Here is a 115,343-nt window from a genome sequence, read left to right on the forward strand (position 1 = left end):
AATTGATGGGGTTATCCGTAAGGAGAAGCTCTTGATCGAAGCCCCAGTAAACGGCGGCCGTAACTATAACGGTCCTAAGGTAGCGAAATTCCTTGTCGGGTAAGTTCCGACCTGCACGAATGGCGTAATGATGGCCAGGCTGTCTCCACCCGAGACTCAGTGAAATTGAACTCGCTGTGAAGATGCAGTGTACCCGCGGCAAGACGGAAAGACCCCGTGAACCTTTACTATAGCTTGACACTGAACATTGAGCCTTGATGTGTAGGATAGGTGGGAGGCTTAGAAGCGTGGACGCCAGTCTGCGTGGAGCCAACCTTGAAATACCACCCTTTAATGTTTGATGTTCTAACGTTGCCCCATAATCTGGGGTGCGGACAGTGTCTGGTGGGTAGTTTGACTGGGGCGGTCTCCTCCCAAAGAGTAACGGAGGAGCACGAAGGTTGGCTAAGCATGGTCGGACATCATGCGGTTAGTGCAAAGGCATAAGCCAGCTTGACTGCGAGAGTGACGGCTCGAGCAGGTACGAAAGTAGGTCTTAGTGATCCGGTGGTTCTGAATGGAAGGGCCATCGCTCAACGGATAAAAGGTACTCCGGGGATAACAGGCTGATACCGCCCAAGAGTTCATATCGACGGCGGTGTTTGGCACCTCGATGTCGGCTCATCACATCCTGGGGCTGAAGTAGGTCCCAAGGGTACGGCTGTTCGCCGTTTAAAGTGGTACGCGAGCTGGGTTTAGAACGTCGTGAGACAGTTCGGTCCCTATCTGCCGTGGGCGTTGGAAGATTGAAAGGGGCTGCTCCTAGTACGAGAGGACCGGAGTGGACGCACCACTGGTGTTCGGGTTGTCATGCCAATGGCACTGCCCGGTAGCTAAGTGCGGAAAAGATAACCGCTGAAAGCATCTAAGCGGGAAACTTGCCTTGAGATGAGTCTTCCCTGACTCTTAAAGGGTCCTAAAGGAACGTTTAAGACTAAGACGTTGATAGGTTGGGTGTGTAAGCGTAGCGATACGTTGAGCTAACCAATACTAATGAACCGTGAGGCTTAACCTGACAACACCGAAGGTGTTTTAGAGAGAGTGTGTTGATTTTTAAGAGGGTGAGAAGCCGAAAGGTGAAGGACACAACAGCTTGTTCAAGATTGCACTTCTGGTTTAGTGAAAGATAGCTAAACGGGAAGAAACAGAATTTGTCTGGCGGCAATAGCGCGGTGGTCCCACCTGACCCCATGCCGAACTCAGCAGTGAAACGCCGTAGCGCCGATGGTAGTGTGGGGTCTCCCCATGTGAGAGTAGGGAACTGCCAGACATTAAATTAGTGAGAAAGCCACCCAATGGGTGGCTTTTTTGCGTTTGGCGAATGGTAAGCTAATAAAATCATTGCATCAAGCACAGCAGTACTGGGTAAATCACGATAAAATGGGTTCAGCCGCAAGGTTGCAATTTTTAACTCAGCAATGATAATCGTATTATATATCCCCTTAGCAATTACCTTTTCAATGACCCTGTTTTTCGCTAGTTAAAAAGCAAATAAGGCATTGAGTGTGAGCTCGGATTAAACGATAGATATAGCCATCTTGCCTGCGCTAGCTACGCGCTGACCGCTCTTATAGATAACGGATATAAAAGAATGTTAAGGCAAATATTTGTCTCCTCAGCAATTACCTTTTCAATGACCCTATTTTTCGCTAGTTAAAAAGCAAATAAGGCATTGAGTGTGAGCACGTTTTTTTAGCTATCTCGATGTGCAAATAGGGCATTGAGTGCGAGCTCGGATTAAACGATAGATATAGCCATCTTGCCTGCGCTAGCTACGCGCTGACTAACCTTATGAATAAGGGATGCAACAGAATGCTAAGGCAAGTATGAGTCCCCTTAGCAATTACCTTTTGTGTGAGCACAATTTTAGCTATCTCGATGTACAAATAGGGCATTGAAGACAGGCTCGGATTAATCGATATGTATAGCTATTTAATCTACGTTAGCCACGTGCTGACTAACCTTATGAATAAAGGATAACAACAGAATGGTCAGGCAAATATTTGTCCCCTGAGCAATTACCTTGTCAATGACCCTGTTTTTGTTGCAATTTAGTAAGTAAATAGGGCATTGAGAACGAGGTCGGATTAAACGATAGATATAGCCATCTTTCCTGAGCTAGCTACGCGCTGACCGCTCTTATAGATAAGGGATACAAAAGAATGTTAAGGCAAGTATTTGTCCCCTCAGCAATTACCTTTCGTGTAAGCACAATTTTAGCTATCTCGATGTACAAATAGGGCATTGAAGACAGGCTCGGATTAATCGATATGTATAGCTATTTAATCTACGTTAGCCACGTGCTGACTAACCTTATGAATAAAGGATAACAACAGAATGGTCAGGCAAATATTTGTCCCCTTAGCAATTACCTTTTGTGTGAGCACAATTTTAGCTATCTCGATATACAAATGGAGCATTGAGCGCGAGCTCGGATTAAACGATAGATATAACTATTTAATCTGCGCTAGCTACGCGCTGACCGAGCTTATGGATAAGAGATACAAAAGAATGTTAAGGCAAGTATTTGTCCCCTTAGCAATTACCTTTCGTGTAAGCACAATTTTAGCTATCTCGATGTACAAATAGAGCATTGAAGATAGGCTCAGATTACTCGGTATTGGTCACTATCTTATCTGCGCTAGGCACGCGCTGATCGCTCTTATGGATAGCGGATACAACAAAATGGTTAAGCAAGTATTTTTCTCCTGAGCAATCACCTTCGTGTTATCACGCTTTTTATCTATTTTTATCTATTTTTATCATTGGGTTAAATTTTGATAACTGACTTAGATTAAGCAATATTTTTTGTTGGGGAAATGAGAGTAAATAAATTAGAAGATATAAAACAGCCATTGGTAGTTCACTATGTTAGAAGGCGTTATAGATACATATAAGAGAAGAATAGCGTTTAACTGGTGCTAATTAATATCAAAAACATATAAGTAAAATCAGCATCTATAAAAAATTATGGATAGATAAAAAATATATAAAATCAGCACATTACATGGCTGTTATACTTGAAACAAAAACATGACAAGCCACTTTGCATGAAATTATTTCATTCACCCTTGAAATACTCGACAAGGTGCGTAACTTTGGTTAGATTATTTAGCATTCTAGAAGTCTAAACGTATAAAAGTATATAAAAGGGGATGAATGATGCCAATTCGTTTACCAGACGAGCTACCAGCAGTGAATTTCTTGCGTGAGGAAAATGTTTTTGTCATGACAACGACAAGAGCTAGCCTTCAGGAGATCCGTCCCTTGAAAGTATTGATCTTAAATTTGATGCCTAAAAAAATCGAAACCGAAAATCAGTTTCTAAGGCTTTTATCGAATACGCCTTTACAGGTGGATATTCAGCTATTACGTATTGATCAACGAGAGTCAAAAAATACGCCCGCAGAGCACTTAAATAATTTTTACTGTGACTTTGAAGATATTAAAGGACAAAATTTTGATGGTTTAATTGTTACAGGTGCACCATTAGGGCTGGTTGAGTTTGATGATGTATGTTATTGGAATCAAATCGAAAAGGTGATTGAGTGGGCCAAAGAACACGTGACTTCAACACTTTTTGTTTGTTGGGCCGTACAGGCAGCTTTAAAGGTACTTTATGATTTACCTAAGTGGACGCGTAGTGAAAAGCTTTCAGGGGTTTATCAACACGATACATTAGAGCCACACGCTTTATTGACTCGAGGATTTGATGCCTCCTTCTATGCGCCTCATTCGCGGTATGCTGATTTTCCTGAGGATCTTATCCGCAAACATACTGATTTAGAAATATTAGCTAGCTCAGAAGAAGCAGGGGCTTACTTATTTGCTTCTAAAGATAAACGCCTTGTTTTTGTGACCGGCCATCCTGAATACGATAAAGATACACTTGCTCAAGAATACTGGCGTGATATTGAAGCTGGAATATCGCCTCAAATCCCATGTAATTATTTTAAAAATAATGATCCAATTAACCCGCCATTGATCAGTTGGCGTAGTCATGGGCATTTACTTTTTTCTAATTGGTTAAATTATTATGTGTACCAGATCACACCTTTTGATCTTACTAACATGGAACCAACTTTAGATTAAAAAAAAATTATTATTTTGCTTATTAGTTAATCACCACTTGGAATAGTAATTTTTACTTATCTCTACAGAGCAAAATAACGGCTAAAAGATTATTCTCGGAATAAAAGCAGTCAGCTAATGGCTGCTTTTTTTGTTTTTCAGACAAAATGTACCCATTAGGTTGATTCTCTTAATTGCTTGATTTAACGAATATTTAACATGTTTATTTTTATAATGGAAGTTAAGATTTAAATTTAAAATTAATAAAAAATGATATTTATTAATACCTTATGGTTGCTTTTAATTAAAATGGAAACCGTTTTTGATTTATTTTAAATTTGATCTTAAGATTAGTTCATAGCCAGATATCAATAAGGACTAATCAATGGAACATCAATTATTAGCTTCAGATTTAATATTTACTAAAGAGATATCTCAACAAGATAATAGAGTGTTACATAATGATTCTATTGAGTTTCTTTCCCATTTGGTTAAGGCTTTTCAGCCTCGAAGAGAGCAATTACTAAAAGAAAGAATAGTGAAACAAAAAAAAATTGATGCAGGAGAACTGCCAGATTTTATTTCGGAATCAAATTCCATAAAAAACTCAGAGTGGAAAATACAAAATATTCCAGAGGACTTACGTGATCGTCGTGTTGAAATTACAGGGCCTGTAGAGCGTAAGATGGTCATTAATGCATTGAATTCCAATGTTAAAGTTTTCATGGCCGATTTTGAAGATTCCCTTTCGCCTTCTTGGGAAAAATTAATTGATGGGCAAATTAATTTAAGTGATGCCATTAGGGGGGATATTTCTTATACGAATGAAAACGGCAAAGTTTATCAGCTCAAATCAAACCCGGCGGTGCTGATAGCTCGAGTCCGCGGGTTACATCTTGATGAAAAACATGTGTTGTTTGGTGATGAGCCTATAGCCGGTGGTTTATTTGATTTCGCACTTTACTTTTTTAATAACTACGAGGCTTTATTAAACAAAGGCAGTGGTCCTTATTTTTATATTCCGAAACTAGAATCTTGGCAGGAAGCTAAATGGTGGAGTGATGTATTCAGTGCTGCGGAAGATTTTGTCGGTTTATCTCGTGGAACCATTAAAGCAACCGTTTTGATTGAAACATTGCCCGCAGTATTCCAAATGGACGAGATCCTTTACCACATGCGGCATCATATTGTTGGCTTAAATTGTGGGCGTTGGGACTATATTTTTAGTTATATCAAAACGCTAAAAGAACATTCAGATAGAGTGTTGCCTGACCGTCAAATTGTCACTATGACTCAAGAATTTTTAAGTGCCTATTCTCGTTTATTAATTAAGACGTGCCATCGCCGTGGTGCATTTGCGATGGGGGGGATGTCTGCATTTATTCCGAGCAAAAATGAAGAAGAAAATCAGGTAATTTTGGCCAAAGTAAGGGCGGATAAAGAACTTGAAGCAAAAAATGGGCATGACGGTTCGTGGGTCGCACATCCAGGCTTAGCCGATACCGTTATGGCGGTTTTTGATAAAGCACTTGGTGAACATGCAAATCAGCTCCATGTGTCTCGCGACGCCGATCCAGAAATTACGGCTGAGCAGCTTTTAACCCCGTGTTCAGGTGAAAGAACTGAAGCAGGAATGAGAGCGAATATCCGTGTTGCAGTGCAATACATTGAAGCTTGGATTTCCGGTAATGGTTGCGTCCCTATTTATGGATTAATGGAAGATGCGGCAACGGCCGAAATTTCGAGAACCTCTATTTGGCAATGGATACGACATGGTAAGTCATTGTCGAACGGTGAAAAGGTAACAAAAGCCCTTTTCGAAGAAATGCTGGATGAAGAGTTACAGGTTATTCAAAAAGAGCTCGGAGATAAACGTTTCCAAAGTGGTCGTTTTAGAGAGGCGGCAGAGTTAATGAGGCGGATCACTACGCAAGATGAGCTCATTGAATTTCTGACTATCCCTGGATACCAATTATTAGACTAACAATAGCAAGCATAATATTCGATAAACCCTACATATTCTTATAAAGGAAATGGATCATGACGACATCGCGTTTAGAACAAATTGCCCAATTAGAAAATGAATGGAAAAAACCACGTTGGAGCGGGATCACGCGTCCATATTCGGCGGAAGACGTTATTAAACTACGTGGCTCAGTTAATCCTGAACATACATTAGCACGTAAAGGAGCTGAACGTTTTTGGGAACAACTTCATGGTAAATCTAAAAAAGGTTACGTTAATGCACTGGGCGCGTTAACAGGCGGGCAAGCTTTACAACAAGCTAAGGCAGGCATTGAAGCTATTTATTTGTCAGGCTGGCAGGTTGCTGCTGATGCGAATACGGCTTCCAGTATGTATCCCGATCAGTCCCTTTACCCTGTTGATTCAGTGCCCTCTGTCGTACAAAAAATTAATAACACATTTCGCCGTGCTGATCAGATCCAATGGGCCAATGGTATCGGGCCAGATAATAAAGAATATATCGATTTCTTTTTACCCATTGTCGCGGATGCTGAAGCAGGATTCGGTGGGGTGCTTAATGCCTTTGAGTTAATGAAAAATATGATAGAGGCAGGTGCGGCGGCAGTGCATTTTGAAGACCAACTGGCAGCAGTGAAAAAATGTGGTCATATGGGCGGGAAAGTTTTAGTTCCTACGCAAGAAGCCATCCAGAAATTGGTTGCTGCACGACTAGCTGCTGATGTCTCGGGCGTACCCACAATCTTAATCGCTCGTACAGATGCAGATGCAGCCGATCTTCTCACCTCTGATTGTGATGAATATGATGCGAGTTTTATCACGGGGGAGCGCACATCAGAAGGTTTTTTCCGTACCAATGCAGGTATTGAGCAAGCGATCAGCCGTGGTTTAGCTTATGCCCCCTATGCTGACCTTGTTTGGTGTGAAACATCGAAACCAGACTTAGAAGCTGCAAGGCAGTTTGCGGAGGCTATACACGCAAAATATCCAGGTAAATTACTGGCCTACAATTGTTCTCCATCGTTTAATTGGAAGAAGAACTTAGATGATGCGACGATCGCTCGCTTCCAAGACGAGCTTGCTCAGATGGGGTATCGCTTCCAGTTCATTACGTTAGCGGGGATCCATAGCATGTGGTTTAACATGTTTGATCTCGCCCATGCTTATGCTCAGGGAGAAGGGATGCGTCATTACGTAGAAAAAGTGCAGGAATGCGAATTTGCTGCAATAAATAAGGGGTACACCTTCTCTTCGCATCAACAAGAAGTAGGAACAGGGTATTTTGATAAAGTGACAACAGTGATTCAAGGGGGAATTTCTTCCGTGACCGCGCTAACGGGGTCAACAGAAGAAGAGCAGTTCTAGTCAATATCTTTCGTTATTCGGTGTCTCTGTTTATTTGATATGGTGGTTAGCTTTCAGGCACATCAAGTGCCTGTTTTTCTTCAGAGAAAAGAGATGGGAGCAAACATGATCCTGACTACTGAACAGATCATCGCCCAAACAATCTTACAGGGGTTTGATGCACAATATGGGCGTTTTTTGGAAATAACATCTGGAGCTCAGGAACGATTTGAACAGGCAGATTGGCATGCTGTGCAGTCCGCTATGAAACAACGTATTCAATTGTATGACCATCATGTAGGTTTGGTTGTTGCTCAGTTGCAATTTATGGGATTGGTTCAATCATTAACACCGAATAAGCTTGCACATATTAAAGATATTTATAAAACATTGCTTCCTGACTACCCTCGCTTTGAAATTGCGGAAAGCTTTTTTAATTCAGTGTATTGCAGGTTGTTTAAGCATAGAGAACTAACTCAAGATAATTTATTTATCTTTACTTCGCAGCCACCGAGGCGTTTTTCAACGTCTCCGAGGCCGTTAGCGCGTGAATATCATGTTGAAGGTAACTTATCGGCATTACTACATTCGGTTTTATGTGGGGTGCCGTTGAGGTTACCTTGGCGAGATTTAGCCTTTGATATTCAATGTATTATAAAGACATTACAGCATCGATTTTTACATATTGATGGGCAAAAGTGCCACTTTCAGATCGTCAATGAGCTGTTCTATCGCAATAAGGCTGCTTGGTTGATTGGCAAGATTTACATTAATGATGAGGTACATCCATTTTTATTGCCAATTCATCAAGATGATAATCACAAATTATACATTGATACCTGCTTAATCACTTTTGATGAGGCAAGTATCGTATTTGGTTTTGCGCGCTCGTATTTTATGGTGTATGCCCCTTTCCCAGCGGCATTAGTCTTTTGGTTAAGGGAAATATTGCCGTGTAAGTCCATCGCTGAGCTTTATATGGCAATAGGGTGTCAAAAACACGGTAAAACAGAGTATTACCGCGAGTATCTAGCTTATATTAACTTTGCAAGAGAGCAATTTACCATTGCACCTGGAGTGAAAGGCATGGTGATGCTGGTGTTCACTGCACCTGCTTTTGATCGTGTGTTTAAAGTTATTAAAGACGAATTTGCGCCACAAAAAAATGTGACAAAAGAAAGAGTCCAAGAATGTTATCGGCTGGTCAAAGAACATGATCGGGTTGGACGCATGGCGGATACTCAAGAGTTTGAAAACTTTGTATTCAATAAAAGTGCGATTAGTCAGGAATTGATGATGGAACTACTAAACGAAGCGCCATCACAAATTGAGGATCTAGGGGATAAAATATTAATCCGTCATTTGTATATGGAACGGAAAATGGTGCCATTGAATATTTACATGGATAACGCAAATGATGAGCAGTTAAATAATGTATTGAATGAATATGGCTGGGCGATTAAACAGTTGGCAGCAGCAAATATTTTCCCGGGTGATATGCTGTTTAAAAATTTTGGCGTGACACGACATGGACGTGTTGTATTTTATGATTATGACGAGATCTGTTATATGACAGAGGTTAACTTTCGGCGTATACCTGAGGCATTATACCCTGAACAGGAATTATCAGGGGAGCCATGGTATAGCATTGGAGAGCATGATGTTTTCCCTGAGGAATTTGCTTCATTTATTTGCCAAGATGCCCAAGTTCGTGATTATTTACAGCAACATCATGCTGATTTATTTTCCGCAGATTATTGGCAAAAGTTACAAAAACGCATATTGAATGGTCACGTAGAAGATGTTTATGCATACCGTGAAGAATTACGCTTCTGCCATCAATTTAATATATCGTTATCTTGCTGAGTTATTACGGGATTAACTAGGGGCTGTTTATCTTTGCTGCTGATTTTTATTGAGATGATGTAGAGTGTAGATAAATAATTAGGTTAGATAGTGTCTGTTAATTAATTAAAAATATAAGATTAGTTTAGTTATTAATACAAAGTGGGAAACGTTGTTTTTATCCCACTTTGTCAAGAAACTCAACCGACTTGGTTATTACCTATGCATTGAAATCGTTAAGCTTGTGCGCCTTGTACCGCCTCTTGAGCAAGCTGTGTGATTTTTTCATAGTTACCTGTACTTAATGCCTCTTCTGGAACTAGCCATGAGCCACCAATACAAAGAACACTATCCAGCGCTAGGTAGTCGCGATAGTTCGTTAAAGAAATTCCACCTGTTGGGCAGAACCTTACTTGTGAAAATGGGCCTGCAATGGCTTTTAGTGCTTTAACGCCACCGTTCGCTTCAGCAGGGAAAAATTTAAATTCTTTTAAGCCATAATCCAAACCAAGCATCAGTTCGGAAACAGTGGAGATCCCTGGAATTAAAGGAATATTCCCTTTAACTGCGGCGGCTAATAGTTCCTCTGTTAAACCTGGGCTAATAGCAAATTGTGCCCCTGCTTGGGAAACTTCCATAAGTTGTTTTGTATTAATCACCGTCCCAGCCCCGACAATAGCTTCTGGCACTTCTTTGGCGATTAAGCGGATCGCTTCGATGGCACATTCTGTTCGTAAAGTCACTTCTAGAACGTTAATTCCCCCTTTAACGAGGGCTTTTGCCAGAGGTACAGCTTGTTCAATTTTCTTGATCACAATGACGGGGACGACAGGACCTTGCTTAAGAACGGTTTCTGCTGTCATTTTCCAATTATTCATATTTTATTCCTAGTTAATAAAATAGCTTAAAAATCAATGCTACAAGCACCTTCTTCGGCACCGGATAAACTGCGTCTTAATGAACCAAAAAGTTCTCTACCACAGCCGATGTGTTCGGCGCTTAAATCGGGTTTATGAGGTTGACGTTGAGCAAGTTTTTTTTCATCAACAAGGAGTTGTAATTCACCCGTCAATGCATTTACTCTGATCATATCCCCATCTTTGACTTTTGCTAGTAGCCCTCCATTGTAGGCTTCCGGTGTTACATGAATAGCAGATGGGACTTTGCCTGATGCGCCTGATAATCGTCCGTCGGTCACTAGAGCAACTTTATAACCTCTGTCCATTAAAACACCAAGAGGAGGCATTAATTTATGGAGTTCTGGCATACCATTAGCGGAAGGTCCTTGGAAACGAACTACGATAATGCAATCGCGGTTTAACGCGCCAGATTCAAATTGTGCTGTAATATCATTTTGGTTATTAAAAACGATTGCTGGTGCTTCAATGATTTGATTTTCTTCTGGAACAGCGGATGTTTTCATCATCGCACGACCTAAATTACCTGCCAGTAATTTTGTTCCACCATGGTGTGAGAATGGCCTATCTATTTGCGCGATCACTTCTGGATTAAATGAGTCTTTAGGGCCATCACGCCATTCTAGTTGTCCGTTATTTAACCAAGGTTCTTGGGTATAACGTGAAAGACCAAAACCTGCAACAGTGTTAACATCTTCGTGTAATAGTCCTTTTTGCAGCAATTGGTAAATTAATAATGCCACTCCCCCTGCGGCTTGAAACTGATTAATATCGGCTTGCCCATTTGGGTAAATACGGCAAATTAATGGAACAATCGCGGACAGATCAGAAAAATCATCCCAATTAATAATAATCCCTGCGGCACGAGCAATGGCAACGAGGTGCATGGTGAGGTTGGTTGATCCCCCTGTCGCAAGTAAGGCGACAATACCATTGACGATCACTTTTTCATTGACTAGATGGCCGATAGGTAAATATTGACCTGATTGCTCAGTTAAACGAGTGATTTGCCGTGCGGCAGCATTCGTTAATGCATCACGCAGTGGCGTTTCTGGAGGAACAAAAGATGCGCCAGGTAAATGTAATCCCATGACTTCCATTACCATTTGATTTGAGTTGGCAGTTCCATAGAAGGTACAAGTTCCAATACCATGATAGGAGGCAGATTCTGCCTCTAATAACTCGTTTCTACCGACTTTTCCCTCAGCATATAGCTGGCGGACACGGACTTTTTCTTTGTTAGGTAACCCTGTAGACATTGGGCCGGCAGGAACAAAAATAGCGGGAAGGTGACCAAAGGAAAGGGCACCAAGCATTAAACCTGGGACAATTTTGTCACAAATACCTAAATAGAGTGCGCCATCAAACATGTTATGAGATAAGCCAATTGCTGTTGACATAGCGATAACGTCACGGCTTAGCATGGATAATTCCATTCCATCTTGTCCTTGAGTTACGCCATCACACATGGCAGGTACGCCAGCAGCGACTTGGCCGATCGAACCTGCTTCAAGTAGCGCTGTTTTTAATTGTTCTGGATATTTATCGTATGGGCGATGTGCAGATAACATATCGTTATAAGAATTAATAATGGCAATATCTGCCCGAGTCATGCTTTTTAGTATTTGTTTTTCTTCTGTTTGGCAGGCAGCAAAACCATGAGCGAGGTTACCACAAGCTAATGAAGCGCGATGAACGGTTGTGGTGCGAGCCTGTTCAATTTTGTTGAGATAAGCGGCACGTGTTTGTGCTGAACGACAAATAATACGCTGAGTGATACGCGCTAGCTCATCATGGATAGTTGTTGATGTGATATTTCTGCTCATGATAATTGCTCCATAAGATGGATAAGACAATGATTCCTGCTAAGTTTTCGATTGTGTCTTTGTGAATTCAGCATTTGTTATTTTTCAATCGCATTATGTTACCGGTAACATTGTTTAACTAAAATGCGAAAATTGCAATCATCAAAATGAAGATTCAACACTAACTGTGACCTTAATCAAGATTAAGGGGGGGAAACGATTTGAACAAAAAAAGGCAACTTGAAGGCTATGGTGATAAAAATAAAGGCGTTTATTGCTGAATTAATGCTATTCTTTTAAGGATTGAGTTAAATATGGCGATTAAAAATACAAGAGTATGAGAATGCTAAAACACGTTATTATTGTGATGTGCTTGTTTGCCTCGATTGTACATGCAAAGGTAGAGGTAACGGCGGGATCGTTCACGATTTTAACGAATATACTAAATCAACAAAATGAAGTGAATAAACAGCATCAACACACTGAAAAAGTTGATGTTATCACTCAATCTTTAATTGGTACGCCTTATAATAAATATACGTTAAATCAGTCTCATAAAGGCATAGAAACACTGGTCGTCAATTTGAAAGCGATGGATTGCATGACTTTTATCGAATATACCGAGGCTCTAAAACGTTCTGAAAACTACGAGCAATTTATCACTAATTTAGCAGAGATCCGTTATATGGGTCAGGAGATTAGTTTTACTAGCAGACGCCATTTTTTTTCAGATTGGCTACAAGAACCTAACCCAGTTGCTCGGGATATTACTCAGCAAATCAGTCCTCATACGGTATCTGTCAATAAAAAGCTTAATTTAAATAATCAAAGTGGTTTGTTTATTACTGGAGTACCCGTAAAAGAAAGGGTAATCCGCTATATACCTGTGCGATATGTTGATGATAATTTAATTAGTCGTTTAAAAACAGGCGATTACATCGGAATTTACTCAAAAAATAGTGGTTTGGATGTCTCCCATGTTGGTATTGTGATTAAACAAGGTGATAAGGTTCAGTTTAGAAATGCGTCTTCCCTTAAAGGAAATCTAAAAGTGAGTGATACCGAGTTACTGCATTATTTAACAAAAAAGCAGGGGATCCTTGTTTTTAGGGCAAAAGTAAATGATTAATCAAATAATAAAGATCGAAATAATAATTATATAATCAATTACTCTGATAATTTATCATAAAAAAAAGAATATATCATTTTGGTTGTCATTTAGGCAGTTTATTATACTTTGATTAAAGAGTAAAAATGACCTAATAATATCAGTTAGAATTTTATTTTTATTAGTTACCAATTATTACGAGTAACGTTTAAAGTGTAAAAGGATATTAAATTATCGATTTAATCAATAAAATCGCAAAGTCTTTTTTAATTATATTAAACTAGAAAAATCATTTATAAAGCAATAGATTGCTCTATAAATAATACTAAAGTCTCTTTTTTTTGTATATAGAAAATGCATTTACCTATCAATTTGCATTATTTTGATTGCTCATAACTATTTTAAATGTATTCGATTAATTTTATAATGATTAATACTAGCTAAATTTATTTTCTTATTTAGGAGATGGTTATGCATATCGTTAATCAGAAAAACATTTATGCATTATTAGGAAATCATTTACGAAAAGCTAGAGTGAGCAAAGGGTTATCTGGGTATGAATTAGGTTCAGTTATTCAGTTAAGCCAGCAACAAGTGTCTCGTTATGAGTTAGGGATTAACAAATTAAGTTTAGATAAATTAATTGAAATTGTCATTTTTTTGGATATTGATATTAATGAAATTACTAAACTGATCATTAAACAGGTTGAGTATGAAAAAAAGAAGCTAGCGTCAAGTTGAAACAATTTTTTACGAGTTATCAATCAATTTTCATGATTAATCTGTTGTGCTAAAACGGTGTTAAACTTGTAGGGAATTGAGTCATCACTATTATATGACCTAATAAAAATAGAATTAATGAATTATACTTAATATTACAGATATCATTATGATTTTATATCCTTTATGATGAAGGATATTTAAAGCTCATCTGCATAACTATAATTAATTGAATTAATATTTTTTGAAATATAAATGATTAATTTTTGCTTAATAAATGTTTGTATATTTATTTGTTTTTTTTAATTAGTCGTCATCCGTTTCTATTAGTCAATATTTTACTGTCGTTGATAAAAGTACTTTTTAGGTTTAATTTTGCACTAAAAAGAGCACTAAAGTATAAAAATTAAGCTTACTTATTTTTCCATAAAGAGTATGAAGGAATAGGTAAGCTTTAAAGATAACGAATCTATGGGAATTGGTTTTTACTTATGTTCAGTTAGAGACGCTTGATCATAGAAAAGAGACTCAGTTTCTATAGTGTTATCTATAACCTTATGTTTAAATATGCAACGACTTCCAAGTAAGATAAGGTTAATGCTTAATGTTGAAACATATAGGGATATTTTTCGTTTTCTTACTTGCTGGGTGTACTACGCCTACATCAAATAACGGCTATTACGTTGATAAAAGCTACCCTTCTCAAAACACCAGTGAACGTATACAGTACGTTGTTCTACACTATACGGTCTCTGATGATGACCATTCTATTAAAATATTGACGAAAGGTAAGGTGAGTTCCCATTACCTCATTCCAAGCAACCCAAATTATAAAGATGGGAAGCCAATCGTATTACAACTTGTCCCTGAAAAGCTAAAAGCGTGGCATGCAGGTGATAGCCGTTGGCTTTATCATAGCGGGTTAAATGATTCCTCTATCGGGATTGAAATTGTGAATGCGGGCTTTCAGGGAGAGAAAAAAGGGGATAAAAGCTGGCCTCCATTTAATGAGTCACAGATAGCCGCTTTAATCCCATTGCTACAGGATATTATGCAGCGTTATGGTATTCCACCTGAGAATATTATTGGTCACAGTGATATCGCACCACTACGCAAACAAGATCCTGGGAGGGCTTTTCCATGGCAACGTTTGTCACAACAAGGTATTGGCGCCTGGCCTGATCCTAAAACGGTAAATAAGTACCTTGCTGGACGAAATGTGAATGAACCAGCCAATGTCCTTCGTGTGCAAAGAGCGCTCAAGTTTTACGGATATTCTGCCATACCGTTATCCGGAAAGTTGGATGTGCAAACCAAAAAAACCTTACGTGCTTTTCAGCTACATTTTAGACCACGGGATATTGACGGTTTAGCGGATGCAGAAACAGAAGCCATCGCGTTAGCATTGATTGAAAAGTATCGCGATATATCAAAGTTTAAGACCTTTGAGCGCACCAAGCAGATAGACGATTTATCCGCAAGCCAACAGGGAGATTAATGAGCAACGTTTTGCCCTTTAAAAATGCGGGTTTCCCCGCATGGTTATTGAGCTAGAGCAGAGCTTAACGATTTGCACCATATTCACGGCTAATTTCTTTTGCTGCCTTAATCACCATAGCGCCTAATTCGGTGATACGGTCATCTGTTATCCGTGATAAGGGGCCTGAGATAGAAATAGCAGCAAAAGCTTCTTTGTGTTCATCATAGATGCAAGCACCGATACACCTTAAACCTAAAGCATGTTCTTCATCATCATAAGAAAATCCTTGTTTTTTCACTTGCTGTAAATTTTCTTTTAATGCTGAAGGGTTGGTTAATGTAAAAGGGGTATAGGCATGTAACCCTTTACGGCTGAGTAGTGGAATAAGTTTATCTTCAGGTAAATTTGCAATAAACGCTTTACCTGCACCAGAGGCGTGTAACGGCAGTTTGCCACCAATTGGCGCTGACATCCGCATTAATGCGGTACATTGCACTTGGTCAACAATAACGGCATCGTATTCAGTATGATCAAGAATGGCTAAATTCACCGTTTCACCAGATTCATCCATTAAACGGCGCAATATTGGGTGAACTAACGCTAATAGATTGCGACTTTCTAAGAAACTGCTACCAATAATAAATGCATTGGAGGCAATAACCCATAAACCTAAGTCACCCGTTTGGCGTACAAAACCGTGTTGCTCTAAGGTCATTAATAACCGGTGTGTTGTTGAATTTGGCAGCCCCGCTTGTAATGCAAGATCAGTTAAGGCAATGCCCCCAGTAGATTCAGAAATATATTCCAACAGTGTGAGTCCACGGCTTAGTGATTGAACTTGCCCTGCTGCGGTTGCACCGCTTGCTGGCCCTTTTGCTTTTTTAAGTTTTTTTGTAATGGGTGCCGTTGCCATTAAGTCTCTCCTGACTGTAATGAAATTTGATTCTATTATGAACTAACTGAGCTGAAAATACTCATCGGATCAGTGAGAAAGTGTTCGTTACATAACCTGAGAAACTCTCATCATAACAGTGAATTTCAAACACAAAAGTTATGGTAGGATGTTAAGTATAAAAATTTGACTTATTTCTCAGTGTTTCCGATCAGGAGGGCAGTGCAGTGTCCGAAAAAGTAAATCAATTAGAACAAGAATTAAAAAAACGTATATTGGTGTTAGATGGTGCAATGGGGACAATGATCCAGCAGCACAAGCTAACAGAGGAACAGTTTCGTGGTGAACGTTTTGCGGACTGGCCAAGTGATTTAAAAGGCAATAATGATTTATTAGTGCTGACTCAGCCTGAGATTATTCGAGAAATTCATAGTCAATATTTTGCGGCAGGTGCAGATATTGTTGAAACTAATACATTTAACGCCACATCCATTGCGATGGCGGATTATAAAATGGAAGCACTTTCCGCGGAAATTAATGAAGCGGCTGCGCGTATCGCCCGTGAATGTGCGGATGAGTGGACTCGTAAAACGCCGGATAAGCCACGCTATGTTGCGGGTGTGTTAGGACCAACAAATCGCACTGCCTCTATTTCTCCGGATGTGAATGATCCGGCTTTTCGTAATATCACTTTTGATCAATTGGTTGACGCTTATCGAGAATCAACGCGATCGCTCGTAAAAGGTGGCGTCGATCTGATTATGATCGAAACTATTTTCGATACATTGAATGCTAAAGCAGCTATTTTCGCTGTTGAAACGGAACTTGAAGCGTTAAAGGTTTCACTGCCTATCATGATTTCAGGTACGATAACTGACGCCTCTGGCCGTACTCTCTCAGGGCAAACCACAGAAGCTTTTTATAACTCGTTGCGCCACGCAAAGCCGATATCATTTGGGCTGAACTGCGCGTTGGGCCCTGATGAATTACGCCAATATATTGCGGAACTGTCGCGAATTGCTGAATGTTATGTGAGTGCTCATCCCAATGCTGGATTACCAAACGCTTTTGGTGAATATGATCTTGATGCGCAAAACATGGCGCAACAAATCCAAGAGTGGGCAAAAGCAGGCTTTCTAAATATTGTTGGTGGATGCTGTGGAACAACGCCGCTGCACATTCGTAAAATGGCGGAAGCTGTCGAAGGAATTGCGCCTCGTCAATTACCGAATTTACCCATCGAATGCCGTCTTTCAGGGTTAGAGCCGTTGAATATTGGGGCACAATCGCTGTTTGTGAACGTGGGGGAAAGAACCAATGTCACAGGTTCGGCAAAATTCAAGCGATTGATTAAAGAAGAAAACTACCAAGAAGCCTTAGATGTGGCGCGTCAGCAAGTGGAAAACGGTGCTCAAATCATTGATATCAATATGGATGAGGGGATGCTGGACTCCCACGCGGCGATGGTGCGTTTTTTGAATTTGATCGCAGGAGAGCCGGATATTGCCCGTGTGCCAATTATGATCGACTCCTCAAAATGGGACGTCATCGAGGCTGGTCTTAAGTGTATACAAGGCAAAGGAATTGTTAACTCCATTTCAATGAAGGAAGGGGTTGAGGCCTTTATTGAGCATGCAAAATTATTGCGCAAATACGGTGCTGCGGTTGTGGTGATGGCATTTGATGAAGTCGGTCAAGCGGATACCCGTGAGCGAAAAATTGAAATATGCCGCCGTGCTTACCAGATATTGACAGAGGAAGTGGATTTCCCTCCTGAAGATATTATTTTTGACCCCAATATCTTTGCCGTCGCGACAGGAATTGAAGAACATAATAACTATGCTGTTGATTTTATTGATGTCTGTAAAGATATTAAAGAGCAGCTGCCTCATGCCATGATTTCAGGGGGAGTCTCTAACGTCTCTTTCTCGTTTAGAGGCAATGATCCTGTTCGTGAAGCGATCCACGCTGTGTTCTTGTATTACGCGATCCGCAACGGAATGGATATGGGGATTGTCAATGCAGGGCAATTAGCTATTTATGACGATCTGCCTGTGGAATTAAAAGATGCGGTAGAAGACGTGATTTTAAATCGCCGCGATGACAGCACAGAACGTTTATTAGCGTTGGCTGAGCAATATCGCGGTTCTGGCTCGGTTGAACAACAAGTTCAACAAGCGGAGTGGCGCAGTTGGGAAGTGGAAAAGCGCCTAGAGTATGCTTTAGTCAAAGGCATTACTGAGTTTATTATTCAAGACACGGAAGAGACTCGCCAACGCGCATCAAGCCCGATTGAGGTTATTGAAGGACCATTAATGAATGGCATGAACGTGGTAGGAGACTTATTTGGTGAAGGGAAAATGTTCCTACCACAGGTGGTGAAATCTGCTCGCGTGATGAAACAAGCCGTTGCGTATTTAGAACCTTATATTCAAGAACTTAAACAATCAGGTAGTAGTGCAGGGAAAGTGTTACTGGCGACAGTAAAAGGAGACGTTCACGATATCGGTAAAAATATTGTTGGGGTAGTACTTCAGTGTAACAACTATGAAATCATCGACTTAGGGGTGATGGTGCCATGTGAAACGATTTTAAAAACGGCGCGTGAACAAAATGTCGATATTATCGGTCTGTCAGGCTTGATCACCCCCTCCCTTGATGAAATGGTGCATGTGGCAAAAGAGATGGAAAGGCAAGGCTTTACGTTGCCATTATTGATAGGTGGTGCCACAACGTCAAAAGCGCACACCGCAGTGAAAATTGAGCCTAATTACAGTGGCCCAACGACTTACGTGCAAAATGCTTCACGTACGGTTGGGGTGGTTGCGGCATTGTTGTCTGAGACACAAAAGGCGGATTTTGTTGCGCGTACTCGTCGTGAATATGACACAGTGCGCCAACAGCATGGACGTAGAAGGCCGAAAACGCCACCAGTGACGCTGGATGTTGCGCGAGCGAATGCAGTGAATATCGATTGGCAAGCTTATCAGCCACCAGTACCCAATTTTTTAGGTGTTCAAGAGGTTAGTGCCTCGATTGCGACTTTGCGTGAGTACATTGACTGGACGCCATTTTTTATGACATGGTCTTTGGCTGGTAAATATCCGCGCATTCTAGATGATGAAGTCGTGGGATCTGAAGCGCGTAAGTTATTGAATGATGCCAATGCGATGCTGGACAGACTTGAAAAAGCGCGTTTACTGACACCGAAAGGTATTTTTGGTTTGTTCCCTGCAAACCGTGTTGGTGACGATATTGAAATCTACACGGATGAAGGACGTCATCATGTGCAAGCATTGAGTTTGAACCTACGTCAGCAAACCTTAAAGACGGATTTCCCGAACTATTGTTTATCTGATTTTGTGGCACCCAAAGACAGTGGTAAAGCCGATTATATCGGTGCATTTGCCGTCACTGGTGGTTTAGAAGAGGATGTGTTGGCGGATGAATACGAAAAACAGCACGATGACTACAATAAAATTATGGTCAAAGCGCTGGCGGATAGGCTAGCGGAAGCTTTTGCAGAATATTTACACCAGCAAGTACGTACCCGATATTGGGGCTATGCGGCAGATGAAAACTTGAGTAATGAAGAGCTGATCCGTGAGAATTACCAAGGCATTCGCCCTGCGCCTGGCTACCCTGCTTGCCCTGAGCATACCGAAAAAGAGAAAATTTGGCAGTTGTTGGATGTGGAAAACCAAGTGGGAATGAAGCTAACGAGCTCCTATGCTATGTGGCCTGGCGCGGCGGTATCGGGTTGGTATTTTAGTCACCCGGACAGTAAATATTTTGCTGTGGCACAGTTGCAAAAAGACCAAATAGCGGATTACTCACGGCGCAAAGGGATGTCGGCGGCGGAACTGGAACGCTGGTTAGCCCCGAATTTAGGCTATGATCCTGAAGATTGATAAAACCTTGTATTGATTTTTCAGGTGTTCAGCACCATCTTATGGGTAAAGACATTAAAGGGGTTCAATGATGAACTATGAATTTATTATTGAAAATGAACTGCCGCATTCAATGGCATTTCCTTATCAAATCCAAAACAGTGCGGCACCTGAAATATTTATCATGAGCGAAGATGCGGTCAGCGCTATGATGAGCATCTTGCAAATCATGGATAAACTCGATACAGATGAGTCCCTTGATGAGCACTGCTTTAACCAGATTTGGCTAAAAAGCGAGTTAACACCTGCACGTGCAGAAGAAATTTATTTATTTTTAGAAGAACGTTTAGCGGTAGAGCCTACGCCTTCACAAGAAGAGATAGCCGCATTTCATCAAGCGCAATTGGATGAAAATAAACTGTTATCACAAGAAAGCGATAAAGAAGGCATGATCCCAGTGCATAAGTTTTCCACTAATGATGGTTGGTTAGTGACGACGAAAGAGTGTGAGTGGATAGCAGAAGTCTTTGCCCCTGAATTAATGAATGAAAATCAATTTATCGTGTCGCAAATTTCTGAATTATGCAAAATCAGCCATCAAAAGCTGGAACATCTGCTGATTGAATGGGGTAAATTCAATTTATTCGCTAGCAAACATGGTGGTTACCGCGTTAATTAAGCTTTAATAGCGATTTAGGTGGTGGGCGTTTTAGTTATAAATGAACATCACCTAAATTTTTCGACGAAATTCCTTTCTGATAACGTTTTTTCAGCGTTGATCCCTTATGAATTTTTTTGGGGAATGTTATGTTAATAACATAACGCCAATAAATGGGTGATGGTGATGAAATTACGGTATTTGTTTCTAGTAGTCTGTTTGAGCGCAGCATCTTTGGCTCAAGCTGCTTCTGAAGCCCCTTCTACAAAAAATAAGCCAGCAGAAACGACAGGGCAGGTCAGCGATGTTGTGCTGCCCGATGATTTTAAAGCAAAATTAAAATCGGCGAAGGCAGGTGATGTCGATGCGATGGTGGATGTTGGACTCGCCTATATGGAAGGGACTGATTTTTTAAAAGCGGATGATCAAGAAGCTTATCGCTGGTTTAAAAAAGTTTCGGATTTGGATAATACCGATGGGGATTATTATCTCGGTATGTTATTACAAAACCAAGAAAAATATAAACAAGCTGAGCATTGGTATCGCCGTGGTGCAGAAAAAGGCGATGCATACTGCCAATATGCTTTGGGGTATTTATATGAGCACGGTTTAGGCGTCGAGCAAAATTTTAAGCAAGCCAAAGCGTGGTATTCCGAAGCCGCAGAACAAGAACATGCCAATGCGCAATTTGCGATGGGGCTTTTTTATCATGATGGTCTTGGGGGAAGTGTCGATTATCAAAAAGCCCGTGAATGGTATGAACGCAGTGCAGTGAATAATATTGCCGCAGCAGTCAATAATCTTGCCGTGATGTATGAAAATGGTGAAGGTGTTGAAAAAGATGAAGAAACTGCTATTTATTTGTATCGGCAAGCGGCGAATATGGGATCTGCGATTGCGCAAAGCAATATGGGGGATTTTTACCAGCAAGGCCATTCGTTAATTGAAAAAAATAGTTATCAAGCTATGTATTGGTATAAACGAGCGGCTCAGCAAAATAATGTTGATGCGCAGTTGGCTATCGCAAGGGCCTATGAATTTGGTGATGGTGTCGGGAGAGATTTAGCAGAGGCATTTGTTTGGTACGATAGAGCTGCACAAAATGCTTCTTTAGATGCAGGCATGAAGGTCGCTGAGTTTTATGAAAAAGGGTTGGGTGGTATTGAAAAGAACCCAGCAAAAGCCATTGAATTATATAAAGAGTTAGCGAATAGCGACAGTGTTGATGCAAAAATTAAGTTGGCGAAAATGTATGTCGCTGGCGAATTAAAGACTATAGATACCAAGGATATTGTTAATTGGTTACAGCTGGTGGAAGATGACAGCCTTGAAGCGAAAAACCAACTTGCGATTTTTTATTTAACGGGGACTGGTGTTGCGCAAAATTTATCAAAGGCACGCCAATTACTGGAAAAAGTGGCTTTTAAGAAAAACAGTGATGCGCAAAACAACTTAGCTGTAATGTACGCCAGAGGTGAAGGTGGGGAAAAAAATATTTTCCGTTCGGTGATGTGGTTTGAGCGCGCCGCAGAGCTAGGCAATGAAACGGCGAAGCGTAATTTGACACTTTTGCAGAATGATAAAGAGGTTAAAGCTTCGATGTTGCGCTATACCGATAATATCAATCAGTCGATGGAACGCTTGAAAAAACATTAAGTTCCAATCAAAAGGCGATCATTAAGATCGCCTAGTGTTTTGGGGATCGGATGAATTATTCGAATAAGTTACTGTGCAATGTGCGAACAATATCTTCCGCATCATTACCCGGTACCAACAGGCAAATATTGTGGCTGCTTGCGCCGTAGCTGATCATGCGAATATTGAAAGATTCTAATGCCCCGAAAATTTGTTTTCCAAGCCCATTTACTTGCGATAGCTCATTACCAATAATCGCCACTAACGCTAAGTTTTCTTCAACTTCAACACGACACAACGCGGAAAGCTCCGTCATCAGTGCATTAGTGAGTAGGCTACCATTTGTTCCTGTAGAACCCGTTGTATCTAACGTTAATGCAACGCTCACCTCAGAAGTGGTAATTAAGTCCACGGAAATATTGTGACGTAATAAGATAGTGAATATTTCCGCTAAGAAACCACGTGCATGCAGCATTTTCAAACTGTGTAATGTTAATAATGTTTGTTTGCGACGCAGTGCTAGTGCTCTAAATTGTGGTGGATTAGTAGTTTTGTCACTGACAATCGTCCCACCGGCTTCAGGGGCTTTACTGGAGCCAACAAATACCGGAATACCAGCACGTACAGCAGGCAGTAGTGTCGCTGGGTGTAGAATTTTTGCGCCAAATGTCGCCATTTCTGCGGCTTCATCAAAAGCAATTTCATCAATGCGCTGGGCGTTTGGTACGACCCGTGGGTCAGTGCTATAGATGCCCGGAACGTCTGTCCAAATATCGACGCGCGATAAATTCAAAACCTCACCCAATAGTGCGGCAGTATAGTCACTACCTCCACGTCCTAGTGTAGTTGTACGGCCCTTTTCATCTCGACCGATAAAGCCTTGCGTAATTACAACGGATTCGGCTAAACGAGGTAATAGATGTTGTTCTGCAAGGATTTTTAACTGATCGAGCACAGGTTCTGCACGACCAAAACTGTCGTTGGTTTTCATGACCTTACGGACATCAAACCATTGCGAGTTAGCATTGCGTTGACGTAGAACTTCCACAAAAAGCAAAGTTGACATTAATTCCCCATGACTCACCATTTCATCTGTTAATGCATCTGATGTGGCGAGAGAAGCAGAATCCGCTAAATGGGCAATGTTATCCAGTAAGCGATTGATCTCTTGACGAATAACATCCGCAGTCTGTAAGTTATCAATAATAGCATATTGAATATCTTTCACCTTTTGTAGCAGCGCATTGCGTTTATCAGCGTCACAACCTTCAGCTAATTCAATCAGTAAGTTAGTAATGCCTGCGGAGGCGGAAAGTACCACAACGCGTACGTTGGGGTTGGAAAGAACAATATTTGCACTGTTGTTCATTGCTTCAAAGTTCGCGACACTGGTGCCACCAAATTTTGCAATAACAAACTGATTGTTGTCTGACGAAGACGCTACGGTATTCATGGTGTCAATCCCTTTGGTTAAACCTAAACTTTATATAGATTTATCGGGTAAATAGTGGCGCGTCAATTAAGAATCGGGGTAAATCAGTAATTTTAATGATGGGTAAGGTATTATCGGTTTTCTCAATACACTCCCATACGCGTCATCCTTCAAGTTGCATGGGTGTTGACTACGTTCAGATAGCCGAATCACATACTTGTGTATGCTCATCGGTCTATCTTCACTTGTCGCCTACATGCAACTCGAATGATTTAGCGTATCAACGCGCCGTTTTTCAAGTTGCATGGGTGTTGACTACGTTCAGATAGCCGAATCACATACTTGTGTATGCTCATCGGTCTATCTTCACTTGTCGCCTACATGCAACTCGAATGATTTAGCGTATCAACGCGCCGTTTTTCAAGTTGCATGGGTGTTGACTACGTTCAGATAGCCGAATCACATACTTGTGTATGCTCATCGGTCTATCTTCACTTGTCGCCTACATGCAACTCGAATGATTTAGCGTATCAACGCGCCGTTTTTCAAGTTGCATGGGTGTTGACTACGTTCAGATAGCCGAATCACATACTTGTGTATGCTCATCGGTCTATCTTCACTTGTCGCCTACATGCAACTCGAATGATTTAGCGTATCAACGCGCCGTTTTTCAAGTTGCATGGGTGTTGACTACGTTCAGATAGCCGAATCACATACTTGTGTATGCTCATCGGTCTATCTTCACTTGTCGCCTACATGCAACTCGAATGATTTAGCGTATCAACGCGCCGTTTTTCAAGTTGCATGGGTGTTGACTACGTTCAGATAGCCGGATCACAGCCTTGTGACTGCTCATCGGTCTATCTTCACTTGTCGCCTACATGCAACTCGAATGATTTAGCGTATCAACGCGCCGCTTTTCAAGTTGCATGGGTGTTGACTAGGTTCAGATAGCTGGATCACAGTCTTGTGACTGCTCATCGGTCTATCTTCACTTGTCGCCGACATGCAACTCGAATGATTTAGCGTATCAACGCGCCGTTTTTCAAGTTGCATGGCTTTGAAAGTACGTATTTTAATAAAAGGGATAATTAAGTCTGGAAAAGTGCAGCAGAATTGGGGAATATCAATATAACGCAGAAAACCGATAAGTCCTGTTTCTTTGACGGGGTACAATCTATTTCTATTTAAAATTGTTTGGAGAGTGTTATCCATGAGAAGTATTAATCCAAGCCAAACGGCAGCATGGCGGGCGCTAGAACAACATTTTGCGCAAATGAAAGATGTGCATATGCGTGATTTGTTCGAGCAAGATAAAGACCGCTTTACCAAATTTTCGGCAACGTTCGATGGTCAAATCTTAGTGGATTTCTCCAAAAATAGGATAACGCAAGAAACTTTGAACAATTTATTGGCATTGGCAAAAGAAACAGAGCTGGAAAATGCCATTAATAGTATGTTCAAAGGTGAAAAAATTAACCGTACAGAAGACCGTGCGGTGCTGCACATTGCTTTGCGTAATCGCGACAATACGCCAATTTATGTGGATGGCAAAGATGTGATGCCAGACGTTAATGCCGTGCTGGAAAAAATGCAGCAGTTTAGCCAACGTATTATTAGTGGTGATTGGAAAGGGTTTACGGGCAAGGCGATAACCGATGTTGTTAATATCGGGATTGGTGGCTCTGATCTCGGTCCATTTATGGTGACTGAAGCATTGCGCCCTTATAAAAATCACCTGAATATGCATTTTGTTTCTAACGTTGATGGAACGCAAATTGCCGAAACACTAAAAAAACTGGATCCAGAAACAACATTGTTCTTGATTGCGTCCAAAACATTCACTACGCAAGAGACAATGACTAACGCACATTCTGCTCGTGATTGGTTCTTAGCTGCGGCGAAAGAAGAAAGCCAAGTCGCTAAGCACTTTGTGGCGCTTTCCACAAATGGCAAAGAAGTCGCTAAGTTTGGTATAGATACCAACAATATGTTTGAGTTCTGGGATTGGGTTGGTGGCCGTTATTCATTATGGTCAGCAATTGGTTTATCCATCATTTTATCCATAGGGTTTGAGAATTTTGTTCAATTATTGAATGGTGCTCATGCTATGGATAAACATTTCACCCAAACGCCACTGGAGAAAAATATTCCTGTGCTGTTAGGGTTGATTGGCATTTGGTATAACAATTTTTTTGAATCGGAAACTGAAGCGATTCTGCCATACGATCAATATATGCACCGCTTTGCCGCTTATTTTCAACAAGGTAATATGGAGTCCAATGGTAAATACATTGGCCGAGATGGCAAAGCGGTTTCTTACCAAACAGGCCCAATTATTTGGGGGGAACCTGGAACCAACGGGCAACATGCGTTTTATCAATTGATCCACCAAGGGACAAAAATGATCCCTTGTGACTTCATTGCACCGGCGGTAACCCATAACCCGCTTGGTGATCACCATGAGAAGTTACTGTCTAACTTCTTTGCGCAAACAGAAGCGCTGGCATTCGGCAAAACGCGTGAAGTGGTTGACGCTGAATTTGCTGCTCAAGGTAAATCCGTGGCAGAAATGGAGTATGTGGCACCCTATAAAGTGTTTGAAGGTAACCGACCAACTAACTCGATTCTATTAAAAGAAATTACACCATATTCATTAGGTGCATTGATTGCGATGTATGAGCACAAAATCTTTACCCAAGGGGCGATTTTGAATATCTTCACGTTTGACCAATGGGGCGTTGAATTAGGTAAGCAATTAGCTAGCCGTATTCTGCCTGAATTAGAAAACAGTGAAAAAATCAGTAGCCATGACAGCTCAACAAATGGATTGATTAATATCTATAAAGCTTGGCGCTAATTATTTATTGAAATAGTGCAGTAAATTAAGCGGGAAGTGTTAGTTGCTTCCCGTTTTTTTACATTAAAAATCGTAAAAGCGAGTTGAAATTAGTCTGATCATTAATATATCAATGAGTTTCATTATCGTTTATAACTTGTTAGTAATTAAAATTTTTTTCACTATTTTTTTACATTTTGTGTTGAATTTGTGACTTTTTATATAAATTGTTAGCTAACTTTAACCTTGTGGCAAAACAACGTGATATTCTATTTAGTAAGAAATACAAAAATCATAACCATGTTATGCATGGTGGAATTAACGTAATGGATGAAACGCTATTTACTTCGCAGCCAATTGAATGGATTGGGCAGGACGATGAAAGAGTTCCCGCTAACACGCTCGATTGGTTACTCGAACTTGGTTCCATGACAAAACGTTTTGAACAGCAAAGCCAGCAAGTTACTGTCATACCTTATATAGAGCGCTATGTGTCACAAGCGATGTTGAGCGCAGAAGAAGTGCAAAATTTACCCACGAGTTCTCGCTACTGGGTACGAGAAGTCGTCATGTATGGAGATGGCATTCCGTGGTTACTAGGTCGAACGGTCATTCCTGAAGAAACACTGACTGATGATGACCGACAATTGGTGGATATTGGCCGAATGCCACTAGGCCGTTATTTATTTAGTCGAGATAACTTAACGCGCGATTATATCCATATTGGTCGTTGTGCAGAGCGCTGGGTTCGTCGCTCACGATTAAGGTTATCCGATAAGCCTTTATTGTTAACCGAAATGTTTTTACCTGAATCACCTGTATATCGTTAATTATCCAAACTATTTCAAATTATAAGTTTTGGCAAAAACACGATACGAATACACAAAAATCCGTGATTTGCCCAACTGAGTAGTGTAAACGCCTACCTATTTTGAAGTATGATGGAGTGAGAGAAGGAGCACGACAAGTGGAGGGAAGTATGACGCTAAGTAAATGGCATGCATACAGCCGTTTAATGCGTATTGATAGACCCATTGGCTCATTGTTATTACTGTGGCCGACGTATTGGGCACTATGGATAGCTGCTCAAAGCACGCCCAATTTGCACATTTTGATTGTGTTTACTGCGGGTGTGTTCTTCATGCGGGCCGCAGGTTGCGTGATTAATGATTTCGCGGATCGTCATTTTGATGGCCATGTGGAACGTACTAAACATCGCCCATTGCCCAGCGGGGATGTGACAGAAAAAGAAGCCAAAATTTTGTTTGCTAGCTTAGTAGGTGTGTCCTTTTTGCTAGTGTTAACACTCAATTCGATGACAATTTGGTTGTCTATTGCGGGGCTTGCCTTAGCATGGATCTATCCTTTTGTTAAAAGAGTCAGCCACTTGCCCCAAGTTGTGCTGGGTGCCGCATTTGGTTGGTCGATTCCGATGTCCTTCTCCGCAGTTGGCGAAACTTTACCGCTAGTGTGTTGGGTTTTATTTCTTGTGAATATTATTTGGTCTGTGATTTACGATACACAATATGCCATGGTTGACCGTGATGATGATTTAAAAATTGGCGTGAAATCGACAGCTATTTTGTTCGGCCAATATGACAAATTAATTATTGGGTTACTACAATTACTGATGGTGGGGCTGCTGGTGGTCGTGGGCTCTTTAGCGGGCTTAGGAACGATTTATTATCTTTCTTTGGCGCTTGTCTTCGGGTTATTTGTTTATCAACAACAATTAATGGTGAACCGCGAACGCGCTCCTTGTTTTAAAGCCTTTATGAATAATAATTTCGTGGGCTTAATTTTGTTTATTGGCATCATGGTAAGCTATTTGTAGTTTGGGAATAATTTCAATCAGCCAACAAAAAAGGTAATGTTGAAAAACATTACCTTTTTGCTTTATAGGATTACAGAAACCAGTTTAGTCCTTCTCTGGTTCTGTCACTGGAGTAGTCTCAAGAGACGTTGCTGCTTTTTTCTCTTCTGAAAACTCATCATCTTGGCTAACGCTTTCAATCGTCAAACGAATTTCCGGGGACATTAAGCGCGCAAGAACAGCATACAGTTTCTTGGCGTTAGTGGTGAAAATATCGTTTTCAGTGTTATCGATATAGCCTTCTTCTCTTAATGTTTCAACCAGAGTTGAGAATACCGCTTTATCAAAGAACTCTGGGGCATTAATACCGTGCAGCACCGAAAGACGCTGCGCAAGAATGCGGCTTTGTTTCTCCAACGTATTACGGCTTATTTCAGGGCTGGCATTAAGTAATGACAGCGTGATAGCGTAGCGTTGAAGTGTTTCACGGACACCTGCCGCCAACAACTGTAACGGACGAATGCGGCGTGGATTTAACACCACCATTTCATCGTCTTTTAAGCAGATAAGTTTTTGATTATTCAGTTCATCAATCAGAGTATCTACGGTTTCTCGCAATTGTTCATCGTTATAACGCATAAACAGCTCTGCTTTTAAGAAAGGGTAGATTTGACTGACTTGGTAGTGAATTTCTTGGCGGCCGATACGCTCATGGTGCAGTACAATACTGCTTATCAGTGAAGGTAATACCAGTAAGTGGTGGATATTATTACGGTAGTAGGTCATTAAGACGGCATTTTCACGAGGAAGAATGATGATATCCCCCATGCTGTCTTTTTCTACCTCGAATTTATCCATTTGTAGCGCATGTTCGAGTAGCTCTTCAGCCGTTTTATTTGGCGTCGTCGCATCTTCGGTATACGGCACATTACGTAATAATTGCAGATAGCATTCCACTTGTTCAACTAACTGCTCACGGGTTAATGAACGTTGACGCGATGCCAGTAGAGCCGTTGCGCACAAGTTTATGGCATTTGCGGCGGCAGCGTTATTGATGTTCACCATGATATTGTCTGCCAACGAACTCACTGTAGGATTTAACCAAGTTGGGCGCTGTGGCTCAATAGGATCAATTGAATCACGCCAATCAGGTACACGCTGGTTAAGATAATGAGAAAGAGAAATGGGCTGACCAAAGTTCACATACCCTTGGCCTAAGTTACGCAGTTTGCGTAACCCGCGGATCATAGAAAATAAGCCTTCTTTCTCTTTTTCTGCACCGCGCAACTCTTTGGCGTAAGTTCCCACTTCCATCACGTGTTCATAGCCAATATAAATAGGCACAATAGTAATAGGGCGTGAGTCACCGCGCAGCATGGCTTGCAGTGTCATTGATAGCGTTCCGGTTTTTGGCTGCAATAAACGACCTGTTCGGGAACGACCTCCTTCAACGAAATACTCTATAGAGTAACCGCGAGCAAACAACTCACTTAAATATTCCCGAAAAACCGTGGAATAGAGTTTGTTGCCTTTAAAGGTACGGCGGATAAAGAATGCGCCAAGGCGGCGAAAAATCGGGCCGGCGGGCCAGAAATTCAAGTTGATCCCTGCGGCGATGTGTGGTGGAACTAAGCCTTGGTGGTAAAGAACATAGGATAGCAGTAAGTAGTCCATGTGGCTGCGATGGGAAGGCACATACACAATTTCGTGACCATCTTGCGCTAACTGGCGAACTCGCTCAGCATGTTGCACGTTAATGCCTTGGTAGAGGCGGTTCCACGTCCAACTGAGTACGCGGTCAGTTAAACGCACGGCTTCATAAGAGAAGTTTGCCGCAATTTCTTCCATCATACTCACCGCATTTTGCTGCGCTTTTTTCAATGGAATTTTTTTACTGCGCGCTTCGTCTTCCACGGCTTTTTCAATCGCTTTTGAGGTTAGTAGCTTATTGAATAATTCATAACGTGCAGGTAGTTTCGGACCGACCGCAGCAAGGCGTTGGCGGGAATAGTGAATACGGGCGACACGGGCTAATTTATTGGCAATTATGGTATCTGTACCGTGGTCCTGAGCCATTTTCCCAATAGAAACGGGAGGAGAGAGGCGCACAAAGCTATCACGACCTAACCATAAAATCGCAAAGAACTTTTGCACGCCATTTAGTAGCCTCAACGGTGGGGCAGGGGTATGCCCTTCACGACCAGGAGAGCGGCCAAACATTACCGATGCAGGTAGCATTTGAATATCAAGATTTGGATTGTTTTTGTGCAAATCTAAATATGCATGGAATGTTTTGACGGAATCTTTACGTGGATCGGGTGAGTAATAGCGAAATACGCGTGGACCATCATCGATAAACACATAAGCAGGAAGCTTGGTGCCATTGATGTCGTTATCAACCAAAGGATCAGGCAGGCCGATAGCCAAGCATTGATGCCGCAGCGTTAGAAGGTCGGACTTAGAGTGATAAGGCAATACATACAGTGTAGGCCTATTGGTATCAAGCTGTAGCTCTGTAATGGGGTCCGATGGAATTAGTTTACTTTTTACCAATAATTTAAGTGGTAAATTCAACGTGTTGTAATATATTTTACGCCATAGTGACATAAATGATTATAGCCTCTTGTTAACAATGCTGCGCAATCATACCAGAAATCCACTGGCAGATCTGTTACTGACAATTCACTTTGACCGTAAAAATCGATTATTGTTTGTATTTTTTAAGGAATAAATATGGCAAGTCAAACTAAGGGCTTTACCCGTGTGATTAAAGCAGCGGGATACTCCCTTAAAGGGCTAAAAGCGGCTTGGGTAAATGAAGCGGCATTTCGTCAAGAATCCGTTGCTGCTGTGATTGCGATTATTATCGCATTTTTCTTAGATATCAGTTATGTGGATAGGATATTACTGATCAGTTCAGTGGTGCTGGTGGCTATCGTTGAGTTATTAAATAGCGCTATCGAAGCCGTTGTTGACCGCATTGGCAGTGAATATCATGAACTTTCAGGACGTGCGAAAGATATTGGCTCTGCCGCTGTGTTTGTCAGTATTGGTTTGGCACTATTTATTTGGCTATTGGTTTTATGGCAGCGTTATTTTGCTGGCTAGTTAATAAAGGTTGTTTAGAGCTGAGAAAAAAGTCAATTGATAACAAATACCTAAATTCAGCAATTTAACTGTTCCAAATCTTCATTTACCTGTATATACTCACAGTCTGACTGTATAAACAAACAGGGGAACGGAATGAAAGCACTGACAGCTCGACAACAGCAGGTTTATGATCTGGTGCGTGAACACATTTCGCAAACGGGTATGCCTCCTACACGTGCTGAAATAGCAACAAGCCTTGGTTTTCGTTCGCCTAATGCGGCAGAAGAACATTTAAAAGCCCTGGCTCGCAAGGGTGTAATTGAAATTGTTTCTGGGGCATCACGGGGTATCCGCTTGCTTCTTGAAGAAGAAGCTGACGATCAAGGGTTGCCTTTGATTGGGCGTGTTGCCGCTGGCGAACCTTTATTAGCGCAAGAACATATTGAAAGTCACTACCAAGTGGATCCTGAACTTTTCAGGCCTCATGCGGACTTTTTATTACGTGTGAATGGTATGTCGATGAAAGACATCGGTATTATGGATGGTGACCTATTAGCGGTTCATAAAACACAAAGTGCGCACAATGGCCAAGTGATTGTTGCGCGCATTGATGATGAAGTAACTGTGAAACGTTTTAGGCAGCAAGGTAACCGTGTTGAGTTAATTGCTGAGAATCCTGACTTTGCGCCGATTATTGTCGATTTACGCGAACAAAGCTTCACTATTGAAGGTTTAGCAGTAGGTGTGATCCGCAATAGTGACTGGTATTAATTCTTAGGTTATCAAACGAGTTGCGTATGGTAGCTTGTTAGATGGCTCACTGATTGCCGGCAGATTTCAAATTGATGTGTAGAGATCTGCCTGCTTTATTTGCTTCCTTTCTTATCTATCCTTTCTTTATATCTCTCTTTGAACATTCGTTTCTTATATATAAGCAACGTGGTGAATTTTACTACGTCCAATTGCTACTTTTTCTTTGCAACGATGGGTTGTGCATGATCATGACTGCAATGTGCGTGATCTTGGCAGCTATCAATTTCATCACAGCTTTTACATAGACCATGGTTTTCAACCACAGTATGGCGCAATCGGAACTGGTTGGTTTCCGCAAGGCTGATAATAGCGGCTTCTATTGTTGCGCAATCACTTTCTGTCACACTGCCGCAGTGATCACAGATAAGCATGACAGAAATATGGCTAGGGTTATCAAAATGGTGGCATACGACGTAGCTATTGGTTGACTCTATTTTATGAATAAAGCCTTGCTCCATTAAAAACTCAAGCCCACGGTATACGGTAGGGGGCTTTGCTTGCGGCTCAACTTCGCGCAGCAAGTCTAATAAGTCATAAGCACTGATTGCCCCGTGTTGCTTGGCAATTAAGCGTAATACAGTTTCCCGTTGGGGAGTCAGCCTAACACCTCTTGATTGGCAGATACGTTCTGCCATCACCAGTATCTTATCTTCACTCATTTTTTTCATTTACTCACCCTAACTTCGCAACACGCAACAATTTATTGCTCATAAGTTTATCATAACTTTTGTATCGAAAGCGCAATGGAGTTCAAGGCTGTAGAAAATAACTAAGTAAGTATATTGTTTATATAATTTGCTATTTAAAAATAATTATAAGCAAACGATTATCTTAAAATAACCTAGGGTGAAACGAATGTAGCAGATAAATAATGCGCTGCTAATTGAAACAATAAGCATCATTTTTTTTTAACGTAAACCATACTAAATATATGGTTTTTAGGTGTTATTTAACGTAAATTTCAATTAAGACTTATCTGATGCTTATTTTGCAGTATGAGATAAAAATCTGCACTTAACCTAATCCCATTTAGATTTTTGATAAAAACGGCTTTTATATGGTTTGTTTAGCTGATTATTCCTTATTTTTTGGTATAAAATATATTGGTACTGATTTACATAACTACTTACAACTTGAAATAAGTATAAGTAAGCGTGTTTCGATTTATATAAATTAATCTAAGTAACAGCTTTAAACTTATCATAAAATCTATAAAAAAGAGATTAAATCTATATTAATTAAATATTATAGATTTAATCTCTTTTCATTTTGCTTTTTAGGTGTAATTTTGACAATAAATACTGTTGCCTTAGAATTGTTCTCAGAAAGCAACGGAGCGTTTGAAAACTTAATGATGGATTTTCACTTGTTTGAAATAGAAATGGTTAAGTGAATAGAAATGGCAAAGTGAGAAGTAAACAACTAAATAATGAGTGACTTATAGATAAGCCCCCCATTCCAGTACAGGAAGTAATAAGAGTAATCGAGCTCTCTAATGTTTTAACATTTTTGTCCATTTTTACTATTTCTATATCGATGCTGGTCTCTCCAATTTGGCGATATAGAAATAGCTCTTTTTTAAAGTCAGTTTAACTGACTTGGTTTTAAAAAAGGGGATTAAAAGGATTTTTAATGCTCTTAATGTTGGCTTGAATAAAGCTAGCTGTTAGTTCACCAAATTCATAAAAGTGATTTAATTCAGTAAATGGATGTTGTGAATTTGGCTTTTAATAAAAATTGTGTCTTTCACTACTTACATGACGACATAAATACAGAGGTATTTACATATGTTATTCAATAAAAAATTAGTAACAATCGCAGTATTAGCATCTTCAATGGTAGCTGGTTCTGCTTTAGCAGCAGATGGTAAAAAAGGTGTGGAATTAACATTTAAAGCACAACTGCGCACAGCGTCTTGTGAAGTTAATACTACAACCAAAGGTTCAGTAATTGATTGGGGCGTGTTCACTGTAGACCAAGCAGCAGGTAAAGCAGTTAAAGATACTTTAGGCGAGCCTAAGAAATTTGACCTAGTTTTGAGCAATTGTTCACATGATGGTGCAGATCAAAGCATCAATGTTTATGCACAAGGTAATGCAGCAAATGGTTTCCCAGAGCTTTTTGCTAACCAAGACTCTAAGTCATTAGCAGTGCAGTTAAAATCTGATACTGTAAGTATTTTACCAAATGAAGACTCTAAAGTTACATTAGCAAAAGCTGTTGCTAAAGATGGCGGAGCGACTATCCCAATGACTGCTTCATTGCTGTTAACTCAAGCAGATGGTGTGGCACCAGATGTATTGAGTGTTCCAGTAACATTTACAGTATCTTATAACTAATTCAGTTAGTTTTTGATTTGAAGAGGCTTTGTATAAAGCCTCTTAATATTTCGTTAATCATTTATTGATGGATAATATAATGAAAACAATAAAAACTAAAAAAAATTTATTTATGAATGCTGGAAAACCATTTGGATTTATTTGGGTTTTATTGTTTTTAGCTATATCAAATATGGCATATTCAGCGGGAGGGGTTGGGTTGAATGCCACTCGAATTATATATATGGAGGGGCAGGATAGCACTTCTATTGGTGCAAAAAATAATACTGATATTAATTACTTAGCAAAATTTATCGTATCGAAAAGTGTTGATGGTAATAAATCTGATGCACCTTTTATGGTGACTCCACCTTTAGTCAAAGTAGACAGCAAAAAAACACAAGAAGTTAAAATATATGCTCAATCAAGTAGTCTACCGAAAGATAAGGAATCAGTTTTTTATTTTAGTGCAACTATGATACCTGCAACTAATGGGCCTTTAAATAGTTCAGCGTTGAATATTGGTTATAATAATGTAATAAAATTATTCTATCGTCCTTCTAATCTCTCTATGTCACCAAAAGAAGCGCACCAACAGTTGCAAATAAAAAGCAGTTCGACAGGCATATCAGTTATCAATAATTCTCCTTATTATATTTCTCTTAATAAGTTAGAAGTAAATGGCGTGAATGTAGAGTTAAGCATGAAAAAACGTAATACCATGATTTCACCATTTGATTCATTTAATTATATTGTCCCAATTAATGGTCGTAAAGGTATTGCTAAATGGGTTGTCATTAACGATTTGGGGGGAGAGGATGCCTATACCAATCAGGTTAACTAAATTATGTTTTAGTTATTTTAATGCAATTATGTTTTCGATAGTGTTATTTTTCGGAGGAACAAGCCCTTCTCAATCCGTCGATTTCGAAGTGACAGGTAAGGTTATTCAGGGGACCTGTTCATTTTTAACTTCTGATATGGAGGTTAAATTTGATAATGCATTAATGACAGCAAATATTAAAGAAGATATAAATGATAGAACATATGTTAAACCATTTTCATTGAAATACAGTTGTTCTGACTTTAATTTCTCATCAGGTTCAGCTTCATACGTAATGAAATTAGCTGGCTCTGCTGGAGTATCAATTGACCCAGAAAATAAAATTTATCCAACGAGCAACTTAACCAAAGCTGCATTTATTTTAAAGTCATGTGATTTTAATAAAAATAACTGCAAGGTGGTTGATTTTAATAATGGCGGTTTAGTTTCTCTTAGTATTCCATCAAATAGTGATTTTGAAGAAAACTTTGAGGTGAGTGTTGTTAAACTTGCGGGAGAAACATTGAAAGCTGGAGATCTTGTGGTGGCGGTTGATGTTACTTTTCTTCAACCATAATTGAAGGGTCTAGTAATGAAAATTATACATTTTCTGAATAGTTGTCTTATTGTTTCTTTATTTGGCTTTTTAAATTCAGCTCAGGCCTCAAAAGAATTTAAATTTGAAGTTACTGTCCCGAAAAATACATGCGATATTACAGTTGATGGGACTTCTTTGAATAAAGTAGATTTTGGTAACATTCCTATGAGTAAATTCAAAAATGAAGTTCCTCAAGGAAATGTGAAGCTTGCATTCGATGTGAAACTGTCTAACTGTAAAAATAATACATTTAGTGGTTCGTATATTTCTTTAACTGGAAACTATATTGAGGAATATAATGGTTTCTTGGACGATGCAGGTAAAGAGTTTGCTATACGAATTTCTCCTAAAAGTAATGCAACTCAAGGGGATACAGACTTCTATACAAATGTTAATAATAAAATTTGGACGAATATAGATAAATCAAATATGTCGAAAACTTATTATGCTTATGTAATGTGTAAAACGGGAGAAACAAGTTGTGCAAGTAATGCTAATACTGGTGACTTTAAAGCAACATTAACATTGACATTTGTATCAGATTAAGAGAAATAATATGTTATCAAAATTGCTTATTATTATTTTCATTATAGGGACATCACTAGCGAATGCTGAAGGTCTATCATTAAATCAAAGTCGTATCATTTTTAATCAAGATGATACTAGCCAAGTGGCACAAATACGTAATGATACAGATAAGGCAATTTTGGTACAAGCTTCTGTTATTAAAGATTTAGCTAATAAGAGCGTTGACAATTTTATTGTGACACCACCTTTATTTAAAGTGGAACCGAGAGCAGAGTTCTCGATGAGAATAATGTCGAATAAATTGGGTGACCTCCCTAAAGATAGAGAATCTATTTTTTACTTAAAAACAAGGGCTATTCCTTCAGTAAATAAAAATGATGATGAGAATAAAACAAGCTTAGTTTTTGTGACGGCATTTGTTATTAAACTTATTTATCGTCCTGTCGGTATTGATGCCCCAACAAATGAACAATATAAAAAAGTTAATTTAATAAAAAAACAAGCTGAATGGTTTTTTGATAACCCGACACCATACTATATGACTGTGGTTGGTTTAAGTATCGATGGTGATTTAAAAAAAGAATCTATACTTCTCGAACCTTTCAGCGAGTTTTTAATCAATACTAAAATTAGTGACCCCTCTAAAGTAAGTTGGTATTTCTTGAATGATTTTGGTTCTATGACGAATAAGTATGTTATAAATTCAACATCAAAATACTAAATCAAAACTTAGAAAGATAAGGTCATAGCTGGATATAACGATATATTCCTTTTTATTAATCTATTTCATTATTAATTAGATATTAATATAAAGATAAATAAAGGCTATAGAATGGACAATAAATTATTTAAAATCAGCTTATTATCTTCAGTGATATGTTTATCTCTATATTCTTATGGTGATGACTATTTCGACCCTAGTATGCTAGAAAGTCAGTTAGGTATTGACCCAAGTCAATTGGACCTATCGCAGTTTGGCTCTTCAAATAGTGTCCTCGAAGGGGAATATCGTATCCAAGTTGAAGTCAATAGAAATAACTTTGGGGATAAGACACTGAGCTTTTTGGCAAACAAGGATGGCTTAGTTGTGCCTGTGTTTACCCCGGCTCTATTGGAAGAATGGGGCGTCAATGTTAAAGCAATACCAACATTAAATCAGCTTGATCCAAACACTCAGATATTTGATTTAGATAAATATATACAAGACTCAACAGTGACTTTAGATATGTCACAATTATGGCTAAAAGTTACAATCCCACAAGTTGCTATGTTGGATAAAGTGCAAGGCTATATCGATCCTAAATTGTTGGATGATGGTATCCCCGCACTATTTTTTAATTATTTTATCAGCGGTAATAAAACACGTGATGACTCAGATGCTGGGGGAACCTTTAAGTCGGATAGTTTTTTTGCAACGGTTGCTTCAGGTTTAAATTTAGGACCGTGGCGTTTACGTTCTAATGTGTCTTATAACCGTAGTAATAGTGATGGTGATACAACATCTTCCACTGATTTTAATAATACTTATGTGATGAGAGCGCTTAACTCAATACGTTCAACTATCATGGTTGGCGAAATTACCACGGGCAGTGATGTATTCGACTCATTTCCTTTTAAAGGAATGAAATTAGCTTCAGATGAGAGTATGTTGCCAAGTAGTCAGCGTGGGTTTGCGCCTGAAATAAGCGGTATTGCTCAGTCTAATGCGAGAGTTACTATTCGCCAGAACGGTTATGTTGTATACCAAACTTACGTTTCACCAGGTGCATTTACTTTGAAAGATGTGTATTCAACGGGGAATGCTGGTGACCTAGATGTTACCGTGACAGAGGAGGATGGTACCGAAAAAACATTTACAGTTGCATTCTCAGCTCTTCCTGTCATGCTCCGCCCTGGTGGATATGAATACGAAACGAGTGTCGGTCGCTATGACGGTGGCTACACTGTGAGCTCTAAGGAATCTGACTTCTTTTTAGGGTCGGTTGCTTATGGTTTACCAACAAACAGTACGCTATATGGTGGGCTGTTAATGGCGAAAGATTACTTTTCTGCCGCTGTTGGCGTTGGGGTTTCTTTGGGATCTTTAGGTGCGTTATCTGCAGATATTACGCATTCGTCTGCTGATATGGGTGGCGAGCTTGGTGATACAACGGGTCAATCATATCGTGTACGTTATTCGAAAAGTATGATGACAACAGGTACCTCAATCGATTTAACCGCATTAAGGTACTCAAGCCGTTCTTACTTTAGCTTTGCAGATTTCAATAACTATGATCGTAGATTAAAGGATGATGTCGCACCATGGTTGAACCAGCGACAACGAGCTAGTTTTACAACCGCAATATCACAGTCACTTGGCAATTATGGCAGCATTTTCCTGTCTGGGAGTATTTCTGATTATTGGGAAATTGATAGGGAAGTCCGCCAGCTGTCAATGGGGTATAACGGTAATTTTAATAAAATCAATTATTCATTGCGTTATAGTATTGATCGAATTAAAGGTCGTTCATCTTGGCCTGAAAATCGGCAAATATCACTTAATATCAGTGTTCCGTTCAGTATTTTTTCGAATCATGCATTAGCTCGTAATATGAGTAGTAGTTATATGTTTACTCAAGATAATAAACATAGAACAACAAATATGCTTTCGGTCAATGGTACCTTACTGGACGATAAACTTGCATATGGCGTATCTCAAGGGTATGAAAATAAAGGGGTTGGAGCGAGTGGTGCCTTAAATGCATCGTATTCCGGTTCTAAGGGAGATATAAGTGCAGGTTACAACTATGGTAAGCATACGCAAAATATCAATGGTAGCTTATCTGGTGGGCTTGTACTCCATTCTGGTGGTGTGCTATTAGGTAAATCAATGGGGAGTACTATGGCAATTGTTGAAGCCAAGGGGGCTGAAGGTACTTCGGTGAGTAATGATGACTCAGTCATTAATCGCCAAGGATATGCAATTTACCCTTACATTTCTGCCTATAGCGCGAATCATATTAATTTGGATGTGAATACACTTCCAGATGATGTGATGCTAAATGAAACAACAAAAACCGTCTATCCATCGGATGGAGCTATCGTTAAAGTTAAATTCGAAACTAAGGTTGGTTATCAAGTTATTATGAGCCTGAAGCATTCTGATGGTAGTGCTATACCATTTGGTTCAGTAGCAACTTTAATTGATAAAGATTCTAAAGATGTGAATACAGGAATTGTGGGTGATAATAACCAATTATTTATGAGTGGATTACCAAATGATGGCGTATTGAATGTCAGTTGGGGCAATGGCGATAAACAAAAATGTCGTGTTGATTTTTCTAATATAGAGGCGTTACCCGTTTCGACAGAACAACCAATACGTTCTCTATCTACATTATGTAAATAGATGATTATTTAATTACATTCGATGGATATTGTCAGAATGAGGTTTTTCATGAATAAGAAAAAATTAAACGTCGCATACTATTTAGGACTCGCTTTATTACTGATTGCGCCATCAATCACTTATGCTGAGGATGATGATTATTATGGCGAGATGTATCTAAATTTAGTTGGTGTGATAGACCTTGCTAAAAATCCCGATCCTAGTGTTCCTCATAATGTGAAAGGATATCTTACAGGAACAACGGGTTTTACTCATAGACCTGTGTATAGTGACTATGGTGGTGGATGGGAGACATGGTCGAACTCAGCCGCGTTAATTGGTTTTTCTGGTCGGGAAGATTCGTGTAGTTCATCTTTTACGGTGTTTAAACGAATCCCCAATACATCAGAAATAGGGTTAGAACTCACAAATTCAAAAAATACCAACCTAAAAGCTTATGTGATCCCTCGTTTACGATTTACGGCCGATGTTAATGGTGGTGGGCTTATTAAAAAATACACGGGAACATTTTTTGAATCTCATAAAAAGTTAACCAGTTGGGGATATCATGCTTGCTTTGCCCCAGTAGGAGAAGACATTACAAATGGCGGCTACAAGTCTATTTATGTTGGTAATAATAATAACTATCCTGTTTATATTCTTAATTCGGCAGAGTCCGGTGTATATAGGTATTCTGGCGCACCGTTATATTTAATCTCGAATGGTGCAGATAGTGCAGCAGATGCGTATATAAGAGTTAGAGTTACTTCTGATTTGAAGGTTATCCGCTTTTGTCAAATGAGTAATGTGGTTAATGCGAATATCAATGTGGTGATGAATCGAAGCAATGAGATTATTAAAGAGTCATCACTAAACTTTACTTGTAGCGGTGCAGAGCAGGATAATGAACAAGTCTATTTATCTGCTATGGTATCGGAAGGGACGCTTGACCCATCTAATCATTCAATACTTAAATTGGAAAACTTAGATGCAAATGCGGATAAAAGAGCAGAAGTACCCTGGGTAATTGGACGTTTTGCTTTAAATAGCAATGCGTCGCCAGCATTAACTTGTAAGGATAGCAAAAGTAATGATTTACTTAAATTTGATAATACAGAGGTTAAGCTACCTTTAATTTCGAAAGTTGGTGAAGTACATCGTTTAGCCATTAAATGGGCAATCTGTTCGAGTGATAATGTACCAGCAGGTAATTATCGTGGTAAAGCAGTTATTACTGTCTATACTAAAATATAATAGAATTCCCTTTAAGCGTTGACGGGATGAAACAACTGTCAATATTGAGCTATTAGAAAATAGGTTGTTTTGCATGTGCAGACTTATTGTTTATTTTTTATTGGTTATATTTCCAGCGTTGGAGCTTTACGCTCAGGCGGAGGTTAAAAATGATATTTTATTTTCCTTGCAAAGGCATACCTATATTGAGGGGGATAAAAGTATTTCTATTGGCATGAGAAATACAGAGAATTCTGCCTATTTAGTACAAACAATGATGACATGGTTAGATGAATCTAGCGGTGTTAAACAACTGACTAAAGAAGATGCAATACCTTTTATCGTCACACCGCCATTGAATAGGTTTGAACCTGGGCAATATTATGATTGGCGAATTATTTTTTCAGGTAATAGCACATTATTAGCGAAAGATCGGGAATCCGTTTTTTTAGCAAAATTTGTTTTAATACCAGCATCAAATAAAGCGGTGAAAAATACGTCAGATATGGCTGTTTTACGAGCGCTGACATTTAAAATTTATTATCGTCCCAAAACACTCAAGTCTCTGAAAATTGAGAATGTTCAAGATAAAATATCTTTCAGACATGATGGCAATAAGTTGATTGTTAAAAATGACTCACCTTTGTATTTGATGCTTGATAAAGTTTCTGTTGGAAATATAGCGATAGATAGTAATGAATTATTTAAACCATTGATACCTTTCTCTGAGCAAACAATAATGCTTCCTGAAAATATAGGGGTAGTTAATGAAGTGGAATGGAATTTATTAGATGAGTTTGCTTTTTCTTTGGAAAAACGAATAAGCAAGCTAAATTAAATAATCTTCTATAAGAAGCAATGTGTTATTGAGCATATCTATAGTGAATAACGATAAATTAAATAATAGCTGCTTAGTAGTTAAGATATTTTCTCAAAAAAATATTGTTATCTTTCTTTTTCTACTGTTTGTTACTCCTTTCGTATTCGCTGAAAATAACTATTTTCGCCTAGTTATTCACGGTGGTGCCGGAGATATTACGGAACAGAATATATCGGAAGAATTAAAAAAAGAACACGAAAAAAAACTCACGGAAGCATTACAAGCGGGATACACAATTTTATCGCAAGGGGGCGATAGTATTGATGCTGTCCAAGCGGCAGTAATGGTGATGGAGGATTCACCCTTATATAACGCGGGTAAAGGTGCATCATTAACGGTTGATAATAAAGTCGAATTAGATGCCTCGATCATGGATGGCCGTGACCATAAGGCGGGTGCAGTCGCAGGGGTTTCTCATATTAGAAACCCTATAATGGCGGCCTATAAGGTGATGACTAAAAGCCCCTACGTGATGATGGGGGGGATTGGTGCTGAAGAATTTGCACAAGCTGAAGGGTTAGATATTGTCGAACCCTCTTATTTTATTATTGAATCACGGACTGAACAGTTAAAAAAGGTTAAGGAGATTAGCCAAAAGGTTGAGCAAGAAAAAGGCGTTAATGCGGCTTTGTATCAAGACCCTCTAATGTATGACTATAAGTATGGCACGGTGGGGGCTGTTGCAGTCGATATTCGCGGTAATTTAGCGGCTGCGACTTCAACGGGAGGGACAACCAATAAGCATTATGGCCGTATAGGCGACTCTCCGATTATTGGCGCAGGAACTTATGCAGATAATAATACGATTGCGATTTCAACCACAGGCTTAGGTGAAGCTTTTATTCGTACCGTGGCGGCTTACGATGTGGCGGCACAAATTAAATATCGACAAACACCTCTTGCAGAGGCGGCAAAAAATACACTGAATTCTGTGCAGGAAATGGGGGGCGCAGGGGGGATGATTGCAGTCGATAATAAAGGTAATTTTATTATGCAGTTTAACACTAAAGGTATGTTTAGAGGGACGATAGGGCAAGATGGCGTGCCGCAAGTGGCTATTTATGGCCTATAACATTCGTTATAAATAGCGCTTATCAAGAATTCATATAGTTAACCGATTTTCTAGCTTTTCATTTCATATATTTTTGTTTTTACTGTTTCCCATGTTGACGGTTTTGCCTACTTAAACATAGCAGTTGGTAGGCTTTTTTTTATGCGGCTAATCTAAATGGCAAGTAAAAGAAGAAAACGCTTCATCTTTTAAAATATAAATATTGTCATTCATTTTTGTAACATTGACATAATATTTTATTTTATCTTTTTCTAATTGAATAAAATTAGAAAATAGTTCATTTGGTGTATTATCCGATATAGTCACAGAAGATGATTTAAAGCTTAATAAATAATTGTTTTTTCGGTCAATGGGCTGATAGCTAAAGTAAATTGCCCTATCAACTCGATAAGCCTTATCCCTATCTTTAATGTTTCCATAAATATTTATTCTCCCTGAGTTTTCATCTGATAACATCACATTAAGCTTTGATTCTAAAACCAGCCCTTCTGGTGTGCTGTTATCTTTAATCCACACAACTTCAGAATGACAAATTTTAATATCATTTTCTTTTTTATTTATTAAGATAGATGATATTGAGGCTGTCGCAATGATAGCAATCGATACAAGAATATACTTTTTCATTTAAATTCTCTGATCGTTAATTGAAACGCAATTATATTTATCTTTTTCACCTTTACAGATGCTGATTGCAATGTTTTTATCGAATGAATATGTTTTATTCAAATCGGATAAAAGAATAACACGCTTTGGTTCTTCGCAGGAAATATTATATTTTTCTAATTTTTTATTTACAAAAGCAATATTGCCACTTGTTGTTTTTCCTATCATATCTGCTGGTGTTTGTATAACACAGTTTCCACGGGTACCTACAGTCAGGTAAGCTGTTTCCTGATTAATACTCGGCGTTTTTGTGTTAAAAAAGAAATAAATAGAAAAACAAATGACTAAAGTAATAATAAAAAGGAATAAAATTTTTATATTTTTCTGTTTTTTATCGTTAATAGCCATGGGGCTGCTTATGGGGATTGTTGCAGTTTTTAGCGCACTCTCCTCTGGTATATTATCAATGGCAGCACCACTACTGACTAAGGGATTGGTTGTGACATTATGCGATTTAATTGCATAATCATGTTTATCTACGCTTAAATGAGAAGTTGCTGAGTTCTCAATTACACTGCCATTTTCGTATGGTTCAGTGGCTTCAATTGGAAAGTCGGCATGATAATTATTTTCTATCTTAAATTTAGTGATTTGGCTGTTAATTCTAAAACCTTTTTTAGGTACTGTAACGATAGATTTCGGATCGATGCCGATAATTTCAAGTTTTTTTCGTATTTCACTAATATAAGTATTTAAATTGTTATTTGAACCCACTAACCCGTATTCTTCCCATACATTGGTTAGAAGCTCATCTCGTGTGGCAATACCTTTTTTGATATTTAATAACAAGATCTCATTGAATAATCTCGAAGCTGGTTTGGATAATTCAATAGATTGATTTTTGTCATCTTTTAAGTAAATGAGACTTGTTTTTTGTTCGAAAATAAACTTGTCATCAATAGTATAGTCATGTTCTTCAATCATAAATATTACTTGCTCTCTCTAATTGCAAAGTATGACCCAACTAAGCTACAAACAGGAGTAGCTTAAATAAATAAAATGTTATTTAGGTTAAATTTTTGATTAATAATTTATTGTTGTTCTTATAGTCTAAATAGGGAATCCATTAACTGCAAGTATTGAGCGATGAGGTTTTTTGAAATAACTGGCAAAATTATTGAATTGAAAGGATTATCATTATTTAAATCTATAAATTTAAATAATGTGTATAATTAAATTTGGTTTAAACTCTTTTGGCGCTTAAAAACAATCTTTTTATCTATAAAAATACAAATTCATTTATCAAACTTCTTATAGGAAAACTCCTACGTAAGAACGCTTATATTTAATTTACCTTATGCTCATTATTACCTTATGTCAATATTATTAGGTAAGGAGGTAAGCCTTACCTAATATATTTAAATTTTAGTATTTATATTCAATTCCTAACCAGTAATTTCGCCCTTCTTCAATATACCCATTTGTGTATTCATAAGATTTATCAAATAAATTATTCACAGATGTGTTTACTGATACACCTTTCCCTAAGTCATAATCTAAGCGCAAATCTGTTTTAGCAAATCCGCGCACTTTACTTTCATCATCCACATAGTTAAATGCCCAGCTTCTCGCCTCTTCGGTCACTGTAATACTAAACGGCTCATAAGGGGTGAATTTTACCCAAGCAAAGGCTTTATGGGTTGGCAATTCAGCTACGTGTTTGACGCTGTAGTGCTTAGGATCCGCATGGATATACCCGTAGCTTAAACCGGCTTCCATCCAATCGGTAATTTGGCCTGTCGTGCCTAGATCAATACCAAAGTAGTCGACTTTACCACTATTGCGGTTTTCTAATATAGGGGCTCCATTTTTATCTGTGCCAATACGATGTGCCATAATGGCATCTGAAACGTGGTTGTAATAAACACTTGAGGTGTATGACCAAATCGGAGAGATATGCCCTTTATAGGTTAAATCGTAAGTCAGTGCTCGCTCAGCATCAAGGTGTGGGTTAATAACAAAAGTGGCAGGCGTTTTCATTTTTTCTTTGGTATAACGCTCTTTTTGCGTAGGGAAACGGCTTCTTTCCGATACGGAGAACTGCACGGTATCTTCGTTCGCTAAGTGGTAGCGTGCCATCACTTCCCAGTTGAACGCATGTTGGCTATTGCCATCGTATTTCTCAAAACCGCTTGATTTGTAATCATAGCGTTTACCATCGGCACTTTTACGCCAGTCATAACCAATACCGCCGATAATATCTAAGTTATCAGTGGCGACCCATTGATATTCTGTAGCAATAGAATAGGTATTGTCTTTATAGTGGTCGAAGGGCACATCTTTTCTTGCACGGGCACGGTGAACGTCTTCTTTCCAGTGTGCGGCAAATGACAGCATATCGAGTTCACGTACGGTAAAATCAGCACGCATATCGGCACCATTGCTGTAGTCATCGTAACGGCTGTAGTTATAGGTGCCGTCTTTATAGTCCTTAACAGATCTATATTGATGAAGTGTATTCTTGAATGTATCGTGGTACAGGCGGCTCTGTAATGCGATGTCATCGGTTATTTGGGTTGTTCCATTGAAATAAATACTTTCTTTGTCATAAGCTGGCCATTGCCAAATTTGAGGTTTGGCATTTGTCACACTCGGCGGGCTATTTTTATCCCCATCTTGTTTTAGATAGGTAACCACATATTCGTCGGCTTCACGAGGTGTCCAGCCCACTTTCACCATCATGCGTTTGTCGTCGGTGGCTGAATTCGGGCGACGACCATGATTGCCTGCTAACGGGTTGTTGTTTTCAGAGCTCGGTATTCCCATAAAACGCTGTTTATACTGGCTACCACTGACTTGAATAAACCCTAAGTCATTGCGACCACCTAGTCGTGCGCTAATATTGTGGGCATTATCTGCACCACGGGCAAAACCTTGGTTTAAGCTGATATTGGCTTCAAACGGCTTTTTTGGGGTTGCGGTGGTTAAGTTAATCGCACCACCCATTAAGTTTGGTCCTTGCAGTAACGAGGTATAGCCTGTAGAAAGCTCAACACTCGCTAGCTCGCTGGTCATAAAACGCCCTAAGTCCAGTGTGCCGTCATAAGGGACGTAGGTTGGGATACCATCAAAAAAGATAGGGACTTGGCGGCTATCGAAACCACGTACATTCACTTGCGTTTCATTACGGTTACCTGATTTTTGAATGGAAACACCCGGTAGGGTACTCAATGCTTGTGCCACATTGGTTTTATTCAATTGCTGCATTTGCTGCTCAGTGATGATATTGGCATCCGCCGCCAGTGGCGTACTCCAGACAGACATCACATCACTATTTTTTTCTGCTTTAGGGGCAGATGCGGCGTGCCCCTGTGCTGCGAATAAAGCCATCCCAACCAAATAGGTAATTTGTTTTATTTTCATTATGTCTTTCCAGTTTCATTAATTACAGTATATTGTTTTTTATATAACGATATGCGTGATTAGCCATCAGTTTATGCAGCCTACGGGGTAGGCTGTTTTAGCAAATGGTTTTTTAACGCTGACTTTTTAGGTTACTGCTTAAAAATTTTCACTTTTATATCTCGAGGTGCAGCATAATAAGGTGCCGATGTTACTAACAATGGCACACCAGTTTGTGCAAATGCCTCAATGGTTTTTAAATTTATCCCGCCCGCTAACGATAACTGGCAAGGCCGATTTTGCGCTGTGGCGAGCTGCTGTAATTGCTGAATTTGTTCTATCGGCAATTTATCGAGTTGCACAATATCCGCTTGTGCCTTGATAGCAAGTTCAGCTTGTTGATAATTATCCGCTTCAACAATGATTAACTTTTCAGGAGCATTTTGGCGTAGCGTTTGTATATGAGCACACCAATCATCTGGATTTTCAAGGCATTGGCGATGGTTAGTAAATAGCAATATACTTTCTGCACTGCCTGTTCGATGAATAATAGCGCCCCCTGCCAAAATCGCAGTTAAGGCAAGAGGCTTAGTGTTGGGAATAGTTTTTCGGGTACAGGCGAGTTGTCCATTGGGTTGATATTGACGCAAGATAGCGACCATTTGTTGGGTATAGTGGCTGACACCACCGCACCACTCAAGGACGTTCTGTACCGCTTTCCAAGCTTGGTGTAAAGCGTCAATCGGCCCTGTCCCATGAATTAAAATCGTGTGCGGCTCGACAAGTTGCCCATCGTGAGAAAGGCATTCACAAGTGATCCCAAGTTTCTCTAACATGCGTTTGGCAATGTGGATACCACTGACACACCCCCCATATTTAGAAGTAAATGTCATCACACCAAGCTGAGAATTTAACCCGAGAGCTCGGGTAGTGAGGTCACCATATTGAATATCATCCAACAGTAATTGGTCAATTAAGGCATCAGGTAGATAAATCATAATGAGAGTTCCGATTCGGCAACAACATCCCAAGATACCATAGCCCAATCTCTTGATGGATAAGCTATTTTTTTACCAGATGCGGTTTGTGTATCGTAATAACGGCGAAGGATCTCCGTTTCATTCGGGGTGATATTTTTAAGTGACCAATTAACGCTATCCACAAAGGCTTCAAAACTATCAAAGCCACCTTTGTTCGGGCTCTTAATAAAATCAACACGGGCGTTGATGCCCATTTGATGTAAGATATTCACCGCATAAATATAGGTTGGCAAACGGATCACTTCACGACCGATTTCACGAATAATATTTTCATCAATAAAGGTTGGATTGATGGTATGAGTGGTATAAACGCGCAGTTTTGTTTGGCGATTGAGCTTAAGTAGCGCCGCTTTTAAATCATCCACTAAGGTTGAACGGGAGGCGACAGAAATATCGACTTTAGGCAGTGTCTCCCAACTATCTTCCCAAGCTAATTGTTCAAAGCGGGCATGGGTAATCCCCAGCTCTTTGGCACGAATTTGCGCCATTTCCAGCATGCCACCACTGTAATCAATACCAATAACCTCTTTAAATTCATTGGCGAGGCACAGGCTAATAGAACCAGGACCACAGCCCACATCCAGTAGAGTTTGGGCACCCGTAAAATCCATCAGTTCACGAAAGCGCACTAAATAGGGATCATGAGGATTTGCACAATTTTGCGCCATTTGCTGGGCTTTTTTGTCCCAATGCTCCGGTTCTTTACGTGTTCTATGGGCTTGCTGCATATGTTCTTGGTACATTTTAGAAAAATCGATCTGGTTGATTAACATGATCCCTGACCTTAATAAGAAAATGTTGATGGAAGCTGGAAGTGAGCTTGAATACTCTGCTCATCCACATTATAAAGTGCTGCCAAGTTAGTGAGTGTTAGCATACTTTTTGATAAACCCTGTCGTGCTTTTTGTTGTTTATCCAGCAAAATGACGTTGTCGGCGATGGCGGCGGCATGTTGTGGGTGATGAGTCGACATCAGTACCGTCATACCATGAGCTTTCAATTTTTCAATTTGTTCAAGTAGGCGAATTTGATTTCCAAAATCGAGGCTAGCGGCAGGTTCATCCATAATAAGTAGTAAGGGTTTTTGTATTAATGCACGAGCAATTAAGACTAATTGTTTTTCACCGCCACTCAGTGTGCTGTAAAGGCGGCTTGCAAGGTGAGGGATGTTAAGCCGTTCGAGTTGTTGAAGGGCTTGGTGTTTTTCAGCATCCCCTGGGACAGAAAATAAGGAAATATGTGGGGTTAACCCCATCATCACCATATCTAACACGGTAAAGGTAAAAGGCGTATCATGAGCTTGTGGTACGTAAGCAATTACTTTCGCGATATCCTGCTGTTTTAAGCTTTTTATAGATTGATTGTTCAGTAAAATATCGCCATGGATCGCTGGAAGCAAACCTAATATTGTTCTCATTAAGGTGGTTTTTCCACAGCCATTAGCACCGAGTAGGCACGTAATCTCCTTTTCAGGTAAGGAAAGATTGATGCCATCGATTATTGCCGTGTGATGATAGCCAATGGCGACATTGTTGAGGGTCATTATGGTCATTTGACCCGCCTTGTTTGCAATAAAATAGCTAAAAAGAACGGTGCACCAACGGCAGAGGTTAAAATACCCAGCGGTAATTCAATATCCGCAATCGTGCGAGCGAGGGTGTCGGTAATTAGTAGCATAATCGCCCCGATCGCCAATGAGGCAGGGAGTTGATAACGAAAGTTAGCACCCACTATCATCCGAGTTATATGGGGGACTATCAACCCTATCCAACCGATAATACCTGCGATAGACACAGCACTTGCTGTGAGTAATGTGGCACAGACAATAAAGATTGCGCGAGTTAAACCAACATTAACCCCCAGGCTTTTGGCCTCTTCGTCCGATAAACTCAGCAAATTCATTCGCCAGCGCAGTAAGAGCAAAGGAATGATACCAATGATCATTAATGGTAAGACCGATAATAGGTCTTCTTGGGTAATGGATGATAAGCCACCCAGTAGCCAGAAGGTAATTGACGGTAATTGGGTATAAGGATCAGCGAGGATTTTCATTAATGAAATAGCGGAACCACAGATAGCACTAATGGCGACACCGACCAGTACTAACGATAAAATAGGATCGTGTTGGCGAGCAAGGTGGGCAATAAAGCACACCAGCGCCACGGTAATCAAACCACCAATAAAGGCGGCGAGCTGAATATAAAGTAATGATTGTCCGAAAAAAATACCGATAACCGCACCAACGCCAGCGCCGGCTGATACACCTAAAATATCAGGAGAAACCAGTGGGTTGCGGAACATCCCTTGATAGGCAGCTCCCGCAATGGATAATCCCCCACCAATAATAATTGCCGCTAATGTGCGTGGAAAACGTATTTGCCAAAACACTGTTTCGTTGCGTGGGTCACTCACCTCAATTTGAGAGGAAAATAAGCTGGCAAATAGACGATACAGCTCATTAAGAGTAAGTGAATACTTACCACTTGTTAAAGCAATCACTAAGCTAATCAATAAAACGAGAATGAGTAATAAGGGCTTAATTCCCTTGTCCATCACTCCACTCATGATTTTTCCATTAGCAAATCGGCTTGCTCAGAAGTTAATGGCGAATGATAGAAAAGCGCGAAAAATTCAGCGAGATCCTGTTTCATTGTTGCAGCGATGCGTTGATCAAAGTGACTTTGTAAACGACGCATACCGAGAAGGCGGTTAACACCAGGTGGACCATCTAACCAGCCAAATGGCATCCCTGTAAAAACCAGCAGTTGTTGATCTGCGATGGCATTTAGCCCTTGCCACAATGGAGAGGTGGTCATAAATTCAATCGCTTCTTCATATTGCGTTATAATGATGTCGGGGTTCCATTGATAGAGCTGTTCCATGGAAACGGTGGTGAGGCCACGGAAATTTGGAATATCGACCACATTACGTAAACCAAGCATTTCAATGGCCTCGGTATGTATTGAGCCTTTCGCTCCCGTTTCTAGCCCTTTTGCACCACGAGCAAGGTAAAAACTTAACGGTTTTTGTTGGGACGTATTTGCAAAGGCAGCGGCATCATCTAGATAACGTTGAGCTAGTTGGCTAAGCCTTTGTGCTTGATGCTCAACACCTAAGGTTTTTCCAAGCTGAGTGAGCTGCAAGGGGGAATCTTTTAATCCACCGGCAATCAATAAGTAGGGAACATTCGTCTGTTTAGCCACTTTTTCGGCTTGTGAGCGATAAGTGTCATCAATATTCCCTGTGTCGATAATCAGATCAGGGTTATAAGCTAAAAGTTGTTCTAACGATAGTGTGCTTCCTCGACCCGCTAAGCGGCCATAAACAGGTAAATCGAGCCATTGCTTTGCAAAAAGCCCTGTATGGCCTTTTTTCAACGAAATAGAGGCGAATCCGACCATTTTTTCGGGCGCAAGGGCAAACATCAGTAAATCAGCGGGGGGACCTGAGCTGATAACACGCTGAATATGGCTTGCGGAAGGAAGTTGCCCAAAGATGACTTCTTCGACTCGGTGCTGACCCCGAGCGAAACTGGGTAAACTATAGAACGTCGCAAGTAAGGCACAGGATTGAAGAAATTGTCTACGATTAATTGCCATAATAAATCTGAATATACTCGTTATGATAATAGTTATATAGCGCGAAAATTAGCGGAGTCATACTAGAGAGTCAACCCGAAAAGTTGAGTTGTTGGAAAAACTCGACATTTGTGTGATGTAAATCAGTAACAAAGATTGCTATCAATAAAAAGATCGCTGAACATAGAGAGCTAATTTTATAAATATCACTTTGGACCTATGAAGAAAAAAAGACCTTCGTTGCAGGATGTAGCAGACCAAGTCGGCGTCACAAAAATGACGGTGAGCCGTTTTTTACGTAACCCAGAGCAGGTTTCGGCCGCTTTACGTGAAAAAATCGCCGAGTCCCTTGAAAACTTAGGTTACATTCCGAATAAAGCCCCAGATATTTTGTCGAATGCAACTAGTCATGCCATTGGGGTGTTGCTTCCGTCGTTAACCAACCAAGTGTTTGCCGAAGTGATCAGAGGGATAGAAGCAATAACCGACCGCCACGGCTATCAAACTATGTTAGCGCACTATGGTTATTTGCCTGAAAAGGAAGAGGAAAGGCTTACGTCATTGCTATCATATAATATTGATGGCGTAATTTTGGCAGAGCGAACACATACCGAACGCACTTTACGCATGTTAAAAACGGCGGGTATCCCTGTTGTTGAAATTATGGACAGTGTTTCCCCTTGTCTAGATATTGCTGTGGGGATTGATAACTTTGAAGCCTCACGCCAAATGACTCGCGCGATGATTGAGCGAGGCTGCCGTAAAGTCGTTTATATCGGGGCAAGGCACGATGAGCGAACGTTTATCCGCTTAAAAGGTTATGAACAAGCAATGTTAGATGCAAACCTTGAGCCGCGCAATGTGATGACGCAAGCCAGTTCATCGTATTCATTAGGTGCGCAATTATTGCATGATTGCCGAGCGAAATACCCAGATACAGATGGTTTGTTTTGTACTAATGATGACTTGGCTATCGGGGCGGTGTTTGAGTGCCAACGATTAGGGATTAACATTCCTCAAGATTTGGCTATCTCGGGTTTCCACGGACACGATGTGGGGCAAGTGATGACACCGAAATTGGCCAGTGTGCTAACGCCAAGGGATCAAATGGGGCGCAAGGCCGCAGAAGTGTTACTCGCTCGGATGACAGGCAAGAAGCTAACGGAGACGCATTTTGATGTGGGGTTTTCGATTCTTACCGGCGAGAGCATCTAATTATTTCCCGTCATACTTCAAATTATAGGGGTGTTGGCTGCTTTCGGCTACTCAGGTCACATACTGATGTATGCTCCCTGAGATATCCTCATTTGCCGCCTACCTATAATTTGAATTATTTAGGGAAATAACGAGAGTCAATCGACTTAGCTGAAAGATAAAACTGTATTGCGTTAGCTTTGTTCGGTCACACAGGTCAGATACTGATGTATGTTCCTGCGATGTCCTCACTTTGCCGCCTTGCGACAACTTGAACTATTTAGAATATATAGCGGTGAGATAATTTTAAATTCGTCATATTTCAAGCTGTAGTTGTGTTGGCTGCTTTCGGCCACACAGGTCACATACTGATGTATGCTCCCTGAGATATCCTCATTTGCCGCCTACCTATAATTTGAATTATTTAGGGAAATAACGAGAGTCAATTGACTTAGCTGAAAGATAAAACTGTATTGCGTTAGCTGCTTTCGGCTACTTAGGTCACATACTGATGTATGCTCCCTGAGATATCCTCATTTGCCGCCTACCTATAATTTGAATTATTTAGGGAAATAACGAGAGTCAATCGACTTAGCTGAAAGATAAAACTGTATTGCGTTAGCTTTGTTCGGTCACACAGGTCACATACTGATATATGCTCCCTGCGATATCCTCATTTGCCGCCTACCTATAATTTGAATTATTTAGGGAAATAACGAGAGTCAATCGACTTAGCTGAAAGATAAAACTGTATTGCGTTAGCTGCTTTCGGCTACTCAGGTCACATACTGATGTATGCTCCCTGAGATATCCTCATTTGCCGCCTACCTATAATTTGAATTATTTAGGGAAATAACCTGCTAGTCTGTCATTCCACATTACTTCCCTTTTTCGCGTATTTTCTTTGTTTCTGACAGATTGAGAGTAGCATCACAGTTCTGTTCTCTTATTCGCCAATTTTATTGCAATAAATCCGTACTAATAATAATGTTACCAGTAACAAGTTACCGGTAACATTGCCGAGTAATAAAAAATAGAACAACGATAAAGCCAGAGGAGTTTTCTATGAGTGATACCCAAAAACAAAATTATACATTTGTCTTAATGGGGGTATCGGGTAGCGGCAAATCAGCGGTTGCTAATGGTGTAGCTCAGCAATTGCAAGCCGCCTTTCTTGATGGTGACTTTTTGCACCCAAAATCGAATATTTTAAAAATGGCATCAGGACACGCATTAAACGATGAAGACCGTCATCCTTGGTTGGTGGCGTTGAATCAAGCCATTTTTGCCATGCAAAGAACGAATGATATTTCGTTAGTGGTGTGTTCAGCACTGAAGAAAAAGTATCGTGATATTTTAAGGGACGATAATAAAAACTTATTTTTTATCTACTTAAAGGGCGATGCTGATGTTATTGAAGAACGACTCAAAGCGCGTAAAGGGCACTTTTTTAAACCTGAAATGCTCAAAACGCAATTTGCAGCATTAGAAGAACCTAACGAAGCAGAAACTGATGTGCATGTTGTGGATATCCGCCAGTCTCTTGAAGACGTCATCGGTAATACCTGCTCAACGATCACACAGATTGTCGCTGGAGATAAAGTATGAATAGCGTTGAAACACTCAGCACGCTTACGTTAGTGCTCACGGCAGTGGGCTCTGTTGTATTACTGCTATTTTTAGTTATGTATGCACGGTTACACGCCTTTGTGGCCTTGATGATTGTTTCCATTGGTGCAGGGCTATTTTCAGGAATGCCCGTGCAGCAAATCACGGAAACGATGCAAAAAGGAATGGCGGGAACACTAGGCTTTTTAGCGATTGTGGTTGCACTCGGGGCGATGTTTGGAAAAATCTTGCATGAAACGGGGGCATTAGACCAAGTTGCAAATAAATTGCTTAATTTGTTTGGCGAAAAACGCGCGCATTATGCAGTGGGGATTGCAGGGTTAATTTGTGCATTGCCTCTCTTTTTTGATGTTGCCATCGTTTTGCTTATCGGCGTTGTATTTGCAGTTGCAAATCGTACTGGGCATAACGTTGTGCGTTTAGCGATCCCCTTATTTGCTGGGGTCGCCTCAGCGGCAGCTTTCTTATTGCCAGGCCCTACACCAATGCTAGTGGCTTCCCAAATGGGCGCTGATTACGGCTGGATGATTTTAATCGGCTTATGTGCCGCAGTTCCAAGTATGATTTTAGCCGGTCCATTATTTGGTAGTTTTATTAGTAAGTTTGTTCATATTGATATTCCAGCGGATTACCAAGCACCAAACACAGAACATGGCAAGATGCCAAGTTTTGGGTTCAGCTTATGTTTAGTGCTATTCCCATTGGTTCTGGTTGGTTTAAAAACCATTGGTACGCACTTAGTTGAAAAGGGAACTGCACTAGAACATTGGTTAGAATTTATTGGTCATCCCTTTACCGCACTATTATTAGCGTGCTTATTGGCGATTTATGGTCTGGGTTTCCGTTATGGGATGGATAAAGAGAAAGTGATGGAAATCTGCTCCGCAGCCATTCAACCGGCGGGCATTATTTTGCTGGTCACTGGTGCTGGTGGGGTGTTCAAACAGATCCTTGTGGATTCCGGTGTTGGTCCAGCATTAGGTGATTCTTTAATTGGTGCAGGTTTACCGATTGCGCTTGCATGTTTCGTATTAGCTGGTGCAGTACGCGTTATTCAAGGTTCCGCAACAGTGGCTTGTTTAACAACCGTGGGTTTAGTGTTACCGGTTATCAGTGAGCTCGGTTATTCGGGCGCGCAGTTAGCTGCGTTAGCGATTTGTATCTCAGGCGGTTCATTAATTTTAAGCCATGTAAATGACTCTGGATTTTGGTTATTTGGTAAATTTACCGGGGCGACGGAAGCGCAAACGCTGAAAACATGGACCGTGATGGAAACAATTCTCGGGACAACCGGTGCAGTTGTTGGGATGATTTTCTTTGCATTTTTATAATTGAAAATCAATACAATTAGTTTTCCTGGTTTATTTTCAAAAGCTATCCAATCTGCCGCCAAACAAGTTATGTTTGTCAGTAGTCTGAGAGCCTCGCAATGCGAGGCTCTTTCGTTTTTCATTAGCGGGAGAGTGAAATCTTGGGGAGCACAACCTCATGGCTGGGATTTGCGCTATTTGATACCACTCTCCTCTTAACTGGACTAAGTGATAATGCGATATGCTGGGTAAATAGCGGTGTTAGGCCCAAATCATGAGTGGCAAAGAAAATAATCGATTTTTCTAATCCTAATTCTTTTCTAATTGTCGTTAGAAAATGTAATGCGTCATGGGTTGCCATAAATGAAGTTGATTCATCCAAAAAAATAATTTTCGGTTTTTTGAGTAGGGTAATCGCTAACATCAACTTTTGTTTTTCTCCCGTCGAGGCTTGTACATCACTAATGAGTACATCGTTTAAGGTTTCTTGGCTAATTGGGAGTTTAGGGCAGCAAAGCTGAGTAATACGAATAATTTCACGGTCATCAAAGACACCGTGTAAATTAAAATTATCACGGATACTCCCATTGAGAAATGTTGAACTACCAGAATGGTAGGCAACGTTTTGTTGGAAAAATTGATGAGCTATTTCTTGTAGTTTGACATCATTGATCGTCACTTCACCCGAATATTGCTTTGAGAGACCACAAAGTGCATGGATCAATGACGTTTTTCCTGAGCCTGATACCCCAGTGATACCGATAATATTACCCGGCTGAGCATCAATATTTAGTTGGTTAACTATTTTTTTACCACCTATTTCTAAGGTAATGTGTTGTGCTTTAAAGCATTCAACGGAATCTAACAGAACACCCCGTTGTTTAAATAAGGGGAGTGTGTTCTCGGTAAGTTGAGATACACTATTTTGAATATGGAACAAGTGTGTTTTAACTAAGAATATCCGGTTAATAACTCCAGTAATTGCCCCAGAAAGGCGACCATTAATGATAAGTACTGCAATAATGGAAACTAGGCTTAATGTACCGCTCCCTACAGCTAAATAGCAGGCAACATACATCACGATCATGGATAGAAAAGTGTTGGTTTTAATGATTTCCATCCACTGGTGGTTGGCTTCATTTAGTTTGAGCTTGATTTTTTCATCTTCGTGGGTTTTTTGATCAACATAATGGTTAAAATGAATATCATTAATAAAGTTTAATTCACTTTTTTTCTGTTCAAATGAATAATAAAGTGCTGATTTTTCATAATTAAAATTATTGGCTCTCAACATGTTTTTGTAAGAACGAAAACGAATATGCAAGCATAAAAAAATAAGACCAGCATAATAAGTAAGTAAGAGTAGCGAATAAAAACCGAGCATGGCACAAATGCAAATTGTGAATAAAATGGCAAGGCCGATATCGTAGATAATTTGTGGTCTAATTTCCCATACTTGCAAAATAGACGCTTCAGCAGTTCTGATTTTGATAGCGGCGCTTTTACAATTTGTCTGTCTAAGAAGATTAACAAAATAGCGATTAAAAATACCAATATTTAGCTTAATGGTTTGTAGGTTTTTTTCATGGATAATATGTTTAATAAAAAACTCTAGACCAACAACAAATAAAAATATAATACTAATATAAAGCAATGATGCGATTGACTCACTATAAACTAACCTCGAATTAAATAAATTCGAATAAAGAGGTAATAGTAAAGCAAAAATCACTAAAGGAAGAGAGAATAGCGTTGATTTTGGTGTCAGATTGATTAGTGAACGATAAATTTTTTCTTGATTTAATGTTTTTGCACAAGCTAAAAAATAAAAAAGACGTTTACTTTTAAGTAATGATTCTGTGATTTTTTGGTTTGTTGTGAGATTGAAAAATTTACCATCTTTATTTTTAATAATAATGTATTCATCATCATGAATTTCCATGATAAACAAGAGTGGCATGGTTGTTGTGTTATCATAAATAACTTCTGAATATTGGTAAGTGAAAAACTGATTAACAATAAACTCATTGATATTATTTAAAACATATTTAGGATCGTAAGAGGAGGAAGGGGGCGAAAATGGCTCCCCTAATGCATTGAAATAATTAGTTATTGTTTGGTGGAAACTAGTTGGCTTCATCTTTTTTACTCTTAAAGAAACATGTATTGATATTTATTTTATCTTCAACGGGTTTTTTAGCATCAATAACTATTTGTGGGATGTTGCGTTTGATTAGTACCGTATTATAAATAGTGTAGGTCATTGCTGCATCTAAGGTGATATTATTCCCATAGCTACAAGATAGCTCTATTGTGTTTATTTTATCTTGTTTTAATTCTTTCATGATTTCATTATTTAAAACGAGCGATTGTGTAATGTTACTCGATATTGTATTTTCATTATCAGCGATAGACTGATTTTTAACTCCCTCGAGGATAGCCTTATTTTTATTTTTTTCCATTTCCATAGTGGTGGATAACACGTTTGCTAATAAGACGGACATTAATAACACCATGACAGCAACGGATGCAGATAGTGCAGAAACAAAACCCAACATAAACTCACCATACATTAAATGTGATATTATCGCTGATAAGAGCGGTAAGGTAATTTAAAACCGATATTTTCTTACTTGAAATATAAACCATTACAGGTAATCCATCGTGTTCAGGTAATAGCACAGTTCCTTGTTCTGGTGTGATTTGTACTGAATAAAAACGATCTTGACCTATTTTCTCTTTATCTATGAAAGAATCAGCACTGATTTGAGTGACACTTCCTCGAATCACTTTTTTAAACCCTGGCGATGTGACGACAATTTTTACTGGCAATTTAAGGGTGATAAATGGCCGATACTTAGCCAGTATTTTAGCGTTAATAACTCGAGTATCTTGGTGTTTTTTTAGTACCATAACGAGATCAGAAGCTTCAACGTAAGAGCCTTTTTCGAGATCTTTTTCAATACTGAGTACTACAGCGTCAGTGGGTGAAAGCACACTGTTTGCTCGAATTTTATTTCTCAGTAATTCGGCTTGGCCTGTATTTTCTAGCAGCTCTTTTTTTAATCGACTAAGCTGAGTTTCATTGTCCTGTATTTCACTAATTAACTGAGTAGTAAACTTTTTCTCAGATAAAGCCATTTGTCTTAATAAACTTTGTGCATTTAAATCCCCAGTCGTTATTAACGCAACCGTTCTACTAATATCTGTATTATTATTGAGCTTTTCAATTTCTGGTGCGCCAGCGGATGAAAGTAAAGAACCTTTTCTTTTTAAGATTTTGAGCTGGTTTTGTAATTCAACAAGCTCTTTTGTTTGTGCTGTATATTGTTCTGTTAAATTATAGGTCTCCATTTTTAGTAACATGTATTCAGAAAGTTGTTTGTAAGCACTCAATATTTTACTTTTTGGGTTTTTCGCGATAGAAGAGAACTCATCTTCATTTGTGATTTTACCCTCTAAAATGTGATTAAGGAGCACCTTATTTTCCACTAATTCATCAATGCGTTCATTGGCGAAACTGACTAAATGAGAGAGTGTTTTTTCCTGATGAAATACATCTAAATTAGTATACGAAAATAAAACTTGGTCTTTTTCTATTGAGTCACCAGCCTTTAAATTAAACATATTTATAAAGCCAGATGTTGGGCTGACGATTTCTAAACGATTAGATACACCAGAAATGATCCCTTCACCAGGAGAGGATATTTCAATTTCTGCAAGTGTAATATATGTAAAAAAGAAGAAAGAAAGACCAATCAGTATTTTAATTTTTTTTGGTATCAGACTTAGCTTATTAAGATGATGTTTCAATTTCTGCCAGCTTCCCAGTTAATTGTACATATTCCATTTTGTTCTTCATATCTGAAATTATTAGCTCTGCAATACGCCTTTCAATTGTTAACATATCAAAGAGTGTATTTACCATTTCATAAAAAGAAGATTGTGATATTTCATATTCACGTTCTTGGCTTATAATAATCGCTCTCATGGTGTCTAATTGTGCTTGTAAGCTAGTTAGCTCAGTTTCATTCGATAATGAAATAAACTTCAGGTTTTTAATTCTAGCGGTAGTTTCTTTATACTTATAATCAGCTTTACCTTTTGTAGCCTCATACATTTTGAGTTGGGCAATTTTTGATAATTTTTTATCTAAGTCAAATACATTAACTTTGACTTCTACACCAGCATAGGATTCGTTATGGTTCCTTTGTTTATCGAGATATCTTTCTTCAGCAATTAAACTTATATTAAATAAAGAGTCTTGTTGTTTTGCATTTTCCTTAAGAGCATCAGCTTGCATACGCAGTATATTGAAATCTATGTTTTGTTCAGTATGTTGATTGTCAATATATGTTGAATTGAGCTGCTTAATTAGCTTATTCGGAACTTGAACACCGCCTTCAGGGAAGGGGATCCCCGAGGCTAACTCAATATTTGACTTATATTGCTCTATTTCTGTTTTGATATTTTTCTGTTCTGTTTCAATTCGCTGCATTAATAATGTGGCTTGTTCAACATCACTTAATTTTGCGATCCCGCTTTGATATCGACGATTAATTGAAGAAAAAATAGTCTGTGCCTTGTGATTTAAGTCATCTGTCGTCTTCGTTAATTCATTAAGGTGGTGAATGCCAATTAGATTATTCGTAATCGTGATATACAGATCTTCTTTTTCTTTGGTTAAGGCAAGTTCTGTAGCTTTAAGTTTTAAGTCTTTTTCGTTAAAACGATGGTTTAACGTACTATCATAAATCAAAGCAGTTGCAGTCAATTGGTTGTTGATTGCATCTCCTTGTCTTTTCGCTTTGGCGGTTGCGGTTAACTTTGGTAGATAAAAATATTCAGTCTGTTTTGCTCGATATGCTTCTGCCTCAAGTTCTAACTTTTTGATTTTAATAGGGGTTGAATTGTCCATGACTCGATTGATAAATGAATTAAAGTTCTCTTTCTGTTCATCAGTTTGTGCAATGGCAAAATGAATACTGAATAAGGCGATAGATAGCCCTAATAGCGTTTTTTTAGTGAGCATGGGTTACTCCATCGATAATAATGTTAATAGTTTTTTTCTATTTTCCAATGACTTGGCTTGCAACCATTGGGTTGTATGACTAATTTCTAAAATACCTGCTGCCAATTGTTCATTTTCATGTGTGCGGTTTTTTTGTTCTTCTAGCAAATCATCTTTGAGGGCATTTAAAACATTCAGTTGTTGCTGTGCTACAGCAGATAACGAGGACAAACTGTTGTCTATATTGCTTGCCAGTTGACTGTTTTCAGGAATGGAAACGAGTTTTTTGGCGATATTGATATTCACATCTTGGAGAGTACATAATGTTTCTTTAATTTGATTAAGCTCATTTGCATAACCCATAACATCTTGCTTTTTTATGGTATCTTTTTCTTTTGCTTCTTTTTGATAAAAGAAATAAAAGAAGTTCAAGCTAACTAATAATAAAACAGAGATAGAAACACCAAGAATTGAGGTTAAAAATGCAAACGACATTGAATTTAGAGCCATTGAAATAGATGAAATCATCGCTGTCATTTTTTCTGCAACATCCCCATCCCCAGCAAGAGATGCTGAAATTGCGGTGATCATACCTGTTAGTCCAATAAAAGTACCAATTAGCCCTAATGAAACCGTAACGGAAGCAGAGAGCTTAGTTTGGCTTGCAAGAAAAATATAATGGCGATGGGTATTTTTTTTAAAAAGCTTATGGCAAACAAAGATAATCAATGGATAAATATAAATACCAATCATGGCATAACTAATTTCCGGTGCCAGTAAAATACATTGCTGAACCATCTCTTTAATGCCTTGAAATAAAAAGCAAGAGAGAAATGTTATTACATAAAAAAACAATCCAATATAGTACATTTAATTATAATCCCAATAGATGCATGAGTTCCAATCTGGACAATATTCGTTCGTCCCTTTTTTCAGAACGATTTTTTTATTGCTATCCAGCTTTTTGATTAGCGATGATACATAAAGAAGGTTATAGGCATTCTTCTCTTGGTTATTAGAGATTTTTTCATCGGTATAACCATATAGTGTAATTCTACTGCTATTTTTAAATTCATTTGTTAATAAATCTATTTCACTTTCAGTAAAGTGAATACCTCCTTTGAAGTAAATGATTTTTTTTGATATATCTAGTTTGATGTTTTCGAACTTTAACTGACCATAATTGATATAAGTATTGGCTGTTTTTAATCCACTGAAGATAAATACCATTGAGACTAATATGATGATACATAATGTACCACTTAATCCATCAACCATAGGCGCTAGCTCCTCGTCGGAGCCTTCATAGTCTTCTTCCATTTGTATTGTTAGCTCATTTTTAAAAATAAATTTGTATTGTTAGATTGATAAAATTAATACTAGGTATTCGTTCGGTTTTATTTATAGGTATATTATAGAGGTTATTATGTATCGCTCATTAGAATATGAGCTCAATATTTAGGAGTATTAGCTCATAGTTGATGGTTGAGCCGATAATTTTTTTCAGGATAGATATAATGCAGTCATGAAGTATATTATTTATATTTTAAATTTAATCTTTCAAATAACGCAATAAAGAAATAAAGATATGACGCAGCTAACTGAAACTAATAATATTATTATTAAAAACTATAAGGTTCAAGGATTAGACTTAATTATTACAAAGCCAAATGGGGAAATTGATAGGATAACAAATGGCCTTGCAGATATTATCCTTGGTGAGATTACATTATCTACGGAAAAAGGTGTAACAATATCCCAAGATGAAGTTTTATCTTCAATCACCATGAATCTTGGAGCTGATGCGATTTATATTAAAGAGCAATTTACCAGTGAAATGGTTGATGTTACTGAAAAGGAACATAATGATGAAATTGAAGAAAAACAATTAGGTGAAAAACTTGACGAATTAAACAAAAAGAACCAAGAGCTGGCAAAGGCGATACGTGAATTACAATCGACGAATGAAGAAAAAGAACAGCAGTTAAATTCATCTATAACAAAACTAAATCAAGCAAAAAGCCAAATTAACCAGCAAAAAAAAGTAGATAAAATAGCAGAAGAAAATAATCATGCTAAGGTGTCTTCTCATGGGATGACTACACCAGTACCTGTAATATCGGCTTCAACAAATTCCACATCAGAAAATCCTAAAGCGAAGCCACTGACTTCTGCGCCTAAATCTCAACTCTTTATCCAAGGTAAATTAAGTGAAGATTCAGATTCGGGGACGGCAGGGGATAATACTACTAATATCAATATGCCAATGTTTACCGGAATGGTGTCCTTAGATGCGAAAGCACATTTAGTGATTGCTGGCTCGCAATATGCTATTACGCCAAACCAAGAGGGGAACTGGTCGTTAACAATTCCTGCTGCTTTGCCAGATGGTATTCATGAGTACCAATTGATTGCATCACGAGACGCTGATGATTCGGTGACTGTCCATGGACAAATAACGGTTGATAGCTCAATTGAGTTACCGTCAATTAGCCTTGATATTCATTCAGATACAGGAACGGTGGGGGATAATATAACCAATCAGCCTCATCCCACTTTTACAGGAAAGGCTGAAATAGGTAGCACGGTCACTTTACAAATAGGAAGCCAATCTTTATCGACAATAGCGAGTCAACAAGGCCTATGGCGTATCGCCCTTGAGGATGCATTACCCGAAGGGCTATCCCATTATCAAGTCACCGCCACCGACATTGCTGGCAACCATAAAACCGTGGATGGCACGGTGACAGTAAAAACGACGTTGCCGAGTGCTAAGGCACAATTAGCGGACAGAAGCGGCTTTTTGACCAACGAGACTACCCCCACCTTAACGGGGCAGACCGATGCCAAGGCGACGGTGGTTGTGCGTGTGGCGGGGGAGCAGTACAGCACGACGGCGGATGACGCAGGGGATTGGTCGTTAGCCTTGACGCAGCCCCTTGCCGATGGTCATCACCTGATGAACGTGACGGTCACTGATATGGCAGGGAACTCGGCGGTATTGGCGCAAAGTTTGCTGATAGATACGGTGTTGCCGGCTAGTGAGGCTACGCTGTTAGCGAGTCGTGACAGCGGTGTGATAGGCGATAATATCACTCAGCATCGCCAGCCGACCCTGACAGGGCAAACCAAGCCACAGGCCGACATTACCCTAGAGATGGCGGGTGCTACACACAATATTCGCAGTAATGCCGATGGCGTGTGGCAATTTACCGTGCCGCAGGCATTACAAGACGGTGCTTACGACTATCAAGTCACGGTAAAAGATACGGCGGGGAATCAGTCAACAACCCATGGGCGCGTGACAATTGATAGCCAAGTGAGCCATTTGTCGGTAGATCTTGATGCCGCCTCCGATACCGGAGAACAAGGGGATAGCATCACAAATCAGTTGCGCCCAACGTTTGTGGGACAGGCGGAAGCGGGCAGCACCCTAACCTTGATGGTTGGGGCACAGTCGGTTTCCACAACCGCCGATCGGCAAGGGGCATGGCGGGTGACGGTCAATGACGCTTTACCCGAAGGGCTATCCCATTATCAAGTCACCGCCACCGACATTGCTGGTAACCATAAAACCGTGGATGGCACGGTGACAGTAAAAACGACGTTGCCGAGTGCTAAGGCACAATTAGCGGACAGAAGCGGCTTTTTGACCAACGAGACTACCCCCACCTTAACGGGGCAGACCGATGCCAAGGCGACGGTGGTTGTGCGTGTGGCGGGGGAGCAGTATAGCACGACGGCGGATGACGCAGGGGATTGGTCGTTAGCCTTGACGCAGCCCCTTGCCGATGGTCATCACCTAATGAACGTGACGGTCACTGATATGGCAGGGAACTCGGCGGTATTGGCGCAAAGTTTGCTGATAGATACGGTGTTGCCGGCTAGTGAGGCTACGCTGTTAGCGAGTCGTGACAGCGGTGTGATAGGCGATAATATCACTCAGCATCGCCAGCCGACCCTGACAGGGCAAACCAAGCCACAGGCCGACATTACCGTAGAGATGGCGGGTGCTACACACAATATTCGCAGTAATGCCGATGGTGTGTGGCAATTTACCGTGCCGCAGGCATTACAAGACGGTGATTACGACTATCAAGTCACGGTGAAAGACACCGCAGGTAATGTTTCATCGAAAAAATGTCATTTTATTGTTGATTCAAAAGTGGCGCTAACTGCGGGTTTAGATATCGCTAGCCAAAGCGATACCATCCTTGACGGTGTTTCAACCCATCTAATTCGTCCACAAATTAGTGGTCAAGCAGATCCTGATAGTAAAATTACGGCTGAATTTAAAGGGACAACGAAAACTGTTTATGCAGATAAGAATGGCAAATGGTCACTAACGTTTGATATTAATGCGAATATTGGAAAAGACAACCAGTATACTGTTACTGCACAAGATGTTGCTGGCAATATAGAAACGGTATCAACACATTTTAATTATTATCCATCTTTGACAGGTAGTTCAGATACCCCACTACCAACACTGAACGTTGCTTTAGACTCGCTAAGTGATAGTGGGCAAGTCGGTGATTATATTACTAAAAATAAAGCCCCTAAATTTGTAGGCACAGCAACTAAAGGAACGAAAATTAGTTTTGTGATAGATGGGAAAACCTATACAACAGCAGCGGATGCAAGTTCAGGGCAATGGGAAATTGTCGTAGAACCATTACCTGAAGGTAATAATAATTATCAGGTTACAGCCACTAACCCTATCAGCGGCAAAAGTGTAGATGTGTTTGGCAGTGTTTTTATTGATGCTGTTGGTCCAAGTTCGACTGTTGAGCTAACGCCTGAAACGGACACGGGGGGAAAGGGTAACTTTATAACGACTCACCGCCAGCCCGTATTTACAGGACAAGGCGAAGCAAATTGTGAGGTCGTCCTCACCCTCAACAATCAGTCGGTTTCAACGAAAACCGATGAAAATGGTCGATGGTCTCTCTCTCTTAATAAAAGCTTACCTGGCAATTTTTCAGGGGATTTTAACGTTTCCATCAAAGATATTGCAGATAATGTATTTGAACGAAATGGGAAGCTAGTGATTGATAATTCAATACCTAAATTATCAGAAATTGAGTTAGTAACACCTCATAGAACGAGTAGAAATTTTAAAGGGTTATCTATCAATGAACTAATGCCAAGTTTTAAAGGAAAAGCATCAGCGAATACAGAAATGAGTTTTTCATTTAATTTGAATTCTAAAAAATACAGTTTTCCTATTCGTGATATTGATAAAGAAGGTAATTGGTCATTCTCTCTTCCAAAAGGGCTGTTAGCAAAAAATAAGCGTTATATTATTGATGATGTGGCTGTTAAAGCGACCTCCATAACAGGTATAGAAGCAACACAGGTCTTTTCGAAAGGTATACAAGTACAAGATTTAGTTTTTAACGTGACGAGTGAAGTCGCCGCAGAATCTAGTATGACGGGGGTAAATGATCCCTACTTAAGCGCATCAAAAGCACCTAAATTACAAGGGTCATTAACTGCAAATTATTATTATGATGAAGTTGTGGGCTATATCAGTATAGCTGGTCAGGAATATCGTTTAATGATTTCTGGTGATGGGAGACGAGAATGGAGTGTTCAATTACCGCAAGATATACAACTAATAGAGGGAAAAAACGCTTACACCTTGACCTTCAGAGATGCATATGGTTCTGAATTTAAGCATTCCTCTTATGTTCAAGTCACAGATTTCAACTATTGGCTAGATCCTGATACGGATACTGGTATTTTGGGTGATAATTATACGTATCATAAGCACCCTGTTTATAAAGGAACCGCGGAGTTCGGTGCTAAAATATCCGCTAGAGTCAATGATGAAATACACCAAATACCGGTAAATGAAAAGGGAGAGTGGCGTTTTGACGTGCCGACTAAAGGAGATGGCGTTTATAACATCATTTTTACGCAAGATAATAATGGGGTTATTATAGGCAAACAAACCTTACATATTGATTCTTCTTCACCTATCTATCATAGCTATTGGCTCCACTTAAATGACGTTCACTCAGAACAATCAAAAGTGGCAAAAATGAATGATCCGAAAATTTACTTTGTTTATCAGTCTGACGTGGACCGCATTTGTGTTGACGTGAATGGGCAAGAATATAAATTTGGTACTCCCTATCGTAAGTTCAATGGCAAGTCGACAGAACTTGGCGGAAAAATTGATCTACCAAATGGGGAACATCTCCTCAAAATAACCGCTTATAACAAAGCCGGTAATAAGCTTGTACATGAACAACAAGTGTATGTACTTGGCGGTGATCAAGGTAAAAACCCGCCTAAAATTGAGTTTGGTATTAACTCATTTCAAAAAATATCAGCCGAACAGGGTCAAATTGCTTTCAACAAGAATACGATAAAACTAGTAGGAACCACATCCGCAGCAAGCACGCTCGAAATAAAGGATCTTCATGGGAATGTATTGGGTCGTACTAAGGCTAATAATGAGGGGGAATGGGCGATTGCTTTGCCTGCCATGACCATCCCAGCAGATATTAAACAGGGAGAAAGCGTTATATTGTCGATTAGTGCCAAAGATTTGATTAATCGAGAAACCCAGTTCAATTTTAATTTAGTCTACGACAATACCCCTCCACTCATTACAGCGGAGCTTGATCATGTTATATGCTCAGGCAATCAAATTAATACAAATCAGCCGAAGTTCACAGGTAAAACGGATGAATACGCTGAAGTAATATTGAAAATTAATGGGCAAGAGTACTCGACAAACGCTGATTCAAAGGGTGACTGGTCGCTGACTATCCCTGAAAATCATCAATTAGATGAGGGTAAGTATGATTATCATATTGCCGCTAAAAACCTTCTTGGCATTATGAGCGAAAAAAATATCGAAGGAGCTATTATTGTAAAAACCGAGCCAACCATCATCGGTGGAATAGATGAAAGTTCGGATTCAGGTATTAAAGGGGATAATTTAACCCATGTGCAAACACCCAAAATAATCGGTATTACAGAGCCTAATGCTAAAGTCCGCATTGTTTTTGATGATAACGTTGCAGACACGTATGAAACGTTATCTGATCCGCAAGGGAATTGGTCTATTGATGTGACATCAGCCCTTAATGAGGGAGAACATCACTATCTGATCATCGTGGATGATGTTATACAGCAAATTCATGGTGAAAAAAAAGGTTCACTTGTGATTGATACTATTGCTCCAAATAGTTTAATTGGTGGTGTAACTGATGATTCCTCTGTTGCTGTTAAAGATAATTTATTGACTCAAGTCACTACCCCAACATTTAGCGGTCGTAGTGAGCCATTTGCACGTATTCTCTTGGGAATTAGTGCAACGACTCATTCTGATCTACGTTCTGAAAGCATTATTGCGGACAAAAATGGAAATTGGAAATTTACGGTGCCGACAGCAAATGCATTACAAGATGGGGAATATCATTATTTTATATTATCGGAAGATGAGGCGGGTAACTGCGATATCAATTCAGTTATTTCAGGCAAAATAGAGATTGATACCCAAGCCCCGGATTTTATTAGTGACATTGCGAGTACGGCAGTTCAAGACCTGCAAGGGGCGGTGGTGACATCAGCCAATACACCGATCTTTAAAGGAACGACCGAGGCAGGCGCACTTGTGACGCTGTATATTGCTAATCAATATTATAAAACAACGGCAAATGCACAAGGCGAATGGTACCTTGAGGTGACAGAACCGCTGCCAGATGGGACCCATAACTATCAACTTAGAGCGGAAGATGCCGTGGGGAATCAATCCCCCGAACAAGTTGGGCAGGTGATGGTAGATACCCAAGCCCCTGATTTAATTGGGGACATTGCGAGTACGGCAGTTCAAGACCTGCAAGGGGCGGTGGTGACATCAGCCAATACACCGATTTTTAAGGGAACGACCGAGGCAGGCGCACTTGTGACGCTGTATATTGCTAATCAATATTATAAAACAACGGCAAATGCACAAGGCGAATGGCACCTTGAGGTGACAGAACCGCTGCCAGATGGAACCCATGACTATCAACTTAGAGCGGAAGATGCCGTGGGGAATCAATCTCCCGAACAAGTTGGGCAGGTGACGGTAGATACCCAAGCGCCTGCATTTATTACAACGTCTTTGAAAGCGTTAGTTAGATATGATTCGCCAGATAGTACGCTTATTTTTGATGGCCAAGCAGAACCTGATTCGACGATTAATATTTATATTGATAACAAAAATTATGGTACGGCTAAATCGGATCCTCAAGGAAATTGGCAATTGAAGCTTGAAGATTATCAGGGAAAAGGGGACTTCCAATATACTGTTGAGATCCAAGACATAGTGGGGAATTCACATAAAATGGATGGCGTTATGTCAATTGAAAATCCTATCTTGCCGCAGAATGAAAATATGTCTATATCGGTTGCCGTGCAACCTATAGATATGACAGCTTTCTCAACGGTAGATGATATTCACTTTTGATGTTAAAAATAAATCCCTCCTAAAGAGGAGGGATCAGACTGCTGACAAACATAAAATGTTTGGCGGTAGGGTGGATAGGTTTTAAAAATAAACCAGGAAAATCAATGTATTGATTTTCGCCTAATAACACAAAGTGGGAAAAACCACGCTTTTATCCCACTTTGTCAACAACCTCATCCCTCCTAAAAAGGAGGGATGGTGAAAACAAGAAAGCTTACACAAAAGAGGGGGATTGGTTATGGTGGTAGTTTTTAAAAGTTGATATAAAGAACGGAATATCATCATAACCGACTTCCTGTGCGATAAGTGTCATAGGCATATTATTTGCTTTTGATAATATCATTGCTTTATTCATTCGCGATTGTAGACTGATCTTAGAAAAACAAGTGTGTTCGTCAGCAAGACGACGCTTTAGTGTTGATGCACTCATATGAAGTTGTTTCGCGATGGAATCCAAAGAGCAACATTGCTTTCCAATGTTATGAAAAATCAAATTATATACTTTATCTTTTATCGATACATTTATTGATGAGTAGAGTGTCTGAATGAAGCCTTCCGTGAATAAAAAAAAGGACAAAATAAAATTTAAGTAAATTTTGATGTTATGTTCATCAGTGGGGGCAGATACTTCATTCTTAGTCGACTGGAACACGATTTCAATCATTGGGTTTTTGTGAAAATCAGTAAAACAGATTTGATTATTTACTGTGTTTTTTTGTCTATCAATCAATAATGATGCATGTTGCAGGTAAAAATCTTTCAACATTTGGCCACAAAGGGGGATCACATCAACTTCAGGACGGTGATAGCTACCATTATTGCAAATTTCAATCGATTTACCTTTAGGAAGAAAACAGATGGTTGAGGGCGTTAGTGCTTGCCATTCTCCCTTTTCGAACCGTATCTTAATGTCGCTTGTGCCGACTTTTAGTAACAGAGGATCTGTTAGATAAAAGCGACGTTTTGTGGTGCTAGGTAAGCCGCTAATATAAGAGTAGAATGTTTCTTCACAAAAATTCGTTGACATAAAATAAACCTAAAAAGCATTACTTTCAATAATCAGCTATCGAGTTCGTTTGCTTGGGAACTCTATTGGCTTTTATTCGTTAATAGACACATAGTTAAAATTCATTGGTTTCATCGGTTATTAATAATGACTGAACATAAAAATGTGTTATTTATAAAATGAAGGTGGATATTAGTTTTATGTCATGGAGGGTTATTTAGTTAACTGTCGTTATTTTTTATGTTTGGTAAGCTGTAAAATAAAGTCAAAGTGATTCGGGAATTATCTTTTTTTTATGTGTATATGGCTGTTTTATTTAATTTTTTAGATTGGGAGTATTTTGGAATGGAAACGGAATCTAACAGAAAGCAGCAGCAGTCAGAATAAATCCAATTTTGAATACGAAAAAGCAGGACGTTAATCCTGCTTTTGGCTAATGTGAGTAAATAAAGAAAACCTTAATTTAATATCTGACTCAATTGATTGTATAAGCCTTGTGCGCTCTTTTTGTAACCTTCAACAGATAAATGCACATTATCGGGGCGCGCTAAGTCTTGTGCAGCCCACGAACGAATTGAGCATGGTCCTCCCATAAAGGCTTGCCAGTCCCAAAACAGTGTGTTTTCTTGTGCGGCGACAGCTTTTTGAATTTGAATGACACTCATTAGATTAACGGGCATCTGTGCTTGACAGCTTGCTGCATCACTAAATTTCAGTGAGTCATTTGGGCCAACTAAGAGGATCACGCTATTTGGCATTTGTTGGCGGATCAAACGAATTTTTCCGCGTAAGTTCTGCTCATAGGCGGCTAAATCTAGCGTATCGTTGAACGCTTCGTTGGTGCCATAGGCCAAAATCACCATATCAGGGGACATCTGTGCTAATGTTTCGCTCCACTGTGGCTGCCATTTATCAACCATCGTTAAGGTTGCACCATTGATCCCTAGCGCAGACACCATCACCCCCGGTTTTGTTGAGCGTACTAACCAGCCCCCGATTTTCAGGTTGTTATCTTTACTCATTGAAACCTGTGCGGGTAACTGTGTGTTGACTGGTGTTGAGAAACGCCACTGGTTCCCTGTTGCTGGTAATGCCACGTTTGGGGAAGCTGCAGGGGTGACACGCATTTGTGAATCACTCCCACCTTGATATAGCGCTTGCAACTGGTAAGCACCCAGCGCAGGTTGTAATGGCTTTAATAGTACGTTGCTATTAGCGGCTTGCGGTACTGCAATAAAGCCGCCTAGTGGGTAATCAAAGCGTTCATCTTTACGGCTTGAAAATAGCGACCACTCTTTTTTCTCACTCATGCGGTTGATGGTTGCTGTGCGTTGCCCCGGTACTGAAATTGGCGGTATAAAGCCGGGGCCTGCATCACCATAGCGTTGTTGAAATAAGGTTCTTAAATTGCCACTGAAAAAATCCGCAGCAGTGTGAGAGTCACCAATTTGGACAATATGGACTTGTTGATTACCTTGGTGCAACTTATTGGCAAATTGGCGTAAGTTAGGTTCCGCGTTGTTTATCAATTGCCCACGCTCAACCGGGCCCTGACCTTTAGGCAAGCTTGGTGTATGCGTTTTGTCTGATGTGTTCTGGCAAGACAATAAGCCCAATGATAGCAGCGCAATAACGCTACCAGCCAAAATTTTGGACTTAACTTGACGCAGGTTGTTCAGTTTCATGAGGTTCCTTTTCTTCCTCGACAAAGTGGATCAGTGAGAACACTTTTTCTGCAATAATTTGCTGACCTTTCCCGCTGAAGTGAATACCATCACCACTTCGTAATTTAATTGTGCTGCTTTCATCGCCTATATAGTCAGAGTAGGTGTCGCCTTTATATTTAAAGACGTCATTGACGGAGAAGTAGATTTCACCGTTGTTCTCGACTTCGGATTGGTAGAGGCTTCGTAAGAATTTCATACCATCGGATAGCGTATTTTTACGCATATTAGGGGGACCAACCCAAATAACATCAACATTGTGCTGGCGAGCGGTGGATATTATATCATTAATCCGCTCACGGTAAATGTTTTCCCACTCTTCACTCTTAAATTTGATGTATTTATAACCGGTTTGTGGCGGCATATCCCACGGATCATTTGGCCCTAAAAACACCACTAACACTTTAATATTAGGATTGTCATTCAATGCCTTGGCAATGGTTTGTGGCCAGTTAAAAAAACGCGGATAAGCAAGACCAGTACTTTGCTTACTTAAATTGATACTGTCGATATTATACTTTTTTAGCAGCATGTTTTTAACGTGAGGGGCGACACCTTGCATCATTGAGTCACCCGCAAATAAAACTTGCTGGCCTTTTTCAATGTTAGCGATATGTTTTGCAACAATAGGCTGATTATTTTTGACGGTAAAGCCGCCAAAATTAACGCTTTTTAGTTTTTCTCTTGCTTGAGGGCGCTTCAATAATTCAGGGAAAGTGACAGATAAGCTTTCTGCTGGATAAGTATAGCCATGAAGAAAGCGCAGACCCACTTGGAAATCCGCGGGGAAAACGCGTTTTTTACCTTGGTTTTCCAGTGCAAACTGTGCGGTTTCTTTCTCTTCTTGTGCTTTTTGCCCTGAGGCATGGTAAACAAATATCGAGCCAGCTTCTAACACACCATCGTGTAAATAGGCACCATAATCCCAGATAGGTTGCCCCGCCATTTTCGCCCATGGTGTATCTTGATGGTATTTTTGCTGCCAGAAACGCTCTAGAGAGCCTTGGTTTAGCCAAATCAATAACAGCCCTGTCACTAAAACAATGAATAGCACCTGAAGCATTTTAGCGAGGTTTTTTTTAAACTCAGAAGTTAGCATAAATGAACCCCGGCATTCCTGAAGGCGAAAGCATAAACATAATGGTTAAAATAATGGCTAAGGGAATAGGATAATAATACCAAGGTACATTTTGATAGCGTTGCGCGACAACATGGTAGCCTTGCACAAAATATGGGTAGGCAAGCAATAAAACCCAAAAGGCAATGAGCAAACCGAGGCTGGCTTGAATAGAAGCAATGAAACCCGGTGCAATGATTTGATTAAGCATTGATATTGCATCATCAAAGGATTGGCTACGGAAAAAGATCCACGCAAAGCAAACGAAATGGAAGGTGATTATGCGTGAAATCCAAGTCGATAGGGTTTTATTAGGAATGATTTTTTCCCAGCCCAATTTTTCCATGCACAACATCTTAAGGTTGAGTAACACAATGCCTAGACCATGGATAGCACCCCACACCACAAATGTCATCGCTGCCCCATGCCAAAGACCTGAAATAACCATGGCAAGGAATACGTTAGTATTCATTCGGCTAAAGCCTTTACGGTTCCCACCAAGAGGTATGTATATATAATCGCGAATAAAGGTGGATAGACTAATATGCCAGCGTGCCCAGAACTCTTTTAAATTGGCAGCTAAATAAGGAGCATTAAAGTTAACAGGTACTCTAAATCCTAATAATAAAGCAATCCCCGTCACAAGGTTGGTATAACCTGAAAAGTTAAAATAGATATTCCAAGCATAGGCATAGGTGGCAATGAGGATCTCACCAGCATGATAACCAACTGGGGCATCAAAAACAGGGTTAACAAAGTTTTCAGATAAATAGGAGCTAAATAAAAACAGTTTTACTAACGCTAATGAAATTAAGAGGATAGCTTTACGGCTATCTAAAATCGAGCGAGTTTCAGCTTGAATTTGGGGAAGAAAGTTTTTGGCGCGGTTAATCGGGCCAGCAACGATGCTTGGAAAAAATGCAAGATATAGTGTTACATCAAAAAAATCAGCTTTGGGGATCTCTTTGCGACACACGGAAACCGTATAACTGACGGAATGGAAGGCATAGAAAGACAGGCCCAGAGGTGCCAGTATTTCTAAAATAGGGAGTCCAACATTAAAGCCAAATTTATCTAATGTCTGTTGGATGCTTTCTTGAAAGAAAGAATAATATTTGAAGTAAGTAAAACACCCAATAATACCAGTGGCTAGAATGATATAGATCCAGCGATTGGCAAGCCAGTTCGTTACCCAGTTAGTTAATAGATAGATAAAAAGGGTATAGCCAAACAAAAGATAAGCAAATTCAGGATTAAAAGAATAAACAAAAAAGTAGCTGGCAGTAATTAATAGACCATTTTGTAGTTTTGCACTGGGTTGACAGCCCCAATAAATAAGAAAAAAAATTAAAAAAGAGCCAAGAAACTCAAATGAGAAGAAATTCATATTAGACTCAAGGATGTTAATTATTTTGGTAGAAGATGAGCATATAATATTTGATCTCTTTTTCTATGCAATCAGAATATTGCTCGTCATATTTTGAATGGTGGCTTTGTTGGCTGCATTCAGCAACCCTATTCACATACTTATGTATGCGCACCTAATATAGTCCCTCTTGTCGCCTCGCCCCCAATCGAACTATTTAGAACAATGGAGTGAATCTAAAATAACGAATAAAAAATAAATTGATTGAATGAGTTAAGTCATTTCAACGCGATTTGTGAAAAAAAAATCCACTCAACAAAGTGGATTTTTTATGTCTTGTACCTGGTGATACAAAAATTTAGATGCGAGTGGATGCTCTTTTTTGAGCTTGTGTAATCAATTCTTCGTTACTCGCGTACATCTCTTGTAGATAGCGGTTATAGGATGAACCTAACTCTGAGTACCCTTTCATATCATTGATAAGCTTGTTTGTATCGAGCTCATCTTTCGATAAACGCTGCTTTGCTCGCGAATTACGCAGAGATTCATAAGCATTATGGGTATTCATATTCTTCATATAAGCTGTCACAGTGTCTTCGACAGAAGAGTATGCGGAATAGCCTTTCACTTTTCCTTGTTTGGTTTGGCAACCACTACCACAGCGCATACCAAACAAATTACCATTTTGCTGAGCGAGTTGTGATGTACCCCAACCTGACTCTGTTGCTGCCTGTGTGGCAACTAAGTGGGTTGGCATGATATCAACACGACTAAGTAGTTTATCCCAATTAATGCGTTTTGGGTTATTGCACTTTACGCCATAGCTATCACAAATTTGGTTAAGACGGCGCAGCTCTTGAGCACTCCACTTCTTATTTGCACGAACGGATAATAACCAGTTACGTTCTTCCAAAATTTGCTTGTTCACTTTTTCAATTACAGGGACAACCGTTTTCAAAAATGCTTTCTTTCGTGGTGTACCAGAGGGATATTTACGCAAATCAGGCAGTGAGGTTTTAGCCTGACTGACATTTTGCACAGTGCTACTTGAGTAGTCTTTACTGAGCATTTTGCTGGTACTGGTGGAGCCGATACTGAAGCTCGAAAATAACAATAAAAATAAGAAAGCGAAGACGGCTTTTGTCCTCATCGTTCGAGAGGGCATTTGCTTCTCCTAAGTTTCTCTGAACAAAATTCGAGCGAATAGTAGCAGAATAATTTTTCACGAGCTACATATATCCCGTTGACATTAGCAAAATTACTGTATTATTTTGTTGTGTTTTTTATATTTTTGTGATTTAGGTGTTTTGAAATGGGGTTTTAGTCATGGTTGGTATATTCACGCAGGCTTATGTATAAAAAAGTTTTTACTATTTTTGGTTGTACCGAGTTAACTTAAGCTAAATTTGGTTAAAAAGAAACCAATTGGCATGATTATTGTATGGGTATTTTGGTTAATAAATAGGCGATTGATAGGCTGTTTTTTAATCAAAATGAGAAGTTCATCCTTTTCTTAGTGGTAAGAATAGAGATTAAAGTGAAATGGAAATGATCTTCGAGAACGAAAAAAAGAGAAAAAGAATCCTTTTTTTGCTTGTTAAATAACAGGCGAAATAGGGCAAATTTGACGCGCTAATATAGCGGGAAAAACGGTTAAGGTTGCAATATTTGCTGTTGTTGATCTTGTTTTTTGGCTTCTTTGGCTAACCAAGGGAAATCTTTTACCGTCCAATACTGGCTAGGCACGGGTAATTTCGCCATATGCTTTGTCGGCAGTAAGCGAAGTTGAGCGAGTTGTGATAAATCATACTGATGATATCGGTTTGGTAGGCTTAGCATTAAGCGTTCAGAGGGAACCATTTGTATAGGGAATAGCGGGTAACGGCGATCATTTGTTTCATAGTCTCTTACTAAAACAAGAAATTTTTCAGGTACGCGGCGATAACTGTTCCACCATAAGCCATCTACACTATCAAACATCTTCTGAGTGGTTGCTCTGTCGCTACTGCCTAATTGATTAAGAGCTAATGGTAAAATATCCTGCATTGATTGGGTGTAAATCGGTAAAGATTCTGCTCTCCCTTGTAAGATAAGGGTTATCGCAAGGCGTGCGCCGAGCAAGTTTGAGTAGAGATCTTCTGGCGAAAAGGCGGAAATACCTTCAGAAAATCCCGGGACAGATTGATAGCCATACCACTGTGCGATTTCATGCCACACAGCTAATTGAAAAGCGAGTTTTGCAGCGAGGTAAGCACTTAGTGTATAACGCTGTTCAGGAGACTGGGGTGGCGTGAATGCACTAAAGTGAATTTGTCGGCCCGCTAATTCATCACTCAGTGTGAGTGACCATGCTTGCCCAAGGCGCGGATAAATTTGGCTGAACAGATAGAACGTATAATCTGCAGTGTCTCTGACATGGGAAATATCAATAAACCCGCTTTGTTTCGTATAGAGTAAACCGATTTTTTCAGAGCTTAACCCGATTAATGCCGCCGTTGCCCCCAGAAAACTATCATTATAATGGTGTTCGCCAAGCTTATTGGCTTCGACAATATTATCGATAGTATAAAACGGAACAGGTACCCCCCACAGTTCGGCTTGTAAGTCGTAGCCAAAAGCGCAGCAGGCGCGTAAGCCTTGTGGCGGCGGCAATGTGGTGATCACTGGCCAAACTTGAGGCGCTTCCTCAAATGAATAGGGGGTTAACACGGGCTTAATTGCGGCGAGCTCTAGAGAACCACGACCTTGGCAAGCAGCCAAAAGCAGTGTAAAACTCAGCGCAGCAAACCACTTACTCATTAAAAAGCCTCTCCTACCTGAAAATAGACCCCAGAGCTATTGCGACCCACACCAAAATCTAAACGTACATTCATTCTAGGTTTAAATTCGAAGCGATAGCCCACGCCAACAGTTGGTAACCAGTGCCCTTTACCTAAATCGGATGGTGCATCACTCATTGTTCCTGTGCCTACCCAGCCGACAACACCGTGTCGCCAATCCAGCTTCTGCCGTACTTCTATTTGGCTGGTGAAAATATTGTTATCTCGATAGCGACCTTCATAATAACCACGCATACGATTACCATTACCTAACAACGAAAGTTGATCCCAAGGGACCTCCCCCGTAGAAAAACGGGCATAATTATCAAGGGCAACCACTGTATTCGGTGTTAATTCATGATAGTACGCATATTGTAATTGTGTGGTTTGAAAGCGCGTATCGCTACCAAGGCTAGGTGCAAAATAAGTATAAACGACCTCGAAGGTTTGTCCTTGATGTGCATTCGGTAAAAAATCACGGGTATCAAAGCTATAGTAAGCGCTGATCCCTGAATTTAATACTGAGCGTCCCCCCACGGAATTTGAAAAGTAAGTTTTAGCACCGTCATCAGGTTTATTAGCATTGATGGATGAAAAGTTCCAACCAAGGCCAACATAGGTGGTATCAGTTAGCCGATAGAGTGCTCTTGGGATGATTTGAAATTCTTGGGAATGGTACTTTTCTTTATTATGATCATTCTTCCCCGCCACGTAGCCTTTTCCCCAGTAATAGGTGGGGACATTGTTTATCGTGCCAGAAACAAATAACCGCCATTGGTCATGATTGAGAAAATTATAATTGGTGAAATTTAAACCAAAAGCGCCTGTGGAAGAGGCAAAGCCACTTAGCCCAATAGAGGAAGGCTGCGTTGTTTTATCTTCTTTATCAAGCCGATAGAGCCCAACTAGCGCGGTACCAATACCAATGCCCATTTCTGGGGTATAAAATGGGCCCGGCAACATGCCCCAATCGATAGTTTTGCTTTCATCGAAGTGGTTTTCACCCCCAAGTTCATTTAGCCAGCTATCGATTTGTGGGCGATCGGGAAAAATATCTGCTTTTGCAGGAAAGAGTATAAAAAGGCTAGCGAGTGCCAGCCCCTGTATAAGAGCCAATCGCTTCATTAAAAACGAAACTCTCCAGAAATAAAGAAGCTATTACGGTTATTAAAGCCAATTTCGGTTAACACATTAAAGTTTCTAGTGAGCTCAACTCGTGCTCCAACCGTATTATTCCATTTATGGGCAAGATGTTGTTTAACATCGAATTTTGTATCATCAGGAGCTAAAATCATCCACTTGTTTAATTCTGGAGGTAAATCTAGCTTACTGACGTCACCCTTGAAGCGTTGAGTGATATCTTGGTACATCGCCCCTGTCCAAACTTGAACTTTTGTATTCCCTTGTCCTGCAATTAATGGTTCAAAAACAAATTCATAACCAATTCTTGGTGTAACCACAAAAGCGGTAATGTCGCCATCTAAAATATCAAGGCTTGTTCTTGTGTAGTTAAAATCTAATGTGCTGAAAAATTGGTTGTAAGCACCAGCGAAAGTTACTCCACCACCATAAGATTTCCCTTTGTAATCTAGTTCGAATGGTAAATCTTTACCAATGGGGATAGTGAGAAACCCGAGTTTAGCTTCTACATTATTTAAGTTAGTTTTGGAAGTGCCCTTAGTATGACCGTATAAACCATAAACATTCATAAATGGTAGAACCCAAGCATCCAATTTGAGCATATGAGATTCATTTTTACTACGAGTATGCCCTGTTTCAATATTCAAAATTTTACCAAGGTCTAAACCTGAGCTTGAGCTAAAACCTATTTTATCAACTTTAATATCCTGACGTAGATTCATATACCCATAACTCGCGCCAAACGGTTCTGGCAAATCATAGCCTCTGGCACGGGCTTCATCCCCCCAAATAGGCAGTACTCGTGACTCTGAGGAAGAAGAACGAGTAATACCCCCTTGATCATTATTTTGTGGTACACCTGATTCACTCATGGTGACCGAAAATAAAGGGCGATCGCTGTTGGCAAAACTGGCGGGAATGCTAATAAAGGATGAAAGGATCAGGGCAGTGCTGAGTTGAATGCGTCTCATAAAGTTAACTCAATATTTAGGGAATAAAAAAAGAGTATAAAACTGCTTATTTTAATCTTGCAATGGTAATTGGGATTCTATCATTGATGTTAGTGATTTGGGTGACGGTTAATGCTTTTTAGATTACATAGGATAGCGAAAAATAGGTTGGTTGACGAAATAGTTAAGGTGGTTATTTTTGGGGAAGGGGCCGACACTAAAAAATATCGGCTTGGTAAGCAAAGGGGTTATGGTTTATTTTGTTGGTGAAAACGAACACGCTCATGGAAATAGGCTTTTAAGTGATCTTCCATTTGGTGAATTTTTTGTTCTAATGCATTGACGAATACCTCGTCATTATTCATATCGAAAACACGCTGCATCGCGAGGTCATCAACATATTCTTTTTGTTCTTTTGTTAGCTCAGCCATATTTTCATTACCTATATTGGAATAGAGTGAGTTCCCGGTTATTTTAAGATAAATAACAGAGAGAAGGCTATTGTGCCTCAGTCAATAGCGTATGAAAAGTAGAATAAATCATTGTCGAATAATGATAATTTAAAGACTTAGATAAAATGTGACGGATCAAATCACAATCTGAATTGGTTAAGAATATTCACAATATTCTTAATGAATATAAGCTGATATCCTCGCCTCAGTCACTTATTAACAGGTCTGAATAATGAACAATAAACAATACTACCTTGATACAGCGGCAGGTGAAGGGGAAAGAGAAGCATCCATGATGGTTGCTATTCCTGCATCTGAATTGACCACAGCCTTGCTTGAACAGCGCTTAGAAAAGCAAACTTATTTCACTGAGGGTGAAATTGACTATATTCCTGATGAAGACGGTTTCTTTTTTAATTGTAAAAAAGGGGAAGAAGAACTGCGTTTTTATGTCGCATTAGTGGATAGCGACCCTGATTATACGATTAACCCCTATTTTGCGACCGATCCAATTACCCCTGAACTCTATGCAGAAGCCAGTGCGGCGTCTCAAGCGGTTATTGTTGAATGTGTTTTCCAAGGACAACCGCTGGTTAATTACCTGCAACAGTTAAAAATTATTCAGATTTTAGTACCCGATTTATTATTAGGTTTGGATATCTCTGCGGCAGGGAAAGTGTTTACACGTGAGTGGCTAAATTTCCAATTAATTGATGATTTAATGCCAAGTGTTGATTCTTTATATGTTGTTCATGCGATTTATGACCAAGACGATAACGACGATATACCAGAAGAAGAGCGTGCTCCGACAATGTATTGGTTCCACACGCATGGTTTAGCCCGTTGCGGGCTGTCAGAAGCCGAAATCATTATTCCACACCCGATTTCTTCTTATTATGGTATTCCTGAACTGTTCTGGAGTTTTGTGAATAACAGTATTACTCACGGTAAAATTGTGTTTAATGAGCCGATTTTTATTGGGCAAACACAATCAGGTTATGAATACTTGGTGGCATTACCATTTGAAGAAGGTTTGTTGCATGTCGGAAAATCTACCCCAGTGGATAATTTAAAACCGCTAGAAGAGATGAATTTTGAATTTGGTGATGAAAGCTCTCAACGTTTTATGGGGGATTGGCATGATAGAGATGAGTCTCACCGGCATCCATCCGCCATGTTATTCCGAGTGACTCAAGAAAATCCAACGCTGGAAAGCTTCTTTGAAGGGTTTGAAGAGCAAAATGCCATGATGTTTATGCGCACGGATGAAGAAACGGCGGATATGTCCCGTAAAGCGAAACTGCGTTGGGAATACTTTACTCACATGTTGGATAATTATGGTCCAAAACCGGTGGCGCAGAAAAAAGGCTTTTTTGCTAAATTCCTTGGTAAAAACGATGAAGAGCCAGCATCTGAATGGCGTTTCTTAGTGAAGTGCGGCATTGGTTACCATGATGCAGAAGAAGACTTTGATGGTCATGAACATATGTGGTTCGAACCCGTTTCATGGAATGGCGATCAATTTGAAGGGCGCTTAATTAACCATCCTTTCTATGTGCAAAATATGCAAGAAGGTGAGGTTTATCCGTTAACGCGTGATGATATTACCGATTGGACAATTTATTTCCAAGACGGCACCTACACCCCTGACACAATCTATAAGCTGCTGAGCGGCGCACAAGTTCATTAGTCGCGTCTGCCATGGTAGACTGGGCGCGCAATGCGCCCAATTTACCGTTAACGGCTGAATTTTATGAATGAATCTGATCTCTACCAATATGCCCTGTTTATGCTTTCACGCCGTGATTATGGAAAAGCTGAGTTATTTGCTCGTATGAAGCGGCACATGTATGAAAAAAATGACGGTATTATTGATGAAACGCTGATTGAGCGGGTATTGGCGAGATTAAGTGAGCAACATTTTCTGGATGATAACCGCGTCGCGACGTTGTTATTGCAAAGTTATGTACGTAAAGGGTATGGGCCTTTACGCATCAAACAAGAAATGCGCCAAAAAGGCTTTTCTCAATTACTTGTCGACCAACAGGTTGCTCTTCTTGAGGTGGATTGGTTTGAAAAGGCCGCCGAAGTGCGCAGCAAAAAATTTGGTAATGACCTACCTAACGATTTTAAAGAGAAAAGTAAGCAAATTCGTTATCTGCAATACCGCGGTTTTTTTGGCGATATGATTTATGAGCTCTTCAATAGGTAAATTCACCCATTTGTTAAGTGATAATAAACTTAAATGCCGTTAAGTCGGTCGATTGTGCTAATCATTTCCCTATGATTAACAGTCTTATTCTCCAGCGTTTAACGCTTAATCAATAAATTTAACTACCAACCCAGTTACTCAAAAGATTTATTATTTATTTCTCTTGTGTTTTCACTCATTTCTATATTAAAAAACATCTGCTGGCATGATCATTGTCAGTGAATTTTGCTTAACTATTAGGCAGAGTAATTTTTTTATAATTACAAAATAAGACAGGCAGGAGAAGCAAATGATTGAGCTCTTAATCGGCGTCATTGTCGCCATTGGAGTTGGGCGCTATATCATAAAAGGGTATTCGGCCACGGGAGTGTTAATGACAGGCGGTATTTTACTGCTGATCATTACTGCCATTATGGGGAAAAGTATTTTACCAGGTTCTGTTCCAACGACGGGGTGGCGTGTAACAGATATTTTGGAATACATTAAATTTCTCCTTATGAGCCGAGGCGGTGACCTTGGTATGATGATCATGGTGTTATGTGGGTTTGCGTCGTATATGACTCATATTGGTGCCAACGATGTGGTGGTGAAAATCGCATCGAAACCATTGAAAATGATCAACTCGCCATATTTATTGATGGTAGCGGCTTATATTGTGGCATGTTTAATGTCACTGGCGGTGTCATCGGCAACGGGCTTAGGTGTGTTATTAATGGCAACCCTATTTCCGGTGATGGTAAATGTTGGGATCAGCCGGGGGGCAGCCGCTGCAATTTGTGCTTCACCAGCAGCGATTATTTTGGCGCCAACATCAGGTGACGTGATTTTGGCGGCACAAGCCGCAGAAATGCCATTAATTGACTTTGCCTTTAAAACTACCTTACCGATTTCTATTGCTGCGATTGTTGCGATGTCGATTGCCCATTTCTTTTGGCAACGTTATCTCGATCGAAAAGAGCACGTTAAAACAGAAATGTTAGATGTGAACGAAATCAAAACCCATGCACCTGCTTTTTATGCCATCTTACCATTTACACCAATTATCGGCGTATTAGTGTTTGACGGTAAATGGGCACCAGAACTGCACATTGTTACGATTATTGTTGGCTGTATTATATTAGCTGCAATTATTGAATTTTTACGTAGTTTCAGCGCTAAACACGTTTATGGTGGTTTAGAGGTTTGCTATAAAGGTATGGCTGAAGCCTTTGCTACCGTAGTCATGCTATTAGTTGCTGCGGGTGTTTTTGCTCAAGGTTTAAGTACTATCGGCTTTATTTCGGGGCTGATTAATCTGGCTCAATCTTTTGGCTCTGGTGCTATCGTGATGATGATTGCACTGGTTATCATCACTATGTTAGCAGCGATGACAACGGGGTCAGGTAATGCGCCATTCTATGCTTTCGTAGAGTTGATCCCACACTTAGCGAAACAAATGGGAGTTAATCCAGCGTATTTAGTGATCCCAATGCTGCAAGCATCTAACTTAGGTCGCACTTTGTCTCCTGTTTCAGGGGTGGTGGTCGCGGTATCGGGTATGGCGAAAATTTCACCGTTTGAAGTGGTAAAAAGAACCTCAGTGCCAGTGTTAGTCGGCTTGATTGTTGTGGTTGTTGCCACTGAGATTTTAGTCCCTATTCATCTGTAAATCGCTAATTATCGGTTTCAGTGGCTGGGGAAATGACCCAGCCATTTTTTTATTACTTATGAAATTAAATGCTTTATATCTAAAAAATATAATTTTAATAACGTAGGAAAATATTTTTTAGCAGCATAATGACAGTGCTTTTTCTTATTTAACATTATTAACGAGATCTACGCCAAAAAGTTGGAGGAAATAAGTCGATTAAATTAGATACTGGTACGCATTTAATGCAAAATCTGCACATCTATTTTTAATAACGTTGATGATGAAAACTATACAATGAGCACAATTGAAAAAGTCGTTACCACAACAGATAAATCAGTAAGTAAAATGACGTATAAGGATTTTACTTGGGTACTTTCTTTATTTGGCACTGCGGTTGGAGCAGGCGTTTTATTTTTACCGATTAAAGCGGGAGCGGGAGGGTTTTGGCCGTTAGTTGTCTTAGCACTTATTGCAACGCCTATGATTTGGCTGGCACATAAAGGGCTTGCGCGATTTGTTTTATCGTCTAAAAATCCCAATGCGGATATTACCGATACGGTTGAAGAACATTTCGGTAAAACAGGCGCGAATATTATTACGTTTGCTTATTTCTTTGCCATTTACCCTATCGTATTGATTTATGGTGTTGGAATTACTAACACGGTGGACTCTTTTTTGGTAAACCAGATCGGTATGGATCCACTCCCTCGTTGGTTACTATCAGGGGTGTTGATTGCAGCGATGACGGCGGGGGTGATTTTTGGTCGTGATTTAATGTTAAAACTCACCTCTCTTATGGTTTACCCACTGGTCTTTATTTTATTAGCATTGTCTTTGTACCTGATCCCTGAATGGAACATGTCAATGTTAGAAGTTGCGCCAGATTGGGCTTCAATGCCAGTCGTGGTGTGGATGGCAATCCCATTGATTGTGTTCTCATTTAATCACAGCCCAATCATTAGCCAGTTTACGAAAGACCAACGGCAACAATTTGGTGATAAAGCCGTTATCAAAACTGACATGATCACTGGTGGTGCAGCCTTGATGCTCACTGGTTTTGTGATGTTCTTTGTGTTCTCTGTGGTGTTGTCGTTAAGCCCAGCAGAATTGGTTATTGCTAAGGAACAAAACATCAGTGTGTTATCGCATATTGCGAATATTAACCCATCGCCAATTCTGTCTTATTTAGGCCCAATAGTTGCTTTTGCCGCAATCGTATCAAGCTACTTTGGTCACTTCTTAGGGGCTCACGAAGGTTTAGTCGGCTTAATCAAATCACGCACTTCTTTCTCAGTGAAGAAAATAGAAACGGCATCAATGCTGTTTATCGTGATTACTACCTGGATTGTCACTATCCGTAACCCAAGTATTTTAGGGATGATTGAAACGATGGGGGCACCAATGATTGCCGCTATCTTGTTTATTTTGCCAGTGGTATCGATGAATATTATTCCTGCAATGAAGAAATTTAGCACATCAAAACTGGCGCAAATTTTTACCTTTATCTGCGGGTTAGCCTCTATTACATCTGTTATTTACGGCGCGTTTTTGTAAACCACAGAGAAAATATTGCACAGACAAAGCCACTGCCTAATCGGCCGTGGCTTTTTTTATATCAATAGGCAATAGGTTATCAACATCGACATCGGTATGATGCAATGGTTAAGCTAAATAGGGGGGGAAGGCATATACAGTTATAACTAAATGAACTAACTCATATGAAATAATTTCAAGTTTAGATGGTTGTTAGTTGAACAGTCTTAGGTAATATCTATCGTTATCACAGCATCGAGCCTCTTACTGGATATCTCTTCTGGCAGTGCTTTTCCAGTGCATCATAACAAGGAAAACAAATGAAATTAGAAACATTATCGATTCACGCCGGCTACTCTCCAGACCCAACAACCAAGTCTGTTGCCGTTCCTATTTACCAGACCACCTCTTATGCTTTTGATGATACGCAACATGGTGCGGATCTGTTTGATTTAAAAGTCGCGGGTAATATCTACACGCGAATAATGAACCCAACCAATGATGTGCTGGAAAAACGTATCGCCGCATTGGAAGGGGGTGTTGCAGGGCTCGCGGTTGCCTCTGGGATGGCGGCAATTACCTATGCCATTCAAACAATTGCTCAAGCAGGGGATAACATCGTTTCTGTTGCAAAACTGTATGGTGGCACTTATAACTTGTTGGCTCATGCTTTACCTCGCTTAGGAATTGAAACCCGCTTTGCAGAGCATGATGATTTAGCCGCATTAGAGGCACTGATCGATGAAAAAACCCGCGCAGTATTTTGTGAATCCATCTCAAATCCTGCGGGATTTATTGTTGATATTGCTGCGTTGGCGGAAGTGGCACACCGCCATGGTGTGCCTCTGATTGTCGATAATACCGTTGCGACGCCGTATTTATGTCGTCCTTTTGAACACGGAGCGGATATTGTCGTTCATTCATTGACTAAATATATCGGCGGTCATGGGACATCACTTGGCGGTATGGTTATTGACTCAGGGAAATTCCCATGGACGCAATACCCAAATCGTTTTTCATTATTGATTGAGCCAGACGTGGCCTACCATGGTGTGAGTTATACCGAACATTTTGGCGCGGCGGCATTTATTGCGCGCTGCCGTGTTGCCCCTTTACGTGGTACAGGGGCGGCGTTGTCTCCCTTTAATGCTTTCTTAATTTTACAAGGCCTAGAAACCTTAGCATTAAGAATGGATAGACACACAGAAAATGCGCTAAAAGTGGCGAGTTTCCTTGAAAAACACCCACAAGTGGAATGGGTTAAATATGCTGGGCTACCAAGTCATCCTGAACATGCATTAGCGCAAAAATACATGAACGGTAAGCCTGCCAGTATTATGTCGTTTGGTATTAAAGGCGGTCAAGAAGCGGGGGCGCGCTTTATCGATGCGCTGCAACTGATTGTTCGACTGGTGAATATTGGTGATGCGAAGTCACTGGCTTGCCATCCGGCGTCAACAACTCACCGTCAACTCAATGATGCTGAGCTTGCACAAGCAGGGGTTTCTCGAGATATGATCCGTTTATCGATTGGTATTGAGCATATTGACGATATCCTTGCTGATCTGGAACAAGCCTTAGCCGCTGCAAAATAATCATTAACTTTTATCAATAAGAACCAGTGATGGGTAATACCATGACTGGTTTTTTATTGTGGGATAAATAAAAGTCGCCCTTATCTCTTATTGAGCATATTAAGAATTAATTAATATTTAATATTTATACTATACCGTTATGGAGTGAACTATTTTTTCAATCGCCAGTCTTAACATTCGATTCTTATCTCTTTTTTGATGATGAATAAAATGTGGTATTCATTTATTGATTGTTTATCAACAGCAATGTGAAAGCAGGGTAATTATTGATTTGTTTATACGGGGTTTAATTGCCGTCATGATAATAGCCTGATAGAAAAGGGTGAGCGTTGCTTTTGCGCTAACCTCTTAAAAATATTAAATATTAATAACAAGAATGGTTGAGATAAGATGATTATGGCAAATAATAAAATTGCCTACCTTAAGTGGTGTCTGCTATTTGTATTTATTGTTGCAACCTATTTTTTACCTTTAAATGGGCGGTTGTTGTGGCAACCAGATGAACTCCGTTACGCTGAAATTAGTCGTGAATTAATCATCAGCTATAATTGGAGTGTGCCAGAACTCTTGGATGTTCGTTATTTCGAAAAACCCATTTTTGGTTATTGGGTTGGCGCGTTTTTTCAAATGTTACTTGGCGAAAATAATGTGTCTGTTCGCCTTGGTGTTGTCTTCAGTACTCTAATCAGTGGGTTATTTGTTTATCTGAGTGCCAAAATGGCGTGGAAGAACCCACGGATCGCGTTTAATGCCTCGTTTATTTACCTCTCGATGCTAATGGTATTTACCATTGGCACCTATAACATTCTTGACCCTATCGTTACCGCTTTTATTACGATGGTGATTTTCTTTTTCCAATGGGGGTTAACCACCAAGCGGTTTTCTCATCAGCTCTTGGCCTATATATTGTTGGGGCTGGCCTGCGGGTTAGGTGTGCTGACTAAAGGTTTTTTGGTGTTAGTTTTACCCGTATTGGTGTGTTCGATAGTGGGGATTTACTTTAAGAAATTTAAAGAAGTCTTTGTTTTTTCATTTGTTTCAATTTTTACAGTGTTTATCGTGTGTTTGCCATGGGCATTTATGATCGCCAGCCGTGAACCCGATTTTTGGCGTTACTTTTTCTGGGTTGAGCATATTCAACGATTTATGGCCGATAATGCTCAAAACAAATCGCCGTTTTGGTTTTATATTCCTATCATGATGGCCGCGGTGTTGCCGTGGTTAGGATATCTTTTTGGGGCATTACGCCAAGCGTGGCAGCAAAAAGGGATGCATTTTTATTTCTTGTTATGGTTTGTTGCGCCGTTTGTCTTTTTCAGTATTACCAAAGGTAAGTTACTGACCTACATTTTGCCCTGTATTGCTCCCGTTGCGATTTTGATGGCGGCATATATTGAAAAAATCTTAACAGATAAAAAAACACTCGCCATCCGTGCAAATGCAGTGATCAACATGGTTATTGGTGGCCTCGCTGCGGGAGTTATTATTGCTTCACCCTATATTCCTAAATTGAATATTTACCAAGCAAATGAAGGCGATAAATTGTGGCTGGCGGCAGGGGCTTTTATTTTTTGGCTTGTGGTTGCTTTAATCTCAATGAAGCAACGGTTTTGGTATTTGGCCGCAGTATGTACGGTGGCAATTAGCCTAAGTTTTGGCCATGTGATCCCAAGTTATGTAGCAAGTAATAATACACCTCAGAAGTTGATCTCTAAGTATGCCACTCAGTTGGCAAACAAATCTGTACTATTAACTAATAATGTTGGTTTGGGCACCGCACTGGCTTGGGTGTTAAAACGTAGTGATATTACGATGTTACATCAAACGGGGGAGTTGGGCTATGGGCTTCAATATCCGGATGCCACAAACCGTTTTTACCGTTTAGACCAATTACCTGCATTGCTGGAAAGCCATCAATACAAAAATATGGCAGTAGTTGTGGAAGGCTCGCAACATGAACTGATTGATGCGCTACCCGGCAACCCAATCATTATCCGTGAAGGTAATCTGGCATTGGCTTTCTATGAAGGGTAAAAGAGGAAAACCGCATAACCCGTTATGGATTATGCGGTTTAGTTTGAAAACCAGTTAACGGGTTGGTTTTGTGGTAACTATCTCATTATTTTTGGCACTCGTCTTGCCAGTTTTAGTGGATAAACCGTGATAAATTAACAGCATTGTCATACTGTTACTCATTGCATTCATGTCTACTTCATTGGCGGTCTGCTGGTTAGGTTGTGTGTTTATGGCTGTATTTTTCATTGTGAAGTCTCCTGAGTTTCTTTGATCAGGCGATTGGCTTCAGCAAGCTCATAACGCCTTGGTGTTAACGCGGTGGCACTGTGATTTCGCGCGAGTAATGAATAAATGGTTGGCAAAACAAATAGGGTAAATAACGTCCCAACTAGCATCCCAGTAACAATGACCAATCCTAGGCCAAAGCGGCTATTAGCCCCGGCACCTGTTGCGAACAATAACGGAACCAGACCAATCACCATGGCCGCTGTGGTCATTAAAATTGGACGTAAACGAATTTGTGCTGCTTTTAAAATGGCGTGGCGACGGTCTAATCCTTCATTTGCCTGTAATTCATTGGCAAATTCCACCATCAATATTCCGTGTTTACTGATTAAGCCAATCAATGTCACAAGGCCAATTTGGGTATAAATATTCAGTGTGGCATAACCCAAGGCGAGTGGGATCAGTGCACCACAAATCGATAATGGCACGGTAATCAGAATAATCAGTGGATCCACCAAACTTTCATATTGTGCTGCGAGGACTAAATAAATAATGATAAGCGCCGCCATAAAGGCAAAGGCGAGGGTGTTACCTTCTTGTTTATATTGGCGCGAATCGGATTGCCAGTCATGGCTAAAGCCCGCGGGCAGCTCATTGGCAATTTCCTCAAGATACGCAACAGCCTGCCCTAAAGTTACGCCTGGAGCAGGAATGGCTTGGAAAATAGCCGCATTCTGTTGATTAAATTGCGTTAGTTTATTCGGTTCAACTTGCGTATGGATATCGACAACGGTCGACAATGGGATCATCGTCCCCGTTTCGGTTTTTACATAATGGCGGGAAAGCGCCTCAGGTGTTAGCCGTTGACTACGCACGCTCTGTGGGATCACATCGTAAGAACGACCATCCATTCCAAAACGGTTAATGTAGTTTTCACCGACTAATAGGGTCAAAGATTCACCAATATCTTGCATGCGAATACCTAAGCTATTGGCTTTGGAGCGATTAATGCGTACTTCAACCACAGGGTTGTTATAGTCGAGGTCACTGTCCACAACCATAAACAAGCCACTTTCCCTCGCTTGCTGCTTGATTTCCTCCATGGTTTTATATAGCACCGAATAATCTTGCGGGCTTCTTAATACCATCTGGATCGGTAATCCGCCTGTAGAACCAGGTAGCGCAGGTAACTGGAAAACAAAAATACTGTTTCCTTCCACATCGCCAACGCGTCCTTGCAAATCCGCTTGTATCGCAGAAGCGGGTCTATCCCGCTGCTCCCAAGATGACAAGTTGGTTCCCCCAAAGCTGGCGGATGGACCGTCAGTTCCATTAATAATCCACGTACTTTCGGTCTCAGGTAACGCCATGAAGACATCGTGTAATTTACGAGAAAAGCGTTCGACATACTCAAGGTTGGCATGTTGTGGGGATTTAATCGCTGTGAGTACGCTCGATTGGTCTTCAACGGGAGCCAACTCACGCTGTGCGGATTGGTACAGCATCGGTAAGCTGATGAATACAGCTATTGCAATCACCCCCGTTATCCAACGGTTTTTTAATGAGAAATTGAGTAAAATGGTGTAATAGTGCGCCAGTGTTGTGAAAAACTGTTCTGCCATACGCGCCATGCGACCTTCATTCTGTTTTGAGTTCAACATAAAGGAACTCATCACAGGGGAAAGGGTCAGGGCCACAATACCTGAAACAATGACGGCACCTGCTAGCGTTAGGGCAAACTCTTTAAACAGTGCGCCAGTTAGGCCTGACATCAAGCCAATCGGTGCATAAACGGCAGCTAAGGTAATTGTCATGGCGATAACCGGACCTGCGACTTCTCGCGCACCAATTAAGGCGGCTAACACCGGTGATTTACCTTCTTCAATATGGCGATGGACGTTTTCCACAACCACAATAGCATCATCCACCACTAACCCTATTGCCAAGACCATCGCTAATAAGGTTAATAAATTGATACTGAAGCCAAAAGCCATCATTAGGGCCGCAGCGCCTAACATAGATAAAGGAATGGCTAAGATAGGAATAATGACGCTGCGAATTGAGCCTAAACACAGGTAAATGACGGCGATAACGATCAGCAAGGCTTCGACTAACGTACTGATAACTTGGTCAATAGAGGCCTTAATAAATCGTGAAGTTTCAAAAGCCATTTCCACTTTCACACCGGGAGGGAGTGTTTTATCAATATCTGGCATTAATTTATTCATGCCATCGACAATAACAAGCGGGTTACCTGTGGGGGTTGCAAATAAGCCGAGGTAAATCGCGGGTTCCCCATTCATTAAACCGCTAGTTTCTGTGGAAGCGGCCCCCAGCTCAATGGTTCCCACGTCTTTTAAACGAACTAACCCATTACCATCATTGCGGATGACTAGATCACGGAACTCATCCACATTGGTTAAGTCGGTATTCACATAGACGTTAGAAATAACATATTCGCCTTTAACTTTTCCCGGTGCTGCTTGGTAGTTATTTTGGCGAACAGCTTGCGCAACATCGGCAGCAGAAAGCCCACGACCCGCCAGTTTATCAGCGTCGAGCCACAAACGCATAGCCAGTTGCTGCCCACCAAAGACCTGAACCTTTGCGACGCCTTCGATAGAGGAATACATGGGTTCAACTACACGGGAAATGTAATCGGTCAGGGCTGGGATGGATAAATCTGAGCTTGAGAAGCCGATATAGGCCACCGCAGTTGACTCACCTGAAGACAACTCAATAACAGGATCATAAGCTTCTTTCGGTAACTTGTAGCGTACTTGGTTAACTTTCGCCATAACTTGCGCAAGGGCTTGGGTTGAGTCGCGATTCAACTCCATGCGCACGGTAACAAGGCTGCTTCCCTGCACTGACGATGAAGACAAATAATCGACACCTTCTACGGAAGAAACCGCTTGGGCGATAGGTTGGGTGACAAATCCTTGCATCAGTTTTGCGGATGCGCCGGGGTATTGCGTGGTAATGGTTACGGTAGCACTTTCTAATTGTGGATATTGGCGAATGGGTAATTTACTCAAGGCAAATAAACCAATTAGCACGATCAATGCACTGACCACTAAGGCTAAAACGGGGCGGCGTACAAAAACATCAGTAAATTTCATAGCGCTTCCTTATGAACCTTGTTCAGTCGGTGCTGCGGGTTCAGACAATGTATCTTGCGCAACAGGTGTTACCTTAGAGCCATTATTTAGGCGTAGTTGACCAGAAGTCACTACTTTATCGTTAACACTTAATCCATGCTCAATTTCGATTTTGCCATCCCAACGTTGGCCTGTTTTGACTGAAACGCGCTTAACGGTCATGGCATCCCCTTCACCTTCTGTAATAAAGACCGTATCCCCATAAGCGGTGTAAGTGACGGCGGTTTCAGGGATGGTAAGTACTTTATTATTGGCTTGGCGAACCACATTCACATTGGCGTACATACCTGCTTTGAGGGTACCATCGCTATTTTCTAATGTCGCTTGCAGCGCAATAGTGCGTGACTTGCCAATAAGTGGGTCAATGGCAGTAATGCGCGCTGGGAAGATTTTATTTGGGTAGGCATCGACGGTTACATCAACAATTTGTCCTTGATGTAATTCTGGGGACGCCTGTTCATCTAATGAGAAGTTTAGTTTTAACGTTTTGGTATCGACCAAACTTGCAATGGTCTCACCAGGGGTTAAATATTGCCCTTCATGCACTTGGCGAATACCAATCGTGCCATCAAAAGGTGCACGAATGGTTTTTTGCGCAATCAACGCTTGAGTTTGGCGAATGAGCCCTTGCGCAATATCACGTTCTGCACGGGTGCTATCCACTTGGGCTTCGGCAACCAAATGTTGCGCGGATAATGCGCTTGTTCTTTGATATAAGCGCGCCGCATTACGCAGTTGTGCTTGGTAGCGAGATAAATCAGCTTGCTCCACGGCATCATTGAGTTGCACTAAAATTTGGCCTTTTTTAACCTGTTGCCCAGATTCAAACGCAATTTTAGTAATACGGCCATTGGTTTCTGCTGCCACTTGCACTTGGCTGCCTGCTTCTAATTCCCCTACACCATAAAATGTCCGTGGCGCGGTATCTAGACGGACAGAAGCGAGAGCAACTTTGGTTGGTGGATAGGTGTAAGCCGCGCTTTCACTTTCATCGTTTTGTGCGTAGGTAGAATAAATAGCGCTACCGCCCCCTGCTGCGATCAAAATAGTACACAGTGTGATTATTGTTTTTTTACTCATTTAGTTTTCCTTCTATTTCTGCGTTTTCAGCGCGAAATAAAGACCACGAAAATGTCCCGCGATCGCCACGGCAATTAACCCACCGATAACAGCGGTATGTTCAATAGCCCAAAACATAGCGATTTGTGCTTGTTCTCCCGTGTAATTCCAAAAAGTATGCACAATCACAATGGTGAGGAACAAAAAGACGGCGAGTGCGCCTGTCGCAAGCCACAACAAACGATTAAGTAGCACGAAAACTGAGCCAATTAGCATGACGGAGGCAGAGGCAATATTAAAGAACCAATCTGGGTGTAGACCCGCTGCGCGCATTTCAGCGAGACTATTTTCGTAGTCAAAAATTTTAGCCAGGCCAGATGAAACGAATAGAACCAAAATTAATAGGCGCGCAATTATCCACAATGTATTGCTTTCCAGAATTTTGGATATGATCGATGGCATATAGTTATCCCTTAATAAATCAATAAATTATCTTAAATAGAACAGGCTGTATTTTGTTCAATGGCATCATTGCAATAGGCAATGAGCAACTAAAACCTGAATTGACAAATTCAGAGAATGGCACTATAAAACCTTAAGTTAAGTTGAGGTCAAGTAAAGGTAAACAGAAATGGCAGATAAAGACACGAAAACGATAAAACCCCAAGAAAAAAGTGGGAAAAAAATCGATTTTTCAAGAGCTTTAACCGTCGGTGAAGTCGCAAAACGTTCAGGGGTTCCTGTTTCAACGGTGCATTTTTATGAATCAAAAGGGCTGATCCAAAGTACACGCACACAAGGAAATCAACGGCGATTCCATTCGGTGGTATTGCGCTATATTGCGATTATTAAAGTAGCCCAAAGTACCGGGATCCCATTGCAAGAAATTCAGGATGCATTGGGGCGCTTTCCTGCTAATAGTGCGCTCACATCGGAACAGTGGAAAGAAATGTCCACACAATGGCGAGTGTCGTTGGATAAACGTATTCGGCAGTTAACACGTTTACGTAATGAATTGGATAACTGTATTGGTTGCGGTTGCTTATCATTAAGTGATTGCCCACTGCGTAATCCTGATGATGTATTAGGCAAAAAAGGTCCTGGAGCACGAATTTTAGAGCGCCCTTAAAGCGCGCTAAGATAACGCCTTACCATTAATCACAATTTCATTTTTTGGATAGCTACGGCTAGCTACGGCTAAAAGTGGCTATTTATTTTCATATATCATCGCCTTATGGGTTACATTGTGGCACTGCCTTTTGGTTTATTCAGGCAAACTCGTATAGTGACCCAATTCTAAATAAGAAAAAATACGAGTTTATTCCACCAATCCTTCAATTCGTTATACTAATCCACAAGGATAGTTATTTACCGGAATATGGGGCAAACACGTAGAAGCCAGAAATTTATTTAAAATCTTCAATTCTTTTTTAATCATTGCCAGAATTTTTTGTATTCGATGCAATATAGGGTTAACTTATAGGGTGTTTTTCATAGTTAATTATACGTGGATATATAAATTGATATATTTGTTAATTAATATAACCAAGTATAATCACGTATGTGATTTAATTAGTTGAATGAGTGTTTGATTTTTTTATTTAATATATATCAAAGGGTTTTTACTTATTATTCAACAAGGGGATTTACTTATTGCATTACAATGTGATTCTTTATTTTCTCAAATAATTAAGTTTTATATCTAATTGTTTTCAAAGGTTATTTTTATTGCAGCGGATTATTTTGTAATAAATTTAAAATAAATAATTTTATTTACATTTAAATTATGTATTATTATGAGTGTCATCCAGACATTAACTGTGTAAATCTGGTTGTGTAGTGCGGTATTTAAATAAATATTAGTTTTCAAAGTATTAAAATAGAAACATTTGCTAACATATGTCGATGGTCAAATATAATGATGAGGTGTTTTTTTAATTAACGATTTGGCATTTGTTTTATAATTTAATTAAAGGAATTTACCATGAAAAAACTATTATTAACCGTATTTATTACTACTAGCTGTTTATCTATTAATTCATTTTCAGCAACAGATAAAGTCGCGGGTGGGCAGGTTAACTTTTATGGAAAAGTTACTGATATTTCTTGTACGGTATCAGTGGATGGACAAGGAAGTAATGCTAGCGTGTATTTAGCGCCAGTTTCAATTAAAGAAGTTAGAGCCGCCGCGGCACATACCTACTTAAAACCGAAATCATTCGTGATTGATATCACAAATTGTGCGCAGACAGCAACGTCAACTCGTGCAGATGTGGATGTGACATTAGACATGAATAGAATTGGGGTTTATTGGGATGGTGGTAATATATTACAAAGTCCGCCAGCAGGAGCTGAAGGGTATTTAGCTAATACTGAATCAACGGGCGCGCAAAATATTCAGTTAGTACTTGCGACAAAAGGCGATCCTTCCTTGTTAAGCACCAAAATTATTCCTGGTGATCCCGGACAAGCAACAGTCACAAGTGATTTAAACGCCATTAAAGATGGTGCTCGCTTTACCTATTTCATTGGTTATGCAACGTCAACACCTCAAACTGTCTCGACGGGGTTAGTTAATAGCTATGCGACCTATGAAATAACCTATAGATAATGACTTATAGGCTTATTTGTTATCTGAAGCGGTAGTCTTAGCTACCGCTTTTAAGAGGGGGCAAATGAAATTATTAAAACGAGTTATCTTATTCTTAGGTTTTTTTAGCCAGTTTGTTCTGGCTGACAATATTATTGTTAACGGAACGCGTTTTATTTATTCTGAAAACGATAAAGAAATTACGGTTCAGCTAAACAATACAGCGAATCGACCTGCTGTTGCACAAATATGGCTCGATGAAGGTGATCCAAAGGCACTTCCTGAAACAATCAAAACGCCATTTCAAATCATGCCTCCTATTTCTAAATTATCAGCAGGAGGTGGACAAACGATACGTATTAAGCTGATTGATAAAGCGCAATTACCCACGGATAAAGAAACATTATATTGGTTGAATTTATTAGATATTCCTCCGATTACCAAAGCGGAAAAAAATGCGGAACAAAATATGTTGCAGCTTGCAATCCGCTCCCGTTTTAAATTTATGTATCGTCCTAATAAGTTAGGAAGTCGAGAACTTGCGCCAGAGAAGTTACAAATTTTAGGGGGAAGAGGGAGTCTTCAAATTAAAAATCCAACGCCTTTTTTTATCACAGTGACTACCGTCAATACACAGAGCAGTACATTAAATTTAGAAGGATTTATGTTGTCGCCGAATGAAACAAAAACAATAAAAATTCGTGGGACAGTCAGTGTTGGTGAATATCTGACGATAAATAATATTAATGACTATGGTGCAGAGGTTCCAGCAAAAATAAAAGTACAATAATTAGGTACAGGGATGAACATGCAAGATAAAAAAAAGAGAACTGTTTTTTTTACATTATCAATGATACCGACTTTTTTCTGGGGAAATCATGTTCACGCGGAAGAACAAAATATAGGTGAAATTTATGAATTTAATAGTGGTTTTCTCGTAGGCGGTGAAAATAATATTGATTTAACACATTTCAATGAAAACGAGTTAGCAGAGGGGATTTATTCGCTTGATATTTATGTAAATAAAAATTGGAAAGGACGTCATGAAATACAATTACGCCATAAAGGTAATGATGGCGTGACGGCATGTTATAACAATAAATTATTAATGAGCCTTGCGATAGACACAAGTATTTTAAATGATACTCTAAGCCGAGATAACACTTGCAGATCATTGAAAGAATGGAGTGCAGATAATAATATTAAAGAGATCTTTGAGCCAGCCAATCTCCGATTAGATTTAACATTTCCTCAAATTTATATTATTCAATCTCAAGCTAGCTATGTGCCTCCTGAATTTTGGGATACAGGAATACCTGCATTAAACACCTCTTACCAAGCAAATTTTTATAGTAATAATCTTTCTAACTCATCAATTGACCATTATTCTATGTTCTATATGGGGGTTAATTCAGGTTTTTCATATAAAGGTTGGCAATTAAAACATATTGGTAATGCGGCTTGGCAAGAGGGTGATAACGTTAAGTGGGATAGTCAGCAAACATACCTACAAGCTCCTCTTGTGCCAATTAAATCGACAATGACATTGGGGCAGTTTTATACGCAGGGAAATATTTTTGATAGCATTAGTTTACGTGGAGTAAAGATCGCGACTGATGACAGTATGTATCTTGATGGCGTATCAAATTATATCCCAGAAATACGCGGTATAGCACAAAGTAACGCGTTGGTTACAGTACGCCAAAATAATACAGTTATTTATCAAACTTCCGTCCCACCCGGCCCTTTTTATTTGCAAGACGTTAATCCATCTGGTTATGGAAATGACTTAGAGGTTACGATCAAGGAAGCTGATGGTAGTGAAAATTCATTTTCTGTACCCTATTCATCGCTGACCCAATTGCTAAGACCTAAGTTCACACGCTATCAAATTGCGGCGGGAAAGCTAGACCAAAACGCATACCGCAACCGTCCTTATATTGTTCAGGGAACATTACAGCATGGTTATAATAATTATTTCACCTTTTACACAGGGATTAACGCCTATGATGATTATCAAGCATATATGTTGGGGACAGGGATTAATACAAAAATCGGTGCATTAGCCTACGATATTACAAGTGCAAAAACTAAAATGCAAAATCGTGATAAAAATGGCTTCAAGCATCAATTAACATTAAATAAATTATTTTCAGAGACAAAAACAAACTTTATTGTCAGTGGCAATATTAACTCGAGTGAGTCTTATTATGATTTAAATGAGTCATTGTATGTTATTGATAATGAAAAAAATCATACTAATAACAGCCTGAGACATGAAAAGAAAAGCATAAATTATACAATTAACCAAGAGCTACCTGATAAGTATGGTGGCTTTTATTTTACGGGGCGAATGTCCTATTATTGGGATGATAGTCGTCCAGAAAAGCAGTATCAGTTTAATTATTATAATCGCTTTAATCGCCTATCTTACTCTATCGCTTTTATGCGGCTTTATTCGGATAATAGCCATAATAAAAAAGACGATAGGATCAGTATTAATCTTAGTTATCCATTATATTTCGGTGATAACCGGCAAATATCATTGACGTCAAATACCATTTTTAACAACTCGATATTTGAGGCAACTCAGTTAGGGATTAATGGCGCTTTCGATGAGGAGAATAATTGGGTTTATGGTATTAATTCATCGTTCTCAAATAATAGTAATAACAACATTGCACTCAATACCGCCTATCGAACCCCCTATTCTTCCTTAAATGCCAACTACAGCCATGGTAAACGCTACCGCCAGTATGGGTTAGGGGCTAATGGTTCGATGGTTATTCATTCGGGTGGCGTGACTTTTTCACCAAATACTTCTCAAACCATGGCACTCATTGAGGCTAAAGATGCTCAAGGCGCTGGCATTATGGGATCGCCAGGGACATATATTGATAGGCATGGTTATGCGTTGGCTTCTTACATGCGTCCGTATCGTGTTAATACCATTGAAATCGATCCAAAAGGCAGTTCTGAAGATATTGTCTTCACTAACACGCTTAAAAATATCGTGCCTTATGAGGGCAGTGTCGTAAAAGTCAGCTTCGATACCAAACTGGAAAAAACTAATGTAATTGAAATAAAAAGAAATCAAGGTCAGCCATTACCTTTTGGCGCCGATATTAAAAATATGCAAGGTGAGTCAATTCGCAGTGTAGGGCAAGGAAGCTATGTCTTTATTACTGGAGAATATGAAGGTCAAGCCACGGTGATTTGGCAGGAAGGTGAATGTTCATTTTTTATCAATAAGAAGAGTGAATTGAATAAGGGGATAATATGCGAATAATATATTTATATTATTTTTCTGCTGTTTTTGCGATCAGTGCACCTGCATTGGCCGATTGTACTCGTTTTTCAGTTCCTCCCGTTGATATTAATATGGAATTAGGCCGTGTTGTTGTAAACCCCGATCTCCCTGTTGGAACAATTATCCGTGAACGGACATGGAGCATGGATACAGCAACAGTACCATGGGGGGAATGCACTGGCGGGACAGTTTTAGATGCTAAGATTGTGGTTAATAAACCGATGTCTGGGGATAATATTATTGAAACGAATGTTCCAGGAATCGGTCTTAGGTTTGTTCGCAATGCGGAGGCCAGTGACATTAAAATCACCTACCCAGGGCATTTTACCATCCCAGGGAAAGGCGTAAAAAATGTCGTTTTAGCGGGGTCAACATTTACTATTCAAGTTATAAAAACAGCTGAAGTTACAGGTTCAGGCTCTATCCATCAAGGTGAATATACCCGTTATGGATATTTACCCGACTCAGTATCACCAGCACTGATTACTCGATTGACGGCGGATGCGATTACGATTATTTCTCCTTCTTGTAAGATAACCTCGGGTGTCAATCAAAATGTCATTATGCGTTCAGTGAAAAAAAGTGAATTTTCTGGTTTAGGCTCTGTGGCGGGAGCGACACCGTTTTCGATTAATATGTTATGTAGCGGTGGTGTAAACAGTGCGAATACATCAAATATCTATATGTCCTTCAATGGTGAGCTTGCGGCAGATACGACGAAAAGCCAAGGTGTGCTAAAAAATAACTCGACTGAGCTTCAAGCGGCTGATGGTGTTGGAGTGCAAATTTTAACAGCAGAAGATAAACCGTTAGAATGGGACAAAGAATATTTGGTGGGGAGTGTTGGAATACAACAGGAAAAAGCAATAAATCTTAATTACATAGCAAAATATTATCAATATAAAAAAGAAATATCACCCGGTAAAATTCAAGCTAAAATGATATTTAATATATCTTACGATTAGTAAAAACCCATATATAAACCGACAAATTATACTGACACTAAGATAGCGAATATTTTAGTGTCATTTTTTTGGGGTAAATAAATTACTTATTTTTAAAAATATGCTTTTAATATCAAAAGATTATTTTTTTTGTTCTTTTTATTATGCATCTGTTTTTACGCTTAATAAGTAATTGAGATTGACCAAATGTAATAATTTATTAAAAACTGTATTGACTTATTAATTTAACTTAGTATCATTCTGCGTCGAAATATAGACCAATTATCAATGTTGTTTTAAATACGTATCTATTCTTATATCAGATACACTCTTGGCTATTTGTTGAATTATCTTAATTGTTTTGATGATATTTTATTGAGATTGGTGATTTGTAATCATGGTAACTGATTGATTGCAAAGTAAATATTTTGATTCAAGGTAAAGTCGTTACAAGGTTAAGATTAATTTATCAAATAGAGTAAGCTATAATGAAATATATCATTTTTATATTTTTTTCTTTTTTTTCAATATTTACATACAGCATTGAAAATAACGGAGGAATAGTGAATTTTGGTGGGTATGTGTTTGAAAGTCCTTGTGAATATAATAGAGATTATAACACATTAATATTGACCTGTTATGAAAAAGGAAATGATAAGAATTATTATTTCCAACTGTCTTCATTAAATGAAAATAGAAAAAACATAAATTCTATAAAAATATCAGAGATCAATTTATCGAAGGTATTACAAGGTTCAGCAATTACCACTATTTCTTATAGGTAAAAATATCTATAAATAATGTATCACTAAATAGATATATATTAATTTAATTTCATTTTTGTCTCTATATTAGATCCCCCCTCGCTAGGTTAAATAAATGAGGGGGAGTTTTTTAATATAAGATTACACACAGCATTTTGTTATTATTCATTGTGTTAATTAGCTAATAAACAAGGTTATTACGCTTTTTATATTTTGGCATAGTGATCTACCATCTCGTTGTTTGTATTTTGCACTAAAACGCCTTAGACGAGCGTTGCACCTATGACATTGGTGATCTCATCTACTGTAATCGACGTTTTCAGTAGAATGCGGTTAACTGAGCCCATAGTTTGCTGGGTCTAAATGAAAAAGCAAAAAAACGTGAGTGGAAAATTGAAAGATATCTTTAAAAACTCAATTAAATAATCAGTTAATGATGGTTTGGATGATGAATTTACCTCAAACGGTATCTTTCTATATCATAACTATATTTATTATTAATTATCAAATGGATAAATAATTTGGCTATAGGTGGTGAGAATGTCGATAGAAGTGGTAACATAATGATAGATAGGTGGTTTCTGAATTTTAACTTTTTTACATCTGATAATTAATTGCTACTTTACATTGATTCAATTTATCTATTAACTTTACTACTGATAATTAATGATTAGCTAAATATGGAGCAATCAATGTCAGTAGTGACACTTGTACTTGTTTTTTTACTTGCGGTTATTGTGAGTGTATTTATCTCGCGATTGCTCAAAGATATTATTCCGTTACCACTTATTCAGATAGCATTGGGCGCAGGGCTGTCTCTGTATGGTTTTACGGTTGAATTTGAGCCTCACTTGTTCTTATTCTTATTTATTCCACCATTGCTATTTCTTGATGGCTGGCGTATTCCAAAAGAAGCATTATTCCAAGAAATAAAACCGATTATGTCGTTAGCGATAGGCCTTGTGGTGGTCACCGTTATTGGCATGGGGTTCTTTATTCACTGGTTAATCCCTGCAATTTCATTGGCCGTTGCATTTGCTCTTGCGGCGATATTGTCGCCGACTGATCCGGTTTCCGTTTCTGCCATGACGGTTAACTCCCCACTTCCATCGCGAATGGCGCACATTTTAGAAGGTGAATCGCTACTTAATGATGCGACAGGGTTAGTCTGCTTTAGTTTTGCTGTTATGGCTGCATTAACCGGAACCTTTTCCCTTGCTTCCGCTGCTGGGGAATTTGTTTTTGTTGCATTAGGTGGGATTTTAATTGGTTTGTTGGTCGCTTGGGCCATTGGCTGGATAAACCAATTCTTGGTTAAGCGTACCGGTGAAGAACCCGCTATCCAGATCATGATTAGCCTATTGATGCCATTTACCGCGTATTTGCTTGCGGAACATTTGCATGTGTCGGGTATTTTAGCCGCAGTAGTTGCGGGGATCGCCATGCACTATGAGAAAATTGCCGGGCGTATGCAGGCAGCGACACGCATGCAGAGTAAAGCGGTTTGGGATACCGTTCAAACAGCCCTTAACGGGATGATTTTTATTTTACTGGGCGAACAATTACCGGGTATGTGGGCCAATATGCCAGAGGTTGCACAAGCTGCGGGGGCGAGCCATCCTTGGATGCTATTTGCTTATGTGGCCATCATTACGGTGGCTCTGGCGATTTTGCGTTTTGGCTGGGTTTGGATCTCAATGACGTTAACCGTATTCCATAACCGTCGCCGTGGTAAAGAAGCGGATGTGGTTCATATTCGTATGATGGCGGTTATGGCGACGGCGGGGGTGCGTGGTGCGATTACATTAGCGGGTATTTTAACGCTGCCACTATTAATGCCAGACGGATCTTTATTCCCAAATCGTGATGTCGCTATTTTCTTAGCGATGGGCGTTATTTTGTGTTCATTATTGATTGCCAGTATTGCATTGCCGATTTTAACGAAAGGCTTAGTACAGGATTTACCGTATGATAATGACGAAATTCGTGCTCGTTTAGCACTCAATGAAGCGGCTATGGCGCATTTGCGTGAGTTAATGAATCACCCTTCGGAGGATATGGATGAAATTGCCATGCGTACCGAGGTTGGGGCGCAGTTGTTAGAAATTTATGGCCGACGACTGGATAATACCGATGAAACTGAATCTGATGTCTATGATTTACATCGAATGATAGAAATGGAACGGGAGATGTCTCGCTCAGCACTGAAAGCGAAACGCGATGCGTTATACCAAATGCGCAAAGGGAAAAACATCAATGAGCGCGTTTACCATCGTTTGCGTGATGAGCTGGATTTAAAAGAAGAAACGTTAAATCATCATAAAAGTGGTAAACATTAACCTAATTTATTGAGATGATAGAAGGCCTGAAAGTGATAATTCAGGCCTTTTGATTAGGTAGGGTAAACATGTCATCAGGGAGATACACATGGATAAGTATCAATTTACCGAAAAAGAAATAAACCGAATTTGGGATCAGGCTATCTTTATTTCTCATGTAAATGAAAAAAAAGGGTTTCGGCAAGACGAGCAGGGGTGCTGGATCCGCCGTAGTGAATATGGCAACTCACAAAGCGAATATGGTTGGCTACCTATCAAAGTTAGGAAAACGAACGGTAAACTGGAGGCGAGTGATTTTATCCCATGCCATTGGTCCATGGTGGCTGAGCAACAGCCATTTTTGCACCATCAATCCAAATTAAAAATAGTGCCATTTGATAGTGTGAGTCCTACCAAGCTCGAACAACTTTGGGCATGCACAAAGCCGCATTCTTATGAAAATGAAGCGAAAGGATTTCGTCTTGATACCTTCGGAAATTGGATTGGGCGTAGCCTGTATGGTGCGGCCGATAGCCCGTTTGGTTGGTGTGTTGTTTTAGTTGAAGGTGATTGCGATGCTCATGAGCAGGAAGAAGCGAAAATATTCCCTGCTAACCTTCAATACATACGGCAGCTTCTGGCTTCTGGGAAAACGGTCTCAACTTCAAAAGGATGGACGACTGAGGATAGTGTCGAGTTAGCTGTACAAGGATTAGATATCGGCATCAATGTCGCCGGTTCCATCGTGGCATCAGCCATCATGCTACCCTTTTCTTTCTTACAATAACCGTTAAAAAATAAAATGGTCGCATTTGAATTTGAAAAAGATATTGTTTAGTGTGCCTTTGTATTTTGGGAACTTAGCTATGTTTACTGTTGTTACTTATTTAGACATTATTACCATCACTTAGTGGTGGGAATACGTGACAGCTAAAACCCGCCAAACAAGGCGGGGTGAGGTTGTTGACAAAGCGGGAGAAAAGCGTGGTTTTGCAACATTGTGTTATCGAGCACATCCATACTTATTAGACTACCCTGAAATTCGTTGAATAAAGTTTGATGGGCTTTGCCCCAACCACTTTTTAAACATTGTTGAAAACGACCCCACACTGCTGTAACCCAAGTCAAAGGCGACCTCGGTAATCGATTTCCCCGCAGAGATATGGGTGATAGCACTGAGTAAACACGCTTGTTGACGCCAATCTGAAAAAGACAACCCGGTTTGAGCCCCGAAAAACCGACTGAAAGAACGCTCACTTTTGTGTAGCTTTGCCGCCCACTCTTGGGGAAGAGACGTGATTTGGGGGGCTTTTAAAAATTCACGACACATTTGGGCTAGGTGCTCGTCCCGTGGGATCGGCGCATAAAATGGTAACGGTTCTGCTCGAGCAATTTCGTGTAAGATCAGTTGGATCATTACACCATCGCGACCGTGAAGATCATATTCGATCGGCGTATCTACCGCTTCCAGTAACAACTGGCGAAGCAATGGAGAAACTCTAAGCACTTCACACTTATTCCCTCTGCGCGGAGCGGCACTCGGTTCGATATACAAGCTCCGAGTGCTGACATTCAACATGCGTGTTTCATGGGGGGTATTGCAAGGGATCCACACACCACTATCTGGGGGGATAACCCACTCACCATCATCTGTACTCACTTCAATCAACCCTGTCGCGCCATATAAAAACTGTGCACGACGGTGAACGTGAGAATCCAGTAAAACATTCGGTAGATAGTCTGTCCCGATAGCAAGAACATCACGGGGAACTGCATCAACGGTTTTAAGAGGAATATTTCGCATAGCAATTTCTTATTGGCTGAAATTCAAACATAACGATTTATTTTATGAATATAGGCAATTTTTATTGATATAACCACATGTTTTCCATGGTTGGCTGAAATTCCGATCTCTTTGGCTGTTTTTCAAAAGTTGGTTATGTGGGAAATGTTTACTCTATCGCGGCAACCTAATGTACGCCTGAGGTAGAGTTATCATGGAAAATTACAATGATCAGAATGATGAGCAAGTCGGACTGATTGGATCGTTAACCCGTCGTCGGTTTATTCAAGGCAGCTCTGCCCTCATGGCTGTCCCATTTATTGCCGCTAATGCGGTTGCATCAACCCCCGAAAACGCCGATATCATCCCAACAAAAACCATTAATAATGAGGGGGAGCGCGTGGTTTCCACTTGCAGTAGTTTTGACTGTGGGGGGAAATGCGATATTCGTGCCCATGTGAAAGAGGGGGTTGTGACACGCATTAGTACGCGACCGGACGCAGATCTCGATGAAGAAATGCCCATCATGCGCGCTTGTGTGCGTGGACGTAGCTATCGAAAATTTGTTTACCACCCTAACCGCCTGAAATACCCAATGAAACGTGTTGGTAAACGTGGAGAAGGGCGCTTTGAGCGGATCAGTTGGGAAGAAGCGACGACGTTGATTGCCAGTAATATGCAACGCATCAACGAACAATATGGCCCAGCATCACGTTTTGTGAGCCTGAGTACTGGGGTTACTGGTGGTATTTTCTCCGGCGCGAATATGCTACGCCGCCTATTTAATATCACAGGCGGTTTTCTGGAAAATTACCACTCAGTGAGTAATGGCAATACCATGGCGGTCACTCCTTATACCTATGGAACGTCAGCCAGTGGAAGCACATTAGACACACTCGAAGAGACGCCATTAGTGATTTTATGGGGGCATAACCCCAATGAAACCATTTTTGGGCATTCGAATCATTATTTCCAGAAAATGAAGAAAAATGGCACCAAATTTATTGTTGTCGATCCGCGCTATTCCGACACCGTATCATCATTAGCTGACCAATGGATCCCGATCTTGCCGACCACGGATAACGCCATGATGGACGCAATGATGTATGTGATCATCAGCGAAAATCGCCATGATCAGGCCTTTATCGATAAATACACTATTGGCTTTGATGAACACCAGATGCCTGACGGTGTGCCTGAAAATGAGTCATTGGTGGCATATTTAATGGGGAAAAAGGATGGTGTCGTGAAGACCCCTGAATGGGCTGAGCCGATAACCAAAGTCCCCGCTGACACTATTCGCCAGCTAGCACGTGAATATGCAAGTACTAAACCTGCCGCACTAATGCAGGGATGGGGACCTCAACGCCATATTTGTGGCGAACGTTCAGCCCGCGGTGCAACGTTGTTAGCCACTATCACCGGTAATGTGGGGGTAAAAGGGGGTTGGGCGGCAGGTTATGGGATGGCTGTCACGCCTGATTTACGTAAAACATTAGCGGGGCCAAGCTTATTCGAAAACCCAGTTAAGGCGAAAATCAACATCACCAATTGGGTGCAAGCCTGTGAGGATAAAAATCTGGTCACCCCAGATAATGGTCTGAAAAATGCAGAAAAACTCGATACTGAGATCAAAATGATTTTCTCATTAGCGGGTAATTATATGACTAACCAAAACCCTGACATTTTACATGCAGCTAAGGTGTTGGAAGATGAAAGCAAGGTCGAGTTTATTGTATACAGCGACCTGTATATGACACCGAGTGCCAAATACGCCGACATTTTGTTGCCGGAAACCAGTTTTTTAGAGCGCTGGAATGTCGGGGGGACTTGGGGAACGGGTAACTACATTATTCTTTCTGAAAAAGTGATTGAACCTGAATTTGAACGTCGTAGTGATTATGAATGGTTGTGTGACGTGGCTGAAAAACTTGGCGTAGGCGAGAAATTTAGCGAAGGTCGCACGGAAAAGCAGTGGATTGAACATTTAGTGAATGATGCACACCAAAAACGCCCTGAGGATGGCATTCCGACCTTTGATGAGTTGCTGGTTAAACGACGTCACTTACTGAAACACAAACCGCATATCGGGCATGTGGCTTTTGAAAAAAATATTCACGACATTGAAAACCACCCGTTTGAAACGCCGTCCGGAAAAATTGAAATTTTCTCTAAGCGGTTGTATGACCGTAACGATGTTGATATTCCTGCATTATCCCATTATGTCCCTGCTATTGAGGGGCCTGAAGACGAATTAACGTCACGTTTCCCATTGCAGCTTATTACTTGGAAAGGTCGTAACCGAGCCAATTCAACGCAATTTGCGAATCCATGGTTGCAGGAAGTCCAGCGTCAAGAGCTGTGGATCAACCCTATTGATGCAAAACACCGTCACATTACTGAGGACGATCGCGTGAAAGTGTATAACGATCGCGGGGTCACGATGGTGCCCGTAAAAATTACCTCGCGGATCATGCCAGGCGTGGTGGCACTGCAAGCTGGTGCATGGTGGCAACCCGATGAAAACGGTATCGACCAAGGTGGGTGCGCCAACGTATTAACCTCGGCGCGTAGCACTGCAATGGCCCATGGAAATGCCCATCAGACATTATTGGTGGAGGTGACAAAAGCATGAGTAAATTCCACGTTTATCCCGCAGTGAGTGACAAACAACTCGGGTTTTATATTGATTCGGCGCGTTGTTCTGGTTGTAAAGCGTGTCAGGTGTCCTGTAAAGATAAAAACAATCTCGATGTCGGACGAAAATTCCGTCGTGTATACGAAGTGACCGGTGGCGAGTTTATTGAAAACGGCACAGGTGGGCTGGTGAATAATGTCTTTGCTTATACATTATCCATTTCATGCAACCACTGTGCCGACCCAATGTGTGTCAAAAATTGCCCAACAACCGCAATGCATAAACGTGAAGGAGACGGCATTGTGATGGTCAATACGGATAAATGCGTGGGTTGTGGTACCTGTGCGTGGTCTTGCCCATATGGTGCACCGCAAATGAACCCTGAAACACAGCAAATGTCCAAATGCGATTTTTGTATTGATCTGCAACTTAAAGGTGAACAGCCCGTTTGTGTGGCAACGTGCCCGCTAGGGGCTATCCAGTTTGGTCCAATTGACGAGCTCAGAAAGCGTTATGGTGAATTAGCAGATGTGAGGGGATTACCAGACTCTTCGATTACGCATCCTAACCTTGTGATCCATCCACACCAAGGTTCAGGTCGACAATCTCAAGACTCACAAGGAGAAGCCAAATGAACGAATGGCCATTATTGTTATTCACATTTTTAATGCAAACATCCATTGGGTTGAGTGTGATGTTAGCGCTTTTTGCAAAAAAATTATCCGCTAATTTAACAGGCAAAACTCACTCACAGTTTTTGCTGTGGTATGTATTTGTCGCCTGCGCATTTGCGGGGATCGGCTTATTGTCCTCAATCACCCACCTAGGGGTTCCTTTGAATGCGCCGAATTCACTGCTGAATATTTTTTCATCGTGGTTAAGCCGTGAAGTGGTATTCACCGCCACCTATTTTGCTTTTCTTGGGCTAACCTTTTTATGGCTATGGTTTAAAAAAGAGTTGTCTTACTTGTTACTGGGATTGGCGGTTATTGCCGGGCTTTGCGATGTGTATGCCATGGCATCAATCTATCGTTATACATCAATGCTAACTTGGATGAATGATAATACCTACCTGATGTTTTACGGCACCATGCTAACGGCTGGTGCGGCGGGGTATTATTTATTAATCAGTCTATTATCGCGCTTTAATGGGGGGCGTTCTACGGTACAAATCCCCACTCGCGGTCTGTGGATCTTATGGGCAGTTATTGGTGTTAGCTTAATTATTCGTTTGGTTTATCAACCTACTTATGAAAGTTACCTTGTCCATACCAGTTATAATAACGAATCGATAACTTTTCCGGTGGATTCCATCCGCGCTTATCAAGGGATTTGGTCATTACGTATCACAAGCTGGATTGTGGGGATGTTAGCGGTGATCGTTTTAGGGATTGGCATATTCCGACAGATGCGTACAACCTCAAGTGAGGTATTAACCTCAAATGGTCAGGGCTATTTATTACTCGGGTGTGGTTGCGCGATGGTTGCTGAGTTTATGCTGCGTTATTGCTTTTACGCTATTCATATTTAAGGCAATTGTAATACATTTTTTAGGGCGTCACGGTAATTATGATCCATTTTTCACATTACGCAGCGGCATTTAATATTTTGGGTACTTGCTATCTGTTTTCACCCAATGATGATGCCAGTCACTATGCATTAAGCTTTTTTAAACTAGATGATTTTGCTGCTCAGTGGCCCTGTAAAATCAGTACGCCGCTTAGTGAACGCATTTCGGCGTCGCTAAAAATAGAAACGGCAACACTGCATACTCAGTGGACAGATTTATTTATTGGTCCCAATACATTACCCGCCCCACCATGGGGCTCGGTATACCTTGACCCGGAAGGCGTATTGCAAGGCTGTTCTACGATGGCATTGAGTGAGTTTTTAAAACGGGAGCGTTTAAAAATTCAGACGCGTTATCCAGAGCCATCAGACCATGTTGGCTTAATGTTATTTCAAGCGGCGGTTTTAGCTTCACAAGTTAGAGAGGCGGCATTAAAAGCGTTGTTGAATGACCATCTGGGGAATTGGTTACCACAATTTTCTCAGCAATTAAATCGAACAAAGCAGAGCCCTTTTTATAATGCGCTAACGGAATTAACCTTGGTGACTGTCAGGTCACTAATATAGCTATTTATTCAATATTTTTGATACTTAAATGATTAATTAAACATAATATTTGAATGATGAAATAGTTAATAATTTATAATTAAATGAACATTGATTTAGTTATAAGAAATGCAAATTAAAATGATTCTTACTTTATATTTTTAAGCCATAATGCGTTTTTAAGTCATACTACTTAATGATGTCTATGAAAACTTAAAGGGGTATAAAGTGGTCAATCTATTTAATCGGCTATTGTCCCATGAAGATGCGGGGAAATTACTGTTACGCTTTGCTGTGGGCGGGTTGATGCTATTCCACGGAATGAGTAAGTTATTAACGGGAGCCAGTGGTATCAAAGCATTGCTGGCTTCTTATGGCTTGCCTGAATTTATCGCTTACGGCACTATTTTAGGAGAGGTGGTTGCCCCTATTTTTATTATTTTAGGGATTTTAACTCGCCCATCTGCCTTATTAGTGGCATTCACCATGGTGGTTGCATGGTTAATGATTGGGTTAGACAAAACCTTTGTTCTTGATAAAACAGGAGCATGGGCGATTGAAAGCATTGTCTATTTCTTCCTGAGTTCACTTGCGCTGGCATTTATGGGAGCAGGGAAATTTTCGATTATCAAAAACCCGTGTTGGCGATAAGTTAGTTTTTATTAAGTTTTGACATTGCCTTTGAAAAAAGACCATCAAAAATTTTCTGATGGTCTATTTTTTTGCCTAAAAATGGGCGTTTCAAGATAAACGATAGTTTTGCAATATTGGTAGTTTAAGCCATTTTAGCTATAATAGACATTCAAGCCATTTTATATTGTCGGTGATATATGGAAACTATCTCAGCACAGGTTGCTAAAAATCAATTTGGTGATTTGTTGATGAAAGTTCAACGTGCGCCTGTTGAAATAAGCAAGCACGGTAAACGTGTTGCTGTTGTTATCTCTGCGGACGAATATGATCAGCTTATGCAATTAAAATTACAGAGCCTAAAAGCGGTTTTGGCGGAATCTATTGCACAAGCAGAACGCGGTGAATTTCATAGCATAGATGATGTATTTGCTCCGTTGACTGGGGATGAACTTGATAATAAGGCTTAAGGATGAGCGTTAGGTTTACTCAGAAAGCGAAAGGACATATCCACTCAATTAGGCTTTATTCTATGCGTAGATGGGGGGCTAATGTTGCAGAGGCTTATGCTAACTCATTACGAGTGACAATGACCGATATACTCGCGCCCCAGCCATCTCTTGGTCGTGATCGTAGTGAAGATTTGTATTTGGGTGTTTTCAGTTTCCCTGTTGAAAGCCATATTATTTATTATCGAAAAGCGCCTGAAGGTATTGAGGTGCTGGCAGTATTACATCATACACAAGATCCCCATTCTCATTTATAAAAATCCGTTCTGGCAATAAGTTAATCTTGATTAGGCTTTTGTGATTACTTTTGAAAAAAGACCATCAAAAATTTTCTGATGGTCTTCATTACCTCGAGCTTTCATTTTTATCCTTTCGATAGCGATCCACAAACCCACCGCCAGTATTGATGGAGGAGAACAGCCTCATGCGCATGTGATGATGAGTTTACGTGTGAATGACGGCATAGATCGCGCGCCTGACCAGTATTTTAAAAGGTTTAATGCAAAATATCCTGAGCGTGGTGGAGCTCAAAAGGATTCAGGGCATAGCTTAACGTTGACTGAACAGCGCGAGGCGCTGGTTGATTTGCGTGAGCGTTGGGCGGATACCCATAACCGTTATGTTTAAAATGTAGGGATTGAACAGGCGCGAATAGATCACCGTTCGCTGGCTGATCAAGGGATAGCACGATTGCCCGAGTATCACCTCGGTTTTGAAGCGTCAGGACGACTTTCTGAACTGGATAAACTAATGACTATCAAAGGACGAAATGAACCCGATACTGAGAGATGCGTAATGAGCGAATCTCTTTTGATGTAACGTATGAAAATAAATGATTTTTAGCGCATATAATAGAATGCTTGAAGATATGAATTTTTAATGGATTTTTATACTTTCTTAGCTTGAGTTCTCATTCCTTTTAGTGGCTTATCCCATTTAATAAATTTATTTCTCACATAATTTTTTATCTATTGTATATGTGGTTACCATTGTTGACGATTTATCCGTGCACCTAATGTAACCTTTTGATAAAAGGTTATTTTTCATGCCTAAAAAAATAACTAAGCTTATTAATAACCCTATTATTGCTATAAATAAAAGATATTTGAATATTTGGTTATTTAATTTTATTTCACTTGATGATTTTGCTGCTCGGTAAAAAATAAACGATAAATATAGGGTAAATGGGGAGACAAATATTAATGATGTAAAATATAGAGACAAAGTTATTTTGTCCTCTAATCTTAAATATTGGATGTATGTAGATAAAGAAATAAATACACTTAACAAAGAAATTACAATAAAAAACAATGAATTAAATTTATTCTTTGTATTATTATCCACGGCTAAGTGCCCTCCAGTTATTAAATATCGGTTGAGGGCTTCTTGTTTCAGCTTTAGCGCGGCGGTGAAATTTTAGGTCTCTTATTATGGATTCACTAATCCCTAATTCATTATCAAGCCAATACAAAATACCAACAATTACAAAACCTATGAAAAAGACACCTAAGGTTACTAGTATAACACTTGTTCCACCGGTTAATGCAGCCGTTACTAAGCCTCCTGTAACTGTTGCTGTTATTTGTGTACCAACAGCTAATTTTGCCATATCCATAGTTATGTTTACGAAAAAATTAACCAGTGTGTATTCATCCCTAAATATTAGTTCTACAACTCTATAAGCTGCAGAAAATACAATAGAAAAGCGAGCAGCCCCCACGGATACATTATTCATCCCCTGAGTACCTGCACCCATGTATAGAATTCGAGGGTTGTTTGCTAAATATCGAGTTCCGTCTAAGAACGTTCTAATTCCGGCATGACCTGATAGACGAATATAAACATTACCGTTTGGTCCTGTATATTGAGTTGCTCTAATATTGAAATTTCCAAACTCATTAATAATTCTGTCTACCCTGTATGCTTCATAAATATTTCCTGAGAATGAAGATACTATATCTCCAATATCAAATACCGTTTCTTTTGGATCTTTGAAAGGTGTCGGAGTCGATAGATTTTTTAAAATATAATCCGCTTCCTCAATGGTGATAACAGCTGCGACATTATCATCGTCTTTTTCGTTATTAAGGATACCCCTAATTTTTGTAAGATTTGCTTGGTAGTAAAGTTCATCATAGTTAGGGACGGTTTCAAAACTGAATTTATCATCAGCATCAATGAGTGTTTTTGAAACAGGGTCATATTTATATGCCATGCGACTCCTTGAATTTGGGTTATGGACTGTGAGTATAGCATAAGATATGCCACTCATTCGACAATAAATAGCCTAATGCTCCAATGTGGTACTAATCAAAATGGAGCGAAGCGACAACCATTTTTAGGATCATTAATTATTTTTTAGTACAACAGTACGAAAAAAATCATCCAATAAATGGCTATCTCGGCAAAAAGGCTCAGGAAATGCCAAACGCTCAGCACGTTCAATACTCTCAGCCACTAACGCATCTATTGCAGGACGCCTTGCACCGTAATGGCTTTCATCGACGTTCGACTTTATTTCTAACAGCTCTTTAATCTCTGCCAACACAAGTTTATCGGTAACTGTTGCGGCCACTAACTCTGAAAAGGCCATCGGTGGCATATTTTTATGTATTGCTATCCAGCGTAACGCTAAAATCGCTCTAAGTAGATAAAAATACTTTTTCAGTTTGACTTCCTTACCTTTAAAATCCGTATGTAAGTTGCGTTTACTAATTGATAAATAATGATATCGGGACTTTAATGGTGAATAAAATTTTGTGGCAAGTTCCTCTAACTCAGCAAAAAAGTCTTCGTCTTTAAAATAAACGATAGGGGAATGTAGCCATTCGATTAATGCGGGGTTTGAATTGCGCATTAATCTCAACGCTTTGGATAATTCCCAGCCCGATATATCTAGCTCATCATCTATCGGTTTTTCTATTACATCCCGTTTGGGGTCGAGAGTTAAGTACCAGTCTAATTTATGCACATAGATAAACCGCACATCATAGTCGCTATCGCGGGAGGCAAAGCCCCAACCGCGACTGCCTGATTCACAAGCAAAAAGAATTTTAACGTGATGACTTTCTTCTATGTCTTTTAGAGTACTGCATATCCGTTCTTTCATTAGCACGGATACACTTCCGCTGTTGGTTTCCATACTTTCTCATCTTATTTACCCCTTCACACACACTACTTGGCGGAGGGTATGAACAATTTCTACCAGTGATGATTGAGCGGCCATCACCGCATCAATGTCTTTATACGCCATCGGAATTTCATCAATAACATCACTGTCTTTTCGGCATTCAACGTGTGCAGTCGCTATCTTTTGGTCATTTATGGAGAAACGTTTCTTGGCTTCAGTTCGGCTCATCACACGACCTGCACCATGGCTACAAGAACAAAAGCTCTCTTCATCACCCAGTCCGCGCACAATAAAGCTTTTTGCTCCCATTGAGCCAGGAATGATCCCCATTTGGCCTTTTCGGGCAGAAACAGCGCCTTTTCGTGTTACTAAAACTTCCTCACCAAAATGTTGCTCTTTTTGCACATAGTTATGGTGGCAATTGACCGCTTCTTGTTGTGTGGTAAACGGCTTTGGAATTTCACGGGAAAGCGCTTCCAATACGCGGTGCATCATCACTTCACGGTTATGGCGGGCGAAATCCTGCGCCCAACCCACAGCTTCCATATAGTCATTAAAATGCACGCTGCCTTCTTCAAAGTACGCTAAGTCCCTATCTGGCAAATTAGCGATATGCTGTTGCATATCTTTTTGTGCCAATGAAATAAATAGGTTACCTATCGCATTTCCCACCCCGCGAGACCCACTATGCAACATTACCCACACGCGGTCTTGCTCATCCAAACACAATTCAATAAAGTGATTTCCAGTTCCCAACGTCCCTAAGTGGTTGTAATGGTTAGTTCCACGCAATTTAGGGTACTTATCACAAATACGTTTAAAATCCTCATCTAAATGCGCCCAATGGGTGTCCACAATATCCGGTGTACGATGCCAAGCCCCTTTATCACGACCATGTCGATGGGTTGTTCGTCCATGAGGTACCGCTGCTTCAATGGCAAAACGAATATTTTGCAAGCTATCAGGCAAATCAGACGCGGTTAGGGATGTACGCACGGCGATCATTCCACACCCAATATCCACCCCAACCGCCGCAGGAATAATCGCTCCTTTGGTTGGGATCACGCTCCCGATGGTTGATCCTTTCCCAACATGCACATCTGGCATTACCGCTAAGTGTTTAAAAATAAATGGCATTTTTGCGGTGTTTTGTAATTGTGTTACTGCTTTCGGGTCA

General features: G+C 40.0%; 88 protein-coding genes and 2 rRNA genes (2 of these 90 cut by a window edge). 52 read left to right on the plus strand and 38 right to left on the minus strand.

The features are described from left to right. The 6 genes from AB6N04_RS18510 to aceK form a co-directional block, all read left to right on the plus strand. Positions 1–1,054, plus strand: a 23S ribosomal RNA gene (locus AB6N04_RS18510) (it extends 2,146 nt beyond the left edge of the window). 139 nt (positions 1,055–1,193) lie between these two features. Beyond that, positions 1,194–1,309, plus strand: a 5S ribosomal RNA gene (gene rrf / locus AB6N04_RS18515). A gap of 1,892 nt (positions 1,310–3,201) precedes the next feature. Beyond that, entirely contained in the window at positions 3,202–4,131 is a 930-nt protein-coding gene (gene metA, locus AB6N04_RS18520) for a homoserine O-succinyltransferase (protein WP_369312178.1), read from the plus strand. 364 nt (positions 4,132–4,495) lie between these two features. Then, positions 4,496–6,094, plus strand: coding sequence for a malate synthase A (gene aceB / locus AB6N04_RS18525; protein WP_369309688.1), 1,599 nt, complete (start codon positions 4,496–4,498; stop codon positions 6,092–6,094). A 56-nt stretch (positions 6,095–6,150) separates the two neighbouring features. Beyond that, on the plus strand, positions 6,151–7,458 hold the full coding sequence (gene aceA / locus AB6N04_RS18530; RefSeq protein ID WP_369309689.1) for an isocitrate lyase: 1,308 nt from the start codon (positions 6,151–6,153) through the stop codon (positions 7,456–7,458). Positions 7,459–7,563: 105 nt separating this feature from the next. Next, a complete protein-coding gene (gene aceK, locus AB6N04_RS18535) occupies positions 7,564–9,303 on the plus strand; it encodes a bifunctional isocitrate dehydrogenase kinase/phosphatase (RefSeq protein ID WP_369309690.1) in 1,740 nt (579 codons plus the stop codon). Between the two features lie 215 nt (positions 9,304–9,518). Here the strand turns inward: aceK and AB6N04_RS18540 are convergent, their stop codons facing one another. Beyond that, the gene (locus AB6N04_RS18540; protein WP_369309691.1) at positions 9,519–10,160 is read right to left on the minus strand and encodes a bifunctional 4-hydroxy-2-oxoglutarate aldolase/2-dehydro-3-deoxy-phosphogluconate aldolase; all 642 of its coding nucleotides are present in this window, start codon (positions 10,158–10,160) and stop codon (positions 9,519–9,521) included. Between the two features lie 26 nt (positions 10,161–10,186). Further along, on the minus strand, positions 10,187–12,025 hold the full coding sequence (edd, locus tag AB6N04_RS18545; protein ID WP_369309692.1) for a phosphogluconate dehydratase: 1,839 nt from the start codon (positions 12,023–12,025) through the stop codon (positions 10,187–10,189). Positions 12,026–12,347: 322 nt separating this feature from the next. Here edd and AB6N04_RS18550 point away from each other — a divergent pair, with 322 nt between their 5' ends. The 3 genes from AB6N04_RS18550 to AB6N04_RS18560 all read left to right on the plus strand — a co-directional run bounded on the left by AB6N04_RS18550 (position 12,348) and on the right by AB6N04_RS18560 (position 15,330). After that, positions 12,348–13,133, plus strand: coding sequence for an N-acetylmuramoyl-L-alanine amidase-like domain-containing protein (locus tag AB6N04_RS18550; protein ID WP_369309693.1), 786 nt, complete (start codon positions 12,348–12,350; stop codon positions 13,131–13,133). Between the two features lie 450 nt (positions 13,134–13,583). Further along, entirely contained in the window at positions 13,584–13,853 is a 270-nt protein-coding gene (locus tag AB6N04_RS18555; protein WP_369309694.1) for a helix-turn-helix domain-containing protein, read from the plus strand. Positions 13,854–14,436: 583 nt separating this feature from the next. Then, complete coding sequence (locus AB6N04_RS18560) at positions 14,437–15,330, plus strand: N-acetylmuramoyl-L-alanine amidase (protein WP_369309695.1); 894 nt, start codon at positions 14,437–14,439, stop codon at positions 15,328–15,330. A gap of 64 nt (positions 15,331–15,394) precedes the next feature. Here AB6N04_RS18560 and iclR read toward each other — a convergent pair whose 3' ends face one another. Beyond that, complete coding sequence (gene iclR, locus AB6N04_RS18565) at positions 15,395–16,225, minus strand: glyoxylate bypass operon transcriptional repressor IclR (RefSeq protein ID WP_369309696.1); 831 nt, start codon at positions 16,223–16,225, stop codon at positions 15,395–15,397. 206 nt (positions 16,226–16,431) lie between these two features. On the opposite strand from iclR, the gene metH reads away from it, so the two are divergent. The 3 genes from metH (at position 16,432) to AB6N04_RS18580 (ending at position 22,408) form a co-directional block, all read left to right on the plus strand. Then, complete coding sequence (gene metH, locus AB6N04_RS18570; protein ID WP_369309697.1) at positions 16,432–20,115, plus strand: methionine synthase; 3,684 nt, start codon at positions 16,432–16,434, stop codon at positions 20,113–20,115. A 67-nt stretch (positions 20,116–20,182) separates the two neighbouring features. Then, a complete protein-coding gene (locus AB6N04_RS18575) occupies positions 20,183–20,773 on the plus strand; it encodes a hypothetical protein (RefSeq protein ID WP_369309698.1) in 591 nt (196 codons plus the stop codon). Between the two features lie 165 nt (positions 20,774–20,938). Then, complete coding sequence (locus AB6N04_RS18580) at positions 20,939–22,408, plus strand: tetratricopeptide repeat protein (protein ID WP_369309699.1); 1,470 nt, start codon at positions 20,939–20,941, stop codon at positions 22,406–22,408. A 55-nt stretch (positions 22,409–22,463) separates the two neighbouring features. Here AB6N04_RS18580 and lysC read toward each other — a convergent pair whose 3' ends face one another. Beyond that, positions 22,464–23,840 carry a lysine-sensitive aspartokinase 3 gene (gene lysC / locus AB6N04_RS18585; protein ID WP_369309700.1) on the minus strand — a complete coding sequence of 459 codons (1,377 nt, stop codon included), beginning with the start codon at positions 23,838–23,840 and terminating at the stop codon, positions 22,464–22,466. A gap of 1,192 nt (positions 23,841–25,032) precedes the next feature. Between lysC and pgi the strand changes: the two genes are divergently transcribed. The 3 genes from pgi (at position 25,033) to ubiA (ending at position 28,492) form a co-directional block, all read left to right on the plus strand. Beyond that, positions 25,033–26,679 carry a glucose-6-phosphate isomerase gene (gene pgi / locus AB6N04_RS18590; protein ID WP_369309701.1) on the plus strand — a complete coding sequence of 549 codons (1,647 nt, stop codon included), beginning with the start codon at positions 25,033–25,035 and terminating at the stop codon, positions 26,677–26,679. A 305-nt stretch (positions 26,680–26,984) separates the two neighbouring features. After that, positions 26,985–27,488: a chorismate lyase gene (ubiC, locus tag AB6N04_RS18595; RefSeq protein WP_369312180.1), complete on the plus strand. Its 504-nt coding sequence runs from the start codon at positions 26,985–26,987 to the stop codon at positions 27,486–27,488. 149 nt (positions 27,489–27,637) lie between these two features. Beyond that, a complete protein-coding gene (gene ubiA, locus AB6N04_RS18600) occupies positions 27,638–28,492 on the plus strand; it encodes a 4-hydroxybenzoate octaprenyltransferase (RefSeq protein WP_369309702.1) in 855 nt (284 codons plus the stop codon). 84 nt (positions 28,493–28,576) lie between these two features. Here the strand turns inward: ubiA and plsB are convergent, their stop codons facing one another. Next, complete coding sequence (gene plsB, locus AB6N04_RS18605) at positions 28,577–31,078, minus strand: glycerol-3-phosphate 1-O-acyltransferase PlsB (protein ID WP_369309703.1); 2,502 nt, start codon at positions 31,076–31,078, stop codon at positions 28,577–28,579. Positions 31,079–31,204: 126 nt separating this feature from the next. On the opposite strand from plsB, the gene AB6N04_RS18610 reads away from it, so the two are divergent. After that, positions 31,205–31,579 (plus strand): diacylglycerol kinase, encoded by a 375-nt coding sequence (locus AB6N04_RS18610; RefSeq protein ID WP_369309704.1) that lies wholly within the window; start codon positions 31,205–31,207, stop codon positions 31,577–31,579. Between the two features lie 135 nt (positions 31,580–31,714). Next, entirely contained in the window at positions 31,715–32,332 is a 618-nt protein-coding gene (gene lexA, locus AB6N04_RS18615) for a transcriptional repressor LexA (RefSeq protein ID WP_369309705.1), read from the plus strand. Positions 32,333–32,526: 194 nt separating this feature from the next. On the opposite strand, the gene zur is transcribed toward lexA, so the two are convergent. Then, a complete protein-coding gene (gene zur / locus AB6N04_RS18620; RefSeq protein ID WP_369309706.1) occupies positions 32,527–33,042 on the minus strand; it encodes a zinc uptake transcriptional repressor Zur in 516 nt (171 codons plus the stop codon). Between the two features lie 1,119 nt (positions 33,043–34,161). On the opposite strand from zur, the gene AB6N04_RS18625 reads away from it, so the two are divergent. The 9 genes from AB6N04_RS18625 to AB6N04_RS18665 all read left to right on the plus strand — a co-directional run bounded on the left by AB6N04_RS18625 (position 34,162) and on the right by AB6N04_RS18665 (position 43,193). After that, positions 34,162–34,713, plus strand: coding sequence for a fimbrial protein (locus AB6N04_RS18625; RefSeq protein WP_369309707.1), 552 nt, complete (start codon positions 34,162–34,164; stop codon positions 34,711–34,713). A 79-nt stretch (positions 34,714–34,792) separates the two neighbouring features. Continuing rightward, the gene (locus AB6N04_RS18630) at positions 34,793–35,536 is read left to right on the plus strand and encodes a molecular chaperone (protein WP_369309708.1); all 744 of its coding nucleotides are present in this window, start codon (positions 34,793–34,795) and stop codon (positions 35,534–35,536) included. Then, on the plus strand, positions 35,511–36,092 hold the full coding sequence (locus tag AB6N04_RS18635; protein WP_369309709.1) for a hypothetical protein: 582 nt from the start codon (positions 35,511–35,513) through the stop codon (positions 36,090–36,092). Before AB6N04_RS18630 ends, AB6N04_RS18635 begins: the two co-directional genes overlap by 26 nt. A 15-nt stretch (positions 36,093–36,107) precedes the next feature. Beyond that, positions 36,108–36,659 (plus strand): fimbrial protein, encoded by a 552-nt coding sequence (locus AB6N04_RS18640; protein ID WP_369309710.1) that lies wholly within the window; start codon positions 36,108–36,110, stop codon positions 36,657–36,659. A 10-nt stretch (positions 36,660–36,669) separates the two neighbouring features. After that, positions 36,670–37,362, plus strand: coding sequence for a molecular chaperone (locus tag AB6N04_RS18645; RefSeq protein WP_369309711.1), 693 nt, complete (start codon positions 36,670–36,672; stop codon positions 37,360–37,362). A gap of 111 nt (positions 37,363–37,473) precedes the next feature. Beyond that, a complete protein-coding gene (locus tag AB6N04_RS18650) occupies positions 37,474–40,029 on the plus strand; it encodes a fimbria/pilus outer membrane usher protein (protein WP_369309712.1) in 2,556 nt (851 codons plus the stop codon). 48 nt (positions 40,030–40,077) lie between these two features. After that, positions 40,078–41,262, plus strand: a complete 1,185-nt coding sequence (locus AB6N04_RS18655; RefSeq protein WP_369309713.1) for a hypothetical protein — start codon at positions 40,078–40,080, stop codon at positions 41,260–41,262. Between the two features lie 73 nt (positions 41,263–41,335). Beyond that, positions 41,336–42,079 carry a molecular chaperone gene (locus AB6N04_RS18660; RefSeq protein WP_369309714.1) on the plus strand — a complete coding sequence of 248 codons (744 nt, stop codon included), beginning with the start codon at positions 41,336–41,338 and terminating at the stop codon, positions 42,077–42,079. A 109-nt stretch (positions 42,080–42,188) separates the two neighbouring features. Next, the gene (locus AB6N04_RS18665) at positions 42,189–43,193 is read left to right on the plus strand and encodes an isoaspartyl peptidase/L-asparaginase family protein (RefSeq protein ID WP_369312182.1); all 1,005 of its coding nucleotides are present in this window, start codon (positions 42,189–42,191) and stop codon (positions 43,191–43,193) included. Positions 43,194–43,340: 147 nt separating this feature from the next. On the opposite strand, the gene AB6N04_RS18670 is transcribed toward AB6N04_RS18665, so the two are convergent. The 8 genes from AB6N04_RS18670 to AB6N04_RS18705 form a co-directional block, all read right to left on the minus strand. Next, the gene (locus AB6N04_RS18670) at positions 43,341–43,817 is read right to left on the minus strand and encodes a FidL-like protein (RefSeq protein ID WP_369309715.1); all 477 of its coding nucleotides are present in this window, start codon (positions 43,815–43,817) and stop codon (positions 43,341–43,343) included. Then, positions 43,818–44,780: a transcriptional regulator gene (locus tag AB6N04_RS18675; RefSeq protein WP_369309716.1), complete on the minus strand. Its 963-nt coding sequence runs from the start codon at positions 44,778–44,780 to the stop codon at positions 43,818–43,820. Between the two features lie 441 nt (positions 44,781–45,221). Next, a complete protein-coding gene (locus tag AB6N04_RS18680) occupies positions 45,222–47,219 on the minus strand; it encodes a TonB-dependent receptor plug domain-containing protein (RefSeq protein ID WP_369309717.1) in 1,998 nt (665 codons plus the stop codon). 131 nt (positions 47,220–47,350) lie between these two features. After that, positions 47,351–48,196, minus strand: coding sequence for a ModD protein (gene modD, locus AB6N04_RS18685; RefSeq protein WP_369309718.1), 846 nt, complete (start codon positions 48,194–48,196; stop codon positions 47,351–47,353). After that, positions 48,193–49,011 carry a class I SAM-dependent methyltransferase gene (locus tag AB6N04_RS18690; RefSeq protein ID WP_369309719.1) on the minus strand — a complete coding sequence of 273 codons (819 nt, stop codon included), beginning with the start codon at positions 49,009–49,011 and terminating at the stop codon, positions 48,193–48,195. Before AB6N04_RS18690 ends, modD begins: the two co-directional genes overlap by 4 nt. Before the next feature lie 11 nt (positions 49,012–49,022). After that, positions 49,023–49,790 carry an ABC transporter ATP-binding protein gene (locus AB6N04_RS18695; RefSeq protein WP_369309720.1) on the minus strand — a complete coding sequence of 256 codons (768 nt, stop codon included), beginning with the start codon at positions 49,788–49,790 and terminating at the stop codon, positions 49,023–49,025. Beyond that, entirely contained in the window at positions 49,787–50,791 is a 1,005-nt protein-coding gene (locus tag AB6N04_RS18700) for a FecCD family ABC transporter permease (RefSeq protein ID WP_369312184.1), read from the minus strand. The genes AB6N04_RS18695 and AB6N04_RS18700 overlap by 4 nt, the downstream gene beginning before the upstream one ends. Before the next feature lie 8 nt (positions 50,792–50,799). Further along, positions 50,800–51,837, minus strand: a complete 1,038-nt coding sequence (locus AB6N04_RS18705; RefSeq protein WP_369309721.1) for an ABC transporter substrate-binding protein — start codon at positions 51,835–51,837, stop codon at positions 50,800–50,802. Positions 51,838–52,035: 198 nt separating this feature from the next. Here AB6N04_RS18705 and gntR point away from each other — a divergent pair, with 198 nt between their 5' ends. The 3 genes from gntR (at position 52,036) to gntU (ending at position 55,970) form a co-directional block, all read left to right on the plus strand. Further along, complete coding sequence (gntR, locus tag AB6N04_RS18710) at positions 52,036–53,031, plus strand: gluconate operon transcriptional repressor GntR (protein ID WP_369309722.1); 996 nt, start codon at positions 52,036–52,038, stop codon at positions 53,029–53,031. A 1,044-nt stretch (positions 53,032–54,075) separates the two neighbouring features. Next, on the plus strand, positions 54,076–54,618 hold the full coding sequence (gntK, locus tag AB6N04_RS18715) for a gluconokinase (RefSeq protein WP_369309723.1): 543 nt from the start codon (positions 54,076–54,078) through the stop codon (positions 54,616–54,618). Continuing rightward, positions 54,615–55,970 (plus strand): gluconate transporter, encoded by a 1,356-nt coding sequence (gene gntU / locus AB6N04_RS18720; RefSeq protein WP_369309724.1) that lies wholly within the window; start codon positions 54,615–54,617, stop codon positions 55,968–55,970. Before gntK ends, gntU begins: the two co-directional genes overlap by 4 nt. A 121-nt stretch (positions 55,971–56,091) precedes the next feature. Here gntU and AB6N04_RS18725 read toward each other — a convergent pair whose 3' ends face one another. From AB6N04_RS18725 to AB6N04_RS18750, 6 genes are all read right to left on the minus strand, one after another. Then, positions 56,092–58,089 carry an ATP-binding cassette domain-containing protein gene (locus AB6N04_RS18725; protein ID WP_369309725.1) on the minus strand — a complete coding sequence of 666 codons (1,998 nt, stop codon included), beginning with the start codon at positions 58,087–58,089 and terminating at the stop codon, positions 56,092–56,094. Beyond that, on the minus strand, positions 58,076–58,507 hold the full coding sequence (locus AB6N04_RS18730) for a hypothetical protein (protein ID WP_369309726.1): 432 nt from the start codon (positions 58,505–58,507) through the stop codon (positions 58,076–58,078). Before AB6N04_RS18730 ends, AB6N04_RS18725 begins: the two co-directional genes overlap by 14 nt. Before the next feature lie 4 nt (positions 58,508–58,511). After that, positions 58,512–59,762, minus strand: a complete 1,251-nt coding sequence (locus tag AB6N04_RS18735; RefSeq protein WP_369309727.1) for an HlyD family efflux transporter periplasmic adaptor subunit — start codon at positions 59,760–59,762, stop codon at positions 58,512–58,514. After that, positions 59,746–60,981, minus strand: coding sequence for a TolC family protein (locus AB6N04_RS18740; protein ID WP_369309728.1), 1,236 nt, complete (start codon positions 60,979–60,981; stop codon positions 59,746–59,748). Before AB6N04_RS18740 ends, AB6N04_RS18735 begins: the two co-directional genes overlap by 17 nt. Positions 60,982–60,984: 3 nt before the next feature. After that, a complete protein-coding gene (locus AB6N04_RS18745) occupies positions 60,985–61,758 on the minus strand; it encodes a hypothetical protein (protein WP_369309729.1) in 774 nt (257 codons plus the stop codon). 72 nt (positions 61,759–61,830) lie between these two features. After that, on the minus strand, positions 61,831–62,280 hold the full coding sequence (locus AB6N04_RS18750; protein WP_369309730.1) for a hypothetical protein: 450 nt from the start codon (positions 62,278–62,280) through the stop codon (positions 61,831–61,833). A gap of 268 nt (positions 62,281–62,548) precedes the next feature. Here AB6N04_RS18750 and AB6N04_RS18755 point away from each other — a divergent pair, with 268 nt between their 5' ends. Then, positions 62,549–69,430 carry an Ig-like domain-containing protein gene (locus tag AB6N04_RS18755; RefSeq protein ID WP_369309731.1) on the plus strand — a complete coding sequence of 2,294 codons (6,882 nt, stop codon included), beginning with the start codon at positions 62,549–62,551 and terminating at the stop codon, positions 69,428–69,430. A gap of 214 nt (positions 69,431–69,644) precedes the next feature. Here AB6N04_RS18755 and AB6N04_RS18760 read toward each other — a convergent pair whose 3' ends face one another. The 9 genes from AB6N04_RS18760 to AB6N04_RS18800 form a co-directional block, all read right to left on the minus strand. Continuing rightward, complete coding sequence (locus AB6N04_RS18760; protein WP_369309732.1) at positions 69,645–70,457, minus strand: helix-turn-helix domain-containing protein; 813 nt, start codon at positions 70,455–70,457, stop codon at positions 69,645–69,647. A 437-nt stretch (positions 70,458–70,894) separates the two neighbouring features. Continuing rightward, positions 70,895–72,121, minus strand: coding sequence for an SGNH/GDSL hydrolase family protein (locus AB6N04_RS18765; RefSeq protein ID WP_369309733.1), 1,227 nt, complete (start codon positions 72,119–72,121; stop codon positions 70,895–70,897). After that, positions 72,093–73,259 carry a GDSL-type esterase/lipase family protein gene (locus tag AB6N04_RS18770; protein WP_369309734.1) on the minus strand — a complete coding sequence of 389 codons (1,167 nt, stop codon included), beginning with the start codon at positions 73,257–73,259 and terminating at the stop codon, positions 72,093–72,095. Before AB6N04_RS18770 ends, AB6N04_RS18765 begins: the two co-directional genes overlap by 29 nt. After that, entirely contained in the window at positions 73,246–74,664 is a 1,419-nt protein-coding gene (locus tag AB6N04_RS18775) for an MBOAT family protein (RefSeq protein WP_369309735.1), read from the minus strand. The genes AB6N04_RS18770 and AB6N04_RS18775 overlap by 14 nt, the downstream gene beginning before the upstream one ends. A gap of 337 nt (positions 74,665–75,001) precedes the next feature. Next, positions 75,002–75,808, minus strand: coding sequence for a protein bax (locus AB6N04_RS18780; RefSeq protein WP_369309736.1), 807 nt, complete (start codon positions 75,806–75,808; stop codon positions 75,002–75,004). A gap of 488 nt (positions 75,809–76,296) precedes the next feature. After that, positions 76,297–77,442: a DUF4056 domain-containing protein gene (locus tag AB6N04_RS18785; RefSeq protein WP_369309737.1), complete on the minus strand. Its 1,146-nt coding sequence runs from the start codon at positions 77,440–77,442 to the stop codon at positions 76,297–76,299. Next, positions 77,442–78,587: a BamA/TamA family outer membrane protein gene (locus AB6N04_RS18790; RefSeq protein WP_369309738.1), complete on the minus strand. Its 1,146-nt coding sequence runs from the start codon at positions 78,585–78,587 to the stop codon at positions 77,442–77,444. Before AB6N04_RS18790 ends, AB6N04_RS18785 begins: the two co-directional genes overlap by 1 nt. Further along, on the minus strand, positions 78,587–79,573 hold the full coding sequence (locus tag AB6N04_RS18795) for a hypothetical protein (RefSeq protein ID WP_369309739.1): 987 nt from the start codon (positions 79,571–79,573) through the stop codon (positions 78,587–78,589). Before AB6N04_RS18795 ends, AB6N04_RS18790 begins: the two co-directional genes overlap by 1 nt. Before the next feature lie 227 nt (positions 79,574–79,800). Further along, complete coding sequence (locus AB6N04_RS18800; RefSeq protein ID WP_369309740.1) at positions 79,801–79,983, minus strand: hypothetical protein; 183 nt, start codon at positions 79,981–79,983, stop codon at positions 79,801–79,803. 253 nt (positions 79,984–80,236) lie between these two features. Between AB6N04_RS18800 and AB6N04_RS18805 the strand changes: the two genes are divergently transcribed. The 6 genes from AB6N04_RS18805 to arnT all read left to right on the plus strand — a co-directional run bounded on the left by AB6N04_RS18805 (position 80,237) and on the right by arnT (position 89,008). After that, positions 80,237–81,694, plus strand: a complete 1,458-nt coding sequence (locus AB6N04_RS18805) for a DUF4026 domain-containing protein (protein WP_369309741.1) — start codon at positions 80,237–80,239, stop codon at positions 81,692–81,694. A 63-nt stretch (positions 81,695–81,757) separates the two neighbouring features. After that, positions 81,758–82,216 carry a regulatory protein RecX gene (locus AB6N04_RS18810; protein ID WP_369309742.1) on the plus strand — a complete coding sequence of 153 codons (459 nt, stop codon included), beginning with the start codon at positions 81,758–81,760 and terminating at the stop codon, positions 82,214–82,216. A 289-nt stretch (positions 82,217–82,505) separates the two neighbouring features. Further along, the gene (gene dcuC / locus AB6N04_RS18815) at positions 82,506–83,864 is read left to right on the plus strand and encodes an anaerobic C4-dicarboxylate transporter DcuC (RefSeq protein WP_369309743.1); all 1,359 of its coding nucleotides are present in this window, start codon (positions 82,506–82,508) and stop codon (positions 83,862–83,864) included. Between the two features lie 276 nt (positions 83,865–84,140). Then, the gene (locus AB6N04_RS18820) at positions 84,141–85,400 is read left to right on the plus strand and encodes a septum formation protein (RefSeq protein WP_369309744.1); all 1,260 of its coding nucleotides are present in this window, start codon (positions 84,141–84,143) and stop codon (positions 85,398–85,400) included. Positions 85,401–85,699: 299 nt separating this feature from the next. After that, positions 85,700–86,974 (plus strand): bifunctional O-acetylhomoserine aminocarboxypropyltransferase/cysteine synthase, encoded by a 1,275-nt coding sequence (locus AB6N04_RS18825; protein WP_369309745.1) that lies wholly within the window; start codon positions 85,700–85,702, stop codon positions 86,972–86,974. 390 nt (positions 86,975–87,364) lie between these two features. Then, positions 87,365–89,008 carry a lipid IV(A) 4-amino-4-deoxy-L-arabinosyltransferase gene (gene arnT, locus AB6N04_RS18830; protein ID WP_369309746.1) on the plus strand — a complete coding sequence of 548 codons (1,644 nt, stop codon included), beginning with the start codon at positions 87,365–87,367 and terminating at the stop codon, positions 89,006–89,008. Positions 89,009–89,062: 54 nt separating this feature from the next. On the opposite strand, the gene AB6N04_RS18835 is transcribed toward arnT, so the two are convergent. The 4 genes from AB6N04_RS18835 to AB6N04_RS18850 are packed head-to-tail and all read right to left on the minus strand — an operon-like array spanning position 89,063 to position 93,897. Then, positions 89,063–89,236 carry a hypothetical protein gene (locus AB6N04_RS18835; protein ID WP_369309747.1) on the minus strand — a complete coding sequence of 58 codons (174 nt, stop codon included), beginning with the start codon at positions 89,234–89,236 and terminating at the stop codon, positions 89,063–89,065. Beyond that, positions 89,233–92,337 carry a MexW/MexI family multidrug efflux RND transporter permease subunit gene (locus AB6N04_RS18840; RefSeq protein ID WP_369309748.1) on the minus strand — a complete coding sequence of 1,035 codons (3,105 nt, stop codon included), beginning with the start codon at positions 92,335–92,337 and terminating at the stop codon, positions 89,233–89,235. The genes AB6N04_RS18835 and AB6N04_RS18840 overlap by 4 nt, the downstream gene beginning before the upstream one ends. A gap of 9 nt (positions 92,338–92,346) precedes the next feature. Continuing rightward, positions 92,347–93,456 carry an efflux RND transporter periplasmic adaptor subunit gene (locus tag AB6N04_RS18845; RefSeq protein ID WP_369309749.1) on the minus strand — a complete coding sequence of 370 codons (1,110 nt, stop codon included), beginning with the start codon at positions 93,454–93,456 and terminating at the stop codon, positions 92,347–92,349. A 12-nt stretch (positions 93,457–93,468) separates the two neighbouring features. After that, entirely contained in the window at positions 93,469–93,897 is a 429-nt protein-coding gene (locus AB6N04_RS18850; RefSeq protein WP_369309750.1) for a DoxX family protein, read from the minus strand. Positions 93,898–94,066: 169 nt separating this feature from the next. Here AB6N04_RS18850 and soxR point away from each other — a divergent pair, with 169 nt between their 5' ends. The 8 genes from soxR (at position 94,067) to AB6N04_RS18890 (ending at position 104,410) form a co-directional block, all read left to right on the plus strand. After that, positions 94,067–94,564, plus strand: a complete 498-nt coding sequence (soxR, locus tag AB6N04_RS18855; RefSeq protein ID WP_369309751.1) for a redox-sensitive transcriptional activator SoxR — start codon at positions 94,067–94,069, stop codon at positions 94,562–94,564. A gap of 855 nt (positions 94,565–95,419) precedes the next feature. Further along, the gene (locus tag AB6N04_RS18860) at positions 95,420–96,046 is read left to right on the plus strand and encodes a fimbrial protein (RefSeq protein WP_369309752.1); all 627 of its coding nucleotides are present in this window, start codon (positions 95,420–95,422) and stop codon (positions 96,044–96,046) included. Between the two features lie 64 nt (positions 96,047–96,110). Then, complete coding sequence (locus AB6N04_RS18865) at positions 96,111–96,815, plus strand: molecular chaperone (protein ID WP_369309753.1); 705 nt, start codon at positions 96,111–96,113, stop codon at positions 96,813–96,815. An 18-nt stretch (positions 96,816–96,833) separates the two neighbouring features. Continuing rightward, positions 96,834–99,314, plus strand: a complete 2,481-nt coding sequence (locus AB6N04_RS18870) for a fimbria/pilus outer membrane usher protein (protein ID WP_369309754.1) — start codon at positions 96,834–96,836, stop codon at positions 99,312–99,314. Then, entirely contained in the window at positions 99,305–100,300 is a 996-nt protein-coding gene (locus tag AB6N04_RS18875) for a fimbrial protein (protein ID WP_369309755.1), read from the plus strand. The genes AB6N04_RS18870 and AB6N04_RS18875 overlap by 10 nt, the downstream gene beginning before the upstream one ends. A gap of 1,435 nt (positions 100,301–101,735) precedes the next feature. Beyond that, complete coding sequence (locus tag AB6N04_RS18880) at positions 101,736–103,382, plus strand: Na+/H+ antiporter (RefSeq protein ID WP_369309756.1); 1,647 nt, start codon at positions 101,736–101,738, stop codon at positions 103,380–103,382. A gap of 88 nt (positions 103,383–103,470) precedes the next feature. Continuing rightward, entirely contained in the window at positions 103,471–104,148 is a 678-nt protein-coding gene (locus tag AB6N04_RS18885) for a hypothetical protein (RefSeq protein WP_369309757.1), read from the plus strand. A gap of 136 nt (positions 104,149–104,284) precedes the next feature. Then, on the plus strand, positions 104,285–104,410 hold the full coding sequence (locus tag AB6N04_RS18890) for a hypothetical protein (protein WP_369309758.1): 126 nt from the start codon (positions 104,285–104,287) through the stop codon (positions 104,408–104,410). On the opposite strand, the gene AB6N04_RS18895 is transcribed toward AB6N04_RS18890, so the two are convergent. Further along, entirely contained in the window at positions 104,392–105,165 is a 774-nt protein-coding gene (locus tag AB6N04_RS18895; protein ID WP_369309759.1) for a helix-turn-helix domain-containing protein, read from the minus strand. The two genes, AB6N04_RS18890 and AB6N04_RS18895, sit on opposite strands and share 19 nt — an antisense overlap. Positions 105,166–105,358: 193 nt before the next feature. Here AB6N04_RS18895 and AB6N04_RS18900 point away from each other — a divergent pair, with 193 nt between their 5' ends. The 8 genes from AB6N04_RS18900 to AB6N04_RS18935 all read left to right on the plus strand — a co-directional run bounded on the left by AB6N04_RS18900 (position 105,359) and on the right by AB6N04_RS18935 (position 111,663). Continuing rightward, positions 105,359–107,779: a DMSO/selenate family reductase complex A subunit gene (locus AB6N04_RS18900; protein WP_369309760.1), complete on the plus strand. Its 2,421-nt coding sequence runs from the start codon at positions 105,359–105,361 to the stop codon at positions 107,777–107,779. Beyond that, positions 107,776–108,417 carry a DMSO/selenate family reductase complex B subunit gene (locus AB6N04_RS18905; protein ID WP_369309761.1) on the plus strand — a complete coding sequence of 214 codons (642 nt, stop codon included), beginning with the start codon at positions 107,776–107,778 and terminating at the stop codon, positions 108,415–108,417. The genes AB6N04_RS18900 and AB6N04_RS18905 overlap by 4 nt, the downstream gene beginning before the upstream one ends. Continuing rightward, the gene (locus tag AB6N04_RS18910; protein ID WP_369309762.1) at positions 108,414–109,313 is read left to right on the plus strand and encodes a dimethyl sulfoxide reductase anchor subunit family protein; all 900 of its coding nucleotides are present in this window, start codon (positions 108,414–108,416) and stop codon (positions 109,311–109,313) included. The genes AB6N04_RS18905 and AB6N04_RS18910 overlap by 4 nt, the downstream gene beginning before the upstream one ends. A 38-nt stretch (positions 109,314–109,351) precedes the next feature. Beyond that, positions 109,352–109,918: a molecular chaperone TorD family protein gene (locus AB6N04_RS18915; RefSeq protein ID WP_369309763.1), complete on the plus strand. Its 567-nt coding sequence runs from the start codon at positions 109,352–109,354 to the stop codon at positions 109,916–109,918. 207 nt (positions 109,919–110,125) lie between these two features. Further along, positions 110,126–110,548 carry a DoxX family protein gene (locus AB6N04_RS18920; RefSeq protein ID WP_369309764.1) on the plus strand — a complete coding sequence of 141 codons (423 nt, stop codon included), beginning with the start codon at positions 110,126–110,128 and terminating at the stop codon, positions 110,546–110,548. A gap of 179 nt (positions 110,549–110,727) precedes the next feature. Continuing rightward, positions 110,728–110,997 carry a type II toxin-antitoxin system Phd/YefM family antitoxin gene (locus AB6N04_RS18925; protein ID WP_369309765.1) on the plus strand — a complete coding sequence of 90 codons (270 nt, stop codon included), beginning with the start codon at positions 110,728–110,730 and terminating at the stop codon, positions 110,995–110,997. A 62-nt stretch (positions 110,998–111,059) separates the two neighbouring features. Continuing rightward, complete coding sequence (locus AB6N04_RS18930; protein WP_369309766.1) at positions 111,060–111,293, plus strand: type II toxin-antitoxin system RelE/ParE family toxin; 234 nt, start codon at positions 111,060–111,062, stop codon at positions 111,291–111,293. A gap of 145 nt (positions 111,294–111,438) precedes the next feature. Beyond that, on the plus strand, positions 111,439–111,663 hold the full coding sequence (locus AB6N04_RS18935) for a hypothetical protein (protein ID WP_369312186.1): 225 nt from the start codon (positions 111,439–111,441) through the stop codon (positions 111,661–111,663). A 318-nt stretch (positions 111,664–111,981) separates the two neighbouring features. Here the strand turns inward: AB6N04_RS18935 and AB6N04_RS18940 are convergent, their stop codons facing one another. The 4 genes from AB6N04_RS18940 to AB6N04_RS18955 form a co-directional block, all read right to left on the minus strand. Then, the gene (locus tag AB6N04_RS18940) at positions 111,982–112,380 is read right to left on the minus strand and encodes a DUF1240 domain-containing protein (RefSeq protein ID WP_369309767.1); all 399 of its coding nucleotides are present in this window, start codon (positions 112,378–112,380) and stop codon (positions 111,982–111,984) included. Next, positions 112,373–113,251, minus strand: a complete 879-nt coding sequence (locus AB6N04_RS18945) for a hypothetical protein (protein ID WP_369309768.1) — start codon at positions 113,249–113,251, stop codon at positions 112,373–112,375. The genes AB6N04_RS18940 and AB6N04_RS18945 overlap by 8 nt, the downstream gene beginning before the upstream one ends. Positions 113,252–113,383: 132 nt before the next feature. Beyond that, entirely contained in the window at positions 113,384–114,178 is a 795-nt protein-coding gene (locus AB6N04_RS18950; RefSeq protein ID WP_369309769.1) for a nucleotidyltransferase domain-containing protein, read from the minus strand. A gap of 15 nt (positions 114,179–114,193) precedes the next feature. Next, a protein-coding gene (locus tag AB6N04_RS18955; RefSeq protein ID WP_369309770.1) for an RtcB family protein crosses the window boundary here: on the minus strand, positions 114,194–115,343 show its 3' portion. Its footprint extends 77 nt past the window's final position; the window shows 1,150 of its 1,227 coding nt (coding positions 78–1,227); its start codon lies off the right edge, out of view — the gene reads right to left on this strand; it ends in the stop codon at positions 114,194–114,196.

The sequence above is a fragment of the Providencia rettgeri genome (assembly GCF_041075285.1).
GTDB lineage: Bacteria > Pseudomonadota > Gammaproteobacteria > Enterobacterales > Enterobacteriaceae > Providencia > Providencia rettgeri_G.

Excerpts from the sequence above, each read along its gene's own strand:
- metA (WP_369312178.1), top strand. The coding sequence starts at position 3,202 with ATGCCAATTCGTTTACCAGACGAGCTACCAGCAGTGAATTTCTTGCGT.
- aceB (WP_369309688.1), top strand. The coding sequence starts at position 4,496 with ATGGAACATCAATTATTAGCTTCAGATTTAATATTTACTAAAGAGATA.
- aceA (WP_369309689.1), top strand. The coding sequence starts at position 6,151 with ATGACGACATCGCGTTTAGAACAAATTGCCCAATTAGAAAATGAATGG.
- aceK (WP_369309690.1), top strand. The coding sequence starts at position 7,564 with ATGATCCTGACTACTGAACAGATCATCGCCCAAACAATCTTACAGGGG.
- AB6N04_RS18540 (WP_369309691.1), bottom strand. The coding sequence starts at position 10,160 with ATGAATAATTGGAAAATGACAGCAGAAACCGTTCTTAAGCAAGGTCCT.
- edd (WP_369309692.1), bottom strand. The coding sequence starts at position 12,025 with ATGAGCAGAAATATCACATCAACAACTATCCATGATGAGCTAGCGCGT.
- AB6N04_RS18550 (WP_369309693.1), top strand. The coding sequence starts at position 12,348 with ATGCTAAAACACGTTATTATTGTGATGTGCTTGTTTGCCTCGATTGTA.
- AB6N04_RS18555 (WP_369309694.1), top strand. The coding sequence starts at position 13,584 with ATGCATATCGTTAATCAGAAAAACATTTATGCATTATTAGGAAATCAT.
- AB6N04_RS18560 (WP_369309695.1), top strand. The coding sequence starts at position 14,437 with ATGTTGAAACATATAGGGATATTTTTCGTTTTCTTACTTGCTGGGTGT.
- iclR (WP_369309696.1), bottom strand. The coding sequence starts at position 16,225 with ATGGCAACGGCACCCATTACAAAAAAACTTAAAAAAGCAAAAGGGCCA.
- AB6N04_RS18575 (WP_369309698.1), top strand. The coding sequence starts at position 20,183 with ATGATGAACTATGAATTTATTATTGAAAATGAACTGCCGCATTCAATG.
- AB6N04_RS18580 (WP_369309699.1), top strand. The coding sequence starts at position 20,939 with ATGAAATTACGGTATTTGTTTCTAGTAGTCTGTTTGAGCGCAGCATCT.
- lysC (WP_369309700.1), bottom strand. The coding sequence starts at position 23,840 with ATGAATACCGTAGCGTCTTCGTCAGACAACAATCAGTTTGTTATTGCA.
- pgi (WP_369309701.1), top strand. The coding sequence starts at position 25,033 with ATGAGAAGTATTAATCCAAGCCAAACGGCAGCATGGCGGGCGCTAGAA.
- ubiC (WP_369312180.1), top strand. The coding sequence starts at position 26,985 with ATGGATGAAACGCTATTTACTTCGCAGCCAATTGAATGGATTGGGCAG.
- ubiA (WP_369309702.1), top strand. The coding sequence starts at position 27,638 with ATGACGCTAAGTAAATGGCATGCATACAGCCGTTTAATGCGTATTGAT.
- plsB (WP_369309703.1), bottom strand. The coding sequence starts at position 31,078 with ATGTCACTATGGCGTAAAATATATTACAACACGTTGAATTTACCACTT.
- AB6N04_RS18610 (WP_369309704.1), top strand. The coding sequence starts at position 31,205 with ATGGCAAGTCAAACTAAGGGCTTTACCCGTGTGATTAAAGCAGCGGGA.
- lexA (WP_369309705.1), top strand. The coding sequence starts at position 31,715 with ATGAAAGCACTGACAGCTCGACAACAGCAGGTTTATGATCTGGTGCGT.
- zur (WP_369309706.1), bottom strand. The coding sequence starts at position 33,042 with ATGAAAAAAATGAGTGAAGATAAGATACTGGTGATGGCAGAACGTATC.
- AB6N04_RS18625 (WP_369309707.1), top strand. The coding sequence starts at position 34,162 with ATGTTATTCAATAAAAAATTAGTAACAATCGCAGTATTAGCATCTTCA.
- AB6N04_RS18630 (WP_369309708.1), top strand. The coding sequence starts at position 34,793 with ATGAAAACAATAAAAACTAAAAAAAATTTATTTATGAATGCTGGAAAA.
- AB6N04_RS18635 (WP_369309709.1), top strand. The coding sequence starts at position 35,511 with ATGCCTATACCAATCAGGTTAACTAAATTATGTTTTAGTTATTTTAAT.
- AB6N04_RS18640 (WP_369309710.1), top strand. The coding sequence starts at position 36,108 with ATGAAAATTATACATTTTCTGAATAGTTGTCTTATTGTTTCTTTATTT.
- AB6N04_RS18645 (WP_369309711.1), top strand. The coding sequence starts at position 36,670 with ATGTTATCAAAATTGCTTATTATTATTTTCATTATAGGGACATCACTA.
- AB6N04_RS18650 (WP_369309712.1), top strand. The coding sequence starts at position 37,474 with ATGGACAATAAATTATTTAAAATCAGCTTATTATCTTCAGTGATATGT.
- AB6N04_RS18655 (WP_369309713.1), top strand. The coding sequence starts at position 40,078 with ATGAATAAGAAAAAATTAAACGTCGCATACTATTTAGGACTCGCTTTA.
- AB6N04_RS18660 (WP_369309714.1), top strand. The coding sequence starts at position 41,336 with ATGTGCAGACTTATTGTTTATTTTTTATTGGTTATATTTCCAGCGTTG.
- AB6N04_RS18670 (WP_369309715.1), bottom strand. The coding sequence starts at position 43,817 with ATGAAAAAGTATATTCTTGTATCGATTGCTATCATTGCGACAGCCTCA.
- AB6N04_RS18675 (WP_369309716.1), bottom strand. The coding sequence starts at position 44,780 with ATGATTGAAGAACATGACTATACTATTGATGACAAGTTTATTTTCGAA.
- AB6N04_RS18680 (WP_369309717.1), bottom strand. The coding sequence starts at position 47,219 with ATGAAAATAAAACAAATTACCTATTTGGTTGGGATGGCTTTATTCGCA.
- modD (WP_369309718.1), bottom strand. The coding sequence starts at position 48,196 with ATGATTTATCTACCTGATGCCTTAATTGACCAATTACTGTTGGATGAT.
- AB6N04_RS18690 (WP_369309719.1), bottom strand. The coding sequence starts at position 49,011 with ATGTTAATCAACCAGATCGATTTTTCTAAAATGTACCAAGAACATATG.
- AB6N04_RS18695 (WP_369309720.1), bottom strand. The coding sequence starts at position 49,790 with ATGACCATAATGACCCTCAACAATGTCGCCATTGGCTATCATCACACG.
- AB6N04_RS18700 (WP_369312184.1), bottom strand. The coding sequence starts at position 50,791 with ATGGACAAGGGAATTAAGCCCTTATTACTCATTCTCGTTTTATTGATT.
- AB6N04_RS18705 (WP_369309721.1), bottom strand. The coding sequence starts at position 51,837 with ATGGCAATTAATCGTAGACAATTTCTTCAATCCTGTGCCTTACTTGCG.
- gntR (WP_369309722.1), top strand. The coding sequence starts at position 52,036 with ATGAAGAAAAAAAGACCTTCGTTGCAGGATGTAGCAGACCAAGTCGGC.
- gntK (WP_369309723.1), top strand. The coding sequence starts at position 54,076 with ATGAGTGATACCCAAAAACAAAATTATACATTTGTCTTAATGGGGGTA.
- gntU (WP_369309724.1), top strand. The coding sequence starts at position 54,615 with ATGAATAGCGTTGAAACACTCAGCACGCTTACGTTAGTGCTCACGGCA.
- AB6N04_RS18725 (WP_369309725.1), bottom strand. The coding sequence starts at position 58,089 with ATGAAGCCAACTAGTTTCCACCAAACAATAACTAATTATTTCAATGCA.
- AB6N04_RS18730 (WP_369309726.1), bottom strand. The coding sequence starts at position 58,507 with ATGTTGGGTTTTGTTTCTGCACTATCTGCATCCGTTGCTGTCATGGTG.
- AB6N04_RS18740 (WP_369309728.1), bottom strand. The coding sequence starts at position 60,981 with ATGCTCACTAAAAAAACGCTATTAGGGCTATCTATCGCCTTATTCAGT.
- AB6N04_RS18745 (WP_369309729.1), bottom strand. The coding sequence starts at position 61,758 with ATGGTTCAGCAATGTATTTTACTGGCACCGGAAATTAGTTATGCCATG.
- AB6N04_RS18750 (WP_369309730.1), bottom strand. The coding sequence starts at position 62,280 with ATGGAAGAAGACTATGAAGGCTCCGACGAGGAGCTAGCGCCTATGGTT.
- AB6N04_RS18755 (WP_369309731.1), top strand. The coding sequence starts at position 62,549 with ATGACGCAGCTAACTGAAACTAATAATATTATTATTAAAAACTATAAG.
- AB6N04_RS18760 (WP_369309732.1), bottom strand. The coding sequence starts at position 70,457 with ATGTCAACGAATTTTTGTGAAGAAACATTCTACTCTTATATTAGCGGC.
- AB6N04_RS18765 (WP_369309733.1), bottom strand. The coding sequence starts at position 72,121 with ATGAAACTGAACAACCTGCGTCAAGTTAAGTCCAAAATTTTGGCTGGT.
- AB6N04_RS18770 (WP_369309734.1), bottom strand. The coding sequence starts at position 73,259 with ATGCTAACTTCTGAGTTTAAAAAAAACCTCGCTAAAATGCTTCAGGTG.
- AB6N04_RS18775 (WP_369309735.1), bottom strand. The coding sequence starts at position 74,664 with ATGAATTTCTTCTCATTTGAGTTTCTTGGCTCTTTTTTAATTTTTTTT.
- AB6N04_RS18780 (WP_369309736.1), bottom strand. The coding sequence starts at position 75,808 with ATGCCCTCTCGAACGATGAGGACAAAAGCCGTCTTCGCTTTCTTATTT.
- AB6N04_RS18785 (WP_369309737.1), bottom strand. The coding sequence starts at position 77,442 with ATGAGTAAGTGGTTTGCTGCGCTGAGTTTTACACTGCTTTTGGCTGCT.
- AB6N04_RS18790 (WP_369309738.1), bottom strand. The coding sequence starts at position 78,587 with ATGAAGCGATTGGCTCTTATACAGGGGCTGGCACTCGCTAGCCTTTTT.
- AB6N04_RS18795 (WP_369309739.1), bottom strand. The coding sequence starts at position 79,573 with ATGAGACGCATTCAACTCAGCACTGCCCTGATCCTTTCATCCTTTATT.
- AB6N04_RS18800 (WP_369309740.1), bottom strand. The coding sequence starts at position 79,983 with ATGGCTGAGCTAACAAAAGAACAAAAAGAATATGTTGATGACCTCGCG.
- AB6N04_RS18805 (WP_369309741.1), top strand. The coding sequence starts at position 80,237 with ATGAACAATAAACAATACTACCTTGATACAGCGGCAGGTGAAGGGGAA.
- AB6N04_RS18810 (WP_369309742.1), top strand. The coding sequence starts at position 81,758 with ATGAATGAATCTGATCTCTACCAATATGCCCTGTTTATGCTTTCACGC.
- dcuC (WP_369309743.1), top strand. The coding sequence starts at position 82,506 with ATGATTGAGCTCTTAATCGGCGTCATTGTCGCCATTGGAGTTGGGCGC.
- AB6N04_RS18820 (WP_369309744.1), top strand. The coding sequence starts at position 84,141 with ATGAGCACAATTGAAAAAGTCGTTACCACAACAGATAAATCAGTAAGT.
- AB6N04_RS18825 (WP_369309745.1), top strand. The coding sequence starts at position 85,700 with ATGAAATTAGAAACATTATCGATTCACGCCGGCTACTCTCCAGACCCA.
- arnT (WP_369309746.1), top strand. The coding sequence starts at position 87,365 with ATGATTATGGCAAATAATAAAATTGCCTACCTTAAGTGGTGTCTGCTA.
- AB6N04_RS18835 (WP_369309747.1), bottom strand. The coding sequence starts at position 89,236 with ATGAAAAATACAGCCATAAACACACAACCTAACCAGCAGACCGCCAAT.
- AB6N04_RS18840 (WP_369309748.1), bottom strand. The coding sequence starts at position 92,337 with ATGAAATTTACTGATGTTTTTGTACGCCGCCCCGTTTTAGCCTTAGTG.
- AB6N04_RS18845 (WP_369309749.1), bottom strand. The coding sequence starts at position 93,456 with ATGAGTAAAAAAACAATAATCACACTGTGTACTATTTTGATCGCAGCA.
- AB6N04_RS18850 (WP_369309750.1), bottom strand. The coding sequence starts at position 93,897 with ATGCCATCGATCATATCCAAAATTCTGGAAAGCAATACATTGTGGATA.
- soxR (WP_369309751.1), top strand. The coding sequence starts at position 94,067 with ATGGCAGATAAAGACACGAAAACGATAAAACCCCAAGAAAAAAGTGGG.
- AB6N04_RS18860 (WP_369309752.1), top strand. The coding sequence starts at position 95,420 with ATGAAAAAACTATTATTAACCGTATTTATTACTACTAGCTGTTTATCT.
- AB6N04_RS18865 (WP_369309753.1), top strand. The coding sequence starts at position 96,111 with ATGAAATTATTAAAACGAGTTATCTTATTCTTAGGTTTTTTTAGCCAG.
- AB6N04_RS18870 (WP_369309754.1), top strand. The coding sequence starts at position 96,834 with ATGCAAGATAAAAAAAAGAGAACTGTTTTTTTTACATTATCAATGATA.
- AB6N04_RS18875 (WP_369309755.1), top strand. The coding sequence starts at position 99,305 with ATGCGAATAATATATTTATATTATTTTTCTGCTGTTTTTGCGATCAGT.
- AB6N04_RS18880 (WP_369309756.1), top strand. The coding sequence starts at position 101,736 with ATGTCAGTAGTGACACTTGTACTTGTTTTTTTACTTGCGGTTATTGTG.
- AB6N04_RS18885 (WP_369309757.1), top strand. The coding sequence starts at position 103,471 with ATGGATAAGTATCAATTTACCGAAAAAGAAATAAACCGAATTTGGGAT.
- AB6N04_RS18895 (WP_369309759.1), bottom strand. The coding sequence starts at position 105,165 with ATGCGAAATATTCCTCTTAAAACCGTTGATGCAGTTCCCCGTGATGTT.
- AB6N04_RS18900 (WP_369309760.1), top strand. The coding sequence starts at position 105,359 with ATGGAAAATTACAATGATCAGAATGATGAGCAAGTCGGACTGATTGGA.
- AB6N04_RS18905 (WP_369309761.1), top strand. The coding sequence starts at position 107,776 with ATGAGTAAATTCCACGTTTATCCCGCAGTGAGTGACAAACAACTCGGG.
- AB6N04_RS18910 (WP_369309762.1), top strand. The coding sequence starts at position 108,414 with ATGAACGAATGGCCATTATTGTTATTCACATTTTTAATGCAAACATCC.
- AB6N04_RS18915 (WP_369309763.1), top strand. The coding sequence starts at position 109,352 with ATGATCCATTTTTCACATTACGCAGCGGCATTTAATATTTTGGGTACT.
- AB6N04_RS18925 (WP_369309765.1), top strand. The coding sequence starts at position 110,728 with ATGGAAACTATCTCAGCACAGGTTGCTAAAAATCAATTTGGTGATTTG.
- AB6N04_RS18930 (WP_369309766.1), top strand. The coding sequence starts at position 111,060 with ATGCGTAGATGGGGGGCTAATGTTGCAGAGGCTTATGCTAACTCATTA.
- AB6N04_RS18945 (WP_369309768.1), bottom strand. The coding sequence starts at position 113,251 with ATGGCATATAAATATGACCCTGTTTCAAAAACACTCATTGATGCTGAT.
- AB6N04_RS18950 (WP_369309769.1), bottom strand. The coding sequence starts at position 114,178 with ATGGAAACCAACAGCGGAAGTGTATCCGTGCTAATGAAAGAACGGATA.